111 protein-coding genes and 2 tRNA genes (1 of these 113 running past the window's edge) are annotated in these 109,319 nt (G+C 68.7%); 41 read left to right on the plus strand and 72 right to left on the minus strand.

Annotation, left to right across the window (positions count from 1 at the left end):
- Window positions 1-297: substrate-binding domain-containing protein (locus QTI68_RS20525; RefSeq protein WP_286523974.1), on the minus strand; the 297-nt coding region annotated here is incomplete at its 3' end.
- 212 nt (window positions 298-509) lie between these two features.
- Here QTI68_RS20525 and QTI68_RS20530 point away from each other — a divergent pair.
- On the plus strand, window positions 510-2,030 hold the full coding sequence (locus tag QTI68_RS20530; protein WP_286523975.1) for a Ppx/GppA phosphatase family protein: 1,521 nt from the start codon (window positions 510-512) through the stop codon (window positions 2,028-2,030).
- Window positions 2,031-2,040: 10 nt separating this feature from the next.
- On the opposite strand, the gene QTI68_RS20535 is transcribed toward QTI68_RS20530, so the two are convergent.
- From QTI68_RS20535 to QTI68_RS20545, 3 genes are all read right to left on the minus strand, one after another.
- Window positions 2,041-2,502: a SixA phosphatase family protein gene (locus QTI68_RS20535; RefSeq protein ID WP_286523976.1), complete on the minus strand. Its 462-nt coding sequence runs from the start codon at window positions 2,500-2,502 to the stop codon at window positions 2,041-2,043.
- 3 nt (window positions 2,503-2,505) lie between these two features.
- Window positions 2,506-4,644, minus strand: coding sequence for a polyphosphate kinase 1 (gene ppk1 / locus QTI68_RS20540; RefSeq protein WP_286523977.1), 2,139 nt, complete (start codon window positions 4,642-4,644; stop codon window positions 2,506-2,508).
- A gap of 121 nt (window positions 4,645-4,765) precedes the next feature.
- A complete protein-coding gene (locus QTI68_RS20545; protein ID WP_286523978.1) occupies window positions 4,766-5,629 on the minus strand; it encodes a GNAT family N-acetyltransferase in 864 nt (287 codons plus the stop codon).
- 134 nt (window positions 5,630-5,763) lie between these two features.
- On the opposite strand from QTI68_RS20545, the gene QTI68_RS20550 reads away from it, so the two are divergent.
- The 4 genes from QTI68_RS20550 to QTI68_RS20565 all read left to right on the plus strand — a co-directional run bounded on the left by QTI68_RS20550 (window position 5,764) and on the right by QTI68_RS20565 (window position 8,645).
- Window positions 5,764-7,446: an FAD-dependent oxidoreductase gene (locus QTI68_RS20550; protein WP_286523980.1), complete on the plus strand. Its 1,683-nt coding sequence runs from the start codon at window positions 5,764-5,766 to the stop codon at window positions 7,444-7,446.
- A gap of 28 nt (window positions 7,447-7,474) precedes the next feature.
- A complete protein-coding gene (locus QTI68_RS20555) occupies window positions 7,475-7,735 on the plus strand; it encodes a UBP-type zinc finger domain-containing protein (RefSeq protein WP_286523982.1) in 261 nt (86 codons plus the stop codon).
- Between the two features lie 77 nt (window positions 7,736-7,812).
- The gene (locus QTI68_RS20560) at window positions 7,813-8,517 is read left to right on the plus strand and encodes a glutathione binding-like protein (protein WP_286523984.1); all 705 of its coding nucleotides are present in this window, start codon (window positions 7,813-7,815) and stop codon (window positions 8,515-8,517) included.
- Between the two features lie 51 nt (window positions 8,518-8,568).
- Window positions 8,569-8,645: transfer RNA gene (locus QTI68_RS20565), tRNA-Pro, on the plus strand.
- 72 nt (window positions 8,646-8,717) lie between these two features.
- On the opposite strand, the gene QTI68_RS20570 is transcribed toward QTI68_RS20565, so the two are convergent.
- The gene (locus tag QTI68_RS20570) at window positions 8,718-9,077 is read right to left on the minus strand and encodes an SPW repeat protein (RefSeq protein WP_286523985.1); all 360 of its coding nucleotides are present in this window, start codon (window positions 9,075-9,077) and stop codon (window positions 8,718-8,720) included.
- 67 nt (window positions 9,078-9,144) lie between these two features.
- Complete coding sequence (locus QTI68_RS20575) at window positions 9,145-9,963, minus strand: class I SAM-dependent methyltransferase (RefSeq protein ID WP_286523986.1); 819 nt, start codon at window positions 9,961-9,963, stop codon at window positions 9,145-9,147.
- Window positions 9,964-10,107: 144 nt separating this feature from the next.
- Between QTI68_RS20575 and QTI68_RS20580 the strand changes: the two genes are divergently transcribed.
- Both QTI68_RS20580 and QTI68_RS20585 read left to right on the plus strand, forming a co-directional pair.
- Window positions 10,108-10,184, plus strand: a tRNA-Arg gene (locus QTI68_RS20580).
- 30 nt (window positions 10,185-10,214) lie between these two features.
- Entirely contained in the window at window positions 10,215-10,589 is a 375-nt protein-coding gene (locus QTI68_RS20585) for a VOC family protein (protein WP_286523987.1), read from the plus strand.
- Window positions 10,590-10,657: 68 nt separating this feature from the next.
- On the opposite strand, the gene QTI68_RS20590 is transcribed toward QTI68_RS20585, so the two are convergent.
- On the minus strand, window positions 10,658-11,899 hold the full coding sequence (locus QTI68_RS20590; RefSeq protein ID WP_286523988.1) for an NUDIX hydrolase: 1,242 nt from the start codon (window positions 11,897-11,899) through the stop codon (window positions 10,658-10,660).
- A 102-nt stretch (window positions 11,900-12,001) separates the two neighbouring features.
- Between QTI68_RS20590 and QTI68_RS20595 the strand changes: the two genes are divergently transcribed.
- Window positions 12,002-12,199, plus strand: a complete 198-nt coding sequence (locus QTI68_RS20595) for a hypothetical protein (RefSeq protein WP_286523989.1) — start codon at window positions 12,002-12,004, stop codon at window positions 12,197-12,199.
- A 24-nt stretch (window positions 12,200-12,223) separates the two neighbouring features.
- Here the strand turns inward: QTI68_RS20595 and QTI68_RS20600 are convergent, their stop codons facing one another.
- Together QTI68_RS20600 and QTI68_RS20605 are read right to left on the minus strand one after the other, a co-directional pair.
- Window positions 12,224-12,463: a DNA-directed RNA polymerase subunit alpha C-terminal domain-containing protein gene (locus QTI68_RS20600; RefSeq protein WP_286508974.1), complete on the minus strand. Its 240-nt coding sequence runs from the start codon at window positions 12,461-12,463 to the stop codon at window positions 12,224-12,226.
- Between the two features lie 179 nt (window positions 12,464-12,642).
- The gene (locus QTI68_RS20605; RefSeq protein WP_286523990.1) at window positions 12,643-13,527 is read right to left on the minus strand and encodes a LysR substrate-binding domain-containing protein; all 885 of its coding nucleotides are present in this window, start codon (window positions 13,525-13,527) and stop codon (window positions 12,643-12,645) included.
- A 106-nt stretch (window positions 13,528-13,633) separates the two neighbouring features.
- On the opposite strand from QTI68_RS20605, the gene QTI68_RS20610 reads away from it, so the two are divergent.
- Window positions 13,634-14,839, plus strand: coding sequence for an MFS transporter (locus QTI68_RS20610; RefSeq protein WP_286523991.1), 1,206 nt, complete (start codon window positions 13,634-13,636; stop codon window positions 14,837-14,839).
- The gene (dkgB, locus tag QTI68_RS20615) at window positions 14,836-15,645 is read left to right on the plus strand and encodes a 2,5-didehydrogluconate reductase DkgB (protein WP_286523992.1); all 810 of its coding nucleotides are present in this window, start codon (window positions 14,836-14,838) and stop codon (window positions 15,643-15,645) included. The genes QTI68_RS20610 and dkgB overlap by 4 nt, the downstream gene beginning before the upstream one ends.
- Before the next feature lies 1 nt (window position 15,646).
- Here dkgB and QTI68_RS20620 read toward each other — a convergent pair whose 3' ends face one another.
- On the minus strand, window positions 15,647-16,135 hold the full coding sequence (locus QTI68_RS20620; protein WP_286523993.1) for a BON domain-containing protein: 489 nt from the start codon (window positions 16,133-16,135) through the stop codon (window positions 15,647-15,649).
- Between the two features lie 1,550 nt (window positions 16,136-17,685).
- Here QTI68_RS20620 and QTI68_RS20625 point away from each other — a divergent pair.
- Entirely contained in the window at window positions 17,686-19,464 is a 1,779-nt protein-coding gene (locus tag QTI68_RS20625) for a hypothetical protein (protein ID WP_286523994.1), read from the plus strand.
- A 90-nt stretch (window positions 19,465-19,554) separates the two neighbouring features.
- On the opposite strand, the gene QTI68_RS20630 is transcribed toward QTI68_RS20625, so the two are convergent.
- Window positions 19,555-19,779: a hypothetical protein gene (locus QTI68_RS20630; RefSeq protein WP_286523995.1), complete on the minus strand. Its 225-nt coding sequence runs from the start codon at window positions 19,777-19,779 to the stop codon at window positions 19,555-19,557.
- A gap of 66 nt (window positions 19,780-19,845) precedes the next feature.
- Between QTI68_RS20630 and QTI68_RS20635 the strand changes: the two genes are divergently transcribed.
- Window positions 19,846-20,517: a nitroreductase gene (locus QTI68_RS20635; protein WP_286523996.1), complete on the plus strand. Its 672-nt coding sequence runs from the start codon at window positions 19,846-19,848 to the stop codon at window positions 20,515-20,517.
- 4 nt (window positions 20,518-20,521) lie between these two features.
- Here QTI68_RS20635 and QTI68_RS20640 read toward each other — a convergent pair whose 3' ends face one another.
- Entirely contained in the window at window positions 20,522-21,358 is an 837-nt protein-coding gene (locus tag QTI68_RS20640) for a crotonase/enoyl-CoA hydratase family protein (protein WP_286523997.1), read from the minus strand.
- A gap of 89 nt (window positions 21,359-21,447) precedes the next feature.
- On the opposite strand from QTI68_RS20640, the gene QTI68_RS20645 reads away from it, so the two are divergent.
- From QTI68_RS20645 to QTI68_RS20655, 3 genes are all read left to right on the plus strand, one after another.
- Window positions 21,448-23,289, plus strand: a complete 1,842-nt coding sequence (locus QTI68_RS20645) for a PhoX family protein (RefSeq protein ID WP_286523998.1) — start codon at window positions 21,448-21,450, stop codon at window positions 23,287-23,289.
- A gap of 26 nt (window positions 23,290-23,315) precedes the next feature.
- A complete protein-coding gene (locus QTI68_RS20650; RefSeq protein ID WP_286523999.1) occupies window positions 23,316-23,714 on the plus strand; it encodes a DUF488 domain-containing protein in 399 nt (132 codons plus the stop codon).
- A 194-nt stretch (window positions 23,715-23,908) separates the two neighbouring features.
- A complete protein-coding gene (locus tag QTI68_RS20655) occupies window positions 23,909-27,052 on the plus strand; it encodes an AAA family ATPase (RefSeq protein WP_286524000.1) in 3,144 nt (1,047 codons plus the stop codon).
- Here QTI68_RS20655 and QTI68_RS20660 read toward each other — a convergent pair.
- Genes QTI68_RS20660 through QTI68_RS20675 form a run of 4 tightly spaced genes read right to left on the minus strand, consistent with a single transcriptional unit; the run spans window position 26,971 to window position 29,624 of the window.
- The gene (locus QTI68_RS20660; protein ID WP_286524001.1) at window positions 26,971-27,777 is read right to left on the minus strand and encodes a M8 family metallopeptidase; all 807 of its coding nucleotides are present in this window, start codon (window positions 27,775-27,777) and stop codon (window positions 26,971-26,973) included. The two genes, QTI68_RS20655 and QTI68_RS20660, sit on opposite strands and share 82 nt — an antisense overlap.
- Window positions 27,774-28,349 (minus strand): hypothetical protein, encoded by a 576-nt coding sequence (locus QTI68_RS20665; protein WP_286524002.1) that lies wholly within the window; start codon window positions 28,347-28,349, stop codon window positions 27,774-27,776. Before QTI68_RS20665 ends, QTI68_RS20660 begins: the two co-directional genes overlap by 4 nt.
- On the minus strand, window positions 28,346-28,573 hold the full coding sequence (locus QTI68_RS20670) for a PqqD family protein (protein WP_286524003.1): 228 nt from the start codon (window positions 28,571-28,573) through the stop codon (window positions 28,346-28,348). The genes QTI68_RS20665 and QTI68_RS20670 overlap by 4 nt, the downstream gene beginning before the upstream one ends.
- A gap of 37 nt (window positions 28,574-28,610) precedes the next feature.
- Entirely contained in the window at window positions 28,611-29,624 is a 1,014-nt protein-coding gene (locus QTI68_RS20675; protein ID WP_286524004.1) for a radical SAM/SPASM domain-containing protein, read from the minus strand.
- Window positions 29,625-29,880: 256 nt separating this feature from the next.
- On the opposite strand from QTI68_RS20675, the gene QTI68_RS20680 reads away from it, so the two are divergent.
- Window positions 29,881-30,483, plus strand: coding sequence for a hypothetical protein (locus QTI68_RS20680; protein ID WP_286524005.1), 603 nt, complete (start codon window positions 29,881-29,883; stop codon window positions 30,481-30,483).
- On the opposite strand, the gene QTI68_RS20685 is transcribed toward QTI68_RS20680, so the two are convergent.
- From QTI68_RS20685 to QTI68_RS20695, 3 genes are all read right to left on the minus strand, one after another.
- Window positions 30,480-31,757 (minus strand): EAL domain-containing response regulator, encoded by a 1,278-nt coding sequence (locus QTI68_RS20685; protein WP_286524006.1) that lies wholly within the window; start codon window positions 31,755-31,757, stop codon window positions 30,480-30,482. The two genes, QTI68_RS20680 and QTI68_RS20685, sit on opposite strands and share 4 nt — an antisense overlap.
- A 295-nt stretch (window positions 31,758-32,052) precedes the next feature.
- Window positions 32,053-33,288: an aromatic ring-hydroxylating dioxygenase subunit alpha gene (locus QTI68_RS20690; protein ID WP_286524007.1), complete on the minus strand. Its 1,236-nt coding sequence runs from the start codon at window positions 33,286-33,288 to the stop codon at window positions 32,053-32,055.
- The gene (locus QTI68_RS20695; RefSeq protein WP_286524008.1) at window positions 33,285-34,310 is read right to left on the minus strand and encodes a Bug family tripartite tricarboxylate transporter substrate binding protein; all 1,026 of its coding nucleotides are present in this window, start codon (window positions 34,308-34,310) and stop codon (window positions 33,285-33,287) included. The genes QTI68_RS20690 and QTI68_RS20695 overlap by 4 nt, the downstream gene beginning before the upstream one ends.
- Window positions 34,311-34,393: 83 nt before the next feature.
- On the opposite strand from QTI68_RS20695, the gene QTI68_RS20700 reads away from it, so the two are divergent.
- Window positions 34,394-35,329: a LysR family transcriptional regulator gene (locus tag QTI68_RS20700; protein WP_286524009.1), complete on the plus strand. Its 936-nt coding sequence runs from the start codon at window positions 34,394-34,396 to the stop codon at window positions 35,327-35,329.
- Window positions 35,330-35,335: 6 nt separating this feature from the next.
- On the opposite strand, the gene QTI68_RS20705 is transcribed toward QTI68_RS20700, so the two are convergent.
- The gene (locus tag QTI68_RS20705) at window positions 35,336-36,127 is read right to left on the minus strand and encodes an IclR family transcriptional regulator (RefSeq protein WP_286524011.1); all 792 of its coding nucleotides are present in this window, start codon (window positions 36,125-36,127) and stop codon (window positions 35,336-35,338) included.
- A gap of 92 nt (window positions 36,128-36,219) precedes the next feature.
- Here QTI68_RS20705 and QTI68_RS20710 point away from each other — a divergent pair, with 92 nt between their 5' ends.
- From QTI68_RS20710 to QTI68_RS20730, 5 genes are read left to right on the plus strand one after another with little or no spacing between them, the layout of a single operon-like run.
- Window positions 36,220-37,074 carry an SDR family oxidoreductase gene (locus QTI68_RS20710; RefSeq protein ID WP_286524012.1) on the plus strand — a complete coding sequence of 285 codons (855 nt, stop codon included), beginning with the start codon at window positions 36,220-36,222 and terminating at the stop codon, window positions 37,072-37,074.
- A 34-nt stretch (window positions 37,075-37,108) separates the two neighbouring features.
- Complete coding sequence (locus QTI68_RS20715) at window positions 37,109-38,440, plus strand: flavin-containing monooxygenase (RefSeq protein WP_286524013.1); 1,332 nt, start codon at window positions 37,109-37,111, stop codon at window positions 38,438-38,440.
- An 11-nt stretch (window positions 38,441-38,451) separates the two neighbouring features.
- Complete coding sequence (locus QTI68_RS20720) at window positions 38,452-39,372, plus strand: bile acid:sodium symporter family protein (RefSeq protein WP_286524015.1); 921 nt, start codon at window positions 38,452-38,454, stop codon at window positions 39,370-39,372.
- A 3-nt stretch (window positions 39,373-39,375) separates the two neighbouring features.
- Window positions 39,376-40,368 carry an SDR family oxidoreductase gene (locus QTI68_RS20725; protein WP_286524016.1) on the plus strand — a complete coding sequence of 331 codons (993 nt, stop codon included), beginning with the start codon at window positions 39,376-39,378 and terminating at the stop codon, window positions 40,366-40,368.
- Window positions 40,365-41,300, plus strand: a complete 936-nt coding sequence (locus QTI68_RS20730) for an EamA family transporter (protein ID WP_286524018.1) — start codon at window positions 40,365-40,367, stop codon at window positions 41,298-41,300. Before QTI68_RS20725 ends, QTI68_RS20730 begins: the two co-directional genes overlap by 4 nt.
- Here QTI68_RS20730 and QTI68_RS20735 read toward each other — a convergent pair.
- Window positions 41,297-42,199: an SDR family oxidoreductase gene (locus tag QTI68_RS20735; RefSeq protein WP_286524019.1), complete on the minus strand. Its 903-nt coding sequence runs from the start codon at window positions 42,197-42,199 to the stop codon at window positions 41,297-41,299. The genes QTI68_RS20730 and QTI68_RS20735 overlap by 4 nt on opposite strands.
- Window positions 42,200-42,315: 116 nt before the next feature.
- On the opposite strand from QTI68_RS20735, the gene QTI68_RS20740 reads away from it, so the two are divergent.
- Window positions 42,316-43,197, plus strand: a complete 882-nt coding sequence (locus QTI68_RS20740; RefSeq protein ID WP_286524020.1) for a CoA transferase — start codon at window positions 42,316-42,318, stop codon at window positions 43,195-43,197.
- A gap of 13 nt (window positions 43,198-43,210) precedes the next feature.
- Here QTI68_RS20740 and QTI68_RS20745 read toward each other — a convergent pair whose 3' ends face one another.
- The 5 genes from QTI68_RS20745 to QTI68_RS20765 form a co-directional block, all read right to left on the minus strand.
- Window positions 43,211-43,585, minus strand: coding sequence for a hypothetical protein (locus QTI68_RS20745; protein ID WP_286524021.1), 375 nt, complete (start codon window positions 43,583-43,585; stop codon window positions 43,211-43,213).
- A 69-nt stretch (window positions 43,586-43,654) separates the two neighbouring features.
- Window positions 43,655-44,551 (minus strand): aldo/keto reductase, encoded by an 897-nt coding sequence (locus tag QTI68_RS20750; RefSeq protein ID WP_286524022.1) that lies wholly within the window; start codon window positions 44,549-44,551, stop codon window positions 43,655-43,657.
- Window positions 44,548-45,846 (minus strand): NTP/NDP exchange transporter, encoded by a 1,299-nt coding sequence (locus tag QTI68_RS20755; RefSeq protein ID WP_286524024.1) that lies wholly within the window; start codon window positions 45,844-45,846, stop codon window positions 44,548-44,550. The genes QTI68_RS20750 and QTI68_RS20755 overlap by 4 nt, the downstream gene beginning before the upstream one ends.
- Window positions 45,843-46,586: an NADPH-dependent F420 reductase gene (locus QTI68_RS20760; protein WP_286524025.1), complete on the minus strand. Its 744-nt coding sequence runs from the start codon at window positions 46,584-46,586 to the stop codon at window positions 45,843-45,845. Before QTI68_RS20760 ends, QTI68_RS20755 begins: the two co-directional genes overlap by 4 nt.
- Window positions 46,587-46,666: 80 nt before the next feature.
- The gene (locus QTI68_RS20765; RefSeq protein WP_286524027.1) at window positions 46,667-47,647 is read right to left on the minus strand and encodes a Bug family tripartite tricarboxylate transporter substrate binding protein; all 981 of its coding nucleotides are present in this window, start codon (window positions 47,645-47,647) and stop codon (window positions 46,667-46,669) included.
- Window positions 47,648-47,804: 157 nt separating this feature from the next.
- Here QTI68_RS20765 and QTI68_RS20770 point away from each other — a divergent pair, with 157 nt between their 5' ends.
- The 3 genes from QTI68_RS20770 (at window position 47,805) to QTI68_RS20780 (ending at window position 50,729) form a co-directional block, all read left to right on the plus strand.
- A complete protein-coding gene (locus tag QTI68_RS20770; protein WP_286524028.1) occupies window positions 47,805-48,776 on the plus strand; it encodes a LysR family transcriptional regulator in 972 nt (323 codons plus the stop codon).
- A gap of 99 nt (window positions 48,777-48,875) precedes the next feature.
- On the plus strand, window positions 48,876-49,370 hold the full coding sequence (locus tag QTI68_RS20775) for a hypothetical protein (RefSeq protein ID WP_286524030.1): 495 nt from the start codon (window positions 48,876-48,878) through the stop codon (window positions 49,368-49,370).
- Window positions 49,371-49,376: 6 nt separating this feature from the next.
- Window positions 49,377-50,729 (plus strand): pyridoxamine 5'-phosphate oxidase family protein, encoded by a 1,353-nt coding sequence (locus QTI68_RS20780; RefSeq protein ID WP_286524031.1) that lies wholly within the window; start codon window positions 49,377-49,379, stop codon window positions 50,727-50,729.
- Here the strand turns inward: QTI68_RS20780 and QTI68_RS20785 are convergent.
- The 3 genes from QTI68_RS20785 to QTI68_RS20795 all read right to left on the minus strand — a co-directional run bounded on the left by QTI68_RS20785 (window position 50,726) and on the right by QTI68_RS20795 (window position 52,172).
- Window positions 50,726-51,439, minus strand: coding sequence for a hemerythrin domain-containing protein (locus tag QTI68_RS20785; protein ID WP_286524032.1), 714 nt, complete (start codon window positions 51,437-51,439; stop codon window positions 50,726-50,728). The two genes, QTI68_RS20780 and QTI68_RS20785, sit on opposite strands and share 4 nt — an antisense overlap.
- Before the next feature lie 149 nt (window positions 51,440-51,588).
- Window positions 51,589-51,924, minus strand: coding sequence for a type II toxin-antitoxin system RelE/ParE family toxin (locus QTI68_RS20790; protein WP_286524033.1), 336 nt, complete (start codon window positions 51,922-51,924; stop codon window positions 51,589-51,591).
- Window positions 51,921-52,172 carry a type II toxin-antitoxin system ParD family antitoxin gene (locus QTI68_RS20795; protein WP_286524034.1) on the minus strand — a complete coding sequence of 84 codons (252 nt, stop codon included), beginning with the start codon at window positions 52,170-52,172 and terminating at the stop codon, window positions 51,921-51,923. The genes QTI68_RS20790 and QTI68_RS20795 overlap by 4 nt, the downstream gene beginning before the upstream one ends.
- Window positions 52,173-52,324: 152 nt before the next feature.
- Between QTI68_RS20795 and QTI68_RS20800 the strand changes: the two genes are divergently transcribed.
- Window positions 52,325-52,771 (plus strand): universal stress protein, encoded by a 447-nt coding sequence (locus QTI68_RS20800; protein ID WP_286524036.1) that lies wholly within the window; start codon window positions 52,325-52,327, stop codon window positions 52,769-52,771.
- A gap of 7 nt (window positions 52,772-52,778) precedes the next feature.
- On the opposite strand, the gene QTI68_RS20805 is transcribed toward QTI68_RS20800, so the two are convergent.
- Entirely contained in the window at window positions 52,779-53,696 is a 918-nt protein-coding gene (locus QTI68_RS20805; RefSeq protein WP_286524038.1) for a hypothetical protein, read from the minus strand.
- A 34-nt stretch (window positions 53,697-53,730) separates the two neighbouring features.
- Window positions 53,731-56,079, minus strand: coding sequence for a YgiQ family radical SAM protein (locus tag QTI68_RS20810; protein WP_286524039.1), 2,349 nt, complete (start codon window positions 56,077-56,079; stop codon window positions 53,731-53,733).
- A gap of 166 nt (window positions 56,080-56,245) precedes the next feature.
- On the opposite strand from QTI68_RS20810, the gene QTI68_RS20815 reads away from it, so the two are divergent.
- Window positions 56,246-57,217: a bifunctional helix-turn-helix transcriptional regulator/GNAT family N-acetyltransferase gene (locus tag QTI68_RS20815; protein ID WP_503011726.1), complete on the plus strand. Its 972-nt coding sequence runs from the start codon at window positions 56,246-56,248 to the stop codon at window positions 57,215-57,217.
- Window positions 57,218-57,521: 304 nt separating this feature from the next.
- On the opposite strand, the gene QTI68_RS20820 is transcribed toward QTI68_RS20815, so the two are convergent.
- The 8 genes from QTI68_RS20820 to QTI68_RS20855 form a co-directional block, all read right to left on the minus strand.
- Window positions 57,522-58,499 carry a Bug family tripartite tricarboxylate transporter substrate binding protein gene (locus tag QTI68_RS20820; RefSeq protein WP_286524042.1) on the minus strand — a complete coding sequence of 326 codons (978 nt, stop codon included), beginning with the start codon at window positions 58,497-58,499 and terminating at the stop codon, window positions 57,522-57,524.
- Window positions 58,500-58,536: 37 nt separating this feature from the next.
- Window positions 58,537-59,721: a tricarballylate utilization 4Fe-4S protein TcuB gene (tcuB, locus tag QTI68_RS20825; protein ID WP_286524043.1), complete on the minus strand. Its 1,185-nt coding sequence runs from the start codon at window positions 59,719-59,721 to the stop codon at window positions 58,537-58,539.
- Complete coding sequence (gene tcuA, locus QTI68_RS20830; RefSeq protein ID WP_286524044.1) at window positions 59,708-61,114, minus strand: FAD-dependent tricarballylate dehydrogenase TcuA; 1,407 nt, start codon at window positions 61,112-61,114, stop codon at window positions 59,708-59,710. Before tcuA ends, tcuB begins: the two co-directional genes overlap by 14 nt.
- A gap of 78 nt (window positions 61,115-61,192) precedes the next feature.
- Window positions 61,193-62,119 (minus strand): LysR family transcriptional regulator, encoded by a 927-nt coding sequence (locus QTI68_RS20835; protein ID WP_286524045.1) that lies wholly within the window; start codon window positions 62,117-62,119, stop codon window positions 61,193-61,195.
- A gap of 13 nt (window positions 62,120-62,132) precedes the next feature.
- Window positions 62,133-62,915 (minus strand): 3-hydroxybutyrate dehydrogenase, encoded by a 783-nt coding sequence (locus QTI68_RS20840; RefSeq protein ID WP_286524047.1) that lies wholly within the window; start codon window positions 62,913-62,915, stop codon window positions 62,133-62,135.
- A 98-nt stretch (window positions 62,916-63,013) separates the two neighbouring features.
- Window positions 63,014-64,222: a patatin-like phospholipase family protein gene (locus tag QTI68_RS20845; RefSeq protein ID WP_286524049.1), complete on the minus strand. Its 1,209-nt coding sequence runs from the start codon at window positions 64,220-64,222 to the stop codon at window positions 63,014-63,016.
- A gap of 52 nt (window positions 64,223-64,274) precedes the next feature.
- A complete protein-coding gene (locus QTI68_RS20850) occupies window positions 64,275-64,868 on the minus strand; it encodes an ATP-dependent Clp protease proteolytic subunit (protein WP_286524051.1) in 594 nt (197 codons plus the stop codon).
- Window positions 64,869-64,881: 13 nt separating this feature from the next.
- A complete protein-coding gene (locus QTI68_RS20855) occupies window positions 64,882-65,331 on the minus strand; it encodes a CHRD domain-containing protein (RefSeq protein ID WP_286524052.1) in 450 nt (149 codons plus the stop codon).
- Window positions 65,332-65,437: 106 nt separating this feature from the next.
- On the opposite strand from QTI68_RS20855, the gene QTI68_RS20860 reads away from it, so the two are divergent.
- On the plus strand, window positions 65,438-65,983 hold the full coding sequence (locus tag QTI68_RS20860; RefSeq protein ID WP_286524054.1) for a DUF924 family protein: 546 nt from the start codon (window positions 65,438-65,440) through the stop codon (window positions 65,981-65,983).
- 84 nt (window positions 65,984-66,067) lie between these two features.
- Window positions 66,068-67,747 carry a methyl-accepting chemotaxis protein gene (locus tag QTI68_RS20865; RefSeq protein WP_286524057.1) on the plus strand — a complete coding sequence of 560 codons (1,680 nt, stop codon included), beginning with the start codon at window positions 66,068-66,070 and terminating at the stop codon, window positions 67,745-67,747.
- Here the strand turns inward: QTI68_RS20865 and QTI68_RS20870 are convergent.
- The gene (locus QTI68_RS20870; RefSeq protein WP_286524059.1) at window positions 67,744-68,676 is read right to left on the minus strand and encodes a YihY/virulence factor BrkB family protein; all 933 of its coding nucleotides are present in this window, start codon (window positions 68,674-68,676) and stop codon (window positions 67,744-67,746) included. The two genes, QTI68_RS20865 and QTI68_RS20870, sit on opposite strands and share 4 nt — an antisense overlap.
- 87 nt (window positions 68,677-68,763) lie before the next feature.
- Between QTI68_RS20870 and QTI68_RS20875 the strand changes: the two genes are divergently transcribed.
- The 5 genes from QTI68_RS20875 (at window position 68,764) to QTI68_RS20895 (ending at window position 71,726) form a co-directional block, all read left to right on the plus strand.
- Entirely contained in the window at window positions 68,764-69,354 is a 591-nt protein-coding gene (locus tag QTI68_RS20875; protein ID WP_286524062.1) for a chromate transporter, read from the plus strand.
- Window positions 69,351-69,950 (plus strand): chromate transporter, encoded by a 600-nt coding sequence (locus QTI68_RS20880; protein WP_286524064.1) that lies wholly within the window; start codon window positions 69,351-69,353, stop codon window positions 69,948-69,950. Before QTI68_RS20875 ends, QTI68_RS20880 begins: the two co-directional genes overlap by 4 nt.
- Window positions 69,951-69,975: 25 nt before the next feature.
- Window positions 69,976-70,950: an aldo/keto reductase gene (locus QTI68_RS20885; RefSeq protein ID WP_286524067.1), complete on the plus strand. Its 975-nt coding sequence runs from the start codon at window positions 69,976-69,978 to the stop codon at window positions 70,948-70,950.
- Between the two features lie 99 nt (window positions 70,951-71,049).
- Window positions 71,050-71,220 (plus strand): hypothetical protein, encoded by a 171-nt coding sequence (locus QTI68_RS20890; RefSeq protein ID WP_286524069.1) that lies wholly within the window; start codon window positions 71,050-71,052, stop codon window positions 71,218-71,220.
- A gap of 32 nt (window positions 71,221-71,252) precedes the next feature.
- Window positions 71,253-71,726 (plus strand): DUF3237 domain-containing protein, encoded by a 474-nt coding sequence (locus QTI68_RS20895; RefSeq protein ID WP_286524070.1) that lies wholly within the window; start codon window positions 71,253-71,255, stop codon window positions 71,724-71,726.
- On the opposite strand, the gene rlmB is transcribed toward QTI68_RS20895, so the two are convergent.
- The 3 genes from rlmB to QTI68_RS20910 are packed head-to-tail and all read right to left on the minus strand — an operon-like array spanning window position 71,716 to window position 73,386.
- The gene (gene rlmB, locus QTI68_RS20900) at window positions 71,716-72,474 is read right to left on the minus strand and encodes a 23S rRNA (guanosine(2251)-2'-O)-methyltransferase RlmB (protein ID WP_286524072.1); all 759 of its coding nucleotides are present in this window, start codon (window positions 72,472-72,474) and stop codon (window positions 71,716-71,718) included. The two genes, QTI68_RS20895 and rlmB, sit on opposite strands and share 11 nt — an antisense overlap.
- A 7-nt stretch (window positions 72,475-72,481) precedes the next feature.
- Complete coding sequence (locus QTI68_RS20905; RefSeq protein ID WP_286524073.1) at window positions 72,482-72,661, minus strand: hypothetical protein; 180 nt, start codon at window positions 72,659-72,661, stop codon at window positions 72,482-72,484.
- Between the two features lie 14 nt (window positions 72,662-72,675).
- Window positions 72,676-73,386 (minus strand): ABC transporter ATP-binding protein, encoded by a 711-nt coding sequence (locus QTI68_RS20910; protein WP_286524078.1) that lies wholly within the window; start codon window positions 73,384-73,386, stop codon window positions 72,676-72,678.
- Between QTI68_RS20910 and QTI68_RS20915 the strand changes: the two genes are divergently transcribed.
- A complete protein-coding gene (locus tag QTI68_RS20915) occupies window positions 73,349-74,053 on the plus strand; it encodes an arylesterase (protein WP_286524081.1) in 705 nt (234 codons plus the stop codon). The genes QTI68_RS20910 and QTI68_RS20915 overlap by 38 nt on opposite strands.
- 96 nt (window positions 74,054-74,149) lie before the next feature.
- Here the strand turns inward: QTI68_RS20915 and QTI68_RS20920 are convergent, their stop codons facing one another.
- Complete coding sequence (locus QTI68_RS20920; RefSeq protein WP_286507677.1) at window positions 74,150-74,353, minus strand: hypothetical protein; 204 nt, start codon at window positions 74,351-74,353, stop codon at window positions 74,150-74,152.
- A gap of 68 nt (window positions 74,354-74,421) precedes the next feature.
- Window positions 74,422-75,615, minus strand: a complete 1,194-nt coding sequence (locus QTI68_RS20925; protein ID WP_286524084.1) for a PLP-dependent transferase — start codon at window positions 75,613-75,615, stop codon at window positions 74,422-74,424.
- 190 nt (window positions 75,616-75,805) lie between these two features.
- On the opposite strand from QTI68_RS20925, the gene QTI68_RS20930 reads away from it, so the two are divergent.
- Window positions 75,806-76,714 (plus strand): helix-turn-helix domain-containing protein, encoded by a 909-nt coding sequence (locus tag QTI68_RS20930; protein ID WP_286524854.1) that lies wholly within the window; start codon window positions 75,806-75,808, stop codon window positions 76,712-76,714.
- Window positions 76,711-77,148: a VOC family protein gene (locus tag QTI68_RS20935; RefSeq protein WP_286524086.1), complete on the plus strand. Its 438-nt coding sequence runs from the start codon at window positions 76,711-76,713 to the stop codon at window positions 77,146-77,148. The genes QTI68_RS20930 and QTI68_RS20935 overlap by 4 nt, the downstream gene beginning before the upstream one ends.
- 22 nt (window positions 77,149-77,170) lie before the next feature.
- On the opposite strand, the gene QTI68_RS20940 is transcribed toward QTI68_RS20935, so the two are convergent.
- From QTI68_RS20940 to QTI68_RS21035, 20 genes are all read right to left on the minus strand, one after another.
- Window positions 77,171-77,695: a phosphoribosyltransferase gene (locus QTI68_RS20940; protein WP_286524856.1), complete on the minus strand. Its 525-nt coding sequence runs from the start codon at window positions 77,693-77,695 to the stop codon at window positions 77,171-77,173.
- 30 nt (window positions 77,696-77,725) lie between these two features.
- Complete coding sequence (locus QTI68_RS20945) at window positions 77,726-79,057, minus strand: adenylosuccinate synthase (protein WP_286368161.1); 1,332 nt, start codon at window positions 79,055-79,057, stop codon at window positions 77,726-77,728.
- Between the two features lie 20 nt (window positions 79,058-79,077).
- Window positions 79,078-80,241 carry an ATP phosphoribosyltransferase regulatory subunit gene (locus QTI68_RS20950; RefSeq protein ID WP_286524089.1) on the minus strand — a complete coding sequence of 388 codons (1,164 nt, stop codon included), beginning with the start codon at window positions 80,239-80,241 and terminating at the stop codon, window positions 79,078-79,080.
- A 131-nt stretch (window positions 80,242-80,372) separates the two neighbouring features.
- Complete coding sequence (locus QTI68_RS20955; protein ID WP_286524090.1) at window positions 80,373-80,561, minus strand: DUF2065 domain-containing protein; 189 nt, start codon at window positions 80,559-80,561, stop codon at window positions 80,373-80,375.
- A gap of 16 nt (window positions 80,562-80,577) precedes the next feature.
- On the minus strand, window positions 80,578-81,480 hold the full coding sequence (hflC, locus tag QTI68_RS20960) for a protease modulator HflC (RefSeq protein WP_286524093.1): 903 nt from the start codon (window positions 81,478-81,480) through the stop codon (window positions 80,578-80,580).
- A gap of 13 nt (window positions 81,481-81,493) precedes the next feature.
- The gene (hflK, locus tag QTI68_RS20965; protein WP_286524096.1) at window positions 81,494-82,834 is read right to left on the minus strand and encodes an FtsH protease activity modulator HflK; all 1,341 of its coding nucleotides are present in this window, start codon (window positions 82,832-82,834) and stop codon (window positions 81,494-81,496) included.
- A gap of 79 nt (window positions 82,835-82,913) precedes the next feature.
- A complete protein-coding gene (hflX, locus tag QTI68_RS20970; protein ID WP_286524099.1) occupies window positions 82,914-84,083 on the minus strand; it encodes a GTPase HflX in 1,170 nt (389 codons plus the stop codon).
- A gap of 54 nt (window positions 84,084-84,137) precedes the next feature.
- A complete protein-coding gene (hfq, locus tag QTI68_RS20975; protein WP_093123058.1) occupies window positions 84,138-84,383 on the minus strand; it encodes an RNA chaperone Hfq in 246 nt (81 codons plus the stop codon).
- A gap of 188 nt (window positions 84,384-84,571) precedes the next feature.
- On the minus strand, window positions 84,572-85,912 hold the full coding sequence (der, locus tag QTI68_RS20980) for a ribosome biogenesis GTPase Der (protein WP_286524101.1): 1,341 nt from the start codon (window positions 85,910-85,912) through the stop codon (window positions 84,572-84,574).
- Window positions 85,913-85,933: 21 nt separating this feature from the next.
- Entirely contained in the window at window positions 85,934-87,079 is a 1,146-nt protein-coding gene (gene bamB, locus QTI68_RS20985) for an outer membrane protein assembly factor BamB (RefSeq protein WP_286524104.1), read from the minus strand.
- On the minus strand, window positions 87,076-87,771 hold the full coding sequence (locus QTI68_RS20990; protein WP_286524105.1) for a YfgM family protein: 696 nt from the start codon (window positions 87,769-87,771) through the stop codon (window positions 87,076-87,078). The genes bamB and QTI68_RS20990 overlap by 4 nt, the downstream gene beginning before the upstream one ends.
- Window positions 87,772-87,774: 3 nt before the next feature.
- Window positions 87,775-89,076 carry a histidine--tRNA ligase gene (gene hisS / locus QTI68_RS20995; RefSeq protein WP_286524106.1) on the minus strand — a complete coding sequence of 434 codons (1,302 nt, stop codon included), beginning with the start codon at window positions 89,074-89,076 and terminating at the stop codon, window positions 87,775-87,777.
- 9 nt (window positions 89,077-89,085) lie between these two features.
- Window positions 89,086-90,378 (minus strand): flavodoxin-dependent (E)-4-hydroxy-3-methylbut-2-enyl-diphosphate synthase, encoded by a 1,293-nt coding sequence (ispG, locus tag QTI68_RS21000; RefSeq protein ID WP_286524109.1) that lies wholly within the window; start codon window positions 90,376-90,378, stop codon window positions 89,086-89,088.
- Between the two features lie 11 nt (window positions 90,379-90,389).
- Window positions 90,390-91,280 carry a helix-turn-helix domain-containing protein gene (locus tag QTI68_RS21005; RefSeq protein WP_286524110.1) on the minus strand — a complete coding sequence of 297 codons (891 nt, stop codon included), beginning with the start codon at window positions 91,278-91,280 and terminating at the stop codon, window positions 90,390-90,392.
- On the minus strand, window positions 91,273-92,106 hold the full coding sequence (gene pilW, locus QTI68_RS21010; protein WP_286524111.1) for a type IV pilus biogenesis/stability protein PilW: 834 nt from the start codon (window positions 92,104-92,106) through the stop codon (window positions 91,273-91,275). The genes QTI68_RS21005 and pilW overlap by 8 nt, the downstream gene beginning before the upstream one ends.
- 4 nt (window positions 92,107-92,110) lie before the next feature.
- A complete protein-coding gene (gene rlmN, locus QTI68_RS21015) occupies window positions 92,111-93,259 on the minus strand; it encodes a dual-specificity RNA methyltransferase RlmN (protein ID WP_286524113.1) in 1,149 nt (382 codons plus the stop codon).
- A gap of 20 nt (window positions 93,260-93,279) precedes the next feature.
- Window positions 93,280-93,705 (minus strand): nucleoside-diphosphate kinase, encoded by a 426-nt coding sequence (ndk, locus tag QTI68_RS21020; RefSeq protein WP_286524114.1) that lies wholly within the window; start codon window positions 93,703-93,705, stop codon window positions 93,280-93,282.
- Between the two features lie 150 nt (window positions 93,706-93,855).
- Entirely contained in the window at window positions 93,856-95,583 is a 1,728-nt protein-coding gene (locus QTI68_RS21025; protein ID WP_286524116.1) for a pseudouridine synthase, read from the minus strand.
- On the minus strand, window positions 95,580-96,335 hold the full coding sequence (scpB, locus tag QTI68_RS21030; protein ID WP_286524117.1) for an SMC-Scp complex subunit ScpB: 756 nt from the start codon (window positions 96,333-96,335) through the stop codon (window positions 95,580-95,582). Before scpB ends, QTI68_RS21025 begins: the two co-directional genes overlap by 4 nt.
- A gap of 129 nt (window positions 96,336-96,464) precedes the next feature.
- Window positions 96,465-97,490, minus strand: coding sequence for an RluA family pseudouridine synthase (locus QTI68_RS21035; RefSeq protein ID WP_503011718.1), 1,026 nt, complete (start codon window positions 97,488-97,490; stop codon window positions 96,465-96,467).
- A gap of 14 nt (window positions 97,491-97,504) precedes the next feature.
- Between QTI68_RS21035 and QTI68_RS21040 the strand changes: the two genes are divergently transcribed.
- Complete coding sequence (locus QTI68_RS21040) at window positions 97,505-98,314, plus strand: outer membrane protein assembly factor BamD (protein WP_286524119.1); 810 nt, start codon at window positions 97,505-97,507, stop codon at window positions 98,312-98,314.
- Between the two features lie 12 nt (window positions 98,315-98,326).
- Here the strand turns inward: QTI68_RS21040 and yoaA are convergent, their stop codons facing one another.
- Both yoaA and QTI68_RS21050 read right to left on the minus strand, forming a co-directional pair.
- A complete protein-coding gene (yoaA, locus tag QTI68_RS21045) occupies window positions 98,327-100,357 on the minus strand; it encodes a DNA repair helicase YoaA (protein ID WP_286524120.1) in 2,031 nt (676 codons plus the stop codon).
- The gene (locus QTI68_RS21050; RefSeq protein WP_286524121.1) at window positions 100,357-100,560 is read right to left on the minus strand and encodes a DUF465 domain-containing protein; all 204 of its coding nucleotides are present in this window, start codon (window positions 100,558-100,560) and stop codon (window positions 100,357-100,359) included. Before QTI68_RS21050 ends, yoaA begins: the two co-directional genes overlap by 1 nt.
- Before the next feature lie 124 nt (window positions 100,561-100,684).
- On the opposite strand from QTI68_RS21050, the gene QTI68_RS21055 reads away from it, so the two are divergent.
- Window positions 100,685-101,455, plus strand: a complete 771-nt coding sequence (locus QTI68_RS21055) for a PP2C family protein-serine/threonine phosphatase (RefSeq protein WP_286524123.1) — start codon at window positions 100,685-100,687, stop codon at window positions 101,453-101,455.
- Here the strand turns inward: QTI68_RS21055 and QTI68_RS21060 are convergent.
- The 5 genes from QTI68_RS21060 to QTI68_RS21080 all read right to left on the minus strand — a co-directional run bounded on the left by QTI68_RS21060 (window position 101,442) and on the right by QTI68_RS21080 (window position 108,901).
- The gene (locus QTI68_RS21060) at window positions 101,442-102,140 is read right to left on the minus strand and encodes a hypothetical protein (protein WP_286524126.1); all 699 of its coding nucleotides are present in this window, start codon (window positions 102,138-102,140) and stop codon (window positions 101,442-101,444) included. The genes QTI68_RS21055 and QTI68_RS21060 overlap by 14 nt on opposite strands.
- Window positions 102,137-103,237 (minus strand): cell division protein ZapE, encoded by a 1,101-nt coding sequence (gene zapE, locus QTI68_RS21065; RefSeq protein ID WP_286507640.1) that lies wholly within the window; start codon window positions 103,235-103,237, stop codon window positions 102,137-102,139. The genes QTI68_RS21060 and zapE overlap by 4 nt, the downstream gene beginning before the upstream one ends.
- A 4-nt stretch (window positions 103,238-103,241) precedes the next feature.
- Window positions 103,242-104,672 carry a dihydrolipoyl dehydrogenase gene (gene lpdA, locus QTI68_RS21070; protein ID WP_286524127.1) on the minus strand — a complete coding sequence of 477 codons (1,431 nt, stop codon included), beginning with the start codon at window positions 104,670-104,672 and terminating at the stop codon, window positions 103,242-103,244.
- 10 nt (window positions 104,673-104,682) lie between these two features.
- Window positions 104,683-105,957, minus strand: a complete 1,275-nt coding sequence (odhB, locus tag QTI68_RS21075; protein WP_286524128.1) for a 2-oxoglutarate dehydrogenase complex dihydrolipoyllysine-residue succinyltransferase — start codon at window positions 105,955-105,957, stop codon at window positions 104,683-104,685.
- 61 nt (window positions 105,958-106,018) lie between these two features.
- Window positions 106,019-108,901 carry a 2-oxoglutarate dehydrogenase E1 component gene (locus QTI68_RS21080; RefSeq protein WP_286524130.1) on the minus strand — a complete coding sequence of 961 codons (2,883 nt, stop codon included), beginning with the start codon at window positions 108,899-108,901 and terminating at the stop codon, window positions 106,019-106,021.
- A gap of 248 nt (window positions 108,902-109,149) precedes the next feature.
- Here QTI68_RS21080 and ku point away from each other — a divergent pair, with 248 nt between their 5' ends.
- On the plus strand, window positions 109,150-109,319 hold the beginning of the coding sequence (gene ku, locus QTI68_RS21085) for a non-homologous end joining protein Ku (RefSeq protein WP_286524132.1). 748 nt of this gene lie beyond the right edge of the window; only the first 170 of its 918 coding nucleotides appear in the window; its start codon is at window positions 109,150-109,152; its stop codon lies beyond the right edge, outside the window.

A 109,319-nucleotide genomic window follows, 5' to 3' on the forward strand; every position in this document is an offset into this window, starting at 1 on the left:
GATGACGGTCGGGAACTGCATCAGGCCCTTGGTCTTGAGTTCGTCGTCGGACAGCGGCATGTCGGAAGCGCCGAAGTCCACCGTCTTGGCATCGATCTGCTTGATGCCGGCACCCGAGCCGACCGACTGGTAGTTGATCTTGGCGCCGGTGGCCTTGTTGAAGTCGGCGGCCCACTTGGAATAGAGCGGCGCCGGGAAGCTGGCGCCGGCGCCGGTGGCTTCCTGGGCGAAGGCCGGAATATGGGCGATGGCGGCGGCGATCAGGCCGGCGGCTGCAAATTTGAACGTCGTTTTCATGGTGCTTCCTTTGAGCTGCAAGAGAACCCCCTTGGAGGGCTTGGCAGCGACTCTAGAAAGCTTGTGTGACAGCGTCGTGACACCCTCCCACAGAGGGAAAATCGCCTTTGGTGACGCGTATCCATGTGTCGCTGTCACATATTCGTCACACAGCCCGCCTAGCCTCGGAACCCCGCCGGGCTACGATCAGGCCCCGACCTCTGCACCTCATCATGAAAAACGGAACCCGCCTCGCCGCGGTCGATCTCGGCTCGAACAGCTACCGGCTCGAGATCGGCCAGGTCGACCATGGCCAGATCCACCGCACCGAGTACCTCAAGGAGACCGTGCGCCAGGGCAACGGCCTGGACGACGCGCGCAACCTGACGCCCGAGGCGATGCAGCGCGGCTGGGATGCCCTGGCCCGATTCGGCGAACGCCTGGCCGGCTTCGACCGCTCCCAGGTCCGTGCCGTCGCCACCCAGACCCTGCGCGAGGCGCGCAACCGGGACGAATTCCTGTTGCGCGCGCGCACCGTGCTCGGTTTCGGCATCGACGTCATCACGGGGCGCGAAGAGGCCCGGCTGATCTACCAGGGCGTCGCCCACACCCTGCCCCACACCGACGCCAGCGACCGCGAACGCCGCCTGGTGGTCGACATCGGCGGCCGCTCGACCGAGATGATCATCGGCCAGGCGCACGAGGCCGAAGTCATGGAGTCTTACCGGGTCGGCAGCGTCGCCTGGTCGATGAAGCACTTCCCGCAGGGCCTGTTCACCCCGGCGGCCTTCCAGGCCGCGGAAGTGGCAGCCAAGGCCGTGCTCGACGATGCGCTGGGTACCTATTTTCCCGACCGCTGGGACGTGGTGTACGGCGCCTCGGGCACCATCGGTGCCGTCGGCGACGTGCTGGCCGCGGCCGGCTACGAGCCCGGCCTGGTCACCCGCGAAGGCCTCGACTGGCTGGTCGACCGGCTGCTGCGGGCCGGCAGCGCCGACCGGCTGCGCATCGATGCCATGCGCGACGACCGCAAGCCGGTGATCGGCGGCGGCGTCAGCGTGCTGCGGGCCGTGTTCGACCTGCTCGAGATCGAGGAGATGCGGGTCGCCCAGGGGGCCTTGCGCCATGGCGTGCTGTACGAGCTGCTGGAGCGCGACGACGTCGTCGCCGACCTGCGCACCGCCACCGTGGCCCGGCTCGCGGCCCGCTTCCCGGTCGACCGGGCCCAGGTCAAGCGGGTGGGCGAGACCGCGGCCTCCCTGTATGTGCAGCTGAACCCCGCGGCGCGCGGCGGCAGCACCACCAGCCGGGCCGGCCGGGCGCTGCGCAAGCTCGGCTGGGCTGCGCAATTGCACGAGATCGGGGCCCAGATCTCCCACAGCGAATACCACAAGCACGGCGCCTACATCCTGGACAACGCCGACGCACCCGGCTTCGCCGTCAACGAGATGCATGCCCTGAGCCAGTTGGTGCTCGGTCACCGCGGCAAGCTGCGCAAGCTCGAAAGCGCACTCGACGACGACGCTTTCGTCTCGCAGCTGATCGCTTTGCGGCTGGCCGTGATCCTGTGCCACGCGCGCCGCGACCCGGACCTCCAGGGGCTGACGCTGGAGCGCCCCGAAGGGCGGCGCTTCATCGTCGGCTGCCGCCCCGGCTGGTCAGCGCTGTTCCCGCAGTCGGCCCACCTGCTGCGCGAGGAAGTGCTGGCCTGGCAGAAGACGCCGTGGCGGGTCGAACTCTCAGGCGCTTCCTGAGGCGCGCAGGCTACAGAAGTTCGGGCGCCTGGACGGTCACCACCACGGTCTGGACGTCGCCGTCGCGCTCGCGCGTGCGGATCCACCAGACCGCCCCCTTGCGCACCGGGCAGCTGTCCTGCTGAAGTCCCAGCAGCAGCGAGATCGCCTGCCCCAGCGAAGGCTGGTGGCCGATCAACAGCACCACCGACTTGCCGTTCGGCCAGCCGGCGGCCGCCAGCAGCGCATCGGGGGTCGTGTCGGGCGCGAGCTCGGTGCGCATCTTGAACTTGCGCCCGAGCGCCAGGGCGGTCTGCTCGCAGCGGCGCGCCGGGCTGCAGATGATGCGGGTGCCCTCGGGCAGTTGGCGGTCGAGCCAGGCGGCCATGCGCTTGGCCTGCTTCTCGCCGCGCGAGGTCAGCGAGCGCTGCATGTCGTCGCAGCCTTCCACCCAGTCGTCCGCCTCGGCGTGGCGCCAGAAAATGAGGTCCATGGTTCAGTCCCGTGATGCGGCGCGACTGCGTCCGCGCGATGCGTAGCGGTTCATGAGCGCAGTCTGGGCGCCATGGGCCTCGATGGCCCGCGAGGCGCCCTCCTCGCCCGGATGGGTATCTGCGTAGACCCGATGGTAGGCCCCGTCGGCGCCCAGGTCCCAGGCATCGCGGCCGTCGTGCAGGTAGGCCACCAGGCACTCGTCGATCAACCGCTGGCGCAGCACCGGATCGGTCACCGGCCAGGCCAGCTCGATGCGCCGCAGCATGTTGCGGTTCATCCAGTCGGCACTCGACAGGTACAGCGACTCGTCCTGGCCCTGGCGGAAATAGAACACCCGCGAATGCTCCAGGAACCGGCCGATCACCGAGCGCACCCGGATGTTGTCGGTCAGGCCCGGCACCTGCGCCGGCAAGGTGCAGGCGCCGCGCACGATGAGGTCGATCTTGGTGCCCTGCTGGCCCGCGTGGACCAGCGCGGCGATCAGCGCCTCGTCGGTCAGTGCGTTCATCTTGGCGACGATGCGCGTGGCTTCGCCGGCTGCGGACGCCGTGCCGAGCGCATCGATGCGGGCGATCAGGTTGCGATGCAGGTCGAAAGGCGCCAGCCACATCCGATGGAGCTTCGGCAGCCGGCTCTGGCTGGCCATGTGCACGAACACCGCCTCCATGTCGGCGGTCAGCAGCGGGTCGGCCGTGAGATGGCTGATGTCGGTGTAGAGCGCGGCGGTGCGCGGGTTGTAGTTGCCGGTCGACAGATGGCCGTAGCGCTGCAACTTCTTGCCCTCGCGGCGGGTCACGAGCAGCATCTTGGCATGGGTCTTGAGTCCGACCACGCCGTAGACCACCTGGGCACCGATCGACTCGAGCATCTCGGCCCAGTTGATGTTGGCCTCCTCGTCGAAGCGCGCCTTGAGCTCGACCACCACGGTCACCTCCTTGCCGCGGCGCACCGCTTCGCGCAGCAGGTCCATGAGCTCGGAGTCGGTGCCGGTGCGGTAGATGGTCTGCTTGATCGCCAGCACCTGCGGGTCCTGCACCGACTCGCGCAGGAAGGCCAGCACGCCGCCGAAACTCTCGAAGGGCTGGTGGATCAGCACGTCGCCGCGCTGCAGCCGGTCGAAGAAGGACTGGCCCGGCGACAGCGTGATCGGATAGGACGCCTGGTACGGCGGGAAGCGCAGCTGCGGCTCCTCGAGCAGGTCGATCAGCTGGGTCAGGCGTGCCAGGTTCACCGGCCCGTGGACCCGGTAGAGCGCCGGCGCCGGCAGGTTGAACTGTGCCAGCAGGAAGCTCGCCAGCGCCTCGGCGCAGCTGGACGAGACCTCCAGCCGCACGGCCTGGCCGTAGTGGCGATGCTGCAGCCCCTGGCGCAGCGCGGTGCGCAGGTTGCGCACGTCCTCTTCGTCGACCGCGAGATCGGAATGCCGCGTCACGCGGAACTGCGAGAACTCGCCGACCTCGCGGCCCGGGAACATGCTCGACAGGTGGGCCCGCACCACGCTCGACAGCGCGATGAAGAGCGTCTTGCCGCCCGACAGCTTGGCCGGCAGCCGGATCACCCGCGGCAGCACGCGCGGCACCTTGAGGATGGCGATCGGGTTCTCGCGGCCGAAGGCGTCCTTGCCGCCGAGCCGGACGATGAAGTTGAGCGACTTGTTGGCGACCTGCGGGAACGGATGGGCCGGATCGAGCCCGACCGGGATCAGCAGCGGGCGCACCTCGCGCTCGAAGTACTCGTGCACCCATTTGCGCTGGGCCGGGTTGCGCTCGCCGTGCGAGATGATGTGGATGCCCTGTGCCGCGAAGGCCGGGATCAGGGCTTCGTTGTAGAGCCCGTACTGACGCCCCACCAGCGAATGCGCCGCCGCGGCCAGCCGCTCGAAGCTCTCGACCGTGTAGTTGCCCTTCTGCTCGCCGGCGACGCCGGCCGCCAAGTGCGGCGCGGCCCGGACCTCGAAGAATTCGTCGAGGTTCGAAGAAACGATGCACAGATAGCGCAGCCGTTCGATCAGCGGCACTTCGGCGCGGTAGGCCCAGTCGAGCACGCGCTCGTTGAAGGCCAGGATGGCATGGTCCCGATCGAGCAGGGTCAGGGCGGGTTCGGCGATGGCGGGCGAGGTGTCGAGAGTGGCTGGCGACATGAAGAAGGATTTTGTAACAACCGCCGCAGAAATGCTAAGTGGTCGCAGCTTGCCAGTGTCGAGGCCGAACATGACAATTTTGTGACTGTCACATGACAAGTTCCCGCGGCGCCGGCGCTCCTCACCGGCCCTGGAAGTGACGCTTGTAGCGCGCCGGCAGATCGTCGATGCGCATCAGCATCGGCAGGTCGGCGGTGTTGAAATCCGGATCCCAGGCCGGCGGGCCGAGCACCTTGGCGCCGAGGCGCAGGTAGCCCTTGATGAGGGCCGGCGGCTCGACGTCGAGTGCGCCGTCCAGGCGCTGCACCGGCAGCGGCAGGCGCGGCTGCACCTGGTACTGGATCGGCGCCATGTGGGTGGCCGAGAGCTGGCGCCAGATGCTGGCCGCGGCATCGCCGTTTGTCACGCCGTGATGCCACATCGGGATGCTGGCGCAGCCGATCATCGTGTCCAGCTTGTTGCGGCTCATGAAGCCCGCCAGGGCACCCCAGAGCGCCAGGATCACGCCGCCCTGGCGATGCTCGGCATGGACGCAGCTGCGGCCCAGCTCGACCATGCGCTCGCGCAGGTCGCGCAGCCGGGTCAGGTCGAACTCGATGTCGCTGTAGGTGCTGCCGACGCGGCGGGCCTGGGCCGGCGTCAGCACCCGGTAGGTGCCGATCACCTGGCCGCTGGCGTCGTCGCGCACCAGCAGGTGCTCGCAGAAGTCGTCGAACAGGTCGATGTCATGGCCGGCGACGGGCGTCGTCAGCCGCGCACCCATTTCGCCGGCGAACACCGTGTAGCGCAGCCGCTGGGCGGCACGGACCTCGTCCTGGTGGCGGGCCCAGCTCACGCTGATGCCGGCGGCGCTGTCGGCGGCCACCGGCCGGGCGCGGGGCACGGCAATTGCATCGGCTGGGCGTGCCGGTTCTGGCGCGGGCCACAGGGCGCCGCGCAGACCCAGCTGCGAAAACGGGAAGGTGGGCGTGGGCAGTTCTTTCATAAGGACCCTTTCTGCGAAGGCAGTCTCGGCATCCGCGGTGAAACAAGCATGTCCGTTCGAAGGCAATTCGATGACGGCCGGCGCTGCAGGCCGCTTCAGCGTTTAATTCCGCAAACTCGTTCCATGGAGAGCCGATGGCCACCGAAACAAGAATCGAAGTCGAGACCCGCCGCCACCAGATGTTTCCGGTCCTGAGCGCGCAGGACATCGGGCGCATCCGGCGCTTCGGCAGCGTGCGGCGCTATGCACGCGGTGACTGCCTGTTCCGGGCCGGCGAGCCCGGGCCAGGGATGTTCGTCGTGCTCGAAGGCGTGGTGGCGATCACGCAGCGCGACGGCCTCGGCCGCGTGGTGCCGATCGAACACCAGGGCCCGGGGCATTTCCTGGCCGAGATCGCCCAGCTGTCGGGGCGTCCCGCCCTGGTCGACGGCCACGCCGAAGCAGACGTCGAGACCCTGCTGGTGCCCCCGGACCAGCTGCGGGCGCTGATCATCGCCGAGGCCGACCTGGGCGAGCGGCTGGTGCGCGCGATGATCCTGCGCCGGGTCGCGCTGATCGAGTCCGGCGCCAGCGGGCCGGTGCTGATCGGGCCGCCGCAGTCGGCCGGCGTGCTGCGGCTGCAGAACTTCCTGGGCCGCAACGGCTATCCATATCACGTGGTCGATGTGACCCAGGACGCCGACGCGGCCGCGCTGCTCGAGCAGTACGGAGAGGCCGAACTGCTGGCCGTCTGCCCCGACGGCAGCGTGATGCCCAACCCGACCGAGCACGCGCTGGCCCGCTGCCTCGGCATGGTCGACAGCATCGACCACGACGACCTGTTCGACGTGCTGGTGGTCGGCGCGGGACCGGCCGGGCTCGCCACCGCGGTCTACGCGGCCTCCGAAGGCCTGCGCGTGATCGTGGTCGACTGCCGCTCCTTCGGCGGCCAGGCCGGCGCCAGCGCCCGGATCGAGAACTATCTCGGCTTCCCGACCGGCATCTCGGGCGGCGCGCTGGCCGGGCGCGCCTATGTGCAAGCGCAGAAGTTCGGCGTCGAGATGCTGATCCCGGCCCAGGTCGAATCGCTCGATTGCAGCGCCGCCGAAACGCGCGGCGAAGTCTCGGTCCACCTGGCCGATGGCAGGCGGCTGAGGTCGAAGACCCTGGTGATCGCGAGCGGCGCGCGCTACCGTCGGCCCGAGGTACCGCGGCTGGCCGATTTCGAGGGCCGGGGCATCTGGTACTGGGCGTCGGCACTCGAGGCCAAGCTCTGCGCCAAGCAGGAGGTCGCGCTGGTCGGCGGCGGCAACTCGGCCGGCCAGGCGGCGGTGTTCCTGTCGCAGCATGCGGCCAAGGTCAACGTGCTGGTGCGCGGGCCTTCGCTGGCCGCCACCATGTCGCGCTACCTGATCGATCGCATCGAGGCCAGCGACAACATCGAGCTGCACCCGCACACCGAGCTGGTGTCGCTCCATGGCGAGCCGGCCAGCGGCCTGAACGGCGCCACCTGGCGGGACCGGCGCAACGGCCTGCAGGAAGACTGCCCGGCGCGCAACATCTTCCTCTTCATCGGCGCCCTGCCCGAGACCGACTGGCTCCAGGGCTGCGGCGTGGCGCTCGACAAGCACGGCTTCGTGCTCACGGGCCAGGTGGCGCGCGGCGGCTTTCCGGCCAAGACCGCGGCGGCACTCGAATCGAGCGTTCCGGGCGTGTTCGCGGTCGGCGACGTGCGCTCGGGCTCGGTCAAGCGGGTCGGCGGCGCCATCGGCGAAGGGGCCGCGGTGGTCGCGCTGATCCACCAGCATCTGGCTGCTGCAGCCGCGACGGCGGCCTGAGGCGCCCGACGACCAAGGAGTCCCCTCGATGTCCGTCTACCCCTGCTCCCACGTGCCGAACGTGATCGTGCCGCCGTCGTCGGCCGGCTGCGAGGAATGCCTTGCGCTCGGCGACGCCTGGGTCCACCTGCGGCTGTGCATCCACTGCGGCCACGTGGGCTGCTGCGATTCGTCGAAGAACCAGCACGCGACGCGGCACTTCCACGCCACCGGGCATGCCGTCGTCGCATCGCTGGAGCCGGACGAGGACTGGATGTGGTGCTATGCGCATGGGAGCCAGGTCGGGTAGGCGATCCCGGGGCGGGGCGCGGCCGGCAAGAAATCCCGGCCGGGGCTATGCTGGCCGGCTTCTCATCCCGACGCAACATGACCCAAGCCCCTATCGACGTCTATTCCTGGGCCACGCCCAACGGCCACAAGGTCCACATCATGCTGGAGGAGTGCGGCCTCCCCTACCGCGCGCACCCGATCCACATCGGCAAGGGCGACCAGTTCGACCCCGGTTTCCTGAAGATCAGCCCGAACAACAAGATCCCCGCCATCACCGATCCGCTCGGACCCGACGGCCAGCCGATCTCGCTCTTCGAGTCCGGTGCGATCCTGGTCTATCTGGCCGGCAAGACCGGCAAGTTCCTGCCAACGGGTGACCGCGAGCGCTACGAGGTGCTTCAGTGGCTGATGTTCCAGATGGGGAGTGTGGGCCCGATGCTCGGCCAGGCCCATCATTTCCGCCTCTATGCGCCCGAGAAGATCGGCTATGCGATCGAGCGCTACAGCAACGAGGCCAAGCGGCTCTATGGTGTGATCGACAAGCAGCTGTCGAGCCACCCGTTCATCGCCGGCGACAGCTATTCGATTGCCGACATCGCGATCTTCCCGTGGCTGCGCAGCTGGGAGAACCAGGGCATCGTGCTGGCCGACTACCCGCACCTGAAGAAGTGGTTCGAGGGCATCGCCGCCCGGCCCGCGGTGCAGCGCGGCGTCAAGGTGCTGGCCGACCTTCGGCAGCCGCTCACGGGCGACAAAGAACGCGAAATCCTGTTCGGCAGCACGCAGTATCAGCGTCATTGAGGCGCGTTGCCCGGCCTGGCCCCGATTCCCGGGTTAGAATCGAAGGCTCGTCGGGGTGTAGCGCAGCCTGGTAGCGCATCTGGTTTGGGACCAGAGGGTCGAAGGTTCGAATCCTTTCGCCCCGACCAAGAAAAAGTGAATGCCTGCAAGGACTTGGGTTCTTGCAGGCGTTTTGCTTTTCGCAGCTGACGCGCCGGCCGTCAGTGCGCCGGCTTGCCCCTGTGGATGTAGTCCTTGTCGGTCGCCAGCACCCAGAGGGCCAGGACGACGACAGCGACGCCCGTGACCACGGCGGTCATCTTGGGATCGCGCACCGCGGCGAAGCCGAGCGCCCACGGAGAGATGACCATCCAGAGCCCCAGAGCGCCTTCGGTCCATTCTTCCCATGCGCGGGGAACGAAGGTGGCGCCCAGCGCGGTGGCGCCCAGCAAGATGCCCACGGCCACCGCATTCATGGATGGCGTGGCCTGGTCCTGGAAGCCCACCACCCAGGGCGACAGAATCAACCAGACACCGAGCGCCGCGTTCAGCGGATCCTGCCAGTGCTTGACGTGCTTCATGGCTTTAACCTCCTGTCGTCGCATGATCGCGGCGACCCTCGTTCGACTTCAACGACGGCTCGAAGGTTCAGTTCCTTGCCAAGACCACCTGGGCCTGGATCCGCCCGTCGACCGCGCCGCTGCCGAAGCGCGCTTCCAGGGCCTGTGCACAGGCGCTGGTGGCACTCGCCAATCCATCCGCCGAGCGTGCTTCGATCTCGTTGCGCAGCGGTGTGCCCTGGCAGTAGGCAAGCGCCACCGCCTGGGCCGACGGGCCGCGGCTGCGCGCCGTCACGGTCTCGATCAACGGGGCGGTTTCGAATCCCGCGGCGGCCAGGTCCCGCGCGATCAGTTCGCGGTCGAAATAGCCGTGCGGCGTGCGCGCCATGAAACGTGGGGGATCGTCGGGATAGAGCGCAGCGAGCGCGGCGGTGACCACGTCCGCGAATTCGTTCTCCTCGATGCGGTCCCAGGCGTTGAACAGCAATGCGCCGCCAGGCCGAAGCACCCGCCGCGCCTCGGCGAAGGCGGCGGCCCTGTCGGGAAAGAACATGACGCCGAACTGGCAGACCACAAGGTCGAACGCCGCCGACGCGAACGGCAGCTGCATGGCATCGGCCGGCTGCCACGTCACCGGCCGCGCGGTGCCGACGGCGGCCGCGCGCGCCAGCATCGGCGGGTTCAGGTCGGTGGCGACCAGTTCGACCTGCGCCGGGAGCGTTCTTGCCAGCGCCCGCGTGACGACGCCCGTTCCGGCCGCCGTCTCGAGCACGCGGCCCGGCGCCAGCGCCGCCGCCCGGCGCGCAAGGTCGCGCGCATAGGGTTCGAAGATCAGGGGCACCAGGTGCGTGTCGTAGAGCTCCGGAATCGAGCCTGCGAACATCGCGTCGGAACCGGGTGTGTCCATGAAGGCCTCCTGCTTGCGGCGTTCGTGCCGCCCGCCAGTATCACCGGCCACATCGCCGCCGCCAACGCCCGCGGCCACCGTAGAATCGCGGTCTCGCACCCGCTGCCCCCGGCATGCCAGGTCGCGGCTTTTCAGTTTCTCTGCGCGGCGGTAGCTCAACCGGATAGAGCACCAGCCTTCTAAGCTGGGGGTTACGGGTTCGATTCCTGTCCGCCGCGCCATTGCACGTGATTCCCGCCCAGGAGACATCGATGCTGCAGCAATCCCCCTTGTACGCCTACATCCCCGCCAGCGACATGGCTCGCGCGCGCCGCTTCTACGAAGAGAAGCTGGGCTTCACGCCCGCAGCCGAGCTCGCGGGCGGCGTGCACTACGCATTCGCCGGCGGCACCGGATGCTTTCTCTATCCGACCCCCAACGCAGGCACCTCGCAGGCCAGCCAGGCCTTCTGGCAGGTGGCGGACATCGAGCGCGAGGTGGCCGAGCTGAAGGCGCGCGGCGTGGTCTTCGAGACCTACGGCATGCCGGGCCAGGACGCCAGCGGCATCGTGACCCAGGGCGGCGCCAGGGCCGCGTGGTTCAAGGACAGCGAAGGCAACATCATGGCGGTGATCCAGAGCCTCTGACGGTGCCTGGTCAGTTGAGGACAGAGCAAAAACTGCTGCGCAGTTTCTTGGTCTGTCCCGCAAGCATCTTAGATGCGCAGCAGGAAGCCACTGCGCAATGCCAGCCACTCGACCTCGCCGACGGGCAGGGCCGGCACCGAGGGCGCCTCGGCGGCGAACAGCATCCGCTCTTCTTCCAGCAGCCAGCCCTGGCGCAGCACGCGCAGCCCGCAGCCGCCGAGGTCGATGCGCTCGCCCAGGGCGATCGGCATGTCTTGCGCCGACAGGACCCACCGCACCGGCCCGGGCGCCGATGAAAGCAGCAAGGCCCGATGCCGCTCGTCGCCGCCGTCGACGTCGATAAGCGCCCACTCGTTGCGGGTGCCCCCGACCAGATAGCCATTGACCAGCACGCCGGCACGGCGCACGGTCACCCGCAGCACGCGCGGCGACAGGGACATGACCAGGCCGTCGTCCAGTTCGCAGCGGGCGTGGCCCTCGCCCTCCGGATCGATGCGGGCGATCTCGGCGTAGGCGGGCTCGTCCGGGTTCACGGCGCGCGGCCCGTCCGCCGCCAAGGCACGGCGCGGCATGACCAGCGGGATCTGCGGCAATCCGCGGGCGTGCGCCACGCAAGCCTCGGCACTGCCGAAGGCCGCCAATTGCTGCAGCACACGGCGCTGCACGTTCATGAGCCGCAGCCCGCGGGCCGGATCGAGAGCCTCGGCCGGCCGCAACCAGAAATGCTCCACCGTTTCCCGGCCGTCGGGGCGGGCCTGCTGCCCGTGCGGCGCCAGCGCGACGAAGAAGCGGGTGTCGAAGCGCCGCGGCATGCCCGGCGGCGTGAGCCAGTGGGCGAAGTAAGCCAGCCGATCGACCGCTAGTCCCCAGCCGCGCTCGGCGCACAGCCCGCGCAGCGAGGCCGCGCCCTCCTCCGTGGTGGCCCGCAGCGCCGCGACTTCGGCATCGGACAGCGCGTCGAGGGCGACCGGGCGGCCCTCGGCCTCGCTGGCGAACAGCAGGCCGGCCTCTTCGAAACACTCGCGGATCGCCGCCACGTAGAAATCGAGGCCGCCCGCCGGCAACGCCAGGCGGCGGCTCGCCGCGGCATCGTCGAGCGCGTCGCAACAGCCATGGAGCAGGCGGTCCTGGGGGTCGACACCGCCACCGGGGAAGACGCTGGCGCCACTGTTCTGGTCACCCTCCTTCTCGGCGCGGCGCAGCATCAGCACCTCGAGGCCGGCGGCGCCATCGCGCAGGACGATCAGCGTGGCAGCGAAACGGATCGGGCGCCTGGGCGCCAACGGGGGGGAGTGAGAAGCTGGGTTCATTCGAGGTCGGCTGCCGTTTTACCAGCTTCGCGCCTCGTCTGTAGGGGGGAGGAAGCAAGCCGCCGATTGCGCCACACTCCCGCGCGTCGACGGAGGTTTTACTTGGTCAAGAAGATTCAGCTCAATGACGAACAATGGCGCACGCTGCAAGCCCTGCACGAGGCCCATACGCGGCGCTCGCCGACCGAGGCAATCAGCGTGTCGGAGCGCCTGCTGTCGAACGGCCTGGTCGGCTGCGACCGGCAAGGCGGCAAGTTCCTGACCGAACAGGGTCGCGAACGCCTGAACCAGGGTCGCTGAGACCGCGATCGCCGGGTCACCGGCTCATTCAGCCAGTCGCAGGCCCTGGCGGTCGATGCTGTCGACGATCTCGCGCAGCGAATTGCGGCCCAGTCGCGAGAGCGCGAACAGCTTGCGGGCCGGCAGCCGGACCAGGTCGCGGACCGTGTTGAGTTCGTTGACGCGCAGCAGGTTGGTGGTGCGGTCGCACAGCCGAAGGACGGCGATGTCGGCGTCGAGCACCGGGTCCGGCGTGGCGGCGTGGGCGGGGTGGCGTGGATCCATGGCGAAGCCTCCTGAAAACGATGACTGGAACTTGCACAGTTCATGCCAAGCCAGGGACACCCGCCTTTCAGGGATTTTCACTGGAGAATCAACCATTTCGACTGAATAGAGAACAATCGAACTGTTCTTTTTTCAGACGGTTGGCTTTTTTTCATACAGGGTTTTCCAGAACCTTCGCCTCAACCCAGGCGCTCGCCGACGAAGTCGAGGAAGCACGTGATCCGCGCCGACAGCTGCGTGTTGCGGTAGTAGACCGCGTTGATCGGCTGGCGCACTTCGACGGTGTCGCGCACCAGCAGTTGCACCAGGTCGCCCCGGGCGCAATCGGCCGCGGTCATGAAGTCGGCCAGGCAGACGATGCCCGCCCCGGCGAGCGCGAGTTGGCGCAGCGTCTCGCCGCTCGATGCCGTCAGCGCCGGCGTGATCGGCCATTCGTCGCCATGCGGCCCGCGCAGCGGCCAGCGGTTGAGCGACTCGGGCTGCGTGAAGCCCAGCAGCGTGTGGCTGGCGAGCGCCCCCACGTTCTTCGGTCGGCCGTGCCCGGCGAGGTAGGCCGGGCTCGCCAGCACCCGCAGCCGGCTGGTGGCGAGCGGGCGCGCATGCAGCGTCGAATCGCGCAGCGCCCCGATGCGGATCGCGATGTCGGTGCGACGCTCCAGCAGGTCGATGTTGAGTTCGTCGCTGTCGAGTTCGAGATCGATCTGCGGATAGGCCAAGCGGAACGCCGGCACCAGCGGCACGATGCCATGCAGCATGAACGGCGACGCCGCATTGACCCGCAGCCGCCCGGCGGGCTGCTGGCGCCGCGCCGCCATCTGCTCCTCGGCCTCGTCGATCGCGATCAGGATCGCGCGCGCCCGCGCCAGGAAGGCCCGCCCCTCCTCTGTGAGTTCGAGCCGGCGCGTGGTCCGGCGCAGCAGCGTGGTGGCCAGCTTGCGCTCGAGCCGGCCGAGCGCACGGCTGATGCCAGAGACCGTCTGGCCGAGCTGGTCGGCAGCCGCGGTGATGGAGCCGCCATCGACCACCGCGACAAAGGCCTGCAACTCTTCGACAGTGGTTTTCACGGTTTTCCTATTGTTGATTCCGAGTCAAATAAATTGTGCTTCCAACCCTCTTATTCTGCAAAGGTCAAGCCGCCACACTCGCACCCTGATTCCAAGGAGTGCATTCATGCCCATTGCTTTGCTGGCGCTGACGATCAGCGCCTTCGCCATCGGGACGACCGAATTCGTGATCGTCGGCCTGATCCCCACCATCGCGGCCGACCTTCAGATCGGCCTGCCCTCCGCCGGGCTGCTGGTCAGCCTCTACGCGCTGGGTGTCGCCATTGGCGCGCCGGTGCTTACCGCGCTGACCGGCAAGCTGCCGCGCAAGGCCTTGCTGCTCGGCCTGATGGCGCTCTTCACGCTCGGCAACCTGCTGGCCTGGAAGGCGCCTGGCTATGAGACGCTGATCGCCGCGCGCATCCTGACCGGGCTCGCCCACGGTGTGTTCTTCTCGATCGGCTCGACCATCGCCACCGGCCTGGTGCCGAAGGAAAAGGCCGCCAGCGCGATCGCCATCATGTTCACCGGGCTGACGGTGGCACTGGTCACCGGCGTGCCGCTGGGCACTTTCGTCGGCCAGCACTTCGGCTGGCGCGAGACCTTTCTCGCCGTCGCGGCGCTCGGCGTGATCGCCTTCATCGGCAGCGCGCTGTTCGTGCCGAACGACATCCGTCACCGGCCGCCCGCCTCGCTGAGGCAGCAGCTCCGGGTGCTGGCCGAGCCGCGCCTGCTGCTGGTCTATGCCAAGACCGCGATCGGCTACGGGGGCTCGTTCATTCCCTTCACCTTCCTGGCACCGATCCTTACCGAGGTGTCGGGCTTCAGCCCCGGCGCCGTCGGCGGCGTGATGCTGGTGTACGGGCTGTCGGTGGCAGCCGGCAACCTCTGGGGCGGCAAGCTGGCCGACCGGCTGGGGCCGGTGCCGGCGCTCAAGATCATCTTCGCCCTGCTGGCGGCGGTGCTGCTGACGCTGAGCTTCACGGCGCCGCACAAGTGGCTCGCCCTCGTCACCGTGCTGATGTGGGGTGCCGTGGCCTTCGGCAACGTGCCCGGCCTGCAGGTCTACGTGGTGCAGCAAGCCGAGCGCCACGCGCCGGAGGCGGTCGACGTCGCCTCGGGCCTCAACATCGCGGCCTTCAACCTCGGCATCGCCGGTGCCGCCTGGGCCGGTGGCCTGGTGGTCACGCACCTGGGACTGGTCCATACGGGCTGGATCGGCGCGCTGGTGGTGCTGGTCGCGCTGGCGCTCACGGCCTGGAGCGGCCGGCTCGACCGCGTCCGCCCGGCCACTCCCTCCCTCGACTTCCGTCAACCAAGGACCTCCTCATGATCCCCACCCTTCCTTCCTTCGGCCTCGGCACCTTCCGCCTCCAGGGCCAGTCCGCCATCGATTCGGTCGCGACCGGCCTGGAACTCGGCTACCGCGCCATCGACACGGCCCAGATCTACGGCAACGAGGCCGAGGTCGGGCAAGCCATCGCCGCCAGCGGCGTGGCGCGCGGCGCGCTGTTCCTGACCACCAAGATCTGGACCGACAACTACGCGGCCGACAAGCTGGTCCCGAGCCTGAAGGACAGCCTCGCCAAGCTGCGCACCGACCACGCGGACCTGGTGCTGATCCATTGGCCGTCGCCCGGAGGCGCCGTGCCGGTGGCCGAGTTCATGGGCGCACTGGTCGACGCCAAGGCGCAGGGCCTCGCGCAACAGATCGGCGTGTCGAACTTCAATATCGAACTGATGCGGCAAGCCATCGCGGCGGTCGGCGCCGGCGAGATCGCGACCCACCAGATCGAATTGCATCCCTACCTGCAGAACCGCAAGGCGGTGGCTTTCGCCCTCGGGCAGGGCATCCCGATCACGTCCTACATGACGCTGGGCTACGGTGCGGTGCTGAAGGACCCGGTGATCGGCGAGATCGCGGCGGCGCGGCAGGCGACCCCGGCCCAGGTCACGCTGGCCTGGGCCATGCAACTGGGCTACGCGGTGATCCCGTCGTCGACCCGGCGCGCCAACCTGGAAAGCAACCTGCTGGCGCGCGAACTGCGCCTCAGCGAATCCGAGATGGCGCAGATCGCCGCGCTGGACCGCAACGGCCGGCTCACCAGTCCCGAGGGCCTGGCGCCGGCCTGGGACTGAATCACAGGGCCTGGACTTCAAGCGCGTTGTCGACGGCGCTCACGCCCTGCACGCCGCCGGCCAGTTGGCCCGCCCGCGCCTTGGCGGCCGCGCTGGGGGCGTGGCCCGCCAGATGCACGACGCCAGCGCGGGTCTCGACCTCGATCCGGCCCGCGTTCAGCGCCGGATCCTTGGCCAGGGCCCGGGTCACCGATGCGGTGATGGCGGCGTCGTCGACGGTGCCCACGGCAACGTTGCCGGCGTTCTTGATCGCACTTCCGACCGCCGCGGCGTCCTGCCTGACCTCAGGCGAGGTGATGAAGGCGCGGGTCTTGTCGCGCGCCAGTTCGGCCATTTCGGCCGCCTTGTTGCCCGCGGCGGCCGCCGCCTTCTCCGCCTGGCCGACGGTGTCCGCGCGCTTGCCGGTCGAATCTCCGGCCCGCTCCGTGCACGCGATCAGCCCAAGAACGCAACTCGCCGCTGCCAGGCCGCTGATCCACCTCTTGCTCATCGAAGACTCTCCTATTCACGGATGTCGAGAGCCGACCCAGGGGCTTCTCGCGTCCGCGAATTCTGTCCGGCGTCCCTGCAATAGCGGCGACAGAAAGGGCCTCAATTGGCTGTAGGTTGAATACGAATTTATTAATCCCGCATGATGAAATCAGTTGACAGAATGTTGCCTGCGCTTACATGCATTTTCCGGAGGTTAGCAGGCAGTTGTCACCGAAATCGTCACTGGCCAATACGGTTGTAACAGCGCCCAAGCAGTTAATACACATAACGAAAAGAATTGAAAGAAGACTTGCTGCGTAGGACCCTTCCCACGTACAAACCGGTATTCGTCTTAATTTCGAGGTCTTTTTGTTGAAAACATTAGATAAAAGTTCTCTACTGCTTCTTATTGCAGCGGGGACATTAGCAGGTTGTGGGGGTGGGGGTAGCAGCGGTGGACTGGGTGTCGCCGCGCCGGGCAGCATCGACAAGATCGAGTCCGCATCCACCGTGGATGGAACCGGCACGCTGATCGGCGACGCGAGCGCGTCCGTTGCCGCGCCGACCGACAAAAAGGGCGGTGCCGTACTTGCCGCCGTCACGGCCTACCCGGCTCCGGCCGGCCAGGTGTCGACCCACGTCGCCAACGAAGGCGAGGTCTTCACGCTGCCGACCAACGCGATCGTGCGCTTCGGCAAGGGAACGAACTGGTCTATCAGTCCCGTGCCCGGGAACATGGGCATCTATTGCGGTGCAACAATCTTCGGTGAGCCTGGCGTTGCCGCGCCCCGTGTCTGCGAATCGTTGACGGCAGGAACGCCGGCTCCGGCTCCCGCTCCCGCCCCGGCTCCCGCTCCCGCTCCCGCTCCCGCTCCCGCTCCCGCTCCCGCTCCCGCTCCCGCTCCCGCTCCGGCTCCGGCTCCGGCTCCGGCAGGCCAAGTCGCGACATTCGTCGCGAACGAAGGCCAAGTTTTCACGCTGCCGACCAACGCGATCGTGCGCTTCGGCAAGGGAACGAACTGGTCTATCAGTCCCGTGCCCGGGAACCAGCCCGTCTATTGCGGTGCAACAATCTTCGGTGAGCCTGGCGTTGCCTCGCCCCGTGTCTGCGAATCGTTGACGGCAGGAACGCCGGCTCCGGCTCCTGCTCCCGCACCGGCCCCGGCTCCCGCACCGGCCCCGGCTCCGGCCCCGGCTCCCGCCCCGGCTCCCGCCCCGGCCCCGGCTCCCGCACCGGCTCCGGCCCCGGCTCCGGCTCCGGCTCCGGCTCCGGCCGGCCAAGTCGCGACATTCGTCGCGAACGAGGGCCAAGTTTTCACGCTGCCGACCAACGCGATCGTGCGCTTCGGCAAGGGAACGAACTGGTCTATCAGTCCCGTGCCCGGGAACCAGCCCGTCTATTGCGGTGCAACAATCTTCGGTGAGCCTGGCGTTGCCTCGCCCCGTGTCTGCGAATCGTTGACGGCAGGAACGCCGGCTCCGGCTCCGGCTCCGGCTCCGGCTCCGGCTCCGGCTCCTGCTCCGGCACCAGCACCCGCCCCCATCTCGGGCGACGTCGTGGATTCGTCGATGAACGTCATCGCCACGTCCTATCGGGCCATGGCGGCCCAGATGAGCAAGGATGCCGGCATCGCCTACCGCTACGGTTCCGCCGCCGGGGTCGCTGCCGTCGACAATACCGGCATTCCGACGCTGTACGCGCACGATCCGGCCAATCCGCTCAACATCCCGGGCCGCGGCACCCTGGCCGGCACCTGGCAGATCGGTGGTGCGCCGACGGCCGACGCCGGCCTCTATTCCACCAGCTCGGCCAACCTCACCTATGTCGCCGACGATCCGTCGCAGCGCATGGGCGTCACCGATCTGCAGATAACCGGCTACCAGTACAACACCTTCGCCCAGACGCCCCAGCTCAGCTGGACCGTGGGCGGGACGGCCGCCGGCCTCATGGACAGCTTCACGGCCGCGAGCTACAAGAAGGCCGGCATCGTCACCGGCGATCCCGTGGCGATGGGCCGCTGCAGCGGCCAGACCGGCTTCTGCAACCAGAGCCTGGTGGCTTACCAGAACGGCGTGATCGGCACCGCCGGCTCGAACACCGCGAGCACCCCGACGACCGTCAAACTGCCTGCGAACAAGGTGCCGACCGGCATCGCCATGACCAACGACAGCGAATTCGCGCTGGTGACGGTGTGGGACACGACCGCCCTCAAGGGCCAGGTCGCGGTGGTCGCGCTGGCCGGCCTGTGCCCTGGCTGCGATCCGTACTCACCCTCGACCACCGTCAACTACTGGTACGAGTGGGGCGCCGCCTACCCGGGCCTGTTCAACGTGGGCAACATCGCCTTCATGAAGATCCTGGGCTACGTCGACCTGCCCGGCATGGCGGCGCCGACCGAGATCGCGGTCACGACCGGCCTGGACCAATGGCTCACGCTGGACATCAACGGCCGCGGGATCGCCTGGCAGACGCCGCTGACCAGCCAGAGCAATCGGCAGAGCTTCCTGAGCGGCGGCGCCAACTACGGCCGCTACGCCAAGGGCGGGGTGGCGGTGGTGATCTCCAAGTCGGAGCAGAAGGTGGCTTTCATCGACCTGAAACCGCTGTTCACCTACGTCAACAGCGTCTACTTCGGCGGCGACCAGGCGACCTTCAATTCACGGATGGCGAGCCTGGGGCAGGCCGACACCCAGTGGCCCTACACCTTCACGCAGCAGCCTTCGCAGGTTCCGACGGTGGTGAAGACGATCTCGCTGGCGCAGCGGCCCACCGCGGTGAAGACCACCGCGTTCGGTGGCGCGAGCCGGGCCTGGGTCGCGACGCAGGACGGCACGCTGCACATCTACAGCCTGGACGGCTACGCCAACGGCGCTTCGCCTCCGGCACCGGCGGCGGGCGCCCTGACGGAGGTGGGCTCGGTCACGGGCATCGGCCGCAATCCGACCTCGATCGCCCTCTCCAAGGGCGAGCCGAGCGGCAACACGCAGACGCAGGTGCTGGTGAATTCGCGCACCGACCGCAAGGTCTCGTGGGTGCGCTTCTCGAACAACGGCAACAGCAGCGGCAGCATCGTGCGCACCTTGCAGGACACGCGCCTGGCCGACCCGATCGCGGTCGAGGACGCGGACAACTTCGCCACCATGGGCTACGTGGTGAGCGTGGCCGACTACGCCGGCAGGGCACTGCGCAACTACCGCTACGGCCCGGTCGTCTTCGCCGACGGCAAGGCCTGCCCGACCACGACCAGCTGCCCGGTGACGCCGACCGGCAACGTGGCGATCGAGTACGCCGGCGCCATGGCCTACCCGGGCAAGCCGTTCCAGATCAAGACGGCCAACGTGCCCTGACCGGCAGAGCCTGCCCATCGGCAAGCACCACGAAAAACGGCCCGCTTTCAGCGGGCCGTTTTTTTTGCGAGACGCGGCGGTGTCGCGTCGCTAGCGCATCGGAAAGCGCTTCAGCATGGTGCGCCCGAGCGAGGTGATCTCGTTCACCATTGCCGGCGGCTGCGCATAGCCGTCCAGAGTGCGCATCGGCTTGGGAATCGCCGCCTTGACATGCCCGGCCATGCTGAGCACGCGCAAGGCGTCGATGTCAGCGCCGCCAGCGACGGCGACGGGCAGCTCTTCGGCTGCCAAACGATGAAGTAGGTACATGGCCACGGCCACAGTATGCCGCGTGCGCCCCGGCCGGCTGCTTAAACTCGCTCGACCCACTTCAAGCACAACATGCAGATCCAGGAAGCCGTCACCAGCCGCCAGTCCATCCGGGCCTTCCTGCCGACCCCGGTCGACCGCGACACCATCCGCCGGGTGCTGACCCTGGCCGCGCGCGCGGCCTCGGGCGGCAACCTCCAGCCCTGGCACATCGACGTCCTGGCGGGCGACGCGCTGGGCGCGCTGCGGGCCACCATGCGCGAGCGGCTGGCCCAGGGCGGCGAGCCCGAGCCGACCGACTACGACATCTACCCCGCTGCGCTGCGAGCGCCCTGGCGCGACCGGCGCTTCCAGGTCGGCGAGGCGATGTATGCGCGCCTGGGCATTCCGCGCGAGGACAAGGCGGCGCGCCGGCGCTGGTTCTCGCGCAACTTCGATTTCTTCGGCGCCCCGATGGCGCTGTTCTGCTCGGTCGATCGCAGCATGGGCCCGCCGCAGTGGTCGGACCTGGGCATGTACCTGCAGACCGTGATGCTGCTGCTGCGCGGCGAGGGCCTCGACAGCTGCGCCCAGGAGTGCTGGGCGATCTACCCGGCCACCGTCGCCGCCGCGATCGAACTGCCGCCCGAGCGCATGCTGTTCTGCGGCATGGCGATCGGCCACCGCGATCCGGCCCATGCCGTCAACGCCCTGGTGAGCGACCGCGCGCCGGTGGACGAATGGCTTCGCTTCAGGGACGCCTGAGCGTTCAGCCCGCCGGCTGAACGTCGCTGAATCGCGGCGTGCGCCGCTCGACATTGGCGCGCACGGCCTCGGTCTGGTTGGGACTGCCGATCAACGCCTTCTGCTCGAGCGACTCGGCCAGCAGCAGTTCGGCCGCGCCGGCTCCCATCGCCGCATTGAGCAGCCGCTTGCCGGCGCGGATCGCGTCGGGGCTTTTCTGCGCGATCCCGTGCGCCATCGCCAGCGCCTCGGCCAGCGGATCGGCCGCCAGGCGGGTCGCGAAACCGAGCGCCAGCGCTTCCTCGCCGGAAAAGATGCGCCCGGTGAACGTCAGCTCGCGCACCACGTCATCGCGCGCCAGTTCGCGCATCAGGACGATGCCGCCCATGTCGGGCACCAGCCCCCACTTGATTTCCATCACCGACATCTTGGTGTCCGGCGCGACCAGCCGCACGTCGGCGCCGAGCGCCACCTGGAAACCGCCGCCAAAGGCCACGCCATGCACCGCGGCGATGACCGGCACCGGCACCTGGCGCCAGACCATCGCCACCTGCTGCGCCGCATTGGCGATGCCGTGGGTGCGCACCATGATGTCGGCGCTGGCGGCGCCTTCGCCGATCACGGAGGAAGCGGCGCCCTCCCCCATGCGCTCGAAGGACTTCATGTCGAGGCCGGCGCAGAAGGCCTTGCCGCGACCGGTCAACACCACCGCACGCACGTCCGGCGCGTCGCGCAGGCGCTCGCCGGCCTCGATCAAGGCGTCGAACATCGCCGGATCGAGCGCGTTCATCTTGTCGGCGCGCGTCATGTGCAGTTCGACCACGCCGTCGGCGTGGCGGATGGATTCGATGCGATCGTTCACGGTGTCTCCTGGTGTTCGGTGGGAGCGAGTATCGATGCTCGGCGATGATGGCGCTGTCGCCCAGTCAACAGAGAGAGAAAGTTCCCGCCTTGCCGCTCGCCCGCCGCCAGTTCCTCCGATCCGCAGCCACCGTCGCGGTCGTCGCCCTGATGGGCGAGACGCGCGCGCGGCCCGCCGGCGCCGACCGCCTCGGCTTCAGCGCGGTGCCGGCCACCTTGCGCGACGCGGTCACCGTGCCGCCCGGCTACGAGGCGCAGGTGCTGTATCCCTGGGGCAGTCCGACCGGCATCGCCGGCGCGATGCCGGCTTTTGCGCCGGACGCCTCGAACAGTGCTGCAGATCAGGCGGTACAGGCCGGCATGCATCACGACGGCATGCATTTCCTGCCGCTCGACGGCAGCGCCGATCGCGGCCTGCTGGTGATGAATCACGAGTACACCGACGAGCAGCTGCTGCATCCGGACGGCGCCAGGCCCATGACCGCCGACAAGGCACAGAAATCGTTGCATGCGATGGGCGTGTCGGTGATCGAGATCGCCCTGACGCCGGCCGGCTGGCGCCAGGTGCTGCCCTCGCGCTTCGCCAGGCGCATCCATGGCCAGACGCCGATGCGCATCGCGGGCCCGGCGAGCGGCAGCCCGCTGATGCGCACCGCCGGCGACCCGACCGGAGACCGGGTCGCCGGGACCTTCGCCAATTGCGCGATGGGCGTCACGCCCTGGGGCACCTACCTCACTTGCGAAGAGAATTTTCATGTCTATTTCGGTGCCCCGAAGATGTCGCCGACGCCCGCGCAGCGCCGCTACGGACTGGGCGCCGGCACCTGGGTCGACTACTGGCGCGTCGACGAGCGCTTCGACATCGCAAAGCACCCGAACGAATCGAACCGCTTCGGCTGGGTGGTCGAGATCGACCCCTTCGATCCCGCGTCCACGCCGGTCAAGCGCACGGCGCTCGGCCGCAAGCACCAGGAAAGCGCGACCTGCACGCTGACCCGGGATGGCCGGCTCGCGATCTACATGGGGGACGACTCGAATTTCGAATACGTCTACAAGTTCGTCAGCCGGGACAAGGTCCGGCCCGGCAATGACGCGGCGGCGCGCGCCGCCAACCGCGACCTGCTCGACGAGGGCACGCTGCATGTGGCGCGCTTCGAGGCCGACGGCCGCGGGCAATGGCTCGCGCTGCGGCACGGCCACGGCGGGGCCGACGCCGCCAGCGGTTTCGCCAGCCAGGCCGAGGTGCTGATCCATGCACGGCAGGCGGCCGACATCGTGGGCGCGACCCGGATGGACCGGCCCGAATGGATCGCGGTCGATCCGGCGAGCGGCGCGGTCCATGTCGCACTGACCCACAACAGCCTGCGCGGACAGCCGGGCATGCCGCCGGTCGACGCCGCCAACCCGCGGGCCGGCAACATCTTCGGCGGCATCCTGCGCTGGCGCGAAGACGCGGGCGACGCTGCCAGCAACAGCTTCACCTGGGACCACTTCGTGCTGGCCGGCGACCCCGCGGTGCCGGGGTCCGGCGCGCACTATCCGAGCGCCGAAGCCGATGCCTTCGGCTGCCCCGACGGCCTGCATTTCGACAGCGCAGGCCTGCTCTGGATCCAGACCGACATGAGCGGCAGTGCCATCGGCAAGGGACCGATGGCCGCCCTGGGCAACAACCAGATGCTCTGCGCCGATCCGGCCAGCGGCCGCATCAAGCGTTTCCTGGTCGGCCCGGCCGGCTGCGAGATCACCGGCTGCGTGCTGACCCCGGACTGCCGCAGCCTGTTCGTCAACATCCAGCATCCGGGCGAAACACGCGCCGACGGCAGCGGCACGCCGAACAGCGCCTGGCCCGATGGCACGCTGCCCGGCAGCGCGCGGCCGCGCTCGGCCACCGTCGTCGTGCGACGGCGCGATGGCGGTATCGTCGGTACCTGACAACGACAAAGGAGAGGAACGACACCATGGCCATTCGCATTGTTCGCCTCGGCAGCGACCGCGCACCGGGCGAGGGCCTGCGCATCGGCACCGTTCGCCGGCCGCCGCGCGGCGTCCCCAAGTCCGAATTCGCGTCGCAGAACTGGTATGACGTCTGGTATCCGAACCTGGCGCCTTCGGTCGAGACGATGAAGCAGGCCCAGGCCGCCCAGGCTTCGGGCGTGCCCGCCCAATGGGCCGCCTTCGGGCGCAAATACAAGAGCGAGATGACCGAGGCGGACGCCAGCCGCAGCCTGGACCTGCTGGCAGCGTTGTCGCACCAGACGGCGTTGTCGGTCGGCTGCTACTGCGAGGACGAAGCGCGTTGCCATCGGTCCTTCCTGCGGGCGTTGCTGTTGGAACGCGGGGCGGATGTGGCGGATTGAAGGAGCGCAGCAGAGCCCACGCTGCAAAGACTCGCATCTATACTGCGCATGGGTCCGTCCCATGAGACGGCACCAGGAGGTGAAGTGCAAGCTCCGGCCCTGAACCAACGCCCGCAAGCCCGGCCCCGCAGCCCTGCGCTTGTCGCGATCCTCGCAACCGACAGAGCACCACGATCGCGGTTGCTCCCGATCTCATGACATTCACGCTCGTCTGCAGCGCATGCAGCTTCCAGTCACCCGCTGAGTTTCGATTCTGCGGGCGATGCGGGCGGGCCTTGCCGACCGACCCCGGAACGAGCCGCACGGACGTGACCGCGCAGGAGTTCGCGAGTGCCGCGTTGCAGCGCGAAAGACGCCAATTGACGATCCTGTTTTGCGACCTTGCCGGGTCCACCGCGCTGTCGGCAAGCATGGACCCGGAAGACTTCGGAGAAATCCTCGGCGCTTATTTCGAACTCTGCAACGCAATCTTCAAGCGCTACCGCGCCTTCGTCGACCGCGAGGAAGGCGACTCGCTGCGGGTCTACTTCGGCTATCCGGCAGCGCACGACGACGACGCGCTGCGCGCCGTGCATGCCGCACTCGAGATCGTCACGGCGGTCGCCCAGTTGGGAGCGAGGTTCGGGTGTCGCCTCGCCGTCCACATCGGCATCCACACAGGCGAGGTGATAGCAGGCGGCAGTGAAGTCGATGGCAACGGCGGGCCTCGCGTCGTGGGCCAGACGCCCAACGTCGCACGTCGCCTGCAGGAACTGGCTCCGCCCGACTGCCTCTACGTGAGCGCAACCACCCACAGCCTGGTGGAGCGGCAATTCGAGGCCGAAGCGCTCGGGCAGATCGACCTCAAGGGATTGCCGCGGCCCGTCGAAGTGTTCCGGGTCATCGGCCAACGCGGTCCTGCGAGTACGATTGAACAGTTCGACGGGCGGGCGCTCGTGCCGCTGATCAGCCGTGATGAAGAACTCTCTCTGCTCGAACAGCGCTGGGCCTCCGCATGCCAGGGACAAGGTCAGGTCGTCCTGGTAAAGGGAGAGCCCGGCATCGGAAAGTCCCGCCTGCTGCACGCCTTCCTGACCAGGCCCGATCGCACGCACTGCAGGGTCCTGACGACGCAGTGCCAGGAGCAGTTCGCCAACAGTGCGCTGTATCCGATGATCGACTTGCTGCAGCGCAGCCTTGGACTCGAGCGCGAGCGATCGTTCGGCGAACAGGCCGCGGCCCTGCAGGCAGCCGTCGTATCGGGTCGGGTGCCCTCCCCGGACGCCCTTCCGCTGATCGGCAACCTGCTGACGGTGCCTGTGCCCACCCCCGGCGCGGAGGACTCCGCGCGGGCCCAACGGGAGCGTTCGCTCGACTGGCTGCTCCAGTGGGTGCTCGGAACGGATCCCGATATGCCGGTCGTGCTGGTCATCGAAGATTTGCACTGGGCCGATGCATCGACATTGGACTTTCTGGGCCTGCTCATCGAGGAAGCCAAGTGCCGCAGCATTCTGGTGTTGCTCACGCACCGCAACGAGTTCGTGCCGCCTTGGAACATGCATCCCCATTTGAGCGCGCTGACGCTTTTCAGGGTCGGTCTGCCGGAAGCCCGCATCCTGGCGCAACACATCGCTGGTTCTACACCTTTGCCCGAAGAGATCCTGCAACGCATCGCCGCCCGCAGCGACGGTGTGCCGCTGTTCGTCGAGGAACTCACGAAGGTGTTGCTCGAAGCGCGCGGCAGCGGAGATTGGGAGTCCTTCCCGTCACAGTCGGAAAGCGCAGCCGTCAGCATCCCAGAAACCCTTCGCGGCTCCCTGACGGCCCGTCTCGACTACCTGAGCGCTGCCAAAGGGGTTGCCCAGGTGGCTTCGGTACTCGGCAGGGAATTCAGCTACACCCTCATCCGCCTGGTCTCCGACATGGAGGACGAGCCGTTGCGGAAGTCGCTCGCGGATCTGGTTCAAGCGGAGCTGCTGTTCCAGCGGGGCCTGCCGCCGAACGCAAGCTTCGTGTTCAAACATGTGCTGGTACAAGAGGCCGCCTACCTGTCGCTCCTGAAGACGCGGCGCGCCGAGTATCACTCGCGTACGGCAACGGTACTGGTCGAACGCTTCGCGGACCTGACCGAGCGGCATCCGGAACTTGCCGCACACCACTACGCCGCGGCCGGCAAGCCCACGTTGGCTTGCGACTATTGGCAGTTGGCGGGGCGGCACGCGCTACAGGCATCGGCCGATGTGGAAGCGGCAAGCCATCTGCGGCTGGCGCTGGCACAACTGCAACTCGTAGCGAATCCGCAAGAGCACGTGGGACGCGAAGTGACCTGTCTCATCACGCTGGGCTCCGCGCTCACAGCCTCCTGTGGCTATGCCGCCAAAGAGGTCGAAGAAGTGTTCGCCCGCGCACACGACCTGTGCCAGTCCTTGGGCGATACGGAGCAACTGTATGCCGCACTGATGGGCCTGCACACGTTCTATCAAGTGCGAGGCTCGTTGCGGATGGCCGTGTCGCTGGGCGAGAAGTTGGTCGCCATCGCCGAGGAAAGGGACGAACGCCTTTGGCGCGCCCAGTCGCATCGCTGTCTGGGTTGGTCGTTGTTCTGCAACGGGCAACTCGCCTCGGGCGCCGAACATCTGTCGATCGCCCTGGCCCTGTTCGACCGGTTGCAATCTCAAGCGCATGTTCGCACGTTGGGCGCGCATCCATGGGTCGTCGGCTTCGTCAATACCGCGCTGCTGGAGTGGTTCGCAGGCCATCCCGAGACGGCCATAGAACGCAGTCGGGAAGCCCTCGAACTCGCACGCGAACTGCAGAGTCCGCTGCCGCTGGCCTACGCCCTGTGCATGTCGGCCAAGGTGCATTGCCTGCGGCACGAGCCCGAGACCGCGTTGGCCCTGGCGAGCGAGGGGGTCGAACTGGCGGTCAAGCACGGGATGCCGTACTGGTCTTCGTGGGGCGCGACATTGCAAGGGTGGGCGCTCGTTCATCTGGGGCAACATGCAGCCGGCCTCGCGACGCTGCGCGAGGGATTGGATGGCTACCGCGCTACCGGCGCCAAGCTGTTCGAGGCATCGTCGCTTGCCCTCCTCGCCGAAAGCTACGCCACCGCGGGCGACCTGGGGCAGGCGCTGAAGACCGTGGAACTCGCCCTGGCCAACCCACTGCTGGCCGAAGGCTATTTCTATACGGACGAACTGCACCGGCTCCACGCGCAATTGCTGCGATCTGCGGGCCTCGGCACGGCGCCCGTCGAAGCGCTGACGATCACGCTCGCTCAAGGCCAGGGCAGTGGAGGTGGCGCCGGCGGCGTGAACCCCACCGGCAACGGTTCCGCGGCCAGCATATCGACCACATAGCCCAGGTCCTGCAGAGCTCCGACGCTGACCTTGCTGATGATGTTGCTGCCGCCGCCACCGGCGAGCGTGGCGACGGTGGGCGTATCCAGCGTCGAGGACATCATTTCGAATGGCAACTCCACCTCCCCCCAATGGTACGCAGAGGTGGTGCCGGTTTGCTCCGGGTCGAGGGGGATGCCGGGAGGTGACCCGGTGTACGACCACCCCATCAGGCCCGCATATGCCTGGCAGGCATGGGGCCCGACGTAGCGGTAGCGTCCGGCGATATTGCGAACCAGGGGAGGCGTCGGGACCGCATCGTTCCAGCGGGTTCCGATGCCCAGCACATGCCCGACTTCGTGCACGATCGTGTCGAAGAACCTCGCGCGATCCATCAGCAGGGATGTCAGGTCATTGAGGTCGATGTTCAACGCTGCCAGGAAAGGAAAATTCCAGGGCTGGTTCGTAGAGGGCTTGAGCCGCTGCATCGTCGCGCCAGGAACGCGGGCGACCGCGTTCTTGTCCTGGCTGAAGTACTCGAAGTTCACCTGAATCTCGATCTCAGTGAAGGGGCGGTTGCCCGGAAGCTGCAGCGGCATTCCATCGACCCGAGTCGGCCAGCCCTTCAACACATAGCCCCAGCGCTTGCCGGCGTTCTCGAAGTAAAGCTGCTTGACGCGTGCGATGTCCTCGTCGGACAAAGGCGGCAACCGGTTGTAGACCCACCGGATACTGAACGGCGTCATGGCAGTGGCTGCTCGGTTCGCGAAAGCATCGTGACGTCCCAGAACGCGCCGCCGCTCGGGAGCGAATTGAGATTGATGTAGTTGCGGGCCAGGCCGAAGCGATGATCGGTGGCGTTGGGATCGCGTGACCAGTAGCCTCTCAGGACTTTCGTGAGATCCCGGAGTTGCTGTTGCTGCGGGCTTTGCAATGCGTTCTCCAGTACCGCCTCGGCCGTGGTGTCGTTGGCCAGTCCCCACTCCGACTGGTAGCGCGGCGCACCGGTGTCGATGTGCAGATAGGTTCCAAGGTAGTGAGCCACCCCGCCGGTGGCGTTGTTGCAAGCGTTCGCCAGGTTGACCTCGTTCGTAGCCAGCCAGTCGTGGAAGCCCTCCAGTTGGGCGAAGGGGACACCGAAGTTCCAGACGATCTTCACCATCGCGTCGGGCCTGAGCGGCTGAACCGTCAGCGTCGTCGGCTTCCACTTGATGTTCGATCGGATCTCGGGCACGAAGGCCTCTGCGCTGGGCGCTTCCTGGCCAGCGCCCCGACGAACGAGCTTCTTGGCGGCTTCAAGGGAATTTCGATGGGTCATGGCGTGCTCTCCTCTTTGGTCAACTGCCGGGAGAGGATCCCCTTGCCCTGGAGATCCTCGATGATCTGTTTGACGTCGGGCGCCTCGCCTGCGCCCTGGTCGGCATACACCGCGCGGAATTCGGCAAGCAGCGATTCGACGTCCTGCCCGTCGCAGAGCTCGAGCAGGAGCCACGCGGCTGCGTTCAACGTGTAGACGTTCGGATTCGCCGGAGTGAAAACCATGCAATAGCCGAGTTCGGGAACTGGCCTTACACGGAGATCATGAGAGCGTCGATAGCAATCGGATCGGGAGGACATCAAGTTGCACTCCGTGGTTGCTGCGATGGCAGAAGGGGTCCGGTGCGGTCCAACTCCCATGAAAGGCGTAGGCCGTCGAACGGCAACCACCCTGGGTGCCTTCCTTGGCGTGACAGTCGGGGCACGACGACTGCTCCACGCGACCCGAGCGAAGCAGGCGATAGAGCGGATCGTTGCGCCAGGTGTCCAGGAACTCGACCGTGCGGATATTGCCGAAGTTCACGTACTCGCGCAGGTACGGGCATCCGATCGAGTTGCCGCGCGCATCGACAGTGGCGGCCTGCCAGCAGCAGTTGGCATCGTTCGGATGCCAGGACTGCATCAGCTTGAGTCCTTCAGGCGGTACCAGGCCAGCCACGGCGGCTTCCTGTTCTTCCAGCGACAACGCAAGCTCGGCCCAGCGCCGCTTCGCCCGCCCCAGCGGATAGAGCCGCAGCAAACCGACCCGCTCGGCCCCCAGTGTCTTGGCGAGTTGCAGGTACGCCGGCAATTCGGCCACGTTGCGCCTGTGCATGATGATCAGCATGTCAGCCGGGATTCCCACGCGCACCAATTGGCGCACGGCATTGCAGGCCTTGCCGAAACTGCCTGTCACACCGGTCAGTGCGTCGTGAGTCGATGCAGTCGCGCCCATGACGTCGACGAAGACCCGGCCCACGCCGAACTCCTTCCATTGATCGACCACCTCGGCCGTGAGCAGGGTGCCGTGCGTGCGCACCATCGTCATGAGCTTGCGCGCGCAGTGAGCCAGGAGGCGATCGAAGCCTGGCTTCAACGTCGCTTCGCCGCCTTCGATGTAGAGCTCGATGAAGTCGTTGGCCAGAAGGTAGTCGACGAAGCGGATCCAGTCCTCGATGTCGAGCTCTTCGGGGTCTTCGGTGTGGCTGCAATCGCCATAGCAATGAACGCAGTCGAGATTGCACGTGTCGGTGATGGACACCGTCATCTTGGGGGGTGTGTCGAAGCGTGGATGCATCTCGATCCCATCCGATGCCAACCGTGTGGCGTGGACGCGATTCTGGGCTCGCAAGATGGAAAGTCAATCCACAAGCGGAAGGATACCGATCAACGCTCCGCTTGGCAGAGCATGACTGCCTCATCCTCGTGACATCAGCCGGCGCAAGGAGGCGATCTTGTCACGCCGCGAGCCTCACGAAGGACTGCGCCGAACAGGATATCCTCACCGATCAATACGCCGGCAAGCGACCCGCGAAAGCAACATGGATGAAGGAATGAAGAAGTCGAAGGAAGGCGCGAAGACGCCCCTCCCCACGACCCCGGCATGGCGCACCGACCTCGCGATCACCGCGGCCCTGGCCGCCATTTTCCTGGCGTGCGTCGTCGCCTTTCGAATGCCCGACGACGACCGGATGCGGGTCTCGAATCCCCAGTCCATCCGCGACCTGAGCACGCACATCGGACGGGTGGAAGGGCTGGCCGAGGACGCCGGCACGCTGGAGATCGTGCTGGACCAGCCGACGCCGACCTACGATGCCAGCGCCCTGACCGACCTGGCCAAGAGCGCGCTCGTGATCTCGCGCGGCTTGCAGATGTACTTTTCCGAAGGACAGGGCACGACCATCCGATTCGTCGCCAGGATGCCGGCGACGGGCATCGAGCGTTTCGTGACCAGCGAACGCGTGCTCGCCGTGGAGTTCTGGCGCAGCGACCTCATGGGCCTCGACTATGACGGCGAGTTCGAGTTCCAGGACCTGCTCAACATCTCGAAGGGCGTGGTCTACGACCAGGCCACGGACCGGCGCTACGTGGAGGCCTTCTGCGCCGACCCGATCGCCACGGCCGCGGCCGCGTTCTGCACGCGCGAACGCCGCTAGCCGGGGTTCGCGACCAGCGCCGGGCGCCGGGCCGTCCAGGCCGCCAGCCAATCGACGACCTGCTCCGGAGGCATCGGACGGGCGATGAAATAGCCCTGGGCCAGGTGGCAGCCCACCTCCTGGAGCAGCCGCCAGTCGTCCTCCGTCTCGACGCCCTCGGCCACCGACTGCATCCCGAGGCGCCTGGCCATCTCGATGCTCCCTTCGAGGATCGGGCGGATGACCGCGTTGGTGCGCGCACCGCGCACGAAGCCGCGGTCGACCTTCAGTTCAGTGAACGGGATGTCGCGCAACTGCGCCAGCGACGAGTGCCCGGTGCCGAAGTCGTCGATCGACAGCCCGAACCGCTGCACGCGCAGCCGCACGAGATTCTCGAGCGGCGTCGTCGACGACGCGCCCAACCGGCTCTCGGTGACCTCCAGGATCAGGTCCCCGGGCTGCATGCCCATCTCGTTCACGATCGCGACCACCCGGTTGGCGAAGTCGGGCGCGCCCAGGCTGGCCATCGACACGTTCACCGCCACCCGCGTGCCGAGGCCGGCGGTGCGCCAGCGTGCGATCTGCGCCAGGGCCTCGCGCAGGGCCCACTCGGTCATCGGGTCGATAAGTCCGCTGGCCTCTGCCAGGTCGATGAAGCGGTCCGGCATCACCAGCCCCTGCGCCGGGTGCTGCCAACGAATCAACGCCTCCAGGCTGGCCAGCGATCCATTGCCCAGGTCCACCTTGGGCTGGTAGTGCAGCACCCACTGGCCCAGCCTGTGCGCCGTTCGCAGGTCGTCCTCGGTGAAGGGGGGCTGCGCCCTCGCCGCGGGGCGCGAAGCGGCGCGGGATTTCCAGTCGTCGAGCAGCCCCCGCATTCCCTCGCGGCTGGCCGGCTTCTCGAGCGCCCCGAGCAGGACCAGCCGACCCCGGCCCAGCAGGCGCTGCACGGTCTGCAGCACGCGGGCCCCCTCGCCGCTCAACAGGATCACGCCGCCGCCGAAGCCCTGCTGGTCGAGGATCCGGAGCAACTCGATGCCGTCCATGCCGGGCATGTTCAAGTCGCAGATGAGCACGTCGACGGCGCCAGGATCGGCGCGCATCAGGGCCAGGGCGGCCTCGGCGCTGATCGCGGTGCCGACGCGCCGATACCCCATGCCAGCCAGCAGTCGGGCTTGGGTGGCGAGCATCAGGGGATGGTCGTCGACCAGCAGGATGCCCGGCTGCCCGGCATCGACGTCGCCGCCGTCGAGCCGGCAAGGCAAGGAGTCGCCGGGATCGCCAGAATTCGTCATGACTGCCGAGGCTACTGCAAGGTCCCCAAAAGCAAAAAGGCCCCGTACACGGATGTACGAGGCCTGAGGCCGCTGCCAGGACGACAGCGGAGGAGACATGCGGGGGCGGTCAGTTCGATTCGTCGACCACCTTTGACGTCCGGACACCGTGCACAACCAGGGCACCGGCTGCGCCGAGAACGAACAGGAGAGTCAACATACAGGCATTCCAGGGGTCAAGAGACCTCAATTTTCGGGTAAACCCTAGCTCTTTGCCGAAGACCTCCCGCATAACCCCATTGGCGTCAGGTGGTGCTCACTCGCGCAGCAGGAAATTGCCGGCCTCGAAATGCACCGGCGGCGCCGCCGGATCGAAGCTGACGCCCGCCGGGTCGAGGCCCTGCGCCAGGCCGTCGAGCTGGCGCTGGAGCAGCCGCCGCAGCATGACGATGCCGCGGTCGGACGACGCCAGGTGCTCCTCGGAATGGGCCGTGATCGCGCCCTGGCTCACCTGCGCCTCGTAGTCGCCCGGAAAGTCGCGGTGCTCGGCCTCGTCGAGTTCCTCCCACAACCTGCCGTTGAGCCGCGACCGCACGCTCGCGAGCTCGCCATGCCGCCTGACCCGACCCGCCGTGTAGATGCGAAAGCTGTGGTCGTCGATCGGCAGCACCCAGCCGATCGATTCGACCCGGCCGTAGGCCGCCACGCGCGGGTTGGGCACCACGCGCAAGGTCGGCAGCATCGCGCCGGTGACGCGCCTGAAGGTGTTGCCGTCCTCCAGCTTGCGGATCGAGGTGATCAGCACGCCGGTGTCGGTGGACTCGAATGTCACCTCGGGCATCAGGCCCATCTGCGCCACGAACTGCACGCCGCTGAAGCTGCCGTGCAGCACCGGCACGTGGAAGGGATCGGCCACGTTCTCGTAGTGCTGCAGCCAGTTGCACGGAACGATCTGCGGACCGCCGCCGCCGATGCTCTGGTCGTTGGCCTCGATGAATTCGCCCTCGTCGAGCTGTTCGAGGCATTCGTAGCGCGGCAGCACAGGCTTCTTGTCGGGCGGACCCAGGTAGGCCCAGACCATGCCGTAGAGCTCCTCGACCGGATACCAGGGCTGGCGGACCCGGCCCCGGCTGCGGGCGCCGTTGTCGGGCTCGCAGGGCTGGTCCACGCAATGGCCCTCCACATCGAACAGCCAGCCGTGGTAGCAGCAGCGGATCCCGCCCTCCTCGACCCGCCCGTAGTACAGCGAGGCGCCGCGGTGCGCACAGCGCGGATGCACCAGGCCCGGACGGCCGGTCTTGTCGCGGAAGAGGATCAGGTCCTCGCCGAGCACGCGCACGGGCCGCGGCGTGTCGCCGGCATCGGCCGCCAGGCCGATAGGGTGCCAGTAGCGGCGCAGCAGCTCGCCCATCGGCGTGCCGGCGCCGACCTCGGTCAGTTCGCGCTTGTGGCTCGGCGGCTTGCGGCCGTAGGCGGTGCCGTTGTCGAAGGCGATGGGCTGCCATTCGCTGTCGGCCTGCGCGTCGGCGGTGGGGGATGCGCTGGTGTTCATTCGGGGGTCACTCCTGCGGCCTTGATCAGGTCCGCGACGCGTGGAAAGTCGGCCTTGTAGTTGGCAAGGAATTCGGCCGGCGTGTTGCCGAGCGCCTCGAAGCCGAAGGCCGACAGGCGCTCCTGGACCTCGGGCATCCGGGTGATCTCCTGCAGCGCCGTGGCCCACTCGTCGACGATCGGCTTCGGCGTGCGCCCCGGGGCGTAGACGCCGATCCAGCTGTCGAGGTCGAAGCCCTTGAAGCCCTGTTCGGTGAAGGTCGGCACGTCGGGCATCGAGCGGATCCGCCGCGATCCCGTGATGCCCAGCACCTTGATCTTGCCGGCCTGCGCCAGGCCGCGCGCGGTCGACGGATTGGCCCAGGCGATGTCCAGCGATTGGCCGAACATGTCGTTGTGTGCCGCGGCCTCGGCCTTATACGGCACATGCACCAGGCCCAGGTCGTTCTCGCTGTTGAGCAGTTCGCCGAACAGGTGCGCGGTCGAGCCATTGCCCCAGGTGCCGTAGGTGATGCCCTTGTGCGCCTTCGCATAGGCCACGAATTCCTTGAGGTTGGCGTAGGGTGCCGACGCGCGAACGATCAGCATCGGGCCACCGGTGGCGAGCTGGGACAGCGGCTGGAAGTCCTTCAACGGGTCGTAGGGCAGCTTGGTCTGGAGGATGACGTTGTTGATGTGCGTGAGCGACAAGGTCATCAGCACCGTGTAGCCGTCGGGCGCTGCCTTGGCGACCGCATCGGCCGCGATGGTGCCGCTGGCACCGGGCCTGGCGTCGACGATCACGGGCTGTCCCCAGCGCTGCTTGAGCTTTTCGGCGTAGACGCGGGCGATGACGTCGATCGGCCCGCCGCCGGAGCCGAACGGAATGATCTTGATGGCGCGGCCCGGAAAGGCCTGGGCCTGCTGCGCCAGCGCCGGCGCCGCGACGCCCGCCAGGACCAGCGCTGCTAGAGTGGCTGTCGCCGCGCGGAGCACCTGGCGGCGGGTGCCGGGCGCGCAATCCCGCGGATCGAAACGATTCATCGTGTCTCCTTGTCGTTGTGTGTCGAGGGGCGACCCTACGTGCCCCTGGCGCGCCACGCAATTCAAAGCTTTTGATATGAGATATGGCCACCCGTGATATCCGCAGCCTCGACGTCGGCATGCTCAGGACCTTCGATGCGCTGATGCGCGAAGGCAGCGTCTCGCGGGCCGCCAGGCGGCTGTTCCTGACCCAGCCGGCAGTGAGCGCGTCGCTCGGCCGGCTGCGCGACACCTTCGGCGACCCGCTCTTCACGCGGACCGCGCACGGCGTGCTGCCGACCTTGCGCGCCAGGCAGCTCGCGCCCCAGGTCGAGCGGCTGCTGGCCGACCTGTCGCAACTGCTCGAACCGGAGGGCGCCTTCGATCCCGCCAGCTCGCAGCGCATCTTCCGCATCTTCGGCGGCGAGAACGCGAGCCACGTCATGCTGCCCCCGCTGGTCAACGAGCTCGCGCGCATCGGGTCGGGCATTCGCGTGTTCTGGGAGACCAGTTCGTTCCTGACCGTGTCGGAACGCCTGCACAAGGGCGAGTTCGACATCGCGCTGATTCCGCGGCAGCAGCCTCCCGACGACTGCGAATCCGAACCGGTCTACGACGACCACTACGTGTTCGTGGCGCGGATCGGCCATCCGGCGTTCGAGCACGGCGTGACGCTCGACAGCTTCTGTGCTGCGCCGCACGTCTTCCTGGGCTACGGGAGCTCGGCGCTCGACGAGCAGATCGATGCAATCTTGCGCGGGCTGGACCGCGAGCGCACCACGCGCGTCGCCATGACGAGCCTGGCGCAGATCGCCGACCTGCTGGCCCAGAGCGACCACGTGGCCGTGATGCCGTACCGGGTGGCGCACCGCTTCGGCCATGTGTTGAAGATCATGCCCTTGCCGTTCGCGCTGCCGACCTACCGCCTCCTCGCCTGCTGGAACAAGCGGGCCGACGCGGATGCGGGCGTCCAGTGGATCAAGGAACGGCTGCTGCGGTTCGGCCGGGGGGCGACGTCGCCGCCGACCTGGCGTGGGTAGCCGGCCTCAGCGCATCGCCCGCGCGATCCCCTGGGCCGCCGAGCGCAGCGTGTCCAGTCGCTGCAGCGCAGCCGAAAGCGGCATCCGCACCGCCGGCGCCTGCAGGGCCACGGCGCAGCGCACCGGGCCCTGAGGCTCGTCACGCACCGGCACCGCGACACACACCAGCCCGTCGATGAACTCCTCCGCGTCGACCGAATGGCCGTCGCGCCGGATCTGGTCGAGCTCGGCTTCCAGCGCTTCGCGCGAACGCAGGGTGTGGGCGGTGTAGCGCTGGTACTGGAGCCCGTCGAGCAGGCGCTCGCGCTGGGCCTTCGGCAGATGGGCCAGGAACAGCTTGCCGCTGGCCGAGCAGTGCAGCGGCACACGCGAGCCGGGCCCGAGCTCGAGCCGCAGCGGGAAGGCCGTCTCGACCCGGTCGAGGTAGATCACCTCGGCGCCCGACAGCGCCGTCAGGTTGCAGGTCTCGCCCACGTCGGCCACCAGCTGGCGCAGCACCGCGTGCCGCACGCCGGTCGAGCTGCTGCTGCGAAGCACGGTCTCGGCAAAGCGCATCAGGCGCGGCGTGATCGCATAGCGGCGGCCGTCGCCGCCGCGCGCCAGCAGGCCGCCAGCCTCGAGCTGCTGCAGCATCCGGTGCACCGACGGCTTGGGCTGGCCGCTCAGGCGCACCACATCGACCAGGGTCTGCGGCTCGGGCGCGGAGCACACCAGCTCCAGCAACTGGAGCAGGCGGAGCCCGGGCGTCGCAGCCTGTTCGGCCTCGTCGGGCACGGACGAAGAATAGGAAGAACTCATCTGAAATCTCGAAAATCGAGACTAATTAAAGAATAATTCCGAGATTTTGCAGCAAATTCGATAAAGTACCCAGCAGTGACATTCCGATCTCAATGAATATTCCCCTGGACAACCTGGTCATCACGGGCGCCTGCGGCGGCCTGGGCCGCGCCTTGGCGGCCGAAGCCCTGGGCCGCGGCGCCCGGGTCGCGCTGGTCGGGCTCGACCGCGCCACGCTCGACGCGCTGGCCGCCACGGCCCCGGGCCGGTGCGCGGTCTACACGCCGGACGTCAGCGACAGTGTCGCGATGCAGGCGATGGCCGCGGACTGGACCCGTCGCTTCGGCACGCCCGACGCCGTGATCGCCAACGCCGGCGTGGCGGGCGGCTACGACACCGCGCAGGCCTCGGACCTGGCGGTGTTTCGCCGCATCCTCGAGATCAACCTGCTCGGCGTCGCCACCACCTTCCAGCCCTTCGTGGCCGCGATGCGCGAGCGCGGCCACGGCACGCTGGCCGGCATCGCCAGCCTGGCGGGCCGCCGCGGCCTGCCGGGCAACGGTGCCTACTGCGCCAGCAAGGGCGGCCTGCTCCGCTACCTGGAGAGCTTGCGCGCCGAATTGCGCGCGAGCGGCGTGCGGGTCTGCACCGTGAGCCCGGGCTACCTGCGCACCGCGCTGACGGCAGGCAACCGATTCGCGATGCCGGGGCTGATGGCGCCCGAGGCCGCGGCCCGCGCGATCCTGGGCGCCCTCGGCCAGGGGCAGGCGCAACTGGTGCTGCCGCGCCGTCTGGGCTGGTTGTCGAATGCGCTCGGCCTGCTGCCCGATGCATGGCACGATGCGTTGCTGCTGCGCCAGCCGCGCAAGCCGCGCGCCGGCGAGCCGGGTGCCACGCCGATTCCGGGCTTGTCCGCCAGCGCAGCGCCGCGCGCGCCCGCATCCCCCACCGAACCCAGCGCGCGCTGAGCGCCCGTTTCCCATTTCGCCGGAGTCTTCTTTCGTGAGCCAACCTGTGTCCGCACCCGTGCCCTCGCACCAGCAAATCGCCCTGATCGGCGCCGGCCCCTCGGGACTGGCGGGCGCGCGCAACCTGCAGAAGCTGGGCATTCCCTTCCAGGGCTTCGAGGCCTACGACGACGTCGGCGGGCTCTGGAACATCGGCAATCCGCGCAGCACGGTCTACCAGTCGGCCCACCTCATCTCGTCCAAGCGCACGACAGAGTTCGCCGAGTTCCCGATGGCCGACAGCGTGGCCGACTATCCGAGCCACACCGAACTGAGCCGCTACTTCAGCGACTTCGCCGACCATTTCGACCTGCGCCGCCACTTCCGCTTCGGCACCCGCGTGATCCGCGTCGAGCCGGTGACCGAGAGCGCGTCGACGCTCTGGCGCGTGAGCGTGGACGCCGGCAACGGCCGCATCGAGAGCGCCGAGTACAAGGGCGTGATCATCGCCAACGGCACCCTGTCCGAGCCCAGCATGCCGCGCTTCGAAGGCCGCTTCGACGGCGAGCTGCTGCACACCTCGGCCTACAAGCATGCGCGGCTGTTCGAGGACAAGCGCGTGCTGGTGGTGGGTGCCGGCAACAGCGGCTGCGACATCGCGGTCGATGCGGTGCACTACGCGAAGAGCGTCGACATCTCGGTGCGGCGCGGCTACTACTTCGTGCCCAAGTACATCTTCGGCAAGCCGGCCGACACGCTCGGCGGCAAGCGGCCGCTGCCGGCCTGGATCAAGCAGCGGCTCGACGCCAAGGTGCTCAAGTGGTTCACCGGCGACCCGGTGCGCTTCGGCTTCCCGAAGCCGGACTACCGCATGTACGAGTCGCATCCGGTGGTGAACTCGCTGGTGCTGCACCACATCGGCCATGGCGACATCGGCGTGCGCGCCGACATCGCCCGGCTCGATGGCCGCACGGTGCACTTCAAGGACGGCAGCGCGCGCGACTACGACCTCATCCTGTGCGCCACCGGCTACAAGCTGCACTATCCGTTCATCGACCGCACCTGGCTCAACTGGCAGGGCATGGCGCCCAAGCTCTACCTCAACATCTTCGCGCCAGGCTTCGACAACCTGGCGGTGCTCGGCATGATCGAGGCCAGCGGCATCGGCTGGCAGGGCCGCTACGAGCAGGCCGAACTGGTTGCGCGCTACTTCAAGGCGCAGTCCGAAGGCCGGCCGCAGGCAGCCGCGATGAAGCAGGCCAAGGCCGGCCCGACGCCCGACCTGTCGGGCGGCTACAGCTACCTGAAGCTCGAACGCATGGCCTACTACGTCAACAAGGACGCCTATCGCCGCGCCGTGCGTGAAGCCGCCGCGACGCTGGCCTGAGAAAGCCGCACATGCTGCCTGTCGACGAGGTCCGCCTCAACTTCAACCCGGCCTCGCTGATCGCGCTCAACGCAGTGCTCGGCTTCCTGATGTTCGGCATCGCGCTGGACACCCGCATCGCCGACTTCAAGCGCGTGGCACGGATGCCGGTGGCGATGGCGGTCGGCATCGCGGCGCAGTTCATCGTGCTGCCGGCGGTCACTTTCTGCCTGACGCTGCTGCTGAATCCGGCGCCGAGCATCGCGCTGGGCATGATCCTGGTGGCCTGCTGCCCGCCGGGCAACGTGTCGAACATCCTGACCCACCGCGCCGGCGGCAACGTGGCGCTGTCGGTGTCGATGACCGCGATCTCGAACCTGATCTCGATCGTCGTGATGCCGCTCAACTTCGCCTTCTGGGGCGGGCTGCACCCGACCGCGTCCGCGCTGCTCAAGACCATCGCGCTCGATCCGGCCGAGATGGTGCTGCACATCGTCGCCATCATCGGCGCGCCCTTCGTCATCGGGCTGGCCTGCTCGCACTACCTGCCGCGGCTCACCGAGCGCATCAAGAAGCCGGCGCGCATCCTGAGCTTCGTGTGCCTGATCGGCTTCATCCTGGCGGCGATCGCCGGCAACTGGCGCTACTTCCTCGACTACGTGAGCCTGGTGCTGCTGGCGGTGGTACTGCATGACGCGCTGGCCTTCGCCACCGGCTATGCCTGCGCCACGGCCACCGGGCTCGCGGAGTACGACCGCCGCGCGGTCAGCTTCGAAGTGGGCATCCGCAACGCCGGCCTCGGGCTGGTGCTGATCTTCAGTTTCTTCGGCGGCCTCGGCGGCATGGCGGTGGTCGCCGGCGTCTGGGGCTTCTGGGATATCGTCGCGGGCCTCGGGCTCGCCGCCTGGTGGGCGCGCCGCCCCCTGTCTTCACCGGCCGCGCGTTCGGCCTGAATCATGGATGCAGTTCTGCCCATCGCGGCACGCCGCGTGCTCGTCACCGGCGCCGACGGTTTTCTCGGCCGCACGGTGGTGGCCGCCCTCGCCGCCCTGCCCGACATCGACTGCGTGGTCGCGCTCGACGTCCGCGAGGTGCCGGCCATGCGCCGCGTGCCCGGCGTCACCTATGCCGTGCAGGACGTGCGCGATGCCGGGCTCGGCGCAACGCTGAAGCAGCACGCGATCGACGCCGTGGTGCACCTGGCGTCGATCGTCACGCCCGGCCCGGGCAGCACGCGCGAGTTCGAGTATTCGGTCGACGTGCTCGGCACCCGCAACGTGCTCGAGGCCTGCGTCGCGCAAGCCGTGCGCCACATCGTGGTCTCGTCGAGCGGCGCCGCCTACGGCTACCACGCCGACAACCCGGCCTGGATCGACGAGGACGACGCGCTGCGCGGCAACGCCGCCTTCGCCTACGCCGACCACAAGCGACTGGTCGAGGAAATGCTGGCCGCCTGGCGCCTCGACCATCCGGCGCTGCAGCAGACGGTGCTGCGCATCGGCACCATCCTGGGCACGCAGGTGCACAACCAGATCACGGCCCTGTTCGACAAGCCGCGCATCCTCGCGATCCGCGGCAGCGACAGCCCCTTCGTCTTCATCTGGGACGAGGACGTGACCGGCTGCGTGGTGCACGCGATCACCTCCGGGCGTACCGGCTGCTTCAACGTCGCGGGCGATGGTGCGCTGACCCTGCCGCAGATCGCCGCGCTGCTGCGCAAGCCGCTGCTGTCGCTGCCGGCCTCGCTGCTCAAGCTCGCGCTGACCGTGGGCTCGCGGCTCGGCGTCAGCCGCTATGGCCCCGAGCAGCTCGATTTCCTGCGCTACCGCCCGGTGCTGTGCAACAAGCGGCTCAAGACCGAGTTCGGCTACGTGCCGAAGAAGACCAGCCTGGAGGCCTTCATGGCGTTCAAGGCGGCGCGTGCGGCGCGCGGCCCCAGCACGCCATGAGCAGCACGCCTGCCCTCAGCCGCGGCGACCTCGCCCGCGCCCTGTGCGTGGTGCTGATCTGGGGCCTGAACTTCGTCGCCATGAAGCTCGGGCTGCAGGACCTGAGTCCGATGCTGCTGGGTGCGCTGCGCTTCGCCGCCGCGTCGCTGCCGCTGCTGCTGTTCGTGGCCCGGCCAGCGCTGCCCTGGCGCTATTTCGCGGCCTATGGGCTGGCGCAGGGCGTGGGCCAGTTCGGCCTGCTGTTCCTCGGCCTCCAGCTCGGCATGACCGCGGGCATGGCCTCGGTCGTGATGCAGACCCAGGCTTTCTTCACTCTGCTGCTGGCCGGGCCGCTGCTCGGCGAACGCGCGCGGCGCGACCAGTGGCTCGGCCTCGCCGTGGCGCTCGCGGGCTTGCTGGTGATTGCCACCGCGCACGGCAACGGCCCCGGCCAGATGACCTTGATCGGCTTCATCCTCACGCTGTCGGCCGCGTTCATGTGGGCCGCCTCCAACGTCGTGGTGCGCTTCGCGGTACGGGCGACGCCGGGCTACGACCCCTTCGGCTTCATCGTCTGGAGCAGCGTGGTGCCGGTGCTGCCCTTCCTCCTGCTCGCGGTGGCGATGGACGGATCCGCGCAGGTGCTGCGCCAGCTCGGCGGGCTCGATCTGCGGGCGCTGCTGGCGGTGCTGTTCCTGGCCTGGTTCGCGACCCTGCTCGCCTACACGCTCTGGACGCGCCTGCTGCAGCGCCACCCGGCCGGCCGCGTGGTGCCGTTCTCGCTGCTGGTGCCGGTGGTCGGCCTCGCCGCCGCGGCGCTGGCCTTCGGCGAACGCCCGAGCCCGGCGCAATGGCTCGGTACCGCCGCGGTGCTGGCCGGGCTGGTGATCAACCAGGGCATGGCGGGGCGGCTGCGGGGCTGGTGGAAGCGGCGCCGGCCGGCCGCCGTCTAGCGTTGCGCCTTGTCCTTCTGGTTCTGGGCTTCGATGCGTTCGCGCGCGGCCAGCCAGTCGGCGTCACTCCACTGGCGCAGTTCGTAGAAGTTGCCGCCGGTGGCCATCGCATTGCCGCCGTCCATCATGATGCTCTGTCCCGTGAGCCAATCGCACTGCCCCCGCGCCATCAGGAAGGCCGCGAGGTTCTGCAACTCGCTCATCATCCCGGTGCGCGCCATCGGGTTGTTGGCCTTGCTGCGGGCGCCGGGCTCCTCGCCGGGGTTGAGCCGCTTGCTCATGCCTTCGGTCGGAATCTCGCCCGGTCCGACCGCATTGAGGCGGATGCCGTAGCGCGCCCACTCGATCGCCAGCGACTTGGTCATCACCTCGATGCCGGCCTTGCTCATCGCCGACGGCACCACGTAGGGGCTGCCGTTGTCGACCCAGGTCACGATGATGCTCATGACGCTGCGGTACGGGTCGCCGGCCTTCCACTTGCCCTGCTTCGCCTCGGCCACCCAACGCTTGCCCACGGCCTGCGTGACGTAGAAGCTGCCGTGGAAGACGATGTTGGCCACCGCGTCGAAGGCGCGCGGCGACAGCGCCTCGGTCGGCGAGACGAAGTTGCCGGCCGCGTTGTTGACGAGCCCCGTCAGCCCGCCCGAATGCCAGAGGCTGTCGGCCATCTCGTCCACCGCCTGCGCATTGCGGATGTCGACGCCGAAGGTGTCGATGCGGCGCTCCGGAAACCGGCTGCGCCACTGGGCCGCCGTCTCTTCGCAGACGCTTTGACGGCGGCCGCAGATCGCGACGTCGGCGCCGAGGGCGAGGAATCGCTCGGCCATCGAGCGGCCGAGTCCGGTGCCGCCGCCGGTCACGAGAATGCGCTGGCCGGCCATGAGATCGTTCTGGAACATGAAAGTCTCCTTGTCTTGTGTGGATCGGGCGCTTGCAAGGCGCATCGTAGAGCGCCTGCGCCAAGCCGGTAAGCTCTATCTCGCCGCCACTTTTCTTTTCTCAAGGACGCCCGCCGATGCCGACCTCTGTCCCCGCCGAAGCCCCCTTCATGCCGCTGGCCGGCGTGCGCATCCTGAGCCTGGCGCTCAACCTGCCCGGACCCGCCGCGCTGATGCGCTGCCGCGCCATGGGCGCCGCCTGCCTCAAGTTCGAACCGCCGGCAGGCGACCCGATGGGCCACTACAACCGGCCCGCCTATGCCGCGCTGCACGAGGGCGTGACGGTGGAAGTGGTCGACCTGAAGGCCGACGCCGGCCGTGACAGGCTGCACGAGGCGCTGGACGCCACCGACGTGCTGCTGACCTCGTTCCGGCCCTCGGCGCTGGCCAAGCTCGGGCTCGACTGGGCGGCGCTGCAGGCCCGTCACCCGAGGCTGTCGCAGGTCGCGATCGTCGGCGCACCCGGCGAGCGCGCCGAGGAGCCCGGGCACGACCTCACCTACCTGGCGGAAAGCGGGCTGGTCACCGGCACCGCATTGCCGCCCTCGCTCTTCGCCGACATGGGCGGCGCCCTGCTGGCCAGCGAAGCGGTGCTGCAGGCGGCCCTGCGCACCGGCGCCTCGCACACCGCCGGCATCTACCGCGAAGTGGCGTTGAACGCCGCCGCCGACTGGCTCGCGCTGCCGCGCACCTGGGGGCTGACGCAACCGCAGGGCGCGGTCGGCGGTGCCCACGCGGGGTACCGGGTCTATCCGTGCGCCGATGGCCGGGCGGCGGTCGCGGCGCTCGAACCGCATTTCGCCGTCAGGCTGTGCGAAGCCGCAGGGCTGCCGACGGGCGACATGCTGTCGCCGGCGATCCACGAGGCGCTGGCGCAATGGTTCGCCCGCCGCAGCCGGGCCGAACTCGACGCCATCGCCCGCGAGCGCGACCTGCCGCTGCTCACGCTGGCCGGCTGATCCGCCCCCGCGACTACTGCGCCACCTGGACCCAGCCCACGGGGCAGGCCTGGATGGTCGGGAAATAGCCGATCGGGTTCTGGCAGTACCAGAGCGCCGGCGCGCCGCTCACCACCACCACGGGCGGCGGCCCATAGAACACCGGAACGCCGACCACCACGACACGGTGGAACGGAAAGCCGGGCCGAACGGGAAACACGGGATGAACTGGGAACGCCGGTCGCCCCGGCACGACGGCGACGCGCGCACCCCCTGGCGCCGTGCGGAACGCGCGATTGACGCCGCCGGGGCTGCCTCCTTGCATGCCGTTGCCGTTGAAGGCCAGGCTCGTCGTCGCGCCGCCAGCCACGGCGGCCGTCATCGCGAGGGCCAGTGCGAATCTCTTCATGGAGCACCTCCGCCGGAAGTCGGTGTTGGACTTCGTCTGAAGGCCGGGAGTTCAGGCGCGCCGCCCAGGTCAGAGTGTCTGCACGAACGCCACCATCCGCCCGCGCTCCGCGGCATCCGGCAGCCGGCCGCGCATGGCGCCGAGGTTGTCCGCCATGTGGCCCGGATCGGAGGTGCCCGGAATCACCGCGGTGACCCGCTCGTCGCCCAGCAGGTACTTGAGGAAGAACTGCGCCCAGCTGTCGGCAAAGCCCGTCGCCCACTCGGGCAGCGGCTTGCCGCGCACCGCGCGGAACAGCCGGCCGCGGCCGAAGGGCAAGGCCGTCAGCACGCCGGCATGCATGTCGGCCGCAAGGGGCAGGATGCGCGCTTCGGCTTCGCGGTCGTCGAGCGAATAGCCGATCTGCACGAAGTCCGGTTTCTCGCGCGCCAGCACCGCCTCGATGGCCGTGTAGTCGCGATGCGAGGTCGAGGTGATCCCGGTGTAGCGGCACAGGCCCTCGGCCTTCCAGGCCTTGAACCGGGCCAGCGACTGCTGCGGGTCGCGCACGTTGTGGAGCTGGAGCAGGTCGACCCGGCGCGTCCCGAGCCGGGTCAGCGAGCGCTCGAGTTCGGCGGCGTCCGGCGCTTCGAGCTTGGTCGCGACGAAGACCCGGTCGCGGCCGCCGGCGGCCGGCATCGCCTGGCCCAGCACGCGTTCCGCATCGCCGTAGACCGAGGCGGTGTCGATCAGCCGGCCGCCGCCCTCGAGCAGGGTCCGCACGACCTGCGCCGCGGCCTCGCGGGTCCGGGCGTCGTCGCTGTCGAACACGCTGGCGGTGCCGAGGCCGACCGCCGGCAGGCGCTCGCCCGTGGCGGGAATGGCGCGCAGGATCAGGGCGCCTCCCCGGTCTTGCGCGAACACGCCGGGCGGCCACGCCGCCGCGGCCGCCAGCGCGGAAAAGCTTCGCCGTGTCATCGATGTCATGGCGGATCTCCCAGCGCCCGGTCGACGGGCAAGGACGCGCGGCGCTCCTGCGTGCGTCCCAGCGTCGCCGACAGGACGACCCAGGCGAGCGCCACCGGCAGCGCGCACAGCGCGATGGCGCCGATCTTGAGTCCGATCAGGTGCAGCATGTCGTAGACCCAGCCGTAGAGCGCATCGGACCCCCGGTAGATCACGACGTCGATGAGGTTTTTCGCCTTGTATTTCTCCTCGCGCCCGACGACCGTGAAGAACACCTGCCGCGCCGGATTGGCGATCGCGAAGTTCATCCACCGCTGGACCACCTGGAACACCAGCACCACCGCGAGGGTCGGCGCCATCGCCAGGCAGAGGAAGCCGACGACATAGACCGCCGGCAGCGCCGCCGCCGCCATGCCGGTACCGAAACGCTGGAGCAGGCGCCCGGTCGCGAAGACCTGCGTCGCCAGCGTCAGCAGGCCGACCGCCAGGTCGATGCTGGCGAAGATCCGCGTCTGCGCGCCCGCGCCCTGCACCGACGCGGCCACCATGTTCGCCTGCATGAAATAGAGCATCGTCGCGCCGAAGGACAGCAGGCTGACCCAGGCGCCGACGCCGAGCAGGTAAGGCGAGCGCAGCAGCCCCGACAGTCCGGCGAAGGCGCCGCCCCCTACCCGGCCCTCGATGCCGCGCCGAGGGCCGGCGCCGTTCGCGCCCGCGCTGCGCTCGAGCCGATGGGCACAGAACACAGCGGCTTCGAGGAAGACGATGGCCGCGATCAGCAGGTTGTGCGGCCCGAGCGGCACCGACAACGCAATGGTGATCACCGGCCCGAGCAGCGCGCCCGCCGTGCCGCCGGCACCGATGAAGCCGAACAGCCGCTTGCCCTGCTCGCTGGTAAAGAGATCGGCCATGAACGACCAGAACACGGCGACCGCGAACAAGTTGAAGACGCTGACCCAGACGAAGAACACCCGCGCCACGATCACCGGCGCGATGCCGAGCGCCAGCAGCACCCAGAACAGCGCGAGGTTGAGGACGAAGAAGTGGTAGACCACCGGGATGAACCGGGCCCGCGGCAGCCTCGCCACCAGCGCGCCGAAGACCGGCTGCGCGGCCAGCAGCGTCACGAAGGTCGCGGTGAACAGCCACGGCAGCGCCCGCGTCCCGCCGGCGATGCCCATCTGGTCGCGCAGCGGCCGCAGCACGTAGTAGCCCGCCAGGAGCGCGAAGAAATAGCCGAAGGACCACCACGCCGCCGCCAACTCCTGCGGCGTCGCCGGAACGGCCCGCCGCAGCCAGCGCCGCAGCGCCGTCATGGCGCCAGCGACAGCTTCTGCCTGAGTTCAGCGGCGCTCACCGCCTGCCCGTAGCCGGGACCGCCGCGCTGGAAGCGCCGGGCATCAGCCAGCTTGCCGACCACCACGGGGTCGAAGCCGGCATCGCCGACCAGCCTGGCCGCGACCCGGACCGCCTCGGGATCGTCGCCGGCGATCGGGATCGCCAGCCTGGGCGCGGGCCGGTTGGCTTCCCGCGCGAAGATCGTGTAGGACATCGTGTTGAACGCCCGCACCAGCCGTGCGCCTGAAAGGTATTTCTGCGAGACGACGCCGATGCCCTCCTGCTCGACCTCGTCGGCCACGGTGCCGTCGCGCGAGGCCACCGCGTTGCAGGCATCGAGCAGGACCTTGCCCTTGAGGGCGGCTCCGTGGTCCTGGCCGATCTGGGGCAGTGCGCCATAGGGCACCGCGATGAACAGCGCATCGCCGAACGCGATCGCCTGGGCGACGGTGCCGGCACTGGCGAGCGGCCCGAGGCTGGCCACCAGGTCCTTGAGCTCTTCCGGATGGCGCGACGACAGCATCACCGGATGGCCGGCCTTGACCCACAGTCCGCCGATGGTGCCGCCGATGCGGCCGGCGCCGATGATGCCGATGCGCATGCCGGCCGCCGGCTGCGCCCGGGCGCCCTTCGGGCCAAGCGCCGCGAGCACAAGCCAGCTGCCGGTCGCGGCGAGCAGGCCGCGCCGGGCGCGATCGAAGGGCTGATGTTGCGGCATCGAAACCTCCTGCAGATCCGGGCGATCATCCACCGCCCGGCACGGCCGCGCAAGACGCCCGGGCGCGCGCCCGGCCAGGGTCAGAGCTTGATGCCGGCCGCCTTGACCGTCGGGCCGAGCACCCCCACCTGCTCCTTCACGATCGCTTCGAAGCGCGCCGTGCTCTCGGGCTTGGCGACGATCCCCAGCTCGATCAGCTTCTTCTGGACCTCGGGCATCACCAGCACCTCGTTGCAGGCGTCGTGCAGGCGCACCACCATCTCGGGCGGCAGCTTGGCCGGGCCGCTGAGGCCGAAGAAGTTCTCCAGCACCAGCTTCGGCTGGCCGACCTCGACGATGGTCGGCACCTCGGGCATCAGCGGCGATCGCGCGCTGCCGGTCACGGCCAGCGGCACCAGCTGGCCGTTCTTGAAGAAGGGCACGTAGGCGGTGATGACGTCGATGCCGACCGGGATCACGTTGGCGAGCAGGTCGGTGGTCATCGGCGCGCCGCCGCGGTAGGGCACGTGCACGAGGTTGGCGCCGGTGATCTTGCGGATCAGCTCGCCGTGGATGTGGCCGATCGACCCCGGGCCGCCAGAGCCGAAGTCCAGCCGGCCGTCCTTGCGGGCCCGCGCCTCCAGTTCGGCGAAGCTGGTGATGCCCGAGGGCTTGCTGGCCATGACCACCAGCGGGGCGGAGCCCAGGGAGACGATGTGGGTGAACGCGGCCACCGGGTCGTAGGGCTGCTTCTCGAGCGTGAACGGGCCGAGCGCGAGCGGGGTCGAGTTCGACAGCATGAAGGTGTAGCCGTCGGGCGCCGCGGCCGCCACCTGGGCGCCGCCGATGGTGCCGCCGGCGCCGGGCTTGTTGTCGACCACCACCGCCTGGCCGAGCTTCTTGCCCAACTGCTCGGCCAGCACCCGCGCCAGGATGTCGCTCGACCCGCCGGGCGGGAAGGTGACGATGATCTTGATCGGCTTGTCGGGCCACTGCGCCAGGGCCGGCAGCGCCAGCGAGGCGGCGCCGGCAGCCAGCAGTTGGAGGGCGCCGCGGCGTGTGGTGGAGGTCGGGATGGTCATGCGGTGGTGCAGCAAAAGTGATGCCCGACTGTAGGAACGCCGGCATGGCACGCCAATCGCTAGGCAGCAATCAGCGGCATAGCAAAGTGCCGCCCCGGAGCCCGCCGGCGACTGGCGCTGGTGCCCCGGGGCACCAAAGCTGTGCAGGAGACACGCCATGTCACGCGCCAACGACCCATTCGACACCTACCTGCTGCGCGTCTTCAGCATCCTGATGAACGAGCGCAGCGTCTCGCGCGCGGCGACGCGCCTGAACCAGTCGCAGCCCGCGGTCAGCACCGCGCTGAAGCGGCTGCGCGAGATCTTCGACGACCCGCTCCTGATCAAGGACAAGCAGCGCATGGTGCCGACCGAGCGCGCCCTGCAGCTCGAGGCCTCGGTCCGCGTGGTGCTCGGCGAGATCGACGCCCTGCTCTCGCCCGGCGACGTCTTCGACCCGGCCACCACCCGCCAGACCTTCCGCATCGGCACTCCCGACTACCTGGCGCCGCCGCTGATGGCGGCCGTGGTGCAGTACCTGCGCACCACCGCGCCCGGGGCGCGGATGCTGCTGCAGCCGCTCGGGCCCGACTACGACTACGACGGCGCCCTCGCCGACGGCGAGATCGACGTCGTGATCGGCAACTGGCCGCAGCCGCCCGAGCACCTGCGCACCACCCTGCTGCTGGAGGACGAGATCGTCTGCCTGGTCGACCGCGACCACCCCGGCGCCAGCGGCATGCGCGCCACCGACTACCTCCAGGGCTCGCACGTGGTGCCGCTGCTCTACAGCGGGCTGCAGCGCGGCGTGGTCGAGACCCACCTGGCGGCCCAGCGGCTGACGCGCACGCCGACCGTCACGGTGCCCTTCTTCTCGATGGCGCCGCACCTGCTGCCCGGCACCGACCTGATCTTCACCACCAGCCGGCATTTCGCGCTGCACTTCGCCGCCATGCTGCCGCTGGCCGTGGTGCCGGCGCCGATCGACTTCCCGCCGATGCGCTTCTACCAGCTCTGGCATGGCCGCAACCAGCATGCGCCGGGCCACATCTGGTTCCGCTCGCTGCTGTCGGCCGTGATGCGCACGGCCAGCGCGACCCGCCACCTGCGCGTCAGCGCGCCGCCTTCGGAAGTCCGCCTCGCGGCCTGAGTCGCAGGCCGGTCGGCCGCTTGGCGTAGGCCGTCCGGAAAACGGTCGGCGGCGGGACTTTGAATCAAAATGCCGTGTTCAGACCCACACCCGGTCCCCATGTCCGCCCTGCCCCGCCCGCTGCTGAACCCCGAGCACATCGCGATGATCGACAAGGGCGTCTCGACCATCGTCGCCTCGCGCAATGCCGCCCATCGGCCGAGCCTGATGCGGGCGGTCGGCGCCGCCATCGCGCCCGACGGCAGCGAGGTTACGGTCTATCTCGCGCGCAGCCGGTCGCGCCAGTTGCTGCAGGACGTCGCGGCGACCGGCCAGGTCGCGGTGGTCTTCAGCGAACCGCTGAGCCATCGCACCGTGCAGGTCAAGGCGGGCGAAGTCGAACTGCGCAGCGCCGTCGACGGCGACGCACCCGTGCTGCAGCGCTACCTGCGCTCGATGGAACACGAGATCGGCAACGTCGGCTTGAGCGCTGCCTTCGTGCAGGCGATGCTGGCCTGCCGGCTGGACGACGTGGTGGCGATCCGCTTCCGACCGAGCGAAGCCTACGACCAGACGCCCGGCCCCAAGGCCGGCAGCGCGCTGCCGGCGGCCTGACCCCTCATGAACGCACGCCAGCCGTCGCCGTCGCTGCACGCGATCCGTGCCTGCTTCGAGGGCGCCATCCCGGCGGTGATGGCGACCTGCTCGGAAGACGGCACGCCCAACGTCGCCTACATCTCGCAGGTCTACTACGTCGACGAGCGGCACGTCGCGCTGTCCTTCCAGTTCTTCAACAAGACCCGCAAGAACATCCTGGCCAACCCGTACGCGACCGTGCTGGTGCTGGACCCGACGGTCGGCGCCATGTACCGCCTCGAGCTGCGCTACCTGCGCACCGAGACCGAAGGGCCGCGCTTCGAAGGCATGAAGGCGCAGCTGGCCGGCATCGCCTCGCACAGCGGCATGGCGGCCGTGTTCCGGCTGCTCGGCGCCGACATCTACGAGGTCGAGGCGGTCGAGGCCGTCGAAGGCGAACGGCTCGCGCCGCCGCCGCCGCGCCACGGCCTGCTGGCCGGCGTGCGCCGCTCGGCCGAGCGGCTGGCCGCCTGCTGCGCCACCGACGAGTTGCTGCAGGGCGTGCTGGCCGTGCTCAATGACCAGCTCGACATCCGCCATGCAATGGTGCTGATGCGCGACGGCGCGACCGAGCGCCTCTACACCGTGGCGAGCTGCGGCTACGCCACCTCGGGCGTCGGCTCCGAGATCGAGATCGGCCATGGCGTGATCGGGGTCGCCGCGCGCGAGCGCACACCGGTGCGCATCAGCCACATGACGAACGCGGCGAACTACAGCCACGCGGTGCGCAGCAGCATGCGCGAGATCGAGCCCGGCCTGGTGCTCGACACCGAGATCCCGTTTCCGGGCCTGGCCGAGCCGCGCAGCCAGCTGGCGGTGCCGATCGTCTCCTGCGACCGCCTGCTGGGCGCGCTGTTCGTCGAGAGTCCGATCGACATGCGCTTCGGCTTCGAGGACGAGGACGCGCTGGTCGCCATCGCCGGCCACCTCGGCGCCGCGCTGGAGCTGCTGCGCACCGGCGACGAGGCGGCGGCCGCGGCCGAAGCACCCGCCCGTGCGCCGCCGCCCTCCGGCGCGCCGATCGCGGTGCGCCACTACCTCGCCAACAGCAGCATCTTCATCGGCGACAGCTACCTCATCAAGGGCGTCGCAGGCGCCATCCTCGGCAAGCTGCTGCGCGAGCACACGCAGCAGGGCCGCAGCGAATTCAGCAACCGCGAGCTGCGGCTCGACCCTGCGCTACGCCTGCCCGACCTGTCGGACAACCTGGAGGCACGGCTGGTGCTGCTGCAGCGCCGGCTGCAGGAGAACAGCCCGCACATCCGAATCGAGAAGACCGGCCGCGGGCGCTTCCTGCTGCGGGTCGAGCGGCCGGTCGCGCTGCAGGAGATTGCCTAAGGCGCCAGCCCCAAGTCGCGGCCGAGCTTGGCCCACTCGCGCTCGCTCAGGTGCGGGCGCACCACCTCCAGCGCGGCAGCGAAGGCCGGCGCCGGTGCATGGGCGCGCATGTCGCCCAGCATCGCGGCGCGCTCGATGGGGTTCATGAAGGGCACCATCCAGCGCAGCACGTACATCATCTCGTCGGGCGGGATCGACGCCACCAGCGCGTCGTGGATCTCGATCAGCTCGGCATCGGTGTAGCGCGCCCACAGCACCGCGTTGTGTGCCGTCTCCTCGACGTGCATGTGCTCGAAGTTGTGGGCGATGAACAGCGACAGCGCGCGGTACAGCGCCAGCGCGGCGGCCGGCCGACCCGCCGGTTCGCATTGCAGCAGCGCCGTGGTCTGCTCCGCCAGCGCCACGATGGCGTGCAGGTGCTCCTCGTGCTCGTGCGCGATCTTGCCGCTGGCGCCGGGTGCGCGGGCCTCCAGCGCCGGGTGGATGAAGTCGTTCTCGTGCTGCAGGTGCGCGCGGCAGAAGTCGAGCAGCTCGAGCACGCGCTGCGTCACCTGCGCGCGCTCCAGCGCGTCCTCGCTGTCCATCCTGCCGACGGCCAGCAGGGTGTCGGCCATCAGCGCACGCAGCGCCTTGTGGATGCCGGCATACATGTCGATGCGGGGCGCTGCGGCCTCCGCGACAAGGCGCAGTTCGCGCTGATCGATGTTCATGGGGTCCTTCCTTCCGGGTTCAGCGGCCGGCGCACCGTGCGCCCGCCTGCTGGAAAGAAGTCTAGAAATCGAAGCCCGCGCGCGCCGCTAAGAATTGCTTAAGCAATCCCTCACGGAACCTTAAATTTCGTCCGCAGGCAAATGGAACGCTACATGGTGCGCTGGGCAGGATCCTGCATCCAGGCGGGGACATCTCGTCGACCTTGCAGCACGCGCCAGACATCGATGTGGTCGTCGCGCTCGACGTAGAACACCAGGTAGGGATGCCGGGTCAGAGGCCAGAAGCGAACGCCCGGCAGATTCAACTCGTGGGCGTCGCGCGAGGAGCCGGTGGTTGGATGCCGGCCGATGTGCGCGTAAGCCCGCTCCAGGGCATCGATGAATCCCAGGGCGGCCTGTTTGGCGTCCTCCGCCAGATAGAACGCGACGATCTGGTCGACGTCCACGTGGGCCTGCTCGCGCGGGACGACCGGCTTGGTCTTCACCTGCGGGCTCTGGCCTTGCCCGCCGCGCCGACCCTGCCGCGCAAGGCCTCGAAGTAGCCTGCGTCCGCCGGCCGCCCTGGCGCTGAGCCTGCACCGGCGAGCAGCAGATCGCGCAGTCGCAGCCGATCCTGGTCCCTTCGAATCAGTTCGCGCACGTACTCGCTGCTGGTCCCGTAGGCGCGCTGGGCGACTTGCTCGTCCACGAAGGCCTTGAGCGCATCGGGCAGGGAAATGTTCATCGTGCTCATGGCACGAGCCTAGTCAGTTTGGCAAATTTTGGCAAGACTATGCGGTCCCCGGCCTAGGTGATCCCGCCTAGAACACAGTCCGCGCCTTGTAACCGTGCACCGGCCGGACTAATCTGAACGCGGGGGCGGCCCCACCCGCCCGGGAGCGAGCCATGTACGAACGCATCCTCGTCGCCACCGACGGCTCGGAGTTGTCGGAGCAGGCCGTGACCGCCGCCATCGACCTCGCCTTGCTCACGCAGTCCGAACTGTTCGCCGTCAAGGTCTCCCACCACCATGCCGCCAGCTACTTCGAAGGCTCGCTGCTGCTCAGCCAGATGGAGGTCTCGCGCCTGCGCGACGAGGCCGACGTCGAGTCCCAGCGGGTGGTCGATGCGGTCAAGGGCAAGGCCGACTCCCGGGGCGTGAAGCGCACCACTGGCATCGTCATGCGCGCCGAAGGGGTGTCGGAGGCGATCATCGAAGCGGCCCGGGTCCACCACTGCGACCTGATCGTGATGGCCTCGCACGGCCGGCGCGGCATCAAGCGCCTGCTGATGGGCAGCGAGACGCTGCACGTGCTCACGCATTCGCACACGCCGGTGCTGGTGCTGCGCTGAGGCACCCTCAGCGCGCGGGAGGACCGTCGCGCTGACGGTCTTCGCGCTTGGCGGCCAGGTAGGTGGCCAGGTCGATCTCGTGCAACTGCGCAGGGTAGCGCTCGACCGCCTCGAACCAGCGAACCTGGCGTTTCTCGGTGCGCTCGGCCGCCGGCATCGACAGGCCATCGAGGTAGGCCTCCAGCGCCAGGAAGTAGCGCATCGCGTTGCGTTCCACCAGGCCGCGCAGGCCGCGGATGTAGTCGGGATCGCCATTCGGCTTCTTGCCGACCACGGTAAAGCCGACCTTCTCGCTGCCGAAGGTCGCGAGGTAGGCCATGGTGGCGAGCCGGGCCACCATGTTGTGGTCATAGGAATAGGCGAAGTGCAGGAAGGACTGGTGCTCGCCGAGCGGTATGCCCTCGACCATCACCCGATAGCCGCTGGTGCCCATCGGCCCCGAATCGGCCGTCAGGTCGATCAGCAGGTAGTCGCGCGCGGCCTGCGCGGTGCGGCGCACGAAGGACAGCTCGAAGGCCTGATCGATCGGCTTGTCGTAGCGCGGGACCACGCTCAGCGTGAGCGTCTCGCCGGCGGCGCCCTGCCCCACCCGGCAGCGACGGTTGTTGACGTGCAGCAGCAGCATCTCGCACCACTGCGCCGATTGATCCAGCGCACGCCGCACGTCTTCGAGCGAATGGTTGACCACCGCGTAGACATCCCCCTGGAGCCCGCCGTCGGTTTCCTGCGAGTCCAGCACGATGGGCCGCTTCAGGGGGCTGTGGGCCAGGGCTTCGCCCAGCTTTTGGTGCCGTTCGCGCAGGGCGTGCGCCGAGCCGGCCTCCAGCGGCGCCGCCTGGGCGGTGAAGGCCAGCAGCCAGAGCACCAGCCCGACGCCGAGGCCGAAGCGAAACCACGGGGACGGAGCGGCCGGCGGTGTGTTCATGCCGACACGATACCGCGACCGCGCCAGCGGAAGCTCAGCGGCCCTTGCGGATCGGCTTGGCCGCGGCGGGCCTGGCGCGCCCCGACCCGTTGTCACGCGGCGGCAGGCCAGTGTGCTGGGTCAGGATGCGGCCCTTGACCGGGGCCGCGGGCTTGGCCGCGACCACCGTCGAATTCTTGCGCCGGGCGCTCTGGTAGCTGCCGTCGGTCAGCGGTTGCCAGGTCGGGATCAGGTGGTGCTTGCCGTTGCCGATCAGGTCGGCGCGGCCCATCGACTTCAATGCCTCGCGCAGCAGCGGCCAGTTGTTGGCGTCGTGGTAGCGCAGGAAGGCCTTGTGCAGGCGGCGGCGCTTGTCGCCGCGCACGATGTCCACCGTCTCGCTCTCGCGAGTGATCTTGCGCAGCGGGTTCTTGTTGGTGTGGTACATCGTCGTCGCGGTGGCCATGGGCGACGGATAGAAGGTCTGCACCTGGTCGGCGCGGAAGCCGTTCTTCTTGAGCCAGATCGCGAGGTTCATCATGTCCTCGTCGCTGGTGCCCGGATGGGCGGCGATGAAGTACGGGATCAGGTACTGCTTCTTGCCCGCCTCGGCCGAGTACTTCTCGAACATCTGCTTGAACTTGTCGTAGCTGCCGATGCCGGGCTTCATCATCTTGGTGAGCGGGCCCTGCTCGGTGTGCTCGGGCGCGATCTTGAGGTAGCCGCCGACGTGGTGCTGCACCAGTTCCTTGACGTACTCGGGCGACTGCACGGCCAGGTCGTAGCGAAGGCCGGAGCCGATCAGGATCTTCTTGATGCCCTTGAGCGCGCGCGCCCGGCGGTAGATCTTGATCAGCGGATCGTGGTTGGTGTTGAGGTTCGGGCAGATGCCCGGGTAGACGCAGCTGGGCTTGCGGCAGGCCGACTCGATCTCGGGCGACTTGCAGCCGATGCGGTACATGTTGGCGGTCGGCCCGCCGAGGTCGGAGATGGTGCCGGTGAAGCCCTTCACGCTGTCGCGGATCGCCTCGACCTCCTTGATGATCGATTCTTCGGAGCGGCTCTGGATGATGCGGCCCTCGTGCTCGGTGATCGAGCAGAAGGTGCAGCCGCCGAAGCAGCCGCGCATGATGTTGACGCTGAAGCGGATCATCTCCCAGGCCGGGATCTTGGTCGCGCCGTCGTGGCTGCCGTTTTCGTCGGCATAGCGCGGATGCGGGCTGCGCGCATACGGCAGGTCGAACACATGGTCCATCTCGGCCGTTGTGAGCGGGATCGGCGGCGGGTTGATCCAGACATCGCGCGCGGTCGTGCCTTCGCCGTGCGCCTGCACCAATGCACGCGCGTTGCCGGGATTGGTCTCGAGGTGAAGCACCCGGTTGGCGTGGGCATAGAGCACCGGGTCGGCGCGCACCTGCTCGTAGGAGGGCAGCCGGATCACCGAACGGTCGCGCGGCGGCACCTTGATGCGCTCGCGGCTTTGCAAGGCCGGATTGGGAACGAACTTGAGCGGCTTGATGGCCGGGTTGACCGATCCGGCGGATTCGGCGGCGGCGGCGACGGCCTGCGCCTCGTCTTCCTTGGCGCAGGTCGCGCCGTTGGCCTTGGCCTGCTCCGACACCATCAGGTAGGGGTTGACGTGGGCCTCGACACGGCCCGGCTCGTCGACGCTGGTCGAGTTGATCTCGAACCAGCTCTCGGGCGTCTCCCGGCGCACGAAGGCGGTGCCCCGCACGTCGGTGATCTGGTGCACCGGCTCGCGCGCGGCGAGGCGGTGCGCGATCTCGACGATCGCGCGCTCGGCGTTGCCGTACAGCAGCAGGTCGCACTTCGAATCGACCACGATCGAGCGGCGAACCTTGTCCTGCCAGTAGTCGTAGTGCGCGATGCGGCGCAGCGAGCCTTCGATGCCGCCGAGCACGATCGGCACGTCGCTCCAGGCTTCCTTGCAGCGCTGCGAATAGACGATGGCCGCCCGGTCGGGCCGCCGGCCGCCGATGTCGCCGGGCGTGTAGGCGTCGTCGCTGCGCACCTTGCGGTCGGCCGTGTAGCGGTTGATCATCGAATCCATGTTGCCGGCCGTGACGCCGAAGAACAGGTTCGGGCGGCCGAGCACCTTGAACGGGTCGGCGCTCTGCCAGTCGGGCTGGGCGATGATGCCGACCCGGAAGCCCTGCGCCTCGAGCATGCGGCCGATCACGGCCATGCCGAAGCTCGGATGGTCGACATAGGCGTCGCCCGTGACCACGATGATGTCGCAGCTGTCCCAGCCGAGGGCGTCCATCTCGGCGCGTGTGGTCGGCAGGAACTTCGCCGTGCCGAAGCGGGCCGCCCAGTACTTGCGGTAGCTGGTCAGCGGCTTGGCGGCACGCGCGAAAAAGGAGACGTCAACGGGGGCGTTCATCGAGGGTATGCGACAAGGTTTGCCGCGCAGGCCTGCGGGCCGGGTGGGCCCGTGGTGGGCAACCCGCGATTTTAGGGTTTTCCATTGGATCTGTCGCCCTAAAGGGCAAAGGGAATCCAGGCCGAGGCCATTCAATTGATTGCTTTTGTCAATCAAATAAATGACAATGGCAATCATGTCAGCTGTTACCCTCCCCGATCCGGAGGTCGCCCAGGTCAAGGCGATCCGCCACTTCAACCGCTTCTACACCCGCACGATCGGGATCCTCGACCCCTACCTGGGCAGCGAAATGTCCCTGACTGACGTCCGCGTGCTCTACGAACTGGCGCACCGGGCGGAGCCGGTCGCGAGCGAGATCGGCCGCGACCTGCACCTCGATGGCGGCTACCTGAGCCGCATCCTGCGCCGCTTCGAATCGCAGGGCTGGCTGCAGCGCCGGCCCCACCCGCGCGATGCGCGCCAAAGCCTGCTGGCCCTGACCGAAGCCGGCCACGCGGCTTTCGCGCCGCTGCAACAGAAGTCGCGCGACGAGGCCCGCGCCCTGCTCTCCCCGCTGCCCCTGGCCGAGCGGCGCCAGCTTGTCGATGCGATGGGCACGCTGCAGGCGCTGCTCGAGCCGGCTGCACAGCCGCCGGCCCGGACCCAGGCCGCCGTTCTGCGCGATCCGGCGCCGGGCGACATCGGCTGGGTGGTGCAGCAGCACGGCGAGGTCTACGCCCGCGAATACGGCTGGAACAGCGAGTTCGAGGCGCTGGTGGCCGACATCGCAGCCCAGTTCCTGCGCAAGTTCCAGCCCGCCTGGGAGCGCTGCTGGATCGCCGAGCTCAATGGCGAGCGCGTCGGTGCGGTCTTCGTGGTGCGCAAGTCGGCGACCACGGCGCAGCTTCGCATGCTGATCCTGAGCCCGAAGGCGCGCGGACTCGGGCTGGGCGCCCGCCTGACCGACGAATGCATCGCCTTCGCCCGCGCCAAGGGCTACAAGAAGATGGTGTTGTGGACCAACAGCTGCCTCGCAGCGGCGCGCGGCATCTACGCGGCGCGTGGCTTCAAGCTCGTCAAGTCGGAGCCCTACGAGGGCTTCGGGCAGCAGCTGGTGGGCGAGACCTGGGAGCTCAAGCTCGCCACGCCAACGAATTGAAGAAGTTGAAATTCGGGGCGGGCGGCCGGGGCGCGTGCCGAGGGCATCGGGTGGCCCCCTCCGCTCATGTCCCCCGCCTTCGGCTCCTCCTTTACTTCGCTGCGGGGGCCACCCGATGCCCTCGGCACGGGAAACGCGGTGTGGCGCTGGCCGGAGATGGACCACCGCCGTGACAGCTCACGTCGATGGCGTGCTCTGCGCAGCGAAATAAAGGAGGAGGCCGAAGGCCGGGGGACATTCGCGGAGCAGAGTACGCCGTCGGCGTGAGCCCGCCCCCATCGAATCAAAAAGCTCGTCGTCATCCTCAATCGGCCGTGATCTTTCGCTCGCGCACGATCCCGCCCCACTTGGCGTCCTCCTTGCGCATGAAGGCCGTGAGCTCGGCCCGCGTGGTCGGCTGCGGCGTCAGGCCGTGCTTGTCGAGCGATTCCTTGACACCCGGATCGTTCAGCACCTTCACGATCTCCAGGTTCCAGCGATCGAGCACGGGCGCCGGCGTCTTGCCGGGTGCCACGAAGGCATACCAGTTCAGCGCCTCGAAACCCGGGTAGCCCGACTCGGCCACCGTGGGGATGTTCGGCATGTAGGCCGGCCGGCTCGACCCGGTGGTGGCGAGCGGGATCAGGTTGCCGGCCTCGATCTGCGGCAGCGCCGTCGGCGGCGCCGAGAAATACGAGGCGACGCGCTCGCCCAGCAGGTCCTGCAGCGCCGGCGCGCCGCCCTTGTACGGCACGTGAACCATGTCGATGCCCGCGCGCTGGTTGAACAGCTCGCCCGCCAGGTGCGAGGCCGAGCCGGCGCCGGTGGATGCGAAATCGATGCTGCCGGGCTTCTTCTTCGCGAGCGCCACGAACTCGGCCAGCGTCTTCACGCCCACGCCCTTGTTCACCACCAGCACGTTCGGGAAATTGACGCCGCCCGAGACGGCGGCCAGGTCCTTGAACGGGTCGTAGCGGACTTTCATCACATGCGGCGCGATGGTCAGCGGGCCGATCGAGCCGAACAGCAGCATCGAGCCGTCGGCCGGCCCGGCCGCCACCAGCTGGTGGGCGATGTTGCCGCCGGCACCGGCCTTGTTGTCGACCACGACTTTCTGGCCGATGTTGTCGCCCAGCTTCTTGGCGATCAGGCGCGCCGCCGCATCGGCCGCGCCGCCCGGAGCGAACCCCACCACCAGGGTCACGGGCTTGTTCGGCGGAAAGTCCTGCGCCTGGCCGAGGCCGGCCAGCAGCAGCGAAGCAGCGACCAAAGTGGTGGCGCGCAGCAGGTGTCGTTTGTTCATCGTGGGTCCCTTGCCAGTTGTCGATTCGAGTTGTTTTTCAGTCGGCGCCGAGGCCGATCGGATTCGGCCGTCGCTTCTCGACCGCATGACGCAGCAGCGCCGCGGTGCGGAAGATGCCGTGCGCGAACTTGCCGTAGGGCAGCGTGGCAAAGAGCGCCATCACCGCGCCCAGATGCAGGCACAGCAGCAGCGCCAGGGCCGGCGTGCCGCGCCCGAGCCACAGCGCCAGTCCGCTCGCGCTGGTGAGGAACAGCAAGGCGATGAAGCCCAGGTCCATCGGCTTCTGCGCCGCATCGCCCTGCAGCGGATGGCGCCGGCGATTGAGCCGCCAGAGCCCCGCCGTGCCGGTCATCAGGCTGACGCCGCCGACGACCCCGAGCAGCTTCGGCAGGCTCGGCAGGTCGTACGGCGCATGCCAGCCGAACAGGTAGTGGTAGAGCGTCGCGACGCTGGTGGCGGCGAAGCACAACAGGAAGCCGTAGAAGGTGAAGTGATGGAAGCGCCGGCGCGACAGCGTGTAGGCATCGTCCTCGTCGTGGCAGCCTTCGCCGTGGCCGCCGTCGAGGTACTTCAGGCGCAGCACGGCCTGGGTGGCTTCGACCGCGGCAGGCGCATTCAACGGTGCGCCGCTGGTGGCCGGCGTCAGCTCGCGCCAGAAGCGCGTGACGCCTTTGCCCAACGCGAACACCACGAACAGGAACACCGGCGCAAACAGGCCGACCAGCAGGTTGTGCGGGAACAGGCGATAGAAATTGCCCTCCAGCCGGCCGCCCCACAGCGTGCCGTTGAGCGCCACCGCCAGCATCAGGAACAGCGCCAGCCCTGCCGCGAGCGCCACCGACAGCGTCAGGCCGTTGCGCTGGTACAGCCGCCCCAAAGCCGGCGGCCACGCATAGTCGGCATAGGTCTGGCCGCGCACCTCGGCCATCGCGCGCGGCACGTTGACCGCGAATTCGTGCGGCGGCGCGTACTGGCAGGCATGCAGGCAGGCGCCGCAGTTGTGGCACAGGTTGGCGAGGTAGTGGATGTCGGCCTGGCCGAATTCGAGCCGTCGCGTCATCGCCGGGAAAACGGCGCAGAAGCCCTCGCAATAGCGGCAGGCATTGCAGATCTGCATCTGGCGGCCCACTTCGGCCTCGGGCGCGCTCAGGATCGGTATCACCCGTGGCCCGCCGCCGGCGAGCGCCACGGCCTCCCTAGTCAGCGCATCAAGCTGCTGCATGGGTCGTCTCCTTCATGGCCGCCTTGGCCGCCTGGGTCCCTGCGATGCGGCCGAACGCGGTGCCGATCGCCATCCCCACGCCGGCGGTGTAGCCCTTGCCGAGCACGTTGCCGGCCATCATCTCGCCGGCGACGAACAGGTTCGGGCTCGGCCGGCCGCCGAAGTGCACGGCGGCCTGGTCGTTCACCCGGAGGCCCAGATAGGTGAAGGTGACGCCGGGTCGCAGCGCATAGCCGTAGAAGGGCGGCGCGTCGATCGGACGGGCCCAGTGGGTCTTGGCGGGCGCGAGGCCTTCGGTGTGGCAGTCATCGAGCGTGGTGTGGTCGAAGCTGCCGACCCGGCAGGCCGCGTTGTAGGCGGCGATGGTGTCGACGAAGGGCGCCTCGGGCAGGCCCAGCTTGCGCGCGAGTTCGGGCAGGCTGTCGGCCACCGTGCCCGGGAACACCGGCGGCATGAAGCGGCCGATCGCCTTGCGGTCGATGATCGACCAGCCGATCTGGCCCGGCTGCTGCGCCACCAGCCGGCCCCAGATCGCATAGCGCTTGGGCCAGAAGTCCTCGCCCTCGTCGTAGAAGCGCTGCGCATCGCGGTTGACGACGACGCCGAGCGACACGCAGTCGATGCGGGTGCAGATGCCGCCGTCGTAGAGCGGTGCGCGGGCATCGATCGCCACCATGTGGGCCTGCGTCGGATCGCCGATCGCGTCGGCACCGGCGTCGATCATGGCCTTGAGCAACACGCCCTCGTTGAAGCGGGTGCCGCGGATCAGGAAATTCTCGGCCGGCCGCTCGCCGCGCGCATTCACGCCCCAGGCCTCGATGAGCCACTCGCGGTTGGACTCGAAGCCGCCCGCCGCGAGGACGCAGCTACGGGCCTCGATGCGCTCGCCGCTTGCGGTGCGTGCGGCCACGAAGCGATCCCCGTCGAGTTCGATCGAGACGATCGGCGTCTGGTAGCGGACCTGCACGCCCAGCCGCTCGGCGCTGCGGAAGTAGGCATTGACGAGCGCCTTGCCGCCGCCCATGAAGAAGGCGTTGGTGCGCGCCACGTGGAGCGCGCCGGACAGCGGCGGCTGGAAGTGAACGCCATGGCGGCGCATCCAGTCGCGGCACGACGACGAAGCGCGGATCGCGATGCGGGCCAGATGCTCGTCGGTCTGGCCGCCGGTCACCTTGAGCAGGTCCTGCCAGTACTCTTCCTCCGGATAGGCCTCGATCAGCACGTCCTGCGGCGCGTCGTGCATGCAGCGCAGGTTGCGCGTGTGCTGGGAGTTGCCGCCGCGCCATTCGCGCGGCGAGGCCTCGATCAGCAGCACGCTGGCGCCGGCCTCGCGCGCCATCAACGCGGCGCACAGCGCGGCATTGCCGCCGCCGACGACCAGGACATCGATCATTTCAGTAGTCTCCTCGTGAGGAGCTCGACTCTAGGCAGCCATGGCGCCGCGCGAAAGCGCGCCCTGCGCAAGGGGTCTTCAGTTTTCGTGAAGGGTGGCGCCGGCCCAGCGCCCTTCGCGCACCAGCCTGCGCGCGACATCGGCCAGCACCACGCGGGCGGCCAGCGCCGCGGGCGAGAGTTCGTCGTCCGACAGGCTCGCCAGCAGGTTGCGGCGCCCGACCTGCGCGTCGGCGATGCGCACCTGCACCAGGCGCTCATCGGCCAGCCGCGCGGTTGCCGCGCCCGGCTGGATGGTGGCGCCCTGCCCGGCCCGCACCGCGTCCATCAGCATCGCCAGGCCATCGATCTCGGCCACCACGCGCGGCACGACCCGCGCCCGCGCGAAGGCCGCCTCCAGCGTGGCACGCAGCCCGTGCGAGGCGCTCGGCATGATCAGCGGCAGTTCGCCCAGGCGCGCCAGGCGCACCTGGCGTCCGGTCGGCAGGCCGGGCAGGTCGGCGCGGCCGATGACGAACAGCTTTTCGTCGAGCAGCGGCAGCACGCTCCAGCGCCGCGCCACATCGGTCTGGAACAGCACGGCCAGATCGAGCTGGCGCGCATTGAGCATCGCACCGAGGTGCCCCGACAAGGACTCCACCAGGTGCAGCCGGACCTCCGGATAGCGCGCCTGCATGGCCTGCATCAAGGGCACGCCGAGCACCGAGGCGGTGGTCGGCGGCAGCCCGATGCTGACGTGACCCGATAGCCGCGCCTGCTGCGCGGCCCGCACCGCTTCATCGGCATGCCGCAGCGTGAGCTGCGCCTGCTGCAGAAAGGCCAGCCCGGCGTCGGTCGGCGTCACGCCGGTCGAGCTGCGCTGCAGCAGGCGGGTCGACAGCTCGCTCTCGAGGCGGCTGATCTGCTGGCTCAGGGCCGAGGTCGCAAGATCGAGTTCGAGCGCCGCGCGCCCCATGCTGCGCAGCTCGCAGATCTTGACGAAGTAGCGCAGCTGCCTCAGCTCCATGAAGGGTTCACGCTCACTGCATGAACCAGCCGTGGCTCACCACCAGCGACTGGCCGGTCAGCGCATTGGTCGGGAAGGCGGCGAACATCAGCGCCACGCGCGCGACGTCGTCGGTGGTGGTGAACTCGCCGTCCACCGTCTCCTTGAGCATCACGTTCTTGATCACCTGCTCCTCGGTGATGCCGAGGGTCTTCGCCTGCTCGGGGATCTGCTTCTCGACCAGCGGCGTGCGCACGAAACCCGGACAGATCACGTTGGCGCGCACGTTGTACTTGGCGCCTTCCTTGGCCACGGTCTTGGCCAGCCCGATCAGGCCGTGCTTGGCCGTGACGTAGGGCGCCTTCAGCAGCGAGGCTTCCTTCGAATGCACCGAGCCCATGTAGATCACGCTGCCGCCGCGGCCCTGGGCGTACATGTGCTTGAGGCAGGCCTTGGTGGTCAGGAAGGCGCCGTCGAGGTGGATCGCCAGCATCTTCTTCCAGTCGGCGAAGCTGAACTCCTCGACCGGATGGACGATCTGGATGCCCGCGTTGCTGATCAGGATGTCGATGCCGCCGAAGGCCTTGGCCGCCTCTTCGACCGCCGCATCGACCTGCTCCTCGCTGGTGACGTCGACGCCGACCCCGATGGCCTCGGCGCCGCTGGCCTTGAGTTCCGCGGCGGTGGCGTCCGCCGCCTGCTTGTTGAGGTCGGCGATCACGATCTTCGCGCCCTCCTGGGCGAAGACGATGGCGATCTCCTTGCCGATACCGCTGGCCGAGCCGGTGATGAAAGCGACTTTGTCCTTGAGCTGCATGGGATTTCCTTGGAGTGAAGAGGTTGTTGGATCTGCGTGCAATCTGCGTGCCCGTGCGCAAAGCCTGCGCGGCCAGGCTTAAGGCAGCCTGATCGGGTTCAGCGCGCCGCGGGCACTTGCGGCAGCGCCATCGGATGGCGCACCCGGCGCGCATTCGGCTCGGTCAGGTCAAAGGTGGTGACGCCATTCGGCAGCGCGGCGCTCTGCAGCCATTCGGGGTGGTCCAGCGTGTTGCGGATGTCGCGCAGGCCGGCGTCCCAGTGCTCGTCGACCGAGGCGCGCGAGAATTCGTAGTCCTTCGAGTCGAGCTCGTAGGGCTTGTCGCGATAGATCAGGTGCACGATCTCGATCGGCTCGTGGTTCAGCTGGCCGCAGACGGCCTGCACGCTGGGGTCCTTCTGGAGCGCCGCGGGCAGCTTGCCGATCAGGTCGGCGATGGCCTGCTGCAGGTTCATGTTGGAGGCCAGGGCATCGGTGTTCATGCGCGTGCGGCTCGAATAGGTGATGTCCTTCTGGCGCTCCAGGGTTTCGGCCAGGGTGCGCGGCATCGAGCCGTGGGCGCTGAACAGGTCGACCTGCAGCACCATCAGCGTCTCGCTGCGCGGGTGCATGTCCAGCACGTACTGCAGCGGGGTGTTCGACACGATGCCGCCGTCCCAGTAGTCCTCGCCGTCGATGTGCACCGGCGCGAAGCCGGGCGGCAGCGCGCCGCTCGCCATGATGTGCTCGGGGCCGATGCGCTGCACCGTGTTGTCGAAGTACAGCGAGTTGCCGGTGCGCACATTGACTGCACCGACGCTGAAGCGGGTCTCGCAGTGGTTGATGCGGTCGAAGTCGACCAGCCGTTCGAGCGTCGACTTCAAGGGCGAGGTGTCGTAGTAGCTCAGGAGCGGCGCCGAGCCGCCCAGCAGCAGCGCCGGCGTGCGGCGCGGCTCGAAGAAACCCGGCACGCCGAACATCGCGACCGCCGCGGCGCTCCACTGGTTCAGTGCCGCCCGGTCGCCGCCCCACCAGGCCGGCAGGCGCTGGGTCGGCCCCGACGACACAAGGTCCCAGAACTCGCGCAGCCGATCCACCCGCCGCTCGGGCGGGTTGCCGGCGATCAAGGCCGCGTTGACCGCACCGATCGAGACGCCGGCCACCCAGTCGAGCGTCTTGTGCTTCTCGAACACGCCCGCGTAGACGCCCGCCTGGTAGGCGCCCAGGGCGCCGCCGCCCTGCAGCACCAGGGCCTTGCGGGCGGTCGTGATGTCAACGCGAGGACGAGCGGCGGGAGCGGCGGTGCGTGGCTTCTTGGTGGCGGTCATGGCGCCATTTGACACCAAGCGCCCGCCCTCGCAGCGTCCCGCCTGCGGACGACTAAGTGCGCAACTCGGTCTTCCGCTCGATGATCCGCGACACCAGCCCGTAGCCGACCGCCTCCTGGGCCGACAGCCAGCGGTCTCGCTCGATGTCGACCAGCACCTCCTCCAGCGGCTTGCCGGTCTCGCGCGCGATCTCGTGGGCGATGCGCTCACGCGCCTTGACGATCTCCTGCGCCTGGATGGCGATGTCGGTGGCCTGCCCGCCGGCGCCGCCGCTCGGCTGGTGGATCAGGAAGCGGGTGTTGGGCAGGCAGACGCGGCGCTCGCGCGGCGCCGCCAGGAACAGGTGCGTGGCGGCGCTGCCGACCCATCCGGTGCCGATCATGTGGACCGGCGCACTGATGAAGCGCACGATGTCGTGGATCGCGTCGCCCGATTCGAGGTGGCCGCCCGGCGAGCTCACGAGGATGTCGATCGGCGCCTGGCTGTCGGCGTCGAGCGCGATCAGCCGTCGCGTCACGTCGGCCGCCACGGCATCGGTGATCGATCCGAAGATCAGCAGCGTGCGCGACTTGAAGGCCTTTTCCTCCAGGTACGAACTGCGCAGTTCGGGCGCGGCCGGAGGCTTGGTGTCGTCGTCGGTTTCCATGAGGCTTGCAGGCTCACATCTTCGGCAGCATCTGGCCGCGGATCTCGCCGCCCGGGTTGGCCGCGGTGTGGACATTGGCATACCACTTGCCGGCCATCAGGTCGGCCGCCTGGGCCGGTGTCAACGTGGCCTGGCCTTCGATCGGGCTGGCCGGCGACGCGAAGGGCAGGACCACGGCGGCATTCGCCCCCGCGGTGGCCGGCCCATGGAAATGCGCCGCCGTCGCCGGGCCGCTCAAGCCTTCGTAGGTGATCTTGTACTTGAGGACGTTGGTGTCCTTGTTGAGCCAGGCTTCGGCCATGCCGCTGCCGCGCGTCATGTTGGGCGGCACTTCGCTGGCCGCGTTCATGGCACCGCTGAAGCTCGCCGTGCTGGACTTCGACATCATGCCGCAGCCGGCCAAGGCCGCGGTCGTGACGCCCGCGACGAGCGCCAGGCGCAAGAGTTGTCCGTATCGGGTCATGCTGATCTCCATCTGGTTGTGATGCCCCAGCTTAGGCAGCAACGGGCCCGCGCGCTGTCGGCCACCGCCCCGACTTTGGCCCGCCCCCGATGGCATCATCCGGCCCATGACCGAGCTTCCCTCCCCCGGCACTGTCACGGCTTTCTGGCGCGCGGCCGGCCCGCGCCGCTGGTTCGCCAAGAACGACGCCTTCGATGCCGATTTCAAGGCCCGCTTCGAGGCCGCGCACCACCTCGCCGCCACCGGCGACCTCGATCACTGGGCAGCCGACGCCGAAGGCGCGCTGGCGCTGCTGGTGCTGCTGGACCAGCTGCCGCGCAACGCCTGGCGCGGCAGCGGCCACACGTTCGCGACCGACGGCAAGGCGCTGGCGGTTGCACGGGCAGCGGTCGCGGCAGGCTTCGACCAGCAGGTCGAACCGGCACTGCGGCCGTTTTTCTACCTGCCCTTCATGCACTCCGAGGCCTTGGCCGACCAGGAACGCTCGGTCGCGCTGAACCGCTCGCTCGACGCCAACACGCAGCGCTTCGCCGTGCTGCACCGCGACATCGTGGCGCGCTTCGGGCGCTTCCCGCACCGCAACGCGGCGCTCGGGCGTACCACCACGGCCGAGGAGCAGCGCTTCCTGGACGAAGGCGGCTTCACGGGCTGAACGGAGGACGACCTGCCCTTCAGGTTCGCGCCGATCTGCCGATATTCCTCGAACGGCCAGAGTGGCCGGCAACGAGGAACGCACGTGAAACACTGGAAGATCGGCACCCGCCTGGGCCTTGGATTTGGCCTGGTGCTCGCATTGATGGCGCTGATGACGGCGCTTGGCATCTGGCGGCTTCAGGCAGTGACGGCGGCCGCCGAAGCCATCACCGCCCAACCGCTGGCCAAGGAGCGGCTGATCAGCGACTGGTATCGGCTGGTGGCGGTCGGCGTGCGCCGGACCACCGCCATCGCCAAGAGCGCCGACCCGTCGCTCGGCCCCTTCTTCGCCGAGGAGAGCGCGAACTCGACCAAGGAGGCGCAGGAACTGCAAAAGCAGATCGAACCGCTGCTGGTCAGCGACGAAGAGAAATCGCTCTGGGCGGGATTCCAGCAAGTCCGGACCAGCTACCTCGAAGGGCGCGACGCCGTGGTCAAGGCCAAGGCCCAAGGCACGATGGAGGAAGCCAACCGGGCGCTCGACCGCCAGTTCATGCCGGCGGCCAAGGTCTACCTCGACAACGTCCAGCACCTGCTCGAGATGCAGCGGCGCGCGATCGACGGCACGGTGGTCCAGATCGGCGACAGCTACCGGGCCAGCCGCAACCTGTTGCTCGCCCTCGGCGCGGCGGTGCTCGGCCTGGGCGGACTTTGCGCATGGCGGCTCGCGGTCGGCATCACCCGACCGCTGGGCCGCGCCGTGCAGGTGGCGCAGACGGTGGCCGGCGGCGACCTGACCAGCCGTATCGAGGCGGGCACGCGCGACGAGACCGGGCAGCTGCTGCAGGCGCTCAAGGAAATGAACGACAGCCTGGTGAAGATCGTCGGCGAGGTGCACGAGGGAACCGACACGATCGCGACGGCCTCGGGCCAGATCGCCACGGGCAACCAGGACCTGTCGTCGCGCACCGAGCAGCAGGCCAGCTCGCTGGAGGAAACGGCTGCCTCGATGGAGGAACTCACCAGCACCGTCAAGCAGAACGCCGATAACGCGCGGCAGGCGAACCAGTTGGCCGTCTCGGCCTCCGAAGTCGCCGTCAAGGGCGGCAGCGTGGTGAGCCAGGTGGTCGACACCATGGGCTCGATCAACGCCTCCTCGCGCAAGATCGTCGACATCATCGGCGTCATCGACGGCATCGCCTTCCAGACCAACATCCTGGCGTTGAACGCGGCGGTGGAAGCCGCACGCGCCGGTGAACAGGGCCGCGGCTTCGCGGTGGTGGCGTCGGAAGTGCGCAGCCTGGCGCAGCGCTCGGCGGCAGCGGCCAAGGAGATCAAGACCCTGATCGGCGACTCGGTGGAGAAGGTCGAGGAAGGCAGCAAGCAGGTGGCGGAAGCCGGCAAGACGATGGAAGAGATCGTCGACAGCGTCAAGCGGGTGACCGACATCATGGGCGAGATCACGGCGGCCAGCCAGGAACAGACCTCGGGGATCGAGCAGATCAACCAGGCGATCACGCAGATGGACCAGGTGACGCAGCAGAACGCGGCGCTGGTCGAAGAGGCGTCCGCGGCGGCTGGCTCGCTGCAGGACCAGGCGAGCCAGCTGTCGCGCGCGGTCGGTGTGTTCAAGCTGGACGGATCGCAGGCCTCGCGCTCGCCGGCCGCGGCACCGGCGAGGCGGTCGCAGGCCAAGGCCAAGCCGGCCAGGGAGGAATCCGCGCCACGCAAGCAGACGCCCGCTTCTGCCGTATCGGCGGCGGGCGACTGGGAAGAGTTCTAACCCTCGGCGGACTCGCCCACGGCGGGCCGCGTCCCCTCTTCCGGCCGCATCGGCGATCGCCCCGGCGCCGGCCGGGGAACGCCCTTCAGCGACCCGTGGGTGTGGGCATAGACCCAGGTGAACTCGACGCCCAGCAGGAAGATCTGGGCCGAGTAGTAGACCCACACCAGCACCACCACCAGCGAGCCGGCGGCGCCGTAGCCCGAGGCGACGCCGGTGGTGCCGATGTAGAGGCCGATCAGGTACTTGCCGACCGTGAACAGCACCGCCGTCACCGCGGCGCCCACCCAGACGTCGCGCCATTGCACACTGACCCGCGGCATGACCTTGTAGATCATCGCGAAGCCGATCGTCACGATCACGAAGCCGAAGGCCGAATTGACGTGCTGCGCCAGCGTGGCCCAGCCGCCGAACATCGGCGCCCACCACTCGCCCAGGGCCGCCAGCGCCGCGTTGACCACCAGCGACACGATCAGCAGGAAGCCGATGCCCATGATCATGCTGAACGAGAGCAGCCGCGTGCGCAGCAGCGACAGCACGCCGCCGCCCGCGTCGCGCACCGGCGCCCGCCAGATGCGGTCGAACGCGTCCTGCAGCTCACCGAAGACCGTGGTGGCGCCGACGACCACCAGGCCGACGCCAGCCACGGTCGCGACGACGCCCTGGGTCGGCTTGTTGAGGGCTTCGAGCATCGACTGCACCGCTCGCGCGCCGTCGGCGCCCATCAGCCCCGAGAGCTGCTCGAAGATCTCGCCGCGGGCCGCCTCCCGGCCGAACACCAGACCGACCACGGAAATGACGATGAGGATCAGCGGCGCGACCGAGAACACCGTGTAGTAGGCCAGCGCGGCGCCCATGCTGGGGGCGTAGTCGGCCCGCCACGAGGCGACCGAATCCTTGCAGAGCTGGAAGAGGGAGCGTGCGTTCATGGCCGGAGTTTCGCAGCAACGCCGGCCGGCCGGCGTCGGACGACGCGCCTGCGTGCCGGAACGACCGGCCAACGATAATCGCCCCACATGGATCTCGCATCGACACCTGCGCCGGCGGCGTCCGACCGCCCGCGCCCCCAATCCCCGCGCGACCTGTTCGTTTCCTGCACCTGGCTGGCATTGCAGGGCTTCGGCGGCGTGCTGGCCATCGTCCAGCGCGAGATGGTCGAAAAGAAGCGCTGGCTCACCCCCGACGAATTCCTCGAAGACTGGGCCGTCGCCCAGGTGCTGCCGGGCCCCAACGTGATCAATCTGGCGCTGATGATCGGCGACCGCCACTTCGGCCTGCGCGGCGCGATCGCGGCGGTGGCCGGCATGCTCACCGTGCCGCTGGCCGTGATCCTGGTGCTGGCGGTGCTCTATGCCCACTACGCCGGCAACCCGCAGGTGGCCGGCGCGCTGCGCGGCATGGGCGCGGTGGCGGGCGGGCTGATCGCCGCCACCGGCATCAAGCTGATACCGCAGCTGCGGCGGCATCCGCTGGGCTTCGTCACCTGCCTGGTGCTGGTCGCCGTGGTCTTCGCCGCGATCGCCTTTGCCCGCATCCCGCTCGGCTGGGTGCTGCTGGTGGTCGGCGGCGTGGCCTGCGCCTGGACCTGGCGAAAGATCGCGCCATGACCATCGTCATGCACTGGCAGGACTGGCTCGCGCTCTTCGCCCAGTACCTGATGCTCTCGTTGCTGTCGATCAGCGGCGCCATCACCACGGTGCCCGACATGCACCGCTTCCTGGTCAGCGACCACCGCTGGCTGACCGACGCCCAGTTCAGTTCCTCGGTCGCCATCGCCCAGGCCGCGCCGGGCCCCAACGTGCTGTTCGTCGCGCTGATGGGCTGGAACGTCGGGTTGAATGCCGGCGGCGGCATCGGGGCCGGCCTGCAGGCCTGGCTGCTGGGCCTGCTGGGCCTCGCGATCACCATGGTCGGCATCATGCTGCCGAGCACCACCCTGACCTACTTCGCCACCCGCTGGGGCCACCGCAACCGCACCCGGCGCGGCGTGCGCGCCTTCAAGCAGGGCATGGCACCGATCGTCATCGGCCTGCTGGTCGCCACCGGCTGGGTGCTGGCGGGCGGAAACCATGCTGGCAACGCGCCCGCCTGGCACCTGTGGCTGCTGAGCGGCGTGGCCACGCTTATCGTCTGGCGCACCCGCATCCACCTGCTGTGGCTGCTGGGCGCCGGGGCGCTGCTGGGCGCTCTGGGTTTCGTCTGAACCTCTTTTTCAAGGCTTCTTCCTCATGCAACTCCGACCCCTCGGCCGCTCGGGCCTCCAGGTTTCGCCGCTGGCCTTCGGCGGCAACGTTTTCGGCTGGACCGTCGACGAAGCGCTGTCGTTCCGGCTGCTCGACGCCTGGCTCGACGCCGGCTTCAATTTCATCGACACCGCCGATGTCTATTCCAGCTGGGTGCCCGGCCACAGCGGCGGCGAGTCCGAGACCATCATCGGCAAGTGGCTGCGCCAGACCGGCAAGCGCAACCGCGTGGTGCTCGCGACCAAGCTCGGCAAGCCGATGGGCGAAGGCAAGAAGGGCCTGTCGCCGGCCTATGTCCACGAAGCGGTCGATGCCTCGCTGCGGCGCCTCAAGACCGATCGCATCGACCTCTACCAATCCCACGACGACGACCCGGACACGCCGCTCTCCGACACCGCGGAAGCCTTCGCGGCGCTGATCAAGGCCGGCAAGGTGCGCGCGATCGGGGCCTCGAACTTCAGCGCCCAGCGGCTGGCCGAGGCGCTGGACGTGGCTGAGAAGCAGGGGCTGCCGCGCTACGAGAGCCTGCAGCCGCTGTACAACCTCTACGACCGGGCGGTCTTCGAGGAGGCGCTCGAGCCCCTGTGCCTCGCGCGCGGCGTCGGCGTGATCAATTTCTATGCGCTCGCCGCCGGCTTCCTGACCGGCAAGTACCGAAGCCCGGCGGATGCCGCGAAAAGCGCGCGCGGCGGCAGCACCACCAAGAAGTACCTGAACGCTCGCGGCCTGCGCATCCTCGACGCGCTCGACGCCGCCGCCAGGGACCATCGCGCGACGCCGGGCCAGGTGGCGATCGCCTGGCAGATCGCGCGGCCGGCGGTCACGGCGCCGATCGCCAGCGCGACCTCGATGAAGCAGTTGGAGGAACTGGTCGCGGCAGCCGCGCTGCAACTGGCACCCGAGACGATCGCGGCGCTGGACGCGGCGAGCGCCGAGCCCGCCGCGCCGGCCGAACGGTAGGCTCCCTCCGACACGGATTGGCGGCCGCGGCCGCCGCGCGCGGGCTCGGGCGAAGGCAGACTGGGCCGATTCCATATTCCCAGACCCGGAGCAACAACCATGTCCTTCGCCCTCTACATGATCGGCTTCCTGATCTTCCTGGCCGGCGTGGGCTGGGCCGCCTCGGTGGCCGGCGTGCCCTCGCTCTACATCGGCATCGGCGCCCTGATCCTGCTCGGCATCGGCATCTTCAGCGGCGTCGGCCGCACCCGCGGCAAGGACCCGTCCTGACCCTCGGGGCCGCGCCGCGATACGCTTGCGGGATGAACCCCCATGACCCCCTCGCCCCACCCACGCTTGCCCATTTCGCCGATCTCCGGGTCGAGGTCGGCCGGCCCGAAGTCCTGAGCCGCGGCCCGCGCGGCATGCGCCGGCTGGTGCCGATCACCGGCGGCGAAGCCCGCGGTGACGGCTGGACCGCCCGCGTGCTGCCCGGCGGCACCGACTTCCAGTTGATCGTGAGCGACACCCTGTCCGAACTCGACGCCCGCTACGGCCTCGAGACCGACGCCGGCGACCTGATCTACGTCCAGAACCATGCGGTGCGCTCGGCACCGGCCGAGGTCATGTCGGCGCTGCTGCGCGGCGAACCCGTCGACCCGGCGCAGGTCTACTTCCGCTGCCACCCGCGCTTCGAGACCGCTTCGAAGACGCTGGGCTGGATCACCGACCGCATGTTCGTCGGCGTCGGGGTGCGGCACCCCGCCGAGGTCGTGATGCGTTTCTTCAGCCTGTAGCCGGGGCCAGCCGCTGCCGCATCGCCTCGTAGAGGCAGACACCGCTCGCCACCGACACGTTGAGGCTTTCCACGGCACCCGCCATCGGGATGCTGATCAGCTCGTCGCAGGTCTTGCGCGTGAGCTGGCGCATCCCCTCGCCTTCGGCGCCCAGCACCAGCGCCAACGGGCGCTTGAGGTCGCTCTGGTAGAGCGTGCCGGGCGCATCGTCGCTGGTGCCGACGCACCAGATGCTGCGCTCCTTGAGTTCGCCGAGGGTGCGCGCCAGGTTGGTCACCATGAAATACGGCACCGTCTCGGCCGCCCCGCTCGCCACCTTGGCCACGGTGGCGTTGATGCCGGCGGCGTGGTCCTTCGGCGCGATCACCGCGTGGGCCCCGGCGCCGTCGGCGACGCGCAGGCAGGCGCCCAGGTTGTGCGGGTCGGTCACGCCGTCGAGCACCAGCAGCAGCGGCATCGTGCCCGCGGCTTCCAGGCCCTCCAGCAGTTCGTCGAGCGAATGGGTCTGGGCGACCGGCTCGACGCGCGCAGCCACGCCCTGGTGGCCGTGGCTGCCGCTCAGCTTCGAAAGGCGCAGGCCATCGGCCTCGACCAGCCGCACGCCAGCCTCCTGGGCGCGGGCGACGAACTGCCGCATGCGCGCATCGCGCCGGCTGGCATCGAACAGCACCTCGATCACCGATTGGGGCGCGGTCTTGATGCGCACGCCGACGGCATGGAAGCCGAAAATCACTTTGGGGGAAGACATGCGGGGATTATCGAGCCCCGGCGAGATAGAGCAGCAGGCACAGCAGCAGCAGTCCGGCGACCACCGCCCAGCGGCCCCATCGGGGCGGCTTGCGGGCCCTGGGCTCGGCCTGCGGCCCGCTGCGAGGCGCCAGCCCGCCGAAGGCGGTGTCGTCTTCCTCGTCGCTGTCTGGTGAAGGTCTGGGCATGGCTCTCCCGCGGTTCAGTTCCCCCCCTCGTCGAGCGCCACGCGCCCCGCCTCGATCGTGATTTTGCGCTCGCACTGGGCCGCGATGCCACGGTCGTGCGTGACCAGCACGAGGGTGGTGCCCAGCTCGCGGTTGAGGTCGAACATCAGCCGCATCACCTGCTCGCCGGTGGCGAAATCGAGGCTGCCGGTGGGCTCGTCGGCCAGCAGCAGCGCCGGCTGGACCACGAAGGCCCGCGCCAGCGCAACCCGCTGCTGCTCGCCGCCCGACAGCACCTTGGGATAGTGGCCCAGGCGCTGGCCGAGGCCGACACGGCCGAGCATCTCGGTGGCCGCCTTGCGGGCATCCTTGCGATCGGCCAGTTCAAGGGGCAACATCACGTTCTCGAGCGCGCTCAGGTTGCCGAGCAGCTGGAAACTCTGGAACACGAAGCCGACCTTCTGCGCCCGCAGGGCCGCACGCTCGTCCTCGTCGATCGCGAACAGGTCCTCGCCCCCGAGCTTGACGGTGCCGCGGGTGGGCGTGTCGAGGCCGGCGACGATCGACAGCAGCGTGCTCTTGCCCGAGCCCGAGGCGCCGACGATCGCAGCGGTCTCCCTGGCGCCCAGGGTGAAGTCGATGTCCTGCAGAATATCCAGCGTTCCGGTGGAGTCGGTCACGGACTTGAAGACATGCTGGACGGCGACGATGGCGTCGGCTCGGCCATCGGATCGGATTGAGGACATTGAAAGGTTTCGCGTGGTGAATCGACGTCACTTTATCTTGAGCGCCGCGCTGGTCGCGAATGCGGGGTCATGGCCGGCCGCCGGCGCGCAGGCGGCAGCAGGCAAACCGCCCCTGATCCTGGTGGTCGGCGACTCGCTGTCGGCCGAGTACGGCCTCAAGCGCGGCGAAGGCTGGGTGCCGCTGCTCGACAAGCGGCTGGCCGAACAGAAGATCGCAGCCACGGTGGTCAACGCCAGCATCAGCGGCGACACCAGCGCGGGCGGCCGGGCCCGGCTGCCCAACCTGCTGGCGCAGCACCAGCCGACGCACGTGGTGCTCGAACTCGGCGCCAACGACGCCCTGCGCGGCCTGCCGCTGGCCGGCACCGAGGACAACCTGCTGCAGATGACCAAGGCCGCACAGGCCACGGGCGCCCAGGTGCTGCTGGTCGGCATCCAGGTACCGCCGAACTACGGCAGCGACTACACGCGCCGCTTCGAGGCCATCTTCTCGAAGGTGGCGGCGGCGACCAAGGCACCCGTGGTTCCCTTCCTGCTGAAAGGCATCGCCGACGGGCCCGATGCGGCGGTGCTGTTCCAGGCCGACCGCATCCACCCGACCGCGGCCGCCCAGCCGCGCATGCTCGACAACGTCTGGCCGGCCTTGCGCAAGATGCTGCCGAAATAGCCAGCCGCCGGCCGGCTTCGGTTCACGCAAAAAAAGCCGCCGCGGCGCTGAGCCGCGGCGGCTTTTTCATGCTTTCGGGGGGAGGTCCGGAACGGCTCAGCCGTTCTTGGTCGGCAGTTCGGGCACCGTCGGCGGATCGCGTTCCAGCGAAGCGACATCGGTCTCCGGATCGCCGGGTGCCAGGCCGTCGCTGCTGGGCATGAGCTTGCGGTTGGCCTTTTCCCTCAGCTTGTCTTCCTTCTTTTTCTTCTTTGCCAGTTCTTTCTGGCGCTTTTCATAGCCGTAATTTGGTGTTGCCACTGCTTCTCCTTCACGAGACAGTCACGGTGACTGCACATGGCTTGACTGTACGCGATATCGCGGCGCTCTCAGAGTACCGCCAGCGCCTGTTCCAGGTCGGCGCGCAGGTCGTCCACGTCTTCCAGGCCGATCGAGAAACGCACCAGCGTGCCCTTGTGCGGCCAGCGGGCCACCGCGGCGTCGCGCATCAGGCCGATGTCGTAGGGCACCACCAGGCTGATCGGCCCACCCCACGAATAGCCGAGCCGGAACAAGGCCAGGCTGTCGCAGAAGCGGTCGACCTGCTCGGTGCCGTAGCGGGCGTCGAAGACCACCGAGAACAGGCCCGCCGCCAGGTCGCTGGCGCCGCAGAGCCGCAGCCAGTGCGCGTGGCCCGGCGAGCCCTCGAGCGCCGGATGCAGCACCTGCGCGATCTCGGCCCGGCCTTCGAGCCAGCGGGCGAGTTCGCGGGCGCTGCGGTCATGCGCCTGGTAGCGCAGCGCCAGGCTCGGCAGCGAGCGCAGCACGGTTTCGACATCGCCCATGCCGATGCCGAAGCCCATGCGCATGTGGGTCAGCTTGAGCGCGCGGTGCAGCCGCTCGTCGCGCGTGACGACGCTGCCCATCAGCACGTCGCCGCCCCCGCTCGGGTACTTGGTCAGCGCATGGACCGAGATGTCGACCCCCTGCCCCGTGCCGTTGAAATCGAAAGGCGCGAAGGCCAGGCCGGCGCCCCAGGTGTTGTCGAGCGCGGTGATCACGCCGCGCTCGCGGCAGGCACCGACCAGCGCCGGCAGGTCCGGAAACTCCATCGTCACGGAGCCGGCCGCCTCCACCCAGACCAGCTTGGTGCGGTCCGAAAGCTTGGCCGCGAGGTCGGCGGGGTTCATGGCGTCGTAGAGCCGGTGGCTGATGCCGAAATTGGCCAGTTCGCCGTTCGCCAGCGCCTTGTTCGGGCCGTAGGCGTTGTCCGGAATCAGCACCTCGTCGCCAGCCTTCAGGAGCGCGAACGAGACCAGCGAGATCGCCGCCAGCCCGCTGGGCACCAGCAGGCACTCTGAGCCGCCCTCCAGCGTGGCGAGCCGCTCCTCGAGCGTGAAGGTGGTCGGCGTGCCGTGCAGGCCGTAGGTGTAGCCGACCTTGGTCCGCCAGTCGCGCGCGCGCATCGCGGCGACGTCGGCGAAGAACACGGTCGAAGCCTTGTAGACGCCCGGCTGGGGCGCCGCGAAATGGGCCGGCGGGCTGTAGGGATGGTGGATCAGGTCGGTGATGGGCTTGGGCATGCCTCCATGCTAGTGGGTCTGCAGCGCGGTGCGCGACCCCCGACCCATAAAACCGGCGCACTCCGATCGCAGGGATACCGCGGAACCGGCTTTGCCGGGCCGCTGGTATCGCCCCCTTGAGGGGGAGGCGCCGCAGGCGCTTCGGGGGTGTGTTTCATTCCAGTCGACCGGATCGCCGCCAGTGCGCACAATGGCCGGCATGCTGCTCACGCGCATTCCCCCGCCTTCGCTGCGGTCCGTCGTCCGCTCGATGTGGGCGGCCGAGCCCGGCCCCGCGGCCCCGCTCGCGCACCCGGCGCCTCGGCGCGAACACGTGCTGCCGACCGGCGACATGCACCTGGTGTTCAGGTTGTCGGACACCCCGCTGCGGCTCTTCGCCGACCCGGACGACAGCACCGGCTGGACGGTGGGCCATGCCATTGTCGGCGGCGCCCGTTCGGCCTTCTATGCCCGGGAGGTCGCGGCGCCCACCGCGTCGGTGGGCGCGCAGCTGCGCCCCGGCGCTGCCTGGGTCCTGTTCGGCATGCCCGCCTCGGCCCTGGCCGAACGGCACACGCCGCTCGACGCGCTCTGGGGTACTGCCACCGGCGACGCACTCGACCTGCTGCAAGGCCTGCCCACGCCTTCGGCCCGGCTGGACGCGCTCGAGGCCCTGCTCGTCCGACGCCTGGCGCAACGCCCGCATGCCCTTCACCCGGCAATCGCGCAGGGCCTGCGCGGCGTCGCCGATGGCATCCCGGTTCGCAAGCTGGTGCGCGCCAGCGGCTACAGCCACCGGCATTTCGCGGCCCTCTTCAAGGAGGCGGCCGGGCTGGCGCCCAAGCGCCTGCAGCGCGTGCTGCGCTTCCAGCGGCTGCTGGCCACGGCACCGGGGACCGTGCCCTGGGCGGAGCTTGCCCTCGCGCTGGACTACAGCGACCAGTCCCACTTCATCCGGGAGTTCGGCGACATCGCCGGCATGAGCCCGGAGACCTACCGCCGGGCGGCGCCGAGCGCAGCGAACCACGTGCCCGTCGACAGGTCAACTTCGTCCAAGACGGCCGGCCCCGGGCAGGATCAGAATCGCCCCCACACCGCTTCATCGAGGACCCCCGCATGACCGTCCATGAACTGTTCCCCTATCTCTGCGTGAAGGACACGGCCGCCGCGATCGCTTTCTACGGCGAGGTCTTCGGCGCCACCGAGAAGTTCCGGCTGACCGAGCCCGGCGGACGCATCGGCCACGCCGAACTCGATTTCGGCGGCACCACCGTGATGCTGTGCGACGAATTCCCGGAGTACGGCATCCGCAGCGCCACCACCCTGGGCGCCACCCCCGTCACGCTGCACCTGCACGTCGACGACGCGGATGCGCTGGTCGCGCGCGCCCTGAACGCCGGCGCGACGCTGGAAATGCCGCTGGAAGATCATTTCTACGGCGAACGCTCGGGCACCTTCCGCTGCCCGTTCGGACATCGCTGGAATGTCGGGCACGCCATAGAGGCCGTGGCGCCCGAAGAAATGCAGAAGCGCTACACCGACGAACTCAAGTGAGGCCGCGAGGGCCTCACCGGGCTCAGACCGACCACTTCTCCAGCAGTTTCCCGACGCCGAGCGAGTCGTAGCCCTCGAAGGGCTGGTGGATCCAGGGGTTGGTCTGCAGGAACTCGACCGAGTAGTCGGGCGTGAAGGTCGACAGCGCCTTGGTCCAGAGCACCGCGCTGCGCAGCTCGGTGATCGGCTTGTAGTTGCTCTTGAGCTGCTCCACCACGGCATGCAGCGTGTGGCCCGAATCCGCGAGATCGTCCACCAGCAGCACCTTGCCCGCGATCTCGCCCTTGGGCGTGGTGATGAAGCGCGCAATGTCCAGGTGGCCCTGCACCGTGCCGGCATCGGCGCGATACGAGCTGGTCGACATGATCGCCAGCGGCTTGTCGAAGATGCGCGACAGCACATCGCCGGGCCGCAGGCCCCCACGCGCCAGGCACAGGATGGTGTCGAACTGCCAGCCAGACTGGTGCACCTTGATCGCGAGCTTCTCGATCAGGTTGTGGTACTCGTCGTAGCTCACGTAGAGGTGCTTGCCGTCTTCCGTCAACATGGTCATGGTGTTCCTGCGGGGTGGTTTCGTTCAGTCGGCTAGGTAGGGATGGCGCATCATGATCGTGTGGTCGCGATCGGGGCTGGTCGACACCATGTGGATCGGCACGCCCGTGACCTGCTCGATGCGCTGCAGGTAGAGCCGCGCATTGATCGGCAGCTTGTCGTACTGGGTCACGCCCACGGTGCTGTCGCTCCAGCCTTCGAGCGTCTCGTAGACCGGCGTGCAGCGCTCGATCTCGTCGGCGCCCATCGGCAGGATGTCGGTGTATTCGCCGTCCAGCTCGTAGCCGGTGCACAGCTTGAGTTCCTCGAGGCCGTCGAGCACGTCGAGCTTGGTGATGCACAGGCCGGAGAGGCCGTTGACCTGGGCCGAGCGCTTGAGCAGCGCGGCGTCGAACCAGCCGCAGCGGCGGCTGCGGCCCGTGGTCACGCCCTTCTCGGCGCCGACGTTGCTCAGGTGCCAGCCGACCGTGCCGGGCTTTTCCCAGTCGAGTTCGGTCGGGAACGGGCCGCCGCCGACGCGCGTGCAGTAGGCCTTGGTGATGCCGAGCACGTAGTGCAGCATGCCCGGGCCGACGCCCGAACCGGCGGCCGCATTGCCGGCCACGCAGTTGCTCGAGGTGACGTAGGGATAGGTGCCGTGGTCGACGTCGAGCAGCGTGCCTTGCGCGCCCTCGAACAGCAGGTTGGCGCCGGCGCGATGGGCGTCGTTGAGCTCGCGCGAGACGTCGGCCATCATCGGCTTGAGCAGCTCGGCGTGGCGCATCGCCTCGTCGTAGACGGTGTCGAAATCGATCGCCGGCGCGCTCAGCACCTGGGTCAGCACGTGGTTGTGCAGGTCGAGCAGCACGCGCAGCTTGGTGGCGAAGCGCTCGGGATGCTTCAGGTCCTGCACGCGCAGCGCGCGGCGTGCGATCTTGTCCTCGTAGGCCGGGCCGATGCCGCGGCCGGTGGTGCCGATCTTCTCGATGCCGCCCTTCTCGCGGTAGGCCTCGCGGGCGATGTCGAGCGCCGCATGGAACGGCAGGATCAGCGGGCAGGCCTCGCTGACGCGCAGCCGCGACCGGACTTCGACCCCGGCCTTCTCGAGGCCTTCGATCTCCTCGAACAGCTTGGCCGCCGAAACGACCACGCCGTTGCCGATGTAGCACTTGACGCCGGGCCGCATGATGCCGCTCGGGATCAGGTGCAGCGCGGTCTTGACGCCGTTGATGACCAGCGTGTGGCCGGCGTTGTGGCCGCCCTGGAAGCGCACCACGCCCTGCGCGCTTTCGGTCAGCCAGTCGACCAGTTTGCCCTTGCCTTCGTCGCCCCACTGGGTGCCGACGACGACCACGTTTCTTCCGGTGGTAACGCTCATGATGTCTCGCTTCTCAAGATTCAGATGACTTGCACGCGCCATTGGCCGCCGGCTTCGACAAGCTCGCGGTCGCAATGGAATTCGTCGATTTCGCTGTCATGGCCGGGCATCACGCAGACCACGGTCTCGCCCTCGCCGCGCAGTGCGGCGATGGCCTTGTTGAGGGGCTCGGCGTCGCTCCAGGGCGCGCGGATTGCGGCCCGCAGCGGCCGCGCCGGCAGCACGGCGACCAGCTCGCGCAGGTCGAGGCTGAAGCCGACCGCCGGGCGGTTGCGGCCGAACACGGCGCCCACCTCGTCGTAGCGGCCGCCGCGCACCAGCGAGTCGCTGGCGCCGTCGGTGTAGATGCCGAAGCGCATGCCGCTGTAGTAGGCATAGCCGCGCAGGTCGGCCAGGTCGAAGCTCACGCGCGCACCCTCGAGGCGGGCAGCGAGCTGCTTCAGGTCGGAGAGCGCGGCGCGGATGCCGGCGTTGTCCGGCAGCACGCGGGCCGCTTCGTCGAGCACCGCGGCATCGCCGTAGAGCTCGACCAGGGCCAGCAGGCCGTCGCGGGACGGGGCCGGAAAGCCGGCCGTGAGTTCGCGCAGGGTGCTTGCATCCTTGGCGGCCAGCGCTGCATGCACGCGCGCGATCGCAGCGGCATCGACCGGCACGCCCGCGAACAGGGCGCGCACGATGCGGGCGTCGGCCAGGTCGACGATCACCGGCGCCTGGGCGCGCCCGGTGACGCCGGCCGCCCGCAGGCAGTCGAGCGCCAGGCGCAGGATCTCGGTGTCGGCCTCGAGCCCGGCGTGGCCGTAGATCTCGGCCCCGAACTGCAGCGGCTCGCGCGTGGCATGGGGGCGGTCGGGCCGGGTGTGGACCACCGGGCCGCAGTAGCACAGCCGCGCCACGCCGGCCCGGTTCAGCAGGTGGGCGTCGATGCGGGCAACCTGCGGCGTGGTGTCGGCGCGCAGGCCCATGCTGCGGCCCGACAGCTGGTCGACCAGCTTGAAGGTCTGCAGGTCGAGCGCCTCGCCGGTACCGGACAGGAGGGATTCGAGATGCTCCAGCAGCGGCGGCATCACCAGCTCGTAGCCATAGCCACGGGCGGTGTCGAGCAGCTGGCGTCGAAGTTCTTCGATGTGGCGCGCCTCGGAAGGCAGCACATCGGCAATGTGATCCGGAAGGACCCAGGCGGACATGGAGATCGGGGGCGTGGTTAAACCGGGATTCTACCGGGACTGTGGCAGGCCGCCGCCGGGCCGCCCCAAGGCAGCCTCGGCCCCCTCGGGGGGCGGCGACCCACACGCAGTGGGGAAGCGTGGGGGCGATCTCACCCCAGAAGCCAGAGCAGGAACAGTCCCAGGAGAATGCTGCACAGGCCGAAGAAGCGCAGCTGGCCGTCGCGCAGCTGCATGAGCTGGTTGAAGCCGCGCCGCCAGCTGCCGGGCGACAGGAAAGGCAGCAGGCCCTCGATCACCAGGACCAGGGCCAGCGCGCTCCAGAAGGTGTCGCTGTCCACGCGGCGAAGCCGGTCGTCAGCGACGCGGCGCGTTGCCGGTCGAGCCCGAGCCCTGCATGGCTCGGAAGAACTCCGACGAGGGATCGAGCACCAGAACGTCGCTCTTCTTGTTGAAGCTCTGCTTGTAGGCGTCCAGGCTGCGATAGAACTGCGCGAACTGCGGATCGCGGCCGAAGGCCTCGGCATAGATGCCGGCGGCGCGGCCGTCGCCCTCGCCCTTGATCTTCTGGGCATCGCGGTAGGCGTTGGCAACGATCACCTCGCGCTGGCGGTCGGCGTCGGCGCGGATCTTCTCGCCCTCGGCGAAGCCGGTGGAGCGCAGTTCGTTGGCGACCCGCTTGCGCTCGGCCTCCATGCGGCGATAGACCGACTCGGTGATGGCCTCGACATAGTCGACCCGCGTGATGCGGACGTCGACGATGTCCACGCCCCACGGCTTGTTGGCGCCCTTCACGACCGCCAGCACCTCGCGCTGGACGTCGGCCATCAGCGCATCGCGGCGGGTCGAGATCAGGTCGCGCACGGTGCGCTTGTTGATGTTTTCCTGGAAGGCGTTGCGCACCACCCGGTTGAGCTGCACCGCGCCGGCGTTCTCGTCGAGGCCGACGTTGCGGATGTACTCCGACGGGTTAGTGATGCGCCAGCGCACGTACCAGTCGATCACCACGCGCTGCTTCTCGGCCGTGAGCATCGGCTCGGGGTCGAGGCTGGACAAGGTCAGCAGCCGCTTGTCGATATAGGACACGTTCTGGAACGGCGGCGGCAGCTTGAAGTTGAGGCCGGGCTCGGTGATCACTTCCTTGATCTGGCCGAGCGCGTAGACCACGCCGAACTGGCGCTGGTCGACCACGAAGAGCGTGGAACTCAGCAGCGCGAGCGCCACCAGGACCGACGAGACGATGAATCCGATTCTGTTCATAGCTTTCTGGTCCTCAGCGCACGTCGCGGTCGCGTGAACGGCCATCGCGGGCCCGGGCATCGCCAGCGGACGGAGCCACCGGAATCACCGAGGATTGCGGCGCGGCGGTGCCGGCGACGTTGGGGCTCGCGGCATCCGACGGCGTGCCGGCGGCATTGGCGCCGGTCTGCTGCATCAGCTTGTCGAGCGGCAGGTAGAGCAGGTTGGAGTTCTGCTTGGAGTCGATCAGGATCTTGCTGGTGCTGCTGTAGATCTGCTGCATGGCGTCGACGTACATGCGGTCGCGCGTCACTTGCGGCGCCTTCTGGTATTCGGAGAGCACCGAGCTGAAGCGCTGGGCATCGCCCTGCGCCTGGGCCACGATCCGCGCCTTGTAGGCCTCGGACTCTTCCTTCAGGCGCGAGCCGGTACCGGTCGCGCGAGGCACGACGTCGTTGGCATAGGCCTGGGCCTCGTTCTTGGCGCGCTCGCGCTCCTGGCCGGCCTTGAGCACGTCGTCGAAGGCCGCCTGCACCTGCTCGGGCGGCCGCACGCCGCCCTGCTGCAGGTTGATCGCCACGATCTCGACGCCGAGGTTGTAGCGGTCGAGGATGGTCTGCATCAGGTTGCGCACGCGCGGCGCGATCTGGTCGCGCTCGTCGGCCAGCGCGGCATCCATGCGCATCTTGCCGACCACTTCGCGCACCGCGGTCTCGGCCACCTGCACCACCGTGTCGGAAGGCGCCTTGCTCTCGAACAGGAAGGCGCGGGCGTCGTTCAGGCGGTACTGCACCGCGAACTTGATCTCGACGATGTTCTCGTCTTCGGTCAGCATGGCCGACTCGCGCAGGCCGGTCGAGCGCACGATGGTGTCACGGCCGACATCGACCGAGCGGATCTGCGAAGTGACCACGATCTCGTGGCGCTGGATCGGGTACGGCAGGCGCCAGTTGAAGCCGGCGCCCACGGTCGCCTTGTAGCGGCCGAACTGGGTGATCACGGCCTGCTGGCCTTCGTTGACGATGAAGAAGCCGGTGCCGAGCCAGATCAGGACCGCGACCACCGCGATCAGCCCGAGGCCGAAGCCCGCGTTCTTCATGTCGGGCCGCATGCCGCCGCCGTTGCCGTTGCCGCCCGGCGGCCGGTCGCCGCCGCGCCCGCCGCCGAACAGGCCGCCGAGCTTGCGGTTGAAGTCGCGCCAGAGTTCGTCGAGGTCGGGCGGCCCCTGGTTCGGGCCCTGGCCCCGCGGACGGTTGTTGTTGTTGCCGGGAGGCGGCGACGGCGGCTCGCCTTCGGGCCGGTTGGCAGTCGGGCGGTCGCCATTGGACGAGGAGTCGTCACCCCGGCCCCAGCGGCCGTCGTTCAGGTTGAACATCGCCGGAAACCGTCTCCACACTGGCTTTGAATTCATTCGAGTCTGTTCTTTGGTCAGTGAAGTGGGATTGTGCACAATCTCAATCGGTGGCCTCATGCAATTCGGCCCCGCCCTCTAAGGGCATGTCTTCGGGCACCGAGTGCGATCGCTGCGCCAGTTCGGCCCGCAGCGCCGGCAGCCCCTCCCCGGTATGGGCGCTCAGGAAAATGCGGGTCACCAGCAGGCCGTCGACTTCGATCTCGTCTTCGAGATGCAGGGGGTGCTGCGCGCTTTCAAGGGCATCCAGCTTGTTGAACACCAGCAACTGCGGCACGACGTCGGCACCGATCTCCTTGAGCACCGCCTGGACCTCGGCCATCTGCTCGGGGTGGTGCGGATTCGAGGCATCCACCACGTGCAGCAGCAGGTCGGCATCGACCGCCTCCTGCAGCGTCGCCTTGAAGGCGTCGATCAGTCCGTGCGGCAGGTCGCGGATGAAGCCCACGGTGTCGGAGATGGAGACCTTGCGGCGGGCATCGCCGAGGTAGAGCTGCCGGGTGGTGGTGTCCAGGGTGGCGAACAGCTGGTCGGCCGCATAGGCGCGGGCCTTGACCAGCGCATTGAACAGCGAGGACTTGCCGGCGTTGGTGTAGCCCACCAGCGAGATGTTGAAGGTGTCGCGCCGCTCGCGCTGACGGCGCTGGGTGCCGCGCTGGCGCTGCACCTTGATCAGGCGCTCGCGGGTGCGCTTGATCGATTCGCCGATCATCCGGCGGTCGAGTTCGATCTGCTTCTCGCCCGGGCCGCCGCGCACGCCGGCACCGCCGGTCTGGCGCTCCAGGTGGGACCAGCGGCGCACCAGCCGCGTGCTCAGGTACTGCAGGCGCGCGAGTTCGACCTGCAACTTGCCTTCGTGCGAACGGGCGCGCTGGGCGAAGATCTCGAGGATCAGGAAAGTGCGGTCGTAGACGGCGATGCCGAGCTGGCGTTCGAGGTTGCGCTGCTGCGCCGGGCTCAGCGACTGGTCGAAGACCACTTCGCTGGCGCGATGCAGCTCGGCCAGTTCGCGGATTTCGTCGGCCTTGCCGCTGCCGACGAACAGCGCGGCATCGGGGGCCTTGCGCTTGCACACGAGACTGGCGACCGGCTGCAGGCCTGCGGTCTGCGCGAGCAGGCCGAGTTCCTCGAGTTCGCCGTCGAAATGGGGCAGCCCGAAATCCACGCCGACCAAAACGACGGCGCCTTCTATCCGGGGAATCAGTTCAGACAAGCGGATTCAGATATGAAAAAAGCGCGGCGGACGAACCGCCGCGCCTCGCGCCGATCAGGCGGCGGTGTCGTCGTTCTCGGCAGCCGAGAAGTTGACGGCCCGACCCGGCACGATGGTGGAGATGGCGTGCTTGTAGACCATCTGGGTCACCGTATTGCGAAGCAACACGACGTACTGGTCGAACGACTCGATCTGGCCTTGCAGCTTGATGCCGTTGACCAGGTAGATCGAAACCGGCACGTGCTCGCGACGCAAGGTGTTCAGGAAGGGGTCTTGAAGAAGCTGCCCTTTATTGCTCACGATATTCTCCGTGTTCAAGAGTTGTTGTTGGACCGGTCACCTTAACACAGCGATTCCGCGCCGCAGCATCCAAGCCCCAATGGCCTTCTAAAAATAACGGCACCGAAAGCTGGAACTTCCGCGCTCGACGCCCCTCATCGGTGCTCAATGGCCGCGAAGTCGCTCGCCGCCGGAGGCAGGCGCCCGGCTCAATCGTCCTTGTCGGCGTAGGGATTGCTGGAGGTCTTGAGCTGGATCCGCAGCGGCGTCCCGACCAGGTCGAATTCCTTGCGGAAACGCCCTTCCAGAAAGCGCTTGTAAGCCTCTGTGACGTGCTCCAGCGAATTGCCGTGGATGATGATGATCGGCGGGTTCATCCCACCCTGGTGCGCATAGCGCATCTTCGGGCGGAACATGCCCGAGCGCTTCGGCGCCTGGAATTGCACCGCCTCGAGCAGCAGGCGGGTCAGCACCGGCGTCGACATCTTGCGGGTGGCCGACTTGTGGGCCTGCACGATCGACTGCCACACCGGCCCCAGGCCCTGGCGCTTGATGGCCGAGATGAAGTGCAGCGAGGCGAACTTGAGGAACGGCAGCCGGGTCTCGATCTGGCGCTGGATCTGCTCGCGCTGGTAGCTGTCGACCGCGTCCCACTTGTTGATCGCGATCACCACCGCCCGGCCGCTCTCGAGGATGTAGCCGGCGATGTGGGCGTCCTGGTCGGTCACGCCCTGGGTGGCGTCGAGCAGCAGCAGCACCACGTTGGCCGATTCGATCGCCTGCAGCGTCTTGACCACCGAGAATTTCTCGATCGCCTCGAACACGCGGCCCTTGCGGCGCAACCCGGCCGTATCGATCAGCTCGAAACGCTGGCCATTGCGCTCGAAGGGCACCGAGATCGCATCGCGCGTCGTGCCCGGGAGGTCGAAGGCGACCAGCCGTTCCTCGCCCAGCCAGGTGTTGATCAGGGTCGACTTGCCGACATTCGGGCGGCCCGCGACGGCCAGCTTGATCGGCTTGTTGGGATCTTCCTCGCCCTCTTCCTCGGGCTCCGGCAGCGCCAGCGGTTCGAGCGCGAGCTCGACCAGGTCGCGGATGCCCTGGCCATGGGCCGCCGAGATGCCATGCACCTCGCCGAAGCCGAGTTCGTAGAAATCGACCAGCTTGGTGCCGTCGTGCATGCCTTCGGCCTTGTTGGCCACCAGCACGCAGGGCTTGCCGAGCCGGCGCAGTTCGTTGGCGATGTCGTGGTCCTGGGCCGACAGCCCTTCCCTCGCATCGACCACGAAGATCACGACGTCGGCCTCGGCCACGGCCTGGCGGGTCTGCTTGGCCATCTCCTTGAAGATGCCGCTGCCCGCATCGGGCTCGAAGCCGCCGGTGTCGATGACGATGAACTCGTGCTTGCCCAGGCGGCCGTTGCCGTAATGGCGGTCGCGCGTGAGCCCCGCGAAGTCGGCGACGATGGCGTCGCGCGTCTGCGTCAGGCGGTTGAAGAGGGTCGACTTCCCGACGTTGGGACGCCCGACCAGCGCGATGACCGGCTTCATGGAAGGCGTCCTTTCACTTGATTACTCGGGCCGATAGCCGAACACGCCGCCATTGCGGGTGACGACCACGACCGTGTTGCCGGCCAGGACCGGTGTCGCTGCGATGGCCGAGCCATCGGGATTGAGCCGGTTCAGCGGCTTGCCGTCGTCGCGCGACAGCACATGCACCAGACCGGTGGTGTCGCCGACGATCACCGAGCGTCCGACCGCGAGCGGCGCGGTCAGGAGGCGGTACTTGAGCAGGTCGGCCTGCTGCCAGGCCCGTTCGCCGTCGCTGCGGCGCCAGGCCACCACGGCGCCACTGTCCTCGGAACCGAAGATGTAGCGGTCGTCGCCGCCGATGCCGTCGGCACCGACGGCCGGCTTGGTCCACAGCAAGGCGCCGCGCGCCGTATCGACGCAGCCGACGCTGGCGAAATAGGCCCGCGCGCACACCACGTCGCCCTGCCGGCTCACGGTGCCGGTCAGGTCGACCAGGCGCTCGACGTCGTTGGTGCCGCGCGGCGCGGCGATCGGCGACTCCCAGCGCGACGAGCCGTTGGCCGGGTTGATGCCCACCAGCCGGCCGCCGACGCCGGCGATCAGGGTGTCGCCCACCGCCAGCAGCACGCCGGGCTTCTTCAGCACCAGGTTCTCGGCGGTGCGCTGCTGCGACCAGAGGCGGCGGCCGCTCTGGCCATCCCACGCGCTGGTGGTGCGGTCCGCGGCCTGGACGAAGATGCGGCGGCCGGCCACCAGCGGCGGCGTGTAGGCCTGGGCCGTGAGCCGCTCCTTCCAGAGCACCTTGCCGGACTCCAGGGCCACCAGTTCGCTGTTGGCCGTGACCACCGCCACCAGGCGGCCGTCGCTGCCGACCCCGGCCGCCAGCGGCGCGCCGACGTTCGCGCGCCAGACTTCGGTGCCGGCGCGGGCGTCGATCACCACCACGGTGCCGTCGGCGCCGGCGACCGCGATCTGGTCGCCGTTGACCACCGTCGCCAGCGGAAACTCGACCTTCGGGATCTTGAGGGTCCAGGCCTGCTTGATCCCCATCAGCGCCGCGTTGGGCGGCAGTTCGACGGGCTTCGGCCGTGCCGTGCCGGTACAGGCCGCCAGCGTTGCGATCAATGCGGCGGCCGCCCCGATGCGCAGGGCGGGCGCCCAAGTCAGGTAACGCTTCAAATTCATGGTGTGGTCTTGGCTGGGGATGCGGCGCTGCCGGCCGCCGGAGCCAGGCTCTTCGGGTCGACGCCGACGGCGTTGAGCTTGATCTCGACCAGGCGGCGGTAGTCGGCGCCCGGCTCGAAGGCGGCCAGGGCTTTGAGGTACTCGGCCTTGGCCTCCTCGCGCTTGCCCTGGGTGAGGTAGATGTCGCCCTTGCGATCGGCCGCCAGGGCCTCGAATTCCTTCGGCATCTCGCCGGCGAGCGCCTTCAGGGCCTCGTCGTACTGCTTGGCCTCGAGCAGCTCGCCCGCCAGCCGCAGCTTGGCGACCGCCTGGTAGCCCGGGTCGACCGCATGCTCGGAGACCCATGCCAGCGCCGCACGCGACGCTTCGGTGTTGCCCTTGTCGTTGAGCGCCCGCGCCGCCAGCAGGCCGGCCTGCTGGGCGTAGGCGGTGCCCGCGAACTTGTCCTTCATGTCGGACAGCGCGCGCTCGATGCGGGCGGCGTCGCCGGCCTGCGCGCTGCGCTCGATCTCGTCATAGAGGGCGGAAGCCTGCGCCGCCTTGTTGCGCTGGAAGTACTGCCAGCCGTTCCAGGCGACGAAGGCGCCGGCCGCAAGCAGCACGACCCAGGTGATCAGGGTGCCGTAGGTGTTCCAGAAATGCTTGAGCTGGTCGAGCTGTTCCTGTTCTTCGAGATCGAGATGGGTGGCCATGCGCTATGAATGTTGGGGAGCCGAGGATTGTAGGGTGGCGGCCCAGGCGGCCAGGTCGGTCAGCGCCCGGGTGGTCTGGGCCCCGCTGCCGTCGCGCAGCGACTTGACCGTGACCTCGCCGCGGGCGAGCTCGTCGGCGCCGAAGACCAGCGCATGCGCCGCGCCGCTGGCGTCGGCCTTCTTGAACTGCGACTTGAAGCTGCCGAGGCCGTCGGCCGTGGCCGCGTGCATCTGGGCCCGCAGGCCGGCGTCGCGCAGCTGCTGCAGGGTGCGCAGCGCCACCGGCATGGCGGCGGCGTCGGGCACCACCGCGTAGACGTCGGGGACCGGCAGCGGGATCGGCGTGCCCTGCTCTTTCACCAGTTCGAGCACCCGTTCGACACCCAGTGCCCAGCCGACCGCCGGCGCGGGCTTGCCGCCGATCTGCACGATCAGGTCGTCGTAGCGGCCGCCGGCGCAGACCGTGCCCTGCGAGCCGAGGCGGTCGGTCACGAACTCGAAGACGCTGAGGTTGTAGTAGTCGAGCCCGCGCACCAGGCGCGGGTTGATGGTGTAGCCGATGCCGTTGGCGTCGAGGATCGCGCGCAGGCCGTTGAAGTGCGCGAGCGAGGCCTCGCCCAGGAAGTCCATGAGCCTGGGCGCCGACTCGACGACCTCCTTCATGGCCGGGTTCTTGGTGTCGAGGATGCGCAGCGGATTGCTGTGCAGGCGGCGCTTGCCGTCCTCGTCGAGCTTGTCGGCGTGCTGCTCGAAATGGGCGATCAGCTGCGTGCGGTGCAGCGCCCGCTCGGCCGGCTGGCCCAGGCTGTTGAGTTCGAGCCGCACGTCGGTGAGGCCCAGGGCCTTCCAGAGCGCGCTGGCCAGCAGGATCAGCTCGGCATCGACGTCCGGACCGGCGAAACCCAGCGCCTCGGCACCGATCTGGTGGAACTGCCGGTAGCGTCCGCGCTGCGGACGCTCGTGGCGGAACATCGGGCCCATGTACCAGAGCCGCTTGCCGCCGTCGTACAGCAGCGAATGCTCGGTCACGGCGCGCACCACGCTGGCGGTGTTCTCGGGACGCAAGGTGAGCGCCTCGCCGTTGAGCTTGTCTTCGAAGGAGTACATCTCCTTCTCGACGATGTCGGTGACTTCGCCGATGCCGCGGACGAACAAGGCCGTCTGCTCGAGGATGGGCGTGCGGATGTTGCGGTAGGCGTAGCGGCCCATCAGGTCGCGCACGATGGCTTCGAGCCATTCCCAGCGCGCCGAATCGGGCGGCAATATGTCGTTCATGCCTTTGACGGCACTGATTTTTTCAGCCATGGATGGAGCTCAGGCGACCTCGGAAGCGATGCCGCTGCCGAAGCGTTTTTGAATGTAGGTTTCGACCAGCTGGTGGAACTCGTTGGCGATGTTGTCGCCGCGCAGCGTGAGGGCCTTCTGGCCATCGATGAAGACCGGCGCCGCCGGCGCCTCGCCGGTGCCGGGCAGGCTGATGCCGATGTCGGCATGCTTGCTCTCGCCCGGCCCGTTGACGATGCAGCCCATGACGGCCACCTTCATGGTCTCGACACCCGGGTACTTGTTGCGCCAGACCGGCATCTGCATGCGCAGGTAGTCGTCGATCTGCTTGGCCAGTTCCTGGAAGGTGGTGCTGGTCGTGCGCCCGCATCCCGGGCAGGCCGTGACGCTGGGCACGAACACGCGCAGGCCCAGCGCCTGCAGGATCTCGTTGGCGATCAGCACCTCCTGGGTGCGCGATTCGCCGGGCTGGGGGGTCAGCGAGACGCGGATCGTGTCGCCGATGCCTTCCTGCAGCAGGATCGACAGGGCGGTGGCCGAAGCCACCGTGCCCTTGGTGCCCATGCCGGCTTCGGTGAGGCCCAGGTGCAGCGTGTAGTCGCAGCGCCGGGCCAGTTCGCGGTAGACCGAGATCAGGTCCTGCACGCCGCTCACCTTGCAGCTCAGGATGATCTGGTTGCCGGCCATGCCCATCGATTCGGCCAGCTTCGCGGAATCGATGGCCGAGGTCACCAGCGCCTCGTACATGACCGACTTGGCGTCCCAGGGTTCGGCCCGGGCGCTGTTGACGTCCATCAGGCTGGCCAGCAGCTCCTGGTCGAGGCTGCCCCAGTTGACGCCGATGCGCACCGGCTTGTTCCAGCGCATCGCGGCGTCGATCATCTGGCCGAACTGGCGGTCCTTCTTGTCGCCCTTGCCCACGTTGCCCGGATTGATGCGGTACTTGCTGAGCGCCTCGGCACAAGCCGGATAGTCGGTCAGCAGGCGGTGGCCGTTGTAGTGGAAGTCGCCGATCAGTGGCACGTCGATGCCCATGCGGTCGAGCTGCTCGCGGATGTAGGGCACCTGCGCAGCGGCCTCGGGCGTGTTGACCGTGATGCGGACCATCTCGGAGCCGGCGATCGCCAGCTCCTTGACCTGGATCGCGGTGCCGATGGCGTCGACGGTGTCGGTATTGGTCATCGACTGCACGCGCACCGGCGCATCGCCGCCGACGGTCACGGTGCGCGGCCCCCAGACCACCTGGGCCTGGCGCGAGCGGCGCGGCCGGGGCGCGGCGGGTTCGATCGGCAGGCAGCCGAAGGGGTTCTGGGCATCGGTCATGTCGGGCTCGATCAGGGTTTGACTTCGAAGCGTGCCACGCCGCCGGAACGCGCGAGCGGCGTAAGGTCAAAGGGCTTGCCGCGCACACGCACGTCGACCGCCGACGCCCGGCCGATCACGACCGACAGCGGGAGCGCGCCGGTCAGCCCGACGGTTTCACCGGCCTTGACCGTGCGGCGGATCAATTGCTTGCCGCCCGCCTCGGTCACGGTGATCCAGGATTCGTCGCGGGCGACGAAGACGATCAGGTCGTTGCTCACGGCCGCGGCCGGCGGCTCGGCCACCGCCTGCGCTTCGACGGGCGCGGTGTCGGCCGGCGGCGGCAGGACCGGGGGTGCGCTCGGCGCCGTCGGCTCCACGGCCGCCGCTGCCGGCGTGCCGCTGGCGGTCGCGGTGTCGCTGTGCGAGCCCAGGCCCGAGAACACCGCGCCGACCCGATCGAAGGCCGACTGCGGCAGCCAGAACAGCACGGCGGCGCCGAGCAGCAGCAGCACGACCACGACCAGCAGCGCCCGCGACGGCAGGCCGCTGGTGCCGGAACCCGAGCGCGGCGCCGCCGACTTCAGGCTCTTGCTGATGGTGCGGTCGGCATCCGCCAATCCGGGCCGCTGCGCACCGGGCAGCTTCGCCAGCACCGGCTGCGGATCGATCCGCAGCGCCCGGCAGACACTGGCCGCGAGCGCGCGCGCGAACACGGCGTCGGGCAGGGCCTCGATGTTGTCGGCCTCGAGCGCGGCCAGCTTCTGCGGCGACACCTTGAGCGCCGCGGCGACCATGTCGATATGCAGGCCGTGCGCCTCCCGCGCCTCGCGCAGCATGGCGCCGGCCGACAGGTTCGTGCTGTCGCCACCGACCAGGGGCACCGCGGCCGAAGCCCCGAATTCACTCGCTCGCTCAATCATTGAAATTTCCGCGCTCGTACGCGATCGCCTCCCGCGACTGGGGGAAGCGCCGTTGCAATTGGTCCGCCAACCGCGAGACCGCTTCGCGGTTGCCGAGTTGACGTTCGATCTTGATGCCGAGCCACAGCGACTCGGCGCTGGCCGACGGGCTGTTGTTGACGCGGCGGATGTAGAACTGGGCCCGCTGCCAGTCGTTGCGCTGGGCCAGGATCGAGGCCAGGTTGTAGCCGATCACCGGATTGCCGGCATCGATTTCGTAGGCCTGCATCAGGCTGCGCTCGGCTTCGGGCTTCAGCCCGGCCTTGAGCTGGCAGACGCCCTGCGTCATCAGCGTCTTGGCGCGGTCGGTGTAGGTGGCGATGGCGAGCGCGGCCGAGAACTGCTGCTGCGCATCGGCGAAGCGGTTCTGCTGGCACAGCAGCCAGCCGTAGTTGTGCAGCACGTTGGGCTCGCGCGGATCGAGCGCGATGGCGCGGCGGAAGCTGTCTTCGGCCTGGGCCGGATCGTCGAGCCGCATGTAGACCAGGCCGCGCAGGTTGTAGGCGTCCGGGAAGCTCGGATCCGCCGCCAGGGCCTGCTTGATCTCGTCGAGCGCCACCGTGGTCTGCCCGGCCTGGAAGTAGCCGACCGCCAGCTCGGTGCGCAGCTTGGCGCGCTTGCGGCCATTGGATTCATCGGAGTCCGTCACGATGGCCGCGTCCCTGCCGGGGGAAGTCTGCACCACGCCATTCCGCGTGTTGACGCAGCCTGCCAGCAGATAGGCTGCAGCGACGCCACAGGACACCTGCAGCAGCAGCGTGCGTGCATTCGGAAACGCCTTGCTCATCGGATCATTGCTCCTCGGCAGTGGGGGTGGCGGCCTGGCGGGAGGCCGGGTGCAGGATCACGGTGCGCCGCTGCGCCATCCGTTCGGCCGCGTGGGTGCGGTCTTTCACGTCGCCGGCGAGCTGGCCGCAGGCGGCATCGATGTCGTCGCCGCGCGTCTTGCGCACGGTGGTCACGATGCCCGCTTCGCTCAGTACCTTGGCGAAGGCCAGGACCCGGGGCTGCGGCGAGCGGAGCAGGCCCGAGGCCGGGAATGGGTTGAAGGGAATCAGGTTGAACTTGCAGGACACGCCGGACGAACGCACGAGTTCCAGCAGCTGGCGCGCATGCTCGGGCTGGTCGTTGACGCCGTCGAGCATGCAGTATTCGAAGGTGATGAAGTCGCGCGGGGCATGCGCGAGGTAGCGCTTGCAGGCCTCGAGCAGTTCGGCGATCGGGTATTTGCGGTTGAGCGGCACGAGGTCGTCGCGCAGCGCATCGTTGGGCGCGTGCAGCGACACCGCGAGCGCCACCGGGCAGTCTCCGCCGAGCCGGTCGATCATCGGCACCACGCCCGAGGTCGACACCGTCACGCGGCGCCGCGACAGGCCATAGGCGTTGTCGTCGAGCATCGTGCGCAGCGCCGGCACCAGCGCCGCATAGTTCTGCAGCGGCTCGCCCATGCCCATCATCACGACGTTGGAGATCACGCGTTCGACGCGGCCCAGGTGCTTGCGCAGGAAATGCTCGGCGAACCACAGCTGGGCCGTGATTTCGCCGGTGGTGAGATTGCGGCTGAAACCCTGGTGCCCGGTCGAACAGAAGCGGCAGCCGACGGCGCAGCCGGCCTGCGACGACACGCACAGCGTGCCGCGGTCGTCCTCGGGAATGAACACGGCCTCGACCGCATTGCCGTCGCCGACGTCGAACAGCCACTTGATGGTGCCGTCGGCGGATTCGTGCTGCGTGATGACCGGCAGCGCCTCGACCCGTGCCGTCGTCGCGAGCTTCTCGCGCAGCGACTTGGCGAGGTCGGTCATCTGCGCGAAATCGCTGGCGCCGCGCTGGTGGATCCAGCGGAACAGCTGCGTCGCGCGGAAACGCTTTTCCCCCAGCCGTTCGCAGAACGCGGCCAATCCCTCCAGATCGAAGTCGAGCAGGTTGGCCGTGGTCATTGCGTCAGGCGGGCTCGCCCTCAGCGGGCGTAGACGTTCAGGCCGGCGAAGAAGAAGGCGATCTCGACCTGCGCCGTTTCGGGCGCGTCGGAACCGTGCACCGCGTTGGCATCGATGCTGTCGGCGAAGTCGGCGCGGATGGTGCCGGGAGCGGCCTTCTTGGGGTCGGTGGCGCCCATCAGGTCGCGGTTCTTGGCGATCGCGTTGTCGCCTTCGAGCGCCTGCACGAACACCGGACCGGAGATCATGAACTCGACCAGGTCCTTGAAGAAGGGACGCTCCTTGTGGACCGCGTAGAACTGCTCGGCTTCGCTGCGCGACAGGTGGATCAGCTTGGCTGCCACGATCTTGAGGCCGGCGGCCTCGAAGCGGGAGACGATCTTGCCGATGACGTTCTTGGCGACAGCGTCGGGCTTGATGATGGAGAGGGTGCGTTCGATGGCCATGGAAGTGCTTTCTTGAGAGCTTGAATCTGAATGAGTTCCGTCACGGCCGCAACATGCGGGTTGCAAGCCTTGACAAAGCCTCTGATTTTAACCGGCGCGGGAGCATTCCCTCGCCGAGGGCGGGCGAAAGGCCGCGCCGGTTCGCCGAATTCAGCGGCCGCGGCGTCGACCTCCACCGCCACCGCCGAAGTTTCCGCCACCGCCGCCGCCGCCACCGGGTCCACCGCGACGCGGGCCCTGGCGCTGCTCCTTGCGCTGGCGCGAGAAGCTGTCGGTGCCGATGTAGCCGAGCGAGGTCTTCATCGGATCGGGCTGGTTGGCACCCCCGGGGGCGCGGTCGTCACCCGGGCGGCTGCGTCCCTGCGGACCGGGGCCGGGCCCCTGCCCTGGCGGCCGGTCGCCACGGTTGCCGCGGCGCCCCTGGGGCGGGCCCTTGCCGCCGCCGCGGTCCGGGCGCGCACCCGGGCCATGGGCCAGCGGATTCGGGATCGACTCGCGGGCGTCGCCCTGCGCGCCGCCGTTGCGGTTGCCACGGCGCTTGCGATTGCGGTTGCGCCCGCCGTTGTCCTGGCCCGGCCCCTGGCCCTTGGGCCCGTTGCCATGCCGAGGGGCGCGTTCGCCGCCACCGCCGGCGGCCTGGAACAGGGCCTGGATGTCGCGCTCGTCGAGCTCCATCCAGGCGCCGCGCTTGAGTCCGCGCGGCAGCACCATCGCGCCGTAGCGGATGCGGATCAGCCGGCTGACGGCATGGCCGACCGACTCGAACAGGCGCCGCACCTCGCGGTTGCGGCCCTCGGAGATGGTGACGCGGTACCAGCAGTTGGAACCTTCGCCGCCGCCCTCCTCGATGGTGCCGAACTGGGCCATGCCGTCGTCCAGCCGCACGCCTTCGAGCAGCCGCTTCTTCTCCTCGGCACTGAGCGCGCCGAGCACGCGCACGGCGTATTCGCGCTCCAGGCCGAAGCGCGGATGCATCAGCTGGTTGGCGAGTTCGCCCGAACTGGTGAACAGCAGCAGGCCTTCGGTATTCAGGTCGAGGCGGCCGACCGACTGCCACTTGCCCTGCTGCAGGCGCGGCAGCTTGCGGAACACGGTCGGCCGATTCTGCGGGTCGTCGTGCGTGACGACCTCGCCGACCGGCTTGTGATAGGCGATGACGCGCGCCGGCGGCGGCGCGATCCGGTAGCGGATCGGCTTGCCGTTGATCTTGACCTGGTCGCCGTACTGGATGCGCTGGCCGATGTGGGCCGGCTCGTTGTTGACCGAAATGCGGCCCTGCAGGATGAGCTGCTCCATTTCGAGCCGCGAGCCCAGGCCGGCCTGCGCCAGCACCTTGTGGAGCTTGGGCGAATCGGCCTCGGGCAGCAGCACCCGCTTGAGCGGGGGCACCTCGGGGCTTTCCTCGTCGGCGTCGAACTGGCCGGAGATCACGTCGGCGAAGCGGATCGGCTCGGGCGGCGGCGCGTTGCGCTGCTCGCGTTCGGCGGCGCGGCGGGCGCGGTCGAGGTCGTCTTCTTCCTCGTCCGGCTCTTCCTCGTCCTCGTCCTCGTCTTTTTCCGCTTCGTCGCGGGCAGCGGCGACGGGGACCGGCGCGGCCACCGGCGCGGGCGGCTGCGGCGGCGGCGCGTCCTCGGCCACAGCCACGGCCACGGCCTCCGGCGCCGCGGCCAGGGTGGCCGGCGCGGCCGCTTCGGCCGCGCCCTCCTCCACGGCGGGGACTTCGACCGGCTGTTCGACGGCCACCTTGGGCTTGCGGGGGCGGCGCTTGCGCGGCGCGGCTTCGCCTTCGGCGGCCGCTACGGGTGTCTCGACCGCGGGCAGTTCGGACGCGGCGTCGGCCGGCAGCGCGGCTGCATCATCAGGATCAATGGGGCTCATGGTCGGGTTCCGGAAGGGGCGGCGGTGGTGTCGACCTCGTCGGGCGCCGCTTCGGCGTCGACGGGCGAGGGAATGGGGGGTTCGAAAGGCTCGGGGGCAGCCACGGCGACAGCCTCGGCCTCGATCTCGATCTCGACCTCGGCCAGGAGCAGCGCTTCGGCCGGCAGGTCCTCGATCGGCAGCGCGGGCTGGTCCTCGCCGGCCGCCTGGCCGAGCGCGTCGATCAGCGCGCCCTGTTGCGCCGGCGTCTCGATCAGCGGCAACTGGTCCAGCGAAGCCAGGCCCAGGTCGTCGAGGAACTGGCGCGTCGTCGCGTAGAGCGCCGGCCGGCCGACGGTTTCGCGATGGCCGATCACCTCGACCCAGTTGCGGTCTTCGAGCTGCTTCAGGATCAGCGAGTTGATCGTGACGCCCCGGATGTCCTCCATGTCGCCCCGCGTGACCGGTTGCCGGTAGGCGATGATCGCCAGCGTCTCGAGGACTGCGCGGGTGTAGCGCGGCGGCTTCTCGGGATGCAGCCGATCGAGGTGGTCGCGCAGTTCGGGCCGGCTCTGGAAGCGCCAGCCACTGCCCACGCTCACGAGTTCCAGGCCGCGCTGCGACCAGTCTTCCTGCAGTTCAAGCAACAGCGACTTGATCGTGTCGGCGCCCAGTTCGTCGTCGAACAGCACGCGCAGTTCGCGCACCGGCAACGGCTGGGTCGAACAGATCAAGGCGGTTTCGAGAATGCGCTTGGCATCCGCCGTATTCATGGTTCGCGTTATCCAGGAAAAGGCGCCTCGAGGACGCTAGTTCAGAAGGATGGAAGGAGGCGCTGCCGACACGTGGCGAAAAGCAACGCAAAGCCGGCAATCAGGCGGCCGGCGCGGCCCTCGGGACCGTCAGGCGCGATTGTAATCCAGCCCCCACTCGGAGAAACCCTGAAGCAGGTCCGGCGGCGGCGGCGAGCGAAACGCCATCGGCTCGTGCGTGACCGGATGCGCGAATCCGAGCCTGAAGGCATGCAGCGCCTGCCGCGTCAGGCCGGCCGCGGGCGCACCGCCGTAGAGCGCGTCGCCGACCAGCGGATGCCCGATCGACGCCATGTGGACCCGGATCTGGTGGGTCCGGCCGGTTTCGAGCGTGCAGCGGACCGCGCAGCCCTGCTCGGTGCCGTCGAGCAATTCGACCAGCGTGCGGGCCGTCTTGCCCGAATGGCGCTCGAGATCGACCACGGCCATGCGCAGCCGGTTGCGCGGATCGCGCCCGATCGGGGCGTCGACATGGCGCGCGCGGGCCCCCTGCCAGCTGCGGTGGGCGAGCGCCAGGTACTGGCGCTTGACCTCCCGTGCCGCGATCGACGCCACCAGGGCATCCATCGCCTGGCGGCTCCGCGCCACCACCATCAGGCCGCTGGTGTCGCGGTCGAGGCGGTGCACGATGCCGGCGCGCGGCAGCAGCGCCGCCCGGGGATCGAGCGCCAGCAGGCCGTTGAGCAGCGTGCCGCTCCAGTGGCCCGGCGCCGGATGGACCACCAGACCGACCGGCTTGTCGATGATGCGCAGGTGGTCGTCCTCGTACAACACGGCCAGGGCCATCGGCTCGGCCTTGAAGGCCTGGCTCTGCGGCGTCGGCCGCAGTTCGATCTGCCCGGCCTCCCCGGCATGGACGGTCGCCGAGGTCTTGGTCAGCACCCGCCCCTGGATCTCGACCATGCCGGCGTCGATCAGCTGCTGCAGGTAGCTGCGCGAGAACTCCGGCACCAGTGCCGCGAGCGCGCGATCGAGCCGCTGGCCATGCTCGGCGGCGCCGATCACGAAGGCGCGGACTTCGCTGGCGGCGGAGAGCTCCACGCCCTCGTCATGGTCGGCCGCCTCAGGGGCGTCCGCCAGGGGGTCGGCCGATATAATCGAGGGCAACTGTTTCACGAAAGCCTTATCTGATGTTTCGCGCCAAATTATCGGTCGTCCCCGGCTGGCTGGCCTTGTGCGCCGCAGCGTGGCTGGTGGCCGGCTGCTCGACGACCGAAGCCGACAAGACCGCGAACTGGAGCCCCAACCGGATCTACTCCGAAGCCAAAGACGAATCGAACTCCGGCGCCTACGACAAGGCCGTTCCGCTGCTCGAGAAACTCGAAGGCCGCGCCGCCGGCACCCCGCTCGCGCAGCAGGCCCAGCTGGACAAGGCCTACGCCCAATGGAAGGCCGGCGACAAGGTGCCGGCGATCGCCACCCTCGACCGCTTCATGAAGCTCCACCCGGCCAGCCCGGCGATCGACTACGCGCTCTACCTCAAGGGCGTGATCAACTTCAACGACGACCTCGGGCTGTTCTCGTGGATGACCCGCCAGGACCTGTCCGAGCGCGACCAGAAGGCGGCCAAGGAATCCTTCGAGTCGTTCAAGGAACTGGTGACCCGCTTCCCGGAGTCGCGCTACACGCCCGACGCGCGGCTGCGCATGAACTACATCGTCAATTCGCTGGCGCAGTATGAAGTGCACGTGGCGCGCTACTACTACACCCGCGGCGCCTACCTGGCGGCGATCAACCGCGCCCAGCTGGCGCTGTCCGACTACCGCGAAGTGCCGGCACTCGAAGAGGCGCTGTACATCATGTACATGTCCTACGACAAGCTCGGCATGAACGACCTGCGCGACGACGCCCAGCGCGTCCTGACCAAGAACTACCCGCAGAGCGAATACCTCACGCGAGGCTTCCGGGCCAAGGACGATCCCTGGTGGAAGCTCTGGTAGGCCGCTGGCCGTTCATCTCCTGAGCGCGGCGATCTCGGCGTCGAGTTCGGCCTCGCCCTCGATCCTGCGCATCGGCGGCAGCGCGGCCAGCAGGCGCTTGCCGTAGCCCATCGCGACCAGGCGCGTGTCGCAGATCACCAGCACGCCTTGGTCGGATTCGCGCCGTATCAGGCGGCCGGCACCCTGCTTGAGCGAGACTGCGGCCTCCGGCAGCGAATACTCCCCGAAGGCGCTTCGCCCTTGTGATTCGAGCCGCTGCGAGCGCGCCTCGACCAACGGGTCGTTGGGCGGCGGGAACGGCAGCTTGTCGATCACCACCAGCTGCAGCGCATCGCCCGGCGCATCGAAGCCCTCCCAGAACGAGGCCGACGCGACCAGCACGCAGCCCGCCCGGCCCTCGCTGGCGCCTTCGCGGAAGCGGTCCATCAGCACCCGCTTGGGCAGCTCGCCCTGCACCAGCACCTCGGGCCGCTGTCCGGCCTCGAGGCGCTCGAACTGCGCCTTCATCGCGTCGCCGATGGTGCGCAGCGCGCGCAGGGTGGTGGTCAGGACCAGCGTGCGTCCGCCCAGGGCCCCGGCGCCCCGTGCGGCCAGCAGCGCGACCTGCTGGCTGTGGGCCGGGTCGTTCGGCTTTGGAAAGACACGCGGCACGAACAGCGCGGCCTGCCGCGCGTAGTCGAAGGGGCTCTGGACCCGGAGCACTTCGGCGTCCTCGAGGCCGCAGGGTTCGGTGAACCAGCGCAGCTTCGGGTCGTCGCCCAGGGTCGCCGAGGTGAACACCCAGGCCCGCCCTTGCGCGTCGTCGTCGTCGTCGTCATCGTTGTCCTCCTCCGGCTCGGCACCACCGGTCTTGAGCACGCGCGACCGCACCGCCTCGGCGATGTCGAGCGGCGATTCGATCAGCCGCAGCTGCGTGCCCACGTCCACCCAGCGCACCGAGCCGAGCGCGCAGGCCTCGGCGAAGCGCTCGGCGCGCTGTGCAAGCTGCTGCGCCCGGTCGTGCAGCCGGACGAAATCGGGTGACAGCTCGCTGACCGTGTCGAGGCCGCGCGCCGCGTCGGCGAAGGCCTGCTGCAAGGCGCCCAGCGCCTCCTCCCAGGCCGCCGCGGGAACGCCTTCCGGCGCCGGGCCGGCCCAGCGCAGCTTGGCGCCGGGCCATTGCTTGCCGACCGCCAGCCGCAGGTCGCGGGCGCCGCGCTCGACCGCCGCCACCAGTTGCTGCCAGTCGACCAGGCCGCGCGCCTGCTGCAGCCCGGCCGCCAGCATGTCGCGGGCGAAATCGAGCGCCTGCCCGGTGCCGAGCTGGACCCCGAGGAACTGCACGCCGGTCTCGTTGAGCTGGTGCGCCTCGTCGAACACCACCACCCGCACGCTCGGCAGCAGTTCGGCCATGCCCGATTCGCGCACCGCCAGGTCGGCAAAGAACAGATGGTGGTTGATGACCACCACGTCGGCCGCCATGGCCTCGCGCCGCGCCAGGTTGACATGGCAGGGCTTGAACTGCGGACACTGCGCGCCGAGGCAGTTGTCGCGCGTCGACGTGACCAGAGGAATCAGCGGCGAGCGCTCGTCGAGCCCCGGCAGCTCGGCCAGGTCACCGGTGCGGGTGGCCTTGGACCACTGCTCGATCTTGGCCAGCGTGCGCAGCGAGCCGCGCTCCGGCAGCGAGGCGTCGTGGCGCGCGAGGTCGAGCCGGTGCAGGCAGAGGTAGCTGGCCCGGCCCTTGAGCAGCGCGGTGCGCACCGGCAGGCCCAGCGCCGTGACCAACCGCGGCAGGTCGCGGCCGAAGAGCTGGTCCTGCAGCGTCTTGGTGGCGGTCGAGAGCAGCACCCGCTCGCCGCTCAGCAGCGCCGGCACCAGGTACGAAAACGTCTTGCCGACGCCGGTGCCGGCCTCGACCACCAGCACGCCGCCTTGTTCGATGGTGCGCGCCACCGCCAGCGCCATCTGGGTCTGGCCCTCGCGCTCCCGGAACTGGTCGGCGGCATGCGAGAGCACCCCGCCCTGCGCGAAGACCTCGCGCACTTCTTGTTCGAGCGGCATCAGGCGGGCTCTTGGGGGTCGAGCAGGTCGACCAGCCGCGCGATCTGGTCGCGCAGGGCCAGCCGCCTCTTCTTCAGGCGCCGCAGCAGCAGTTCGTCCTGCGGCACGACGTCGGCCAGCCGGTCGATCGTGGCATCGAGGTCGGCATGCTCGATCCGCAGTTCGATCAGCTGGCGGGAAAATGAGTGAAGATTGGAGTCCAAGGGCACGCAGTCAAAAAAGCGAAGCGGCGACCGTCCGGCCGGCGCGTATGTTCGCTCGATAATACGTCTTCGTTCCGTCAGCACCCTCACAACAAGAACCGCGCCATCGGCGCAACAGCGCCACATGACCCGAGGCTTTCGACTCGCCGCCGCCACCGGTCTCCACAAGGGAGACCGCCCCTACCAGCAAGACCAGGTCCTGGTCGTCACCCACCCCCGCGTGCCGGGCTGCGTGCTGGCGGTCATCGCCGACGGCATGGGCGGGCGCAGCGGCGGGCGCAAGGCCTCCGACCAGGTGCTGCTGACCGCGCGCCAGCTCTTCTCCCGCTACAAGCCCGGGCGCGACGAACCGGTCGGCATGCTGCGCCAGCTGCTCGAGGACGCCCACACCGTGATCAAGCTCACGGCGGTGTCCAGCGAGCAGGAGCCGCACAGCACGCTGGCGGCCTTCCTCATGAACCCGGAGGGCGACTGCGCCTGGATCCACGCCGGCGACTCCCGCATCTACCACTTCCACGATGGCCGGCTGATCAAGCGCACCAAGGACCACTCCTACGTGCAGGTGCTGGTGGACCGCGGCGAAATCGACGAGGACGAGGCCAGCGTCCATCCCCAGGGCAACATCCTGCTCGGCTGCCTCGGCATGAAGTCGACCCCGCCCCCGGTCGACGTCCACCTGATCCCGCGCCTGAAGGCCGGCGACGTGCTGATGGCCTGCAGCGACGGCCTATGGCACTACTTCAGCCCGATCGAGATGGGCGAACTGCTGGCCGAGAAGCCGCCGCGCGAAGCCGTCGAGCTGCTGGTCGCCGAAGCCCGCCGGCGCGCCCACGGCGGCGGCGACAACATCTCGATCGTCGTCGTGAAACTCGAAGACCTGCCTAAGGACGAGTAGGCGTCGCGGCCGGAGTGGCCGGGGTGGCCGGGGTCGCCGCGGTTCCCGGATCGGGCAGGGGCGCCGAGCGCGGCTTGGTCCGGTCGGCGTTTCGCTTCTGGTTGTCCGCCCGATGCTGGTCGGCCTGCTGCTGCTTGTCCTCGTAGGCCTGGCGCGCAGCCGGCGCTTCGGCGCGGCGGCGCGCCGCCTTCGCCTGCTCCTCGGCATGGGCACGCTGCTTGTCGTCGAACTGGCGCTGCTTCTCGGCCGCTTCGCTGGCTGCCTGGGTGCGGCCGGCCGCATGGTCGGCGGCGCGCTGCTCGCGATCCTGCTGCGATTTCAGCGACTCCTCGCGCTTTGCATCGGCCTCCTTGGCGCGCGCACTGCTGCCCTTGTCGTCGAGCTTGTCGAGTGCCGCCGCGCCGCGGCGCTTGCGCTCCAGATCATTGATCTCCGCTTCCTGGCGCTTGACGTCGTCGGTGGCCACGCGGCGGCGCTGCCGGCTTTCCTGCAGGCAACCCTCGACCGCGAACTTCTTGTAGCAGGCGGCCCGGTCGGCGTCGTAGCGGGCGCTGATCGCCTTGCGCTCCTCGGCCAGGCGGGCGCGCTCGACATCGATGTCGGCGCCGGCCGCGGTCGCGTTCGACTGCGCCCAGAGCGGCACCGCGACAAGGGCCGAGAGCAAGGCAAGGACGATGTTCTTCATGTGAGGCGGGTGTCGACGGTGCGCCGCTCCAGCGCCAGGAACTCGGTCGACTGCATCTCGTTGAGCCGCGACACGGTGCGAGGAAATTCATGGGCCAGGGGCCCTTCGGTATACAAGGCCTCGGGCGGGACCTCGGCGGACATGATCAGTTTCACGCGCCGATCGTAGAACACGTCGACCAGCCATGTGAAACGACGTGCTTCAGAAGCCATCCGCACCGGCATGTACGGCACGTCGGACAGCAGCACGGTGTGGAACTGGGTCGCGATCTCGAGGTAGTCGTTCTGCGAGCGCGGACCGCCGCACAGTGTCTTGAAGTCGAACCAGACCACGCCCCCGGCCTTGCGCCGGGCATGGATCTCGCGCGACTCGATGTGCAGCACCGGATTCTCGTCGGCGCTCTCGGCCAGCCGCTCGAAGGCCTTGCGCATCTCCTTGTCGGCGGCGGCGCCGTTGGGCGTCAGGTAGAGGCGCACCTGCTCGAGCGTGCGGCGCCGGTAGTCGGTGCCGTTGTCGACGCTGAGCACCTCCAGCCGCTGGTTGAGCAGCGCGATCGCCGGCAGGATCCGGTCGCGGTGCAGGCCGCCCGGGTAGAGGTCGTCCGGCTTGAAGTTGGAGGTGGTGACGAAGCCCACGCCGTTCTCGAACAACGCCGCCAGCAGCCGGTGCAGGATCATCGCATCGGTGATGTCGGCGACATGGAACTCGTCGAAGCAGATCAGCTTGTAGCGCTTGGAAATCCGCAGGCCCAGTTCGTCCAGCGGGTTGACCGTGCCCTGCAGCTCGGCCAGCTCGCGATGGACCTCGCGCATGAACTCGTGGAAGTGCAGTCGCGTCTTGCGCCTGAGAGGGACCGCGTTGTAGAAGCAGTCCATCAGGAAGCTCTTGCCGCGCCCGACGCCGCCGTACATGTAGACCCCGCGCGGGATCTCCGGCCGGTTGATCAGCTTCTTGAAGGCGTTGGAGCGCTGCGCCTTGTACTCGCCCCACTCGCGCGCGCAGCGGTCGAGGGCTTCCACGGCGCGCAGCTGCGCGGGGTCGCTTTGGTAACCCCGCGCCGCCAGCTCCGCGTCGTACGCCTGCCTGACAGTAGTCACGAACTCAGAAGTTCAGGGTGCGCTTGTCGACGGCAAGGGCCGCTTCCTTCGTCGCCTCGGACAGCGACGGATGGGCGTGGCAGATGCGCGCGATGTCTTCGGCGCTGGCCTTGAACTCCATCGCCACCACGGCTTCGGAGATCAGCTCGCTCACCATCGGTCCGACCATGTGGACGCCGAGGATCTCGTCGGTGGCCGCATCGGCCAGGAACTTGACCATGCCGGTGGTGTCGCCCAATGCACGCGCCCGACCGTTCGCGAGGAACGGGAAGGTGCCGGCCTTGTAGGCCCGGCCGCTGGCCTTGAGCTGCTGCTCGGTCTGGCCGACCCAGGCGATCTCGGGCGAGGTGTAGATCACCCACGGGATCGTGTTGAAGTTGACGTGGCCGTGCTGGCCCGCGATGCGCTCGGCCACCGCCACGCCCTCTTCCTCGGCCTTGTGCGCCAGCATCGGGCCGCGCACCACGTCGCCGATGGCCCAGACGCCGGGCAGGCTGGTGCGGCACTCTTCGTCGACCTCGATGGCGCCGCGCTCGTCGAGCTTCAGGCCCACCGCTTCGGCGTTGAGGCCGATGGTGTTGGGCACGCGGCCGATCGAGACGATCAGCTTGTCGACCTCGAGCGACTGCGCGCCGCCCTTGGCGTCGGTGTAGGCGATCGAGACGCCTTTCTTGCCCGACTTGACCTCGCCGACCGTGACACCGAGCTCGATCTTGAGGTTCTGCTTGGTGAAGGCCTTGAGCGCCTCCTTGGCGATCTGCTCGTCGACCGCGCCGAGGAAGGTCGGCAGCGCTTCGAGCACCGTGACCTCGGCACCGAGGCGGCGCCAGACCGAGCCCATTTCGAGGCCGATCACGCCGGAGCCGATCAGCGCCAGCTTCTTCGGTACGGCGCCGATGCGCAGCGCGCCGTCGTTCGAGAGGATGTTCTCCTCGTCGAACGGTGCGCCGGGCAAGGGACGCGCGTTGGAGCCGGTCGCGACGATGACCTGCTTGGCGGTGATGCTCTCTTCGGCAGCGCCCGAGACCTTGATTTCGTAGCCGGCGTCGGAGGCCTTCACGAACGAGCCGCGGCCATGGAAGAACGCGACCTTGTTCTTCTTGAACAGGTAGACGATGCCGTCGTTGTTCTGCTTCACGACGGTGTCCTTGCGGGACAGCATCTTGGCGACATCGAGGCCCAGGCCTTCGACCTTGATGCCATGGTCGGCGAAGCTGTGGCCGGCGTGCTCGTAGTGCTCGGAGGACTGCAGCAGCGCCTTCGAGGGAATGCAGCCGATGTTGGTGCAGGTGCCGCCGAGGGCAGGACCGCCCTTGGCGTTCTTCCACTCGTCGATGCAGGCCACGTTGAAGCCGAGCTGTGCCGCGCGGATCGCAGCCACGTAGCCGCCGGGGCCGCCGCCGATGACGACGACGTCGAATTGCTTGTCAGACATCCGGTGCTCCTCAGATGTCGAACAGGAGGCGCGACGGATCTTCCAGCGCTTCCTTCATGGCGACCAGGCCCAGTACGGCTTCGCGGCCGTCGATGATGCGGTGGTCGTAGCTCATCGCGAGGTAGTTCATCGGGCGAACGACGACCTGGCCGTTCTCGACCACCGCGCGGTCCTTGGTCGCGTGCACGCCCAGGATGGCCGACTGCGGCGGGTTGATGATCGGGGTCGACAGCATCGAGCCGAAGGTGCCGCCGTTGGAGATCGAGAACGTGCCGCCGGTCATCTCTTCGATGCCCAGCTTGCCGTCCTTGGCCTTCTGGCCGAACTCGGCGATCTTCTTCTCGATGTCGGCGAAGCTCATCTGGTCGGCATTGCGCAGGATCGGCACCACCAGGCCGCGCGGCGAACCGACCGCGATGCCGATGTCGAAATAGCCGTGGTAGACGATGTCGTTGCCGTCGACCGAGGCGTTGATCACCGGGTACTTCTTGAGCGCATGCACCGCGGCCTTCACGAAGAAGCTCATGAAGCCGATCTTGACGCCGTGTTCCTTGGTGAACGCATCCTGGAACTTCTTGCGCATCTCCATGACCGGGGCCATGTTGACTTCGTTGAAGGTGGTCAGGATGGCGTTGCTCGACTGCGATTGCAGCAGGCGCTCGGCGATGCGCGCACGCAGGCGGCTCATCGGCACGCGTTCTTCCGGACGGTCGCCGAGGTCGGGCGCGCGGGTCGGCGCGGCGACCTGCGGCAGCGCGGCCTTGGGCGCGCCGGTCGGCACGGGCACGGGTGCCGCCACCTTCGCGGTGGTGCCGGCCGCCACGGCGCCGAGCACGTCGCCCTTGGTGACGCGGCCATCGCGGCCGGTGCCGGCAACGTCGCCGGTGCTCAGCTTGTTGTCCGCCAGCAGCTTGGCGGCCGCCGGCATCGCGACGTCGGACTTCGAGCCGCCGGTGGCGGCGGCAGCGGCGGCGGCCGGTGCGGGGGCTGCGGCCGGCGCGGCGGCCGGTGCAGCGGCGGCAGGCGCGGCGGCGCCGGCCTTGCCCTCGGTGTCGATCCTGGCGATCAACTGCTCGGCCGTCACGGTGGCACCGTCGCCCTGGACGATCTCGGCCAGCACGCCCGCCGCGGGGGCCGGCACTTCGAGCACGACCTTGTCGGTCTCGATCTCGATCAGGATTTCATCGATGGCGACGGCATCGCCGGCTTTCTTCTTCCACTGCAGCATGGTGGCTTCGGCCACGGACTCGGACAACTGGGGAACCTTGACTTCTACGATGGACATTTCTATGTGCTCGCTTCGTGTTTCTTTGGAGTGGGATCAGAGCGCTCTCGGCGCTCTTTTTTTACTTGGTCAGCACGAAGCCTTTGAGCTTGCCGAACGCGCCGTCGACCAGCGCCTTCTGCTGTTCCTGGTGCAGGTGCGAGTAGCCGACCGCCGGCGATGCCGAGGCGGCACGGCCGGAGTAGCCGAGCTTCTGGCCTTCCTGCATGTTCTCGTGGATGTAGTGCTGCACGAAGAACCAGGCGCCCTGGTTCTGCGGCTCGTCCTGCGACCAGACCACGTCCACCAGGTTCGGGTACTTCTTGAGCTCGGTGGCGAAGGCCTTGTGCGGGAACGGATAGAGCTGCTCGACGCGGATGATCGCCACGTCGTCGGCGCCCTTCTCCTCGCGCTTCTTGGCGAGGTCGTAGTAGACCTTGCCCGAGCAGGCGATCACGCGCTTGACCTTCTCGGCCTTCAGGTCCTTGCTGTCGGGAATGACGGTCTGGAAGCCACCCTTCGTGAACTCGGACAGCGGCGAGGTCGCGTCCTTGTTCCGCAGCAGCGACTTCGGCGTCATGATGATCAGCGGCTTGCGCAGGTTGCGCACCATCTGGCGGCGCAGCACGTGGAAGATCTGGCTGGCCGTGGTCGGCTGCACCACCTGCATGTTGGTGTCGGCCGCCAGCTGCATGAAGCGCTCGAGGCGCGCCGAGCTGTGCTCCGGGCCCTGGCCTTCGTAGCCGTGCGGCAGCATCAGCGTGATGCCGTTGACGCGGCCCCACTTGACCTCGCCCGAGGCGATGAACTGGTCGATCACGACCTGCGCGCCGTTGACGAAGTCGCCGAACTGCGCTTCCCAGATCACCAGCGTGTTGGGATCGTTCGAGGCGTAGCCGTATTCGAAGGCCAGCACCGCTTCTTCGGACAGGATCGAGTCGATGACGACGAACGGGGCCTGGTTGTCGGCCACGTTCTGCAGCGGCACATAGGTGCCTTCGTCGAACTTCTCGCGGTTCTGGTCGTGCAGCACCGCATGGCGGTGCGTGAAGGTGCCGCGGCCGCTGTCCTCGCCCGAAAGGCGGACCGGATAGCCGCTCGCCACCAGCGAGGCGAAGGCCATGTGCTCGCCCATGCCCCAGTCGACATTGGCGTCGCCGCGGCCCATCGCGGCGCGGTCGTCGAGCACCTTCTTGACCAGCGGATGCACCGTGAAGCCTTCGGGCGCCTTCGTGATGCGTTCGGCCAGCCGCTTCCATTCGGCGGTCGGGATCGCGGTGTCGCCGGCGTCGGTCCACTTCTTGTTGAGGAAGGGGCTCCAGTCGACCGCGTACTTGCTCTTGAAGTTGGTCAGCACCGGGTCGGAGGTGTTCTTGCCGGCGTCGAAGGCGGCGCGCTGGGCCTTGACCATATCGTCGCCGAGCGTGGCGCCGAGGCCCTGGGCCGCCAGCTTGTCGGCGTACAGCTTGCGCGTGCCGGGGTGCTGGGCGATCTTCTTGTACATCAGCGGCTGCGTCAGCGCCGGCGTGTCCTGCTCGTTGTGGCCGAGCTTGCGGAAGCAGATGATGTCGACCACCACGTCCTTCTGGAATTCCATGCGGAACTCGAGGGCGAGCTGGGTGGCCAGCACCACGGCTTCGGGGTCGTCGCCGTTCACGTGCAGCACCGGCGCCTCGATCATCTTGACGATGTCGGTGCAATACAGCGTCGAGCGGCTGTCGCGCGGGTCGCTGGTGGTGAAGCCGATCTGGTTGTTGATCACGATGTGGACCGTGCCGCCCGTGGAATAGCCGCGGGTTTCGGCCAGCGCCAGCGTTTCCATCACGACGCCCTGGCCCGCGAAGGCGGCGTCGCCGTGCACGATCACCGGCAGCACCTGCTTGCCGAGCGGGTCGGCGCGGCGGTCCATGCGCGCGCGCACCGAGCCTTCGACCACCGGATTCACGATTTCGAGGTGCGAGGGGTTGAAAGCCAGGCTCAGGTGGACCGGGCCGCCGCCTGTGGTCACGTCGGAGCTGAAGCCCTGGTGGTACTTGACGTCGCCGCTGGGCAGGTCTTCAGGGGCCGTGTGGTCGAACTCGGCGAACAGGTCGGCCGGCAGCTTGCCGAGCGAATTGACGAGCACGTTGAGGCGGCCGCGGTGGGCCATGCCGATCACGATCTCCTGGACGCCCTTGATGCCGGCCTGGTTGATCAGCTCGTCCATCGCGACGATGAAGCTCTCGCCGCCTTCGAGCGAGAAGCGCTTCTGGCCGACGTACTTGGTGTGCAGGAAGCGCTCGAGGCCTTCGGCGGCCGTGAGCCGCTCCAGCACACGCTTCTTCTGCTCGGCACCCAGCTGCGGGTTGGTGCGGGCGCTTTCGAGCTTCTGCTGCCACCAGCGCTTCTGGCCCTGGTCGGTCATGTACATGTACTCGGCGCCGATGGTGCCGCAGTAGGTCTCGCGCAGTGCGTTCAGCAGGTCGCGCAGCGACATCGTCTCCTTGCCGAAGAAGGTGTTGCTGGTGTTGAACACCGTTTCGAGGTCGGCGTCGGCGAAGCCGTAGAACGAAGGCTCGAGCTCGGGAATGGCCGGACGCTCGGTGCGCTTGAGCGGGTCGAGGTCGGCCCAGCGGGCGCCGACGTTGCGGTAGGCGGCGATCAGCTGCTGGACCGCGGTGCGCTTGCGGCCGAGCTCGGAGTCGGCGCCGCTGGCCACCACCACCTTGGTGGTGCCCTGCTTGGCACGCTCGGCGAAGGCGTTGACCACCGGCAGGTGGGGCACGTCCTTGGCATTGCTGCCGTCGGTGGCGGGCACGTTCTGGAGCGCATCGAAATACGAGCGCCAGTTGTCGGGCACGCTGCCGGGATTGGAGAGGTAGTTTTCGTACATCTCTTCGACATAGGGCGCATTGCCGCCGAAGAGGTAGGTGTTGCCTTGGTAGGCGCTGTAGACGGACGAAGCCGTCGACGAGGAATCGCTCATATTCCGCTGACCTTCGCTTCCCTGAAGGAAGCACTAGCTGGTTAAGAAACCTTCCGCGACACGGCTGGACCGATTGGCGGATGCGACTGTGGCTGGGGAAGGGCCTGAGTACTCTCGCATTGTGCCACGACGCGCATATGACGGTGCGAGAGCACTCTTCAAGGCCAGGAAGTCCGCCCCTGTTCGAAGCCGCCTTAAAGTGGCATCCTGCGCATCCTGGGTGCGCCGCACCGTCCTTGGAGGTCCGCATGGCAGCTCGTTCGATCGCTTCCCTGTCCCTGGGTTTCGGTCTGGTCTCGATTCCGGTCAAGCTGTATTCCGCGACCGAGAGCAGCAGCACCGTGAAGTTCAACCTCCTGACCCGCGATGGCTCCCGCGTGAAGCAGCAGTACGTGTCCGAAAAAGACCCGGCGACCGT

This window comes from Variovorax sp. J31P207, assembly GCF_030316965.1.
GTDB lineage: Bacteria > Pseudomonadota > Gammaproteobacteria > Burkholderiales > Burkholderiaceae_C > Variovorax > Variovorax ginsengisoli_B.

Bases quoted from the DNA above. Each gene is read 5' to 3' on its own strand.
- QTI68_RS20880 (WP_286524064.1), top strand. From the start codon at position 69,351: ATGACCATCGTCATGCACTGGCAGGACTGGCTCGCGCTCTTCGCCCAG.
- QTI68_RS20805 (WP_286524038.1), bottom strand. From the start codon at position 53,696: ATGAACACACCGCCGGCCGCTCCGTCCCCGTGGTTTCGCTTCGGCCTC.
- QTI68_RS20810 (WP_286524039.1), bottom strand. From the start codon at position 56,079: ATGAACGCCCCCGTTGACGTCTCCTTTTTCGCGCGTGCCGCCAAGCCG.
- QTI68_RS20905 (WP_286524073.1), bottom strand. From the start codon at position 72,661: ATGCCCAGACCTTCACCAGACAGCGACGAGGAAGACGACACCGCCTTC.
- QTI68_RS20875 (WP_286524062.1), top strand. From the start codon at position 68,764: ATGGATCTCGCATCGACACCTGCGCCGGCGGCGTCCGACCGCCCGCGC.
- QTI68_RS20780 (WP_286524031.1), top strand. From the start codon at position 49,377: ATGAACGCACGCCAGCCGTCGCCGTCGCTGCACGCGATCCGTGCCTGC.
- QTI68_RS20545 (WP_286523978.1), bottom strand. From the start codon at position 5,629: ATGAAAGAACTGCCCACGCCCACCTTCCCGTTTTCGCAGCTGGGTCTG.
- lpdA (WP_286524127.1), bottom strand. From the start codon at position 104,672: ATGTCTGACAAGCAATTCGACGTCGTCGTCATCGGCGGCGGCCCCGGC.
- QTI68_RS20585 (WP_286523987.1), top strand. From the start codon at position 10,215: ATGCTGCAGCAATCCCCCTTGTACGCCTACATCCCCGCCAGCGACATG.
- yoaA (WP_286524120.1), bottom strand. From the start codon at position 100,357: ATGCCGCTCGAACAAGAAGTGCGCGAGGTCTTCGCGCAGGGCGGGGTG.
- QTI68_RS20940 (WP_286524856.1), bottom strand. From the start codon at position 77,695: ATGTTGACGGAAGACGGCAAGCACCTCTACGTGAGCTACGACGAGTAC.
- QTI68_RS20795 (WP_286524034.1), bottom strand. From the start codon at position 52,172: ATGAGCACGATGAACATTTCCCTGCCCGATGCGCTCAAGGCCTTCGTG.
- QTI68_RS21025 (WP_286524116.1), bottom strand. From the start codon at position 95,583: ATGAGCCCCATTGATCCTGATGATGCAGCCGCGCTGCCGGCCGACGCC.
- QTI68_RS20590 (WP_286523988.1), bottom strand. From the start codon at position 11,899: ATGAACCCAGCTTCTCACTCCCCCCCGTTGGCGCCCAGGCGCCCGATC.
- QTI68_RS20760 (WP_286524025.1), bottom strand. From the start codon at position 46,586: ATGCCGCAACATCAGCCCTTCGATCGCGCCCGGCGCGGCCTGCTCGCC.
- QTI68_RS20745 (WP_286524021.1), bottom strand. From the start codon at position 43,585: ATGAAGAGATTCGCACTGGCCCTCGCGATGACGGCCGCCGTGGCTGGC.
- QTI68_RS20885 (WP_286524067.1), top strand. From the start codon at position 69,976: ATGCAACTCCGACCCCTCGGCCGCTCGGGCCTCCAGGTTTCGCCGCTG.
- QTI68_RS20775 (WP_286524030.1), top strand. From the start codon at position 48,876: ATGTCCGCCCTGCCCCGCCCGCTGCTGAACCCCGAGCACATCGCGATG.
- hflC (WP_286524093.1), bottom strand. From the start codon at position 81,480: ATGAACAGAATCGGATTCATCGTCTCGTCGGTCCTGGTGGCGCTCGCG.
- QTI68_RS20935 (WP_286524086.1), top strand. From the start codon at position 76,711: ATGACCGTCCATGAACTGTTCCCCTATCTCTGCGTGAAGGACACGGCC.
- QTI68_RS20655 (WP_286524000.1), top strand. From the start codon at position 23,909: ATGACATTCACGCTCGTCTGCAGCGCATGCAGCTTCCAGTCACCCGCT.
- bamB (WP_286524104.1), bottom strand. From the start codon at position 87,079: ATGAATTTGAAGCGTTACCTGACTTGGGCGCCCGCCCTGCGCATCGGG.
- QTI68_RS20750 (WP_286524022.1), bottom strand. From the start codon at position 44,551: ATGACATCGATGACACGGCGAAGCTTTTCCGCGCTGGCGGCCGCGGCG.
- QTI68_RS20835 (WP_286524045.1), bottom strand. From the start codon at position 62,119: ATGGAGCTGAGGCAGCTGCGCTACTTCGTCAAGATCTGCGAGCTGCGC.
- QTI68_RS20945 (WP_286368161.1), bottom strand. From the start codon at position 79,057: ATGAGCGTTACCACCGGAAGAAACGTGGTCGTCGTCGGCACCCAGTGG.
- QTI68_RS20635 (WP_286523996.1), top strand. From the start codon at position 19,846: ATGCAGATCCAGGAAGCCGTCACCAGCCGCCAGTCCATCCGGGCCTTC.
- QTI68_RS20730 (WP_286524018.1), top strand. From the start codon at position 40,365: ATGAGCAGCACGCCTGCCCTCAGCCGCGGCGACCTCGCCCGCGCCCTG.
- QTI68_RS20685 (WP_286524006.1), bottom strand. From the start codon at position 31,757: ATGACGAATTCTGGCGATCCCGGCGACTCCTTGCCTTGCCGGCTCGAC.
- QTI68_RS20680 (WP_286524005.1), top strand. From the start codon at position 29,881: ATGAAGAAGTCGAAGGAAGGCGCGAAGACGCCCCTCCCCACGACCCCG.
- QTI68_RS20840 (WP_286524047.1), bottom strand. From the start codon at position 62,915: ATGCAGCTCAAGGACAAAGTCGCTTTCATCACCGGCTCGGCCAGCGGT.
- QTI68_RS20720 (WP_286524015.1), top strand. From the start codon at position 38,452: ATGCTGCCTGTCGACGAGGTCCGCCTCAACTTCAACCCGGCCTCGCTG.
- QTI68_RS20725 (WP_286524016.1), top strand. From the start codon at position 39,376: ATGGATGCAGTTCTGCCCATCGCGGCACGCCGCGTGCTCGTCACCGGC.
- ispG (WP_286524109.1), bottom strand. From the start codon at position 90,378: ATGACCGATGCCCAGAACCCCTTCGGCTGCCTGCCGATCGAACCCGCC.
- QTI68_RS20575 (WP_286523986.1), bottom strand. From the start codon at position 9,963: ATGGACACACCCGGTTCCGACGCGATGTTCGCAGGCTCGATTCCGGAG.
- QTI68_RS20910 (WP_286524078.1), bottom strand. From the start codon at position 73,386: ATGTCCTCAATCCGATCCGATGGCCGAGCCGACGCCATCGTCGCCGTC.
- QTI68_RS20620 (WP_286523993.1), bottom strand. From the start codon at position 16,135: ATGAGCAAGAGGTGGATCAGCGGCCTGGCAGCGGCGAGTTGCGTTCTT.
- dkgB (WP_286523992.1), top strand. From the start codon at position 14,836: ATGATCCCCACCCTTCCTTCCTTCGGCCTCGGCACCTTCCGCCTCCAG.
- QTI68_RS20895 (WP_286524070.1), top strand. From the start codon at position 71,253: ATGAACCCCCATGACCCCCTCGCCCCACCCACGCTTGCCCATTTCGCC.
- QTI68_RS20755 (WP_286524024.1), bottom strand. From the start codon at position 45,846: ATGACGGCGCTGCGGCGCTGGCTGCGGCGGGCCGTTCCGGCGACGCCG.
- QTI68_RS20660 (WP_286524001.1), bottom strand. From the start codon at position 27,777: ATGACGCCGTTCAGTATCCGGTGGGTCTACAACCGGTTGCCGCCTTTG.
- QTI68_RS20770 (WP_286524028.1), top strand. From the start codon at position 47,805: ATGTCACGCGCCAACGACCCATTCGACACCTACCTGCTGCGCGTCTTC.
- QTI68_RS20570 (WP_286523985.1), bottom strand. From the start codon at position 9,077: ATGAAGCACGTCAAGCACTGGCAGGATCCGCTGAACGCGGCGCTCGGT.
- QTI68_RS20560 (WP_286523984.1), top strand. From the start codon at position 7,813: ATGACCCAAGCCCCTATCGACGTCTATTCCTGGGCCACGCCCAACGGC.
- hisS (WP_286524106.1), bottom strand. From the start codon at position 89,076: ATGGCTGAAAAAATCAGTGCCGTCAAAGGCATGAACGACATATTGCCG.
- QTI68_RS21055 (WP_286524123.1), top strand. From the start codon at position 100,685: ATGACCCGAGGCTTTCGACTCGCCGCCGCCACCGGTCTCCACAAGGGA.
- QTI68_RS20815 (WP_503011726.1), top strand. From the start codon at position 56,246: ATGGCAATCATGTCAGCTGTTACCCTCCCCGATCCGGAGGTCGCCCAG.
- QTI68_RS20695 (WP_286524008.1), bottom strand. From the start codon at position 34,310: ATGAATCGTTTCGATCCGCGGGATTGCGCGCCCGGCACCCGCCGCCAG.
- rlmN (WP_286524113.1), bottom strand. From the start codon at position 93,259: ATGACCACGGCCAACCTGCTCGACTTCGATCTGGAGGGATTGGCCGCG.
- QTI68_RS20610 (WP_286523991.1), top strand. From the start codon at position 13,634: ATGCCCATTGCTTTGCTGGCGCTGACGATCAGCGCCTTCGCCATCGGG.
- tcuA (WP_286524044.1), bottom strand. From the start codon at position 61,114: ATGATCGATGTCCTGGTCGTCGGCGGCGGCAATGCCGCGCTGTGCGCC.
- rlmB (WP_286524072.1), bottom strand. From the start codon at position 72,474: ATGTCTTCCCCCAAAGTGATTTTCGGCTTCCATGCCGTCGGCGTGCGC.
- QTI68_RS20850 (WP_286524051.1), bottom strand. From the start codon at position 64,868: ATGGAAACCGACGACGACACCAAGCCTCCGGCCGCGCCCGAACTGCGC.
- QTI68_RS20625 (WP_286523994.1), top strand. From the start codon at position 17,686: ATGAACGTCATCGCCACGTCCTATCGGGCCATGGCGGCCCAGATGAGC.
- QTI68_RS20665 (WP_286524002.1), bottom strand. From the start codon at position 28,349: ATGACCCATCGAAATTCCCTTGAAGCCGCCAAGAAGCTCGTTCGTCGG.
- QTI68_RS21040 (WP_286524119.1), top strand. From the start codon at position 97,505: ATGTTTCGCGCCAAATTATCGGTCGTCCCCGGCTGGCTGGCCTTGTGC.
- hflK (WP_286524096.1), bottom strand. From the start codon at position 82,834: ATGTTCAACCTGAACGACGGCCGCTGGGGCCGGGGTGACGACTCCTCG.
- tcuB (WP_286524043.1), bottom strand. From the start codon at position 59,721: ATGCAGCAGCTTGATGCGCTGACTAGGGAGGCCGTGGCGCTCGCCGGC.
- QTI68_RS20700 (WP_286524009.1), top strand. From the start codon at position 34,394: ATGGCCACCCGTGATATCCGCAGCCTCGACGTCGGCATGCTCAGGACC.
- QTI68_RS20890 (WP_286524069.1), top strand. From the start codon at position 71,050: ATGTCCTTCGCCCTCTACATGATCGGCTTCCTGATCTTCCTGGCCGGC.
- QTI68_RS20650 (WP_286523999.1), top strand. From the start codon at position 23,316: ATGGCCATTCGCATTGTTCGCCTCGGCAGCGACCGCGCACCGGGCGAG.
- QTI68_RS20530 (WP_286523975.1), top strand. From the start codon at position 510: ATGAAAAACGGAACCCGCCTCGCCGCGGTCGATCTCGGCTCGAACAGC.
- QTI68_RS20535 (WP_286523976.1), bottom strand. From the start codon at position 2,502: ATGGACCTCATTTTCTGGCGCCACGCCGAGGCGGACGACTGGGTGGAA.
- QTI68_RS20855 (WP_286524052.1), bottom strand. From the start codon at position 65,331: ATGACCCGATACGGACAACTCTTGCGCCTGGCGCTCGTCGCGGGCGTC.
- QTI68_RS20950 (WP_286524089.1), bottom strand. From the start codon at position 80,241: ATGTCCGCCTGGGTCCTTCCGGATCACATTGCCGATGTGCTGCCTTCC.
- QTI68_RS20740 (WP_286524020.1), top strand. From the start codon at position 42,316: ATGCCGACCTCTGTCCCCGCCGAAGCCCCCTTCATGCCGCTGGCCGGC.
- QTI68_RS20765 (WP_286524027.1), bottom strand. From the start codon at position 47,647: ATGACCATCCCGACCTCCACCACACGCCGCGGCGCCCTCCAACTGCTG.
- QTI68_RS21005 (WP_286524110.1), bottom strand. From the start codon at position 91,280: ATGATTGAGCGAGCGAGTGAATTCGGGGCTTCGGCCGCGGTGCCCCTG.
- der (WP_286524101.1), bottom strand. From the start codon at position 85,912: ATGAAGCCGGTCATCGCGCTGGTCGGGCGTCCCAACGTCGGGAAGTCG.
- QTI68_RS20550 (WP_286523980.1), top strand. From the start codon at position 5,764: ATGGCCACCGAAACAAGAATCGAAGTCGAGACCCGCCGCCACCAGATG.
- QTI68_RS21080 (WP_286524130.1), bottom strand. From the start codon at position 108,901: ATGAGCGATTCCTCGTCGACGGCTTCGTCCGTCTACAGCGCCTACCAA.
- QTI68_RS20845 (WP_286524049.1), bottom strand. From the start codon at position 64,222: ATGACCGCCACCAAGAAGCCACGCACCGCCGCTCCCGCCGCTCGTCCT.
- QTI68_RS20860 (WP_286524054.1), top strand. From the start codon at position 65,438: ATGACCGAGCTTCCCTCCCCCGGCACTGTCACGGCTTTCTGGCGCGCG.
- QTI68_RS20820 (WP_286524042.1), bottom strand. From the start codon at position 58,499: ATGAACAAACGACACCTGCTGCGCGCCACCACTTTGGTCGCTGCTTCG.
- QTI68_RS20925 (WP_286524084.1), bottom strand. From the start codon at position 75,615: ATGCCCAAGCCCATCACCGACCTGATCCACCATCCCTACAGCCCGCCG.
- QTI68_RS20710 (WP_286524012.1), top strand. From the start codon at position 36,220: ATGAATATTCCCCTGGACAACCTGGTCATCACGGGCGCCTGCGGCGGC.
- QTI68_RS20915 (WP_286524081.1), top strand. From the start codon at position 73,349: ATGGCGTCGGCTCGGCCATCGGATCGGATTGAGGACATTGAAAGGTTT.
- QTI68_RS21060 (WP_286524126.1), bottom strand. From the start codon at position 102,140: ATGAAGAACATCGTCCTTGCCTTGCTCTCGGCCCTTGTCGCGGTGCCG.
- QTI68_RS20735 (WP_286524019.1), bottom strand. From the start codon at position 42,199: ATGTTCCAGAACGATCTCATGGCCGGCCAGCGCATTCTCGTGACCGGC.
- QTI68_RS20870 (WP_286524059.1), bottom strand. From the start codon at position 68,676: ATGAACGCACGCTCCCTCTTCCAGCTCTGCAAGGATTCGGTCGCCTCG.
- ppk1 (WP_286523977.1), bottom strand. From the start codon at position 4,644: ATGTCGCCAGCCACTCTCGACACCTCGCCCGCCATCGCCGAACCCGCC.
- QTI68_RS20705 (WP_286524011.1), bottom strand. From the start codon at position 36,127: ATGAGTTCTTCCTATTCTTCGTCCGTGCCCGACGAGGCCGAACAGGCT.
- QTI68_RS20690 (WP_286524007.1), bottom strand. From the start codon at position 33,288: ATGAACACCAGCGCATCCCCCACCGCCGACGCGCAGGCCGACAGCGAA.
- pilW (WP_286524111.1), bottom strand. From the start codon at position 92,106: ATGAGCAAGGCGTTTCCGAATGCACGCACGCTGCTGCTGCAGGTGTCC.
- QTI68_RS20800 (WP_286524036.1), top strand. From the start codon at position 52,325: ATGTACGAACGCATCCTCGTCGCCACCGACGGCTCGGAGTTGTCGGAG.
- QTI68_RS20785 (WP_286524032.1), bottom strand. From the start codon at position 51,439: ATGAACATCGATCAGCGCGAACTGCGCCTTGTCGCGGAGGCCGCAGCG.
- QTI68_RS20930 (WP_286524854.1), top strand. From the start codon at position 75,806: ATGGCCGGCATGCTGCTCACGCGCATTCCCCCGCCTTCGCTGCGGTCC.
- QTI68_RS20670 (WP_286524003.1), bottom strand. From the start codon at position 28,573: ATGGTTTTCACTCCGGCGAATCCGAACGTCTACACGTTGAACGCAGCC.
- QTI68_RS20675 (WP_286524004.1), bottom strand. From the start codon at position 29,624: ATGCATCCACGCTTCGACACACCCCCCAAGATGACGGTGTCCATCACC.
- QTI68_RS20555 (WP_286523982.1), top strand. From the start codon at position 7,475: ATGTCCGTCTACCCCTGCTCCCACGTGCCGAACGTGATCGTGCCGCCG.
- scpB (WP_286524117.1), bottom strand. From the start codon at position 96,335: ATGAATACGGCGGATGCCAAGCGCATTCTCGAAACCGCCTTGATCTGT.
- QTI68_RS20600 (WP_286508974.1), bottom strand. From the start codon at position 12,463: ATGGATCCACGCCACCCCGCCCACGCCGCCACGCCGGACCCGGTGCTC.
- QTI68_RS20990 (WP_286524105.1), bottom strand. From the start codon at position 87,771: ATGGCCACCCATCTCGATCTCGAAGAACAGGAACAGCTCGACCAGCTC.
- odhB (WP_286524128.1), bottom strand. From the start codon at position 105,957: ATGTCCATCGTAGAAGTCAAGGTTCCCCAGTTGTCCGAGTCCGTGGCC.
- ndk (WP_286524114.1), bottom strand. From the start codon at position 93,705: ATGGCCATCGAACGCACCCTCTCCATCATCAAGCCCGACGCTGTCGCC.